This is a genomic window from Pseudomonas sp. ARP3, from assembly GCF_001029595.1.
Classification (GTDB): domain Bacteria; phylum Pseudomonadota; class Gammaproteobacteria; order Pseudomonadales; family Pseudomonadaceae; genus Aquipseudomonas; species Aquipseudomonas rhodesiae.
Genome location: NZ_LEKF01000015.1, coordinates 57,672 through 147,018 on the forward strand (window position 1 = coordinate 57,672; position 89,347 = coordinate 147,018).

General features: G+C 61.8%; 62 protein-coding genes and 3 pseudogenes (1 of these 65 running past the window's edge). 29 read left to right on the forward strand and 36 right to left on the reverse strand.

Annotation, left to right across the window (positions count from 1 at the left end; genetic code table 11):
* Positions 1 to 815: the 3' portion of a PLP-dependent aminotransferase family protein gene (locus tag ABX75_RS17620; RefSeq protein WP_047882353.1), read on the forward strand. Its footprint begins 619 nt before the window's first position; 815 of the gene's 1,434 nt are visible here — the last part of the coding sequence; its start codon lies off the left edge, out of view; its stop codon occupies positions 813 to 815.
* 116 nt (positions 816 to 931) lie between these two features.
* Here the strand turns inward: ABX75_RS17620 and ABX75_RS17625 are convergent, their stop codons facing one another.
* Entirely contained in the window at positions 932 to 1,561 is a 630-nt protein-coding gene (locus ABX75_RS17625) for a DNA-3-methyladenine glycosylase I (protein ID WP_047882354.1), read from the reverse strand.
* Between the two features lie 218 nt (positions 1,562 to 1,779).
* On the opposite strand from ABX75_RS17625, the gene ABX75_RS17630 reads away from it, so the two are divergent.
* From ABX75_RS17630 to ABX75_RS17640, 3 genes are all read left to right on the forward strand, one after another.
* On the forward strand, positions 1,780 to 3,105 hold the full coding sequence (locus ABX75_RS17630) for a C4-dicarboxylate transporter DctA (protein WP_169867879.1): 1,326 nt from the start codon (positions 1,780 to 1,782) through the stop codon (positions 3,103 to 3,105).
* A 70-nt stretch (positions 3,106 to 3,175) separates the two neighbouring features.
* Complete coding sequence (locus ABX75_RS17635; protein ID WP_034098214.1) at positions 3,176 to 3,877, forward strand: FadR/GntR family transcriptional regulator; 702 nt, start codon at positions 3,176 to 3,178, stop codon at positions 3,875 to 3,877.
* Between the two features lie 17 nt (positions 3,878 to 3,894).
* Positions 3,895 to 4,581 carry a GntR family transcriptional regulator gene (locus ABX75_RS17640; RefSeq protein WP_047882355.1) on the forward strand — a complete coding sequence of 229 codons (687 nt, stop codon included), beginning with the start codon at positions 3,895 to 3,897 and terminating at the stop codon, positions 4,579 to 4,581.
* 672 nt (positions 4,582 to 5,253) lie between these two features.
* Here ABX75_RS17640 and ABX75_RS17645 read toward each other — a convergent pair.
* Positions 5,254 to 10,122 carry an NAD-glutamate dehydrogenase gene (locus ABX75_RS17645; RefSeq protein ID WP_047882356.1) on the reverse strand — a complete coding sequence of 1,623 codons (4,869 nt, stop codon included), beginning with the start codon at positions 10,120 to 10,122 and terminating at the stop codon, positions 5,254 to 5,256.
* 504 nt (positions 10,123 to 10,626) lie between these two features.
* Between ABX75_RS17645 and ABX75_RS17650 the strand changes: the two genes are divergently transcribed.
* The 11 genes and pseudogenes from ABX75_RS17650 to ABX75_RS17700 all read left to right on the forward strand — a co-directional run bounded on the left by ABX75_RS17650 (position 10,627) and on the right by ABX75_RS17700 (position 25,249).
* Positions 10,627 to 12,237, forward strand: a complete 1,611-nt coding sequence (locus ABX75_RS17650) for a dermonecrotic toxin domain-containing protein (protein WP_047882357.1) — start codon at positions 10,627 to 10,629, stop codon at positions 12,235 to 12,237.
* 91 nt (positions 12,238 to 12,328) lie between these two features.
* Positions 12,329 to 12,679: a hypothetical protein gene (locus ABX75_RS17655; RefSeq protein WP_034098222.1), complete on the forward strand. Its 351-nt coding sequence runs from the start codon at positions 12,329 to 12,331 to the stop codon at positions 12,677 to 12,679.
* A gap of 173 nt (positions 12,680 to 12,852) precedes the next feature.
* Positions 12,853 to 13,802 (forward strand): annotated as a pseudogene (locus ABX75_RS17660) (AAA family ATPase).
* 5 nt (positions 13,803 to 13,807) lie between these two features.
* A complete protein-coding gene (locus ABX75_RS17665) occupies positions 13,808 to 14,740 on the forward strand; it encodes a DUF58 domain-containing protein (protein WP_034098225.1) in 933 nt (310 codons plus the stop codon).
* Positions 14,737 to 15,231 carry a DUF4381 domain-containing protein gene (locus tag ABX75_RS17670; protein ID WP_034098227.1) on the forward strand — a complete coding sequence of 165 codons (495 nt, stop codon included), beginning with the start codon at positions 14,737 to 14,739 and terminating at the stop codon, positions 15,229 to 15,231. Before ABX75_RS17665 ends, ABX75_RS17670 begins: the two co-directional genes overlap by 4 nt.
* Positions 15,224 to 16,312, forward strand: a complete 1,089-nt coding sequence (locus tag ABX75_RS17675) for a VWA domain-containing protein (RefSeq protein WP_034098229.1) — start codon at positions 15,224 to 15,226, stop codon at positions 16,310 to 16,312. The genes ABX75_RS17670 and ABX75_RS17675 overlap by 8 nt, the downstream gene beginning before the upstream one ends.
* Complete coding sequence (locus ABX75_RS17680; protein ID WP_047882358.1) at positions 16,309 to 18,057, forward strand: tetratricopeptide repeat protein; 1,749 nt, start codon at positions 16,309 to 16,311, stop codon at positions 18,055 to 18,057. The genes ABX75_RS17675 and ABX75_RS17680 overlap by 4 nt, the downstream gene beginning before the upstream one ends.
* The gene (locus ABX75_RS17685) at positions 18,054 to 19,691 is read left to right on the forward strand and encodes a BatD family protein (RefSeq protein WP_034113902.1); all 1,638 of its coding nucleotides are present in this window, start codon (positions 18,054 to 18,056) and stop codon (positions 19,689 to 19,691) included. The genes ABX75_RS17680 and ABX75_RS17685 overlap by 4 nt, the downstream gene beginning before the upstream one ends.
* 91 nt (positions 19,692 to 19,782) lie before the next feature.
* Positions 19,783 to 21,024: an exonuclease SbcCD subunit D C-terminal domain-containing protein gene (locus tag ABX75_RS17690; protein WP_047882359.1), complete on the forward strand. Its 1,242-nt coding sequence runs from the start codon at positions 19,783 to 19,785 to the stop codon at positions 21,022 to 21,024.
* Complete coding sequence (locus tag ABX75_RS17695; RefSeq protein WP_047882360.1) at positions 21,021 to 24,659, forward strand: AAA family ATPase; 3,639 nt, start codon at positions 21,021 to 21,023, stop codon at positions 24,657 to 24,659. The genes ABX75_RS17690 and ABX75_RS17695 overlap by 4 nt, the downstream gene beginning before the upstream one ends.
* Complete coding sequence (locus tag ABX75_RS17700) at positions 24,656 to 25,249, forward strand: glutathione S-transferase (protein ID WP_047882361.1); 594 nt, start codon at positions 24,656 to 24,658, stop codon at positions 25,247 to 25,249. The genes ABX75_RS17695 and ABX75_RS17700 overlap by 4 nt, the downstream gene beginning before the upstream one ends.
* A gap of 14 nt (positions 25,250 to 25,263) precedes the next feature.
* On the opposite strand, the gene ABX75_RS29740 is transcribed toward ABX75_RS17700, so the two are convergent.
* The 4 genes from ABX75_RS29740 to ABX75_RS17715 form a co-directional block, all read right to left on the reverse strand.
* The gene (locus tag ABX75_RS29740) at positions 25,264 to 25,389 is read right to left on the reverse strand and encodes a hypothetical protein (protein WP_256203866.1); all 126 of its coding nucleotides are present in this window, start codon (positions 25,387 to 25,389) and stop codon (positions 25,264 to 25,266) included.
* 160 nt (positions 25,390 to 25,549) lie between these two features.
* Positions 25,550 to 25,729 carry a hypothetical protein gene (locus ABX75_RS17705; protein ID WP_034098240.1) on the reverse strand — a complete coding sequence of 60 codons (180 nt, stop codon included), beginning with the start codon at positions 25,727 to 25,729 and terminating at the stop codon, positions 25,550 to 25,552.
* A gap of 156 nt (positions 25,730 to 25,885) precedes the next feature.
* Positions 25,886 to 27,061, reverse strand: a complete 1,176-nt coding sequence (locus tag ABX75_RS17710) for a lactonase family protein (protein WP_047882362.1) — start codon at positions 27,059 to 27,061, stop codon at positions 25,886 to 25,888.
* Positions 27,048 to 27,338 (reverse strand): DUF5629 family protein, encoded by a 291-nt coding sequence (locus ABX75_RS17715; protein ID WP_034098244.1) that lies wholly within the window; start codon positions 27,336 to 27,338, stop codon positions 27,048 to 27,050. The genes ABX75_RS17710 and ABX75_RS17715 overlap by 14 nt, the downstream gene beginning before the upstream one ends.
* A gap of 149 nt (positions 27,339 to 27,487) precedes the next feature.
* On the opposite strand from ABX75_RS17715, the gene ABX75_RS17720 reads away from it, so the two are divergent.
* Both ABX75_RS17720 and ABX75_RS17725 read left to right on the forward strand, forming a co-directional pair.
* Positions 27,488 to 32,176 (forward strand): hypothetical protein, encoded by a 4,689-nt coding sequence (locus ABX75_RS17720; RefSeq protein ID WP_047882363.1) that lies wholly within the window; start codon positions 27,488 to 27,490, stop codon positions 32,174 to 32,176.
* 47 nt (positions 32,177 to 32,223) lie between these two features.
* A complete protein-coding gene (locus ABX75_RS17725) occupies positions 32,224 to 37,098 on the forward strand; it encodes a dermonecrotic toxin domain-containing protein (protein WP_047882364.1) in 4,875 nt (1,624 codons plus the stop codon).
* A gap of 19 nt (positions 37,099 to 37,117) precedes the next feature.
* Here ABX75_RS17725 and ABX75_RS17730 read toward each other — a convergent pair whose 3' ends face one another.
* Both ABX75_RS17730 and ABX75_RS17735 read right to left on the reverse strand, forming a co-directional pair.
* Positions 37,118 to 39,493: an RND family transporter gene (locus ABX75_RS17730; protein ID WP_034098248.1), complete on the reverse strand. Its 2,376-nt coding sequence runs from the start codon at positions 39,491 to 39,493 to the stop codon at positions 37,118 to 37,120.
* A gap of 15 nt (positions 39,494 to 39,508) precedes the next feature.
* Positions 39,509 to 40,549, reverse strand: a complete 1,041-nt coding sequence (locus ABX75_RS17735; protein WP_177329693.1) for a YCF48-related protein — start codon at positions 40,547 to 40,549, stop codon at positions 39,509 to 39,511.
* Between the two features lie 308 nt (positions 40,550 to 40,857).
* Between ABX75_RS17735 and ABX75_RS17740 the strand changes: the two genes are divergently transcribed.
* Complete coding sequence (locus tag ABX75_RS17740; RefSeq protein ID WP_047882365.1) at positions 40,858 to 41,973, forward strand: Gfo/Idh/MocA family protein; 1,116 nt, start codon at positions 40,858 to 40,860, stop codon at positions 41,971 to 41,973.
* A 1,108-nt stretch (positions 41,974 to 43,081) separates the two neighbouring features.
* On the opposite strand, the gene ABX75_RS17745 is transcribed toward ABX75_RS17740, so the two are convergent.
* The 10 genes and pseudogenes from ABX75_RS17745 to ABX75_RS17790 form a co-directional block, all read right to left on the reverse strand.
* Positions 43,082 to 44,785 (reverse strand): AMP-binding protein, encoded by a 1,704-nt coding sequence (locus ABX75_RS17745; RefSeq protein ID WP_034098254.1) that lies wholly within the window; start codon positions 44,783 to 44,785, stop codon positions 43,082 to 43,084.
* Between the two features lie 31 nt (positions 44,786 to 44,816).
* Complete coding sequence (locus tag ABX75_RS17750; RefSeq protein WP_034098256.1) at positions 44,817 to 46,115, reverse strand: acetyl-CoA C-acetyltransferase; 1,299 nt, start codon at positions 46,113 to 46,115, stop codon at positions 44,817 to 44,819.
* On the reverse strand, positions 46,112 to 47,002 hold the full coding sequence (locus ABX75_RS17755; RefSeq protein WP_047882366.1) for a MaoC/PaaZ C-terminal domain-containing protein: 891 nt from the start codon (positions 47,000 to 47,002) through the stop codon (positions 46,112 to 46,114). Before ABX75_RS17755 ends, ABX75_RS17750 begins: the two co-directional genes overlap by 4 nt.
* A 4-nt stretch (positions 47,003 to 47,006) precedes the next feature.
* Positions 47,007 to 48,350, reverse strand: a complete 1,344-nt coding sequence (locus tag ABX75_RS17760; protein ID WP_047882367.1) for a 3-oxoacyl-ACP reductase — start codon at positions 48,348 to 48,350, stop codon at positions 47,007 to 47,009.
* Positions 48,351 to 48,500: 150 nt separating this feature from the next.
* Positions 48,501 to 51,026, reverse strand: coding sequence for an acyl-CoA dehydrogenase (locus ABX75_RS17765; RefSeq protein ID WP_034098262.1), 2,526 nt, complete (start codon positions 51,024 to 51,026; stop codon positions 48,501 to 48,503).
* Between the two features lie 229 nt (positions 51,027 to 51,255).
* Positions 51,256 to 52,711, reverse strand: a pseudogene (locus ABX75_RS17770) (outer membrane protein transport protein).
* Between the two features lie 133 nt (positions 52,712 to 52,844).
* Positions 52,845 to 53,339 carry an alkane oxidation protein activator PraB gene (gene praB / locus ABX75_RS17775; protein ID WP_034098267.1) on the reverse strand — a complete coding sequence of 165 codons (495 nt, stop codon included), beginning with the start codon at positions 53,337 to 53,339 and terminating at the stop codon, positions 52,845 to 52,847.
* A gap of 133 nt (positions 53,340 to 53,472) precedes the next feature.
* Positions 53,473 to 53,967 (reverse strand): alkane oxidation protein activator PraA, encoded by a 495-nt coding sequence (praA, locus tag ABX75_RS17780; protein WP_034098269.1) that lies wholly within the window; start codon positions 53,965 to 53,967, stop codon positions 53,473 to 53,475.
* A gap of 133 nt (positions 53,968 to 54,100) precedes the next feature.
* On the reverse strand, positions 54,101 to 55,381 hold the full coding sequence (locus ABX75_RS17785) for an alkane 1-monooxygenase (RefSeq protein ID WP_034098271.1): 1,281 nt from the start codon (positions 55,379 to 55,381) through the stop codon (positions 54,101 to 54,103).
* A gap of 308 nt (positions 55,382 to 55,689) precedes the next feature.
* Complete coding sequence (locus tag ABX75_RS17790; protein WP_034113923.1) at positions 55,690 to 56,682, reverse strand: alpha/beta fold hydrolase; 993 nt, start codon at positions 56,680 to 56,682, stop codon at positions 55,690 to 55,692.
* A gap of 277 nt (positions 56,683 to 56,959) precedes the next feature.
* Here ABX75_RS17790 and ABX75_RS17795 point away from each other — a divergent pair, with 277 nt between their 5' ends.
* The 3 genes from ABX75_RS17795 to ABX75_RS17805 are packed head-to-tail and all read left to right on the forward strand — an operon-like array spanning position 56,960 to position 60,243.
* Positions 56,960 to 58,498 (forward strand): NAD(P)/FAD-dependent oxidoreductase, encoded by a 1,539-nt coding sequence (locus ABX75_RS17795; protein WP_047882368.1) that lies wholly within the window; start codon positions 56,960 to 56,962, stop codon positions 58,496 to 58,498.
* Positions 58,495 to 59,385, forward strand: a complete 891-nt coding sequence (locus ABX75_RS17800) for an SDR family oxidoreductase (RefSeq protein WP_034113925.1) — start codon at positions 58,495 to 58,497, stop codon at positions 59,383 to 59,385. The genes ABX75_RS17795 and ABX75_RS17800 overlap by 4 nt, the downstream gene beginning before the upstream one ends.
* Before the next feature lie 15 nt (positions 59,386 to 59,400).
* The gene (locus ABX75_RS17805; RefSeq protein ID WP_034098278.1) at positions 59,401 to 60,243 is read left to right on the forward strand and encodes a metal-dependent hydrolase; all 843 of its coding nucleotides are present in this window, start codon (positions 59,401 to 59,403) and stop codon (positions 60,241 to 60,243) included.
* Here ABX75_RS17805 and ABX75_RS17810 read toward each other — a convergent pair.
* Entirely contained in the window at positions 60,240 to 62,315 is a 2,076-nt protein-coding gene (locus tag ABX75_RS17810; RefSeq protein ID WP_047882369.1) for a PTS sugar transporter subunit IIC/EAL domain-containing protein, read from the reverse strand. The genes ABX75_RS17805 and ABX75_RS17810 overlap by 4 nt on opposite strands.
* Positions 62,316 to 62,637: 322 nt before the next feature.
* Between ABX75_RS17810 and ABX75_RS17815 the strand changes: the two genes are divergently transcribed.
* Together ABX75_RS17815 and ABX75_RS17820 are read left to right on the forward strand one after the other, a co-directional pair.
* The gene (locus tag ABX75_RS17815; protein WP_034098282.1) at positions 62,638 to 62,904 is read left to right on the forward strand and encodes a hypothetical protein; all 267 of its coding nucleotides are present in this window, start codon (positions 62,638 to 62,640) and stop codon (positions 62,902 to 62,904) included.
* Positions 62,897 to 63,232: a DUF6388 family protein gene (locus ABX75_RS17820; RefSeq protein WP_034098284.1), complete on the forward strand. Its 336-nt coding sequence runs from the start codon at positions 62,897 to 62,899 to the stop codon at positions 63,230 to 63,232. Before ABX75_RS17815 ends, ABX75_RS17820 begins: the two co-directional genes overlap by 8 nt.
* Before the next feature lie 8 nt (positions 63,233 to 63,240).
* Here ABX75_RS17820 and ABX75_RS17825 read toward each other — a convergent pair whose 3' ends face one another.
* Genes ABX75_RS17825 through tssA form a run of 16 tightly spaced genes read right to left on the reverse strand, consistent with a single transcriptional unit; the run spans position 63,241 to position 83,127 of the window.
* Positions 63,241 to 64,083 carry a serine/threonine-protein kinase gene (locus ABX75_RS17825; RefSeq protein ID WP_047882370.1) on the reverse strand — a complete coding sequence of 281 codons (843 nt, stop codon included), beginning with the start codon at positions 64,081 to 64,083 and terminating at the stop codon, positions 63,241 to 63,243.
* Positions 64,080 to 64,811: a PP2C family serine/threonine-protein phosphatase gene (locus ABX75_RS17830; RefSeq protein ID WP_040268532.1), complete on the reverse strand. Its 732-nt coding sequence runs from the start codon at positions 64,809 to 64,811 to the stop codon at positions 64,080 to 64,082. The genes ABX75_RS17825 and ABX75_RS17830 overlap by 4 nt, the downstream gene beginning before the upstream one ends.
* Positions 64,808 to 68,188, reverse strand: a complete 3,381-nt coding sequence (gene tssM / locus ABX75_RS17835) for a type VI secretion system membrane subunit TssM (RefSeq protein WP_047882372.1) — start codon at positions 68,186 to 68,188, stop codon at positions 64,808 to 64,810. The genes ABX75_RS17830 and tssM overlap by 4 nt, the downstream gene beginning before the upstream one ends.
* Positions 68,189 to 68,203: 15 nt before the next feature.
* Positions 68,204 to 69,067 carry a type IVB secretion system protein IcmH/DotU gene (gene icmH / locus ABX75_RS17840; protein ID WP_236238692.1) on the reverse strand — a complete coding sequence of 288 codons (864 nt, stop codon included), beginning with the start codon at positions 69,065 to 69,067 and terminating at the stop codon, positions 68,204 to 68,206.
* A 5-nt stretch (positions 69,068 to 69,072) separates the two neighbouring features.
* Entirely contained in the window at positions 69,073 to 70,401 is a 1,329-nt protein-coding gene (gene tssK, locus ABX75_RS17845) for a type VI secretion system baseplate subunit TssK (RefSeq protein ID WP_047882373.1), read from the reverse strand.
* On the reverse strand, positions 70,388 to 70,888 hold the full coding sequence (tssJ, locus tag ABX75_RS17850) for a type VI secretion system lipoprotein TssJ (RefSeq protein WP_047882374.1): 501 nt from the start codon (positions 70,886 to 70,888) through the stop codon (positions 70,388 to 70,390). The genes tssK and tssJ overlap by 14 nt, the downstream gene beginning before the upstream one ends.
* A gap of 5 nt (positions 70,889 to 70,893) precedes the next feature.
* Positions 70,894 to 72,081 carry a type VI secretion system-associated FHA domain protein TagH gene (tagH, locus tag ABX75_RS17855; RefSeq protein ID WP_047882375.1) on the reverse strand — a complete coding sequence of 396 codons (1,188 nt, stop codon included), beginning with the start codon at positions 72,079 to 72,081 and terminating at the stop codon, positions 70,894 to 70,896.
* Positions 72,082 to 72,098: 17 nt separating this feature from the next.
* Positions 72,099 to 72,230 carry a type VI secretion protein gene (locus ABX75_RS29745; protein ID WP_080758744.1) on the reverse strand — a complete coding sequence of 44 codons (132 nt, stop codon included), beginning with the start codon at positions 72,228 to 72,230 and terminating at the stop codon, positions 72,099 to 72,101.
* 55 nt (positions 72,231 to 72,285) lie between these two features.
* Positions 72,286 to 73,821 (reverse strand): sigma-54-dependent Fis family transcriptional regulator, encoded by a 1,536-nt coding sequence (locus tag ABX75_RS17860; RefSeq protein WP_047882376.1) that lies wholly within the window; start codon positions 73,819 to 73,821, stop codon positions 72,286 to 72,288.
* A complete protein-coding gene (gene tssH / locus ABX75_RS17865) occupies positions 73,818 to 76,385 on the reverse strand; it encodes a type VI secretion system ATPase TssH (RefSeq protein WP_047882377.1) in 2,568 nt (855 codons plus the stop codon). The genes ABX75_RS17860 and tssH overlap by 4 nt, the downstream gene beginning before the upstream one ends.
* Before the next feature lie 13 nt (positions 76,386 to 76,398).
* Complete coding sequence (gene tssG / locus ABX75_RS17870; protein WP_034098300.1) at positions 76,399 to 77,400, reverse strand: type VI secretion system baseplate subunit TssG; 1,002 nt, start codon at positions 77,398 to 77,400, stop codon at positions 76,399 to 76,401.
* Complete coding sequence (tssF, locus tag ABX75_RS17875; RefSeq protein ID WP_047882378.1) at positions 77,364 to 79,139, reverse strand: type VI secretion system baseplate subunit TssF; 1,776 nt, start codon at positions 79,137 to 79,139, stop codon at positions 77,364 to 77,366. Before tssF ends, tssG begins: the two co-directional genes overlap by 37 nt.
* Positions 79,129 to 79,530, reverse strand: a complete 402-nt coding sequence (tssE, locus tag ABX75_RS17880) for a type VI secretion system baseplate subunit TssE (protein WP_034098303.1) — start codon at positions 79,528 to 79,530, stop codon at positions 79,129 to 79,131. The genes tssF and tssE overlap by 11 nt, the downstream gene beginning before the upstream one ends.
* Before the next feature lie 14 nt (positions 79,531 to 79,544).
* Positions 79,545 to 81,020 (reverse strand): type VI secretion system contractile sheath large subunit, encoded by a 1,476-nt coding sequence (tssC, locus tag ABX75_RS17885; RefSeq protein ID WP_047882379.1) that lies wholly within the window; start codon positions 81,018 to 81,020, stop codon positions 79,545 to 79,547.
* Between the two features lie 28 nt (positions 81,021 to 81,048).
* Positions 81,049 to 81,546 carry a type VI secretion system contractile sheath small subunit gene (gene tssB, locus ABX75_RS17890; protein ID WP_034098307.1) on the reverse strand — a complete coding sequence of 166 codons (498 nt, stop codon included), beginning with the start codon at positions 81,544 to 81,546 and terminating at the stop codon, positions 81,049 to 81,051.
* Between the two features lie 33 nt (positions 81,547 to 81,579).
* Positions 81,580 to 83,127, reverse strand: coding sequence for a type VI secretion system protein TssA (gene tssA / locus ABX75_RS17895; protein WP_047882380.1), 1,548 nt, complete (start codon positions 83,125 to 83,127; stop codon positions 81,580 to 81,582).
* A gap of 480 nt (positions 83,128 to 83,607) precedes the next feature.
* Between tssA and ABX75_RS17900 the strand changes: the two genes are divergently transcribed.
* Positions 83,608 to 84,123 (forward strand): Hcp family type VI secretion system effector, encoded by a 516-nt coding sequence (locus tag ABX75_RS17900; protein WP_017527976.1) that lies wholly within the window; start codon positions 83,608 to 83,610, stop codon positions 84,121 to 84,123.
* A gap of 49 nt (positions 84,124 to 84,172) precedes the next feature.
* On the opposite strand, the gene ABX75_RS17905 is transcribed toward ABX75_RS17900, so the two are convergent.
* Positions 84,173 to 84,994, reverse strand: a complete 822-nt coding sequence (locus tag ABX75_RS17905) for an aldo/keto reductase (RefSeq protein ID WP_047882381.1) — start codon at positions 84,992 to 84,994, stop codon at positions 84,173 to 84,175.
* Positions 84,995 to 85,100: 106 nt separating this feature from the next.
* Here ABX75_RS17905 and ABX75_RS17910 point away from each other — a divergent pair, with 106 nt between their 5' ends.
* The 5 genes and pseudogenes from ABX75_RS17910 to ABX75_RS17930 all read left to right on the forward strand — a co-directional run.
* Positions 85,101 to 85,592, forward strand: coding sequence for a DUF1543 domain-containing protein (locus ABX75_RS17910; protein ID WP_034113949.1), 492 nt, complete (start codon positions 85,101 to 85,103; stop codon positions 85,590 to 85,592).
* A gap of 129 nt (positions 85,593 to 85,721) precedes the next feature.
* Complete coding sequence (locus tag ABX75_RS17915) at positions 85,722 to 86,003, forward strand: peptidylprolyl isomerase (RefSeq protein ID WP_010210937.1); 282 nt, start codon at positions 85,722 to 85,724, stop codon at positions 86,001 to 86,003.
* Positions 86,004 to 86,132: 129 nt separating this feature from the next.
* Positions 86,133 to 87,995: an extracellular solute-binding protein gene (locus ABX75_RS17920; RefSeq protein ID WP_034098313.1), complete on the forward strand. Its 1,863-nt coding sequence runs from the start codon at positions 86,133 to 86,135 to the stop codon at positions 87,993 to 87,995.
* The gene (locus ABX75_RS17925; RefSeq protein WP_034113955.1) at positions 87,995 to 89,056 is read left to right on the forward strand and encodes a microcin C ABC transporter permease YejB; all 1,062 of its coding nucleotides are present in this window, start codon (positions 87,995 to 87,997) and stop codon (positions 89,054 to 89,056) included. The genes ABX75_RS17920 and ABX75_RS17925 overlap by 1 nt, the downstream gene beginning before the upstream one ends.
* Positions 89,056 to 89,347, forward strand: a pseudogene (locus ABX75_RS17930) (ABC transporter permease); the annotation flags it as partial. The gene ABX75_RS17925 and the pseudogene ABX75_RS17930, both read left to right, overlap by 1 nt.

Sequence of the window (89,347 nt, forward strand, 5' to 3'; positions counted from 1 at the left end):
TTGTCGCCATGGAAGACCCCGGCTACACCCCCGCGCGCCAACTGTTCACGGCACGGGGCGCCCATGTCGCCAGCGTGCCCGTGGACGCACAGGGTATCCAGGTCGACCAGATCCCCGACGGCACGCGCCTGATCTATGTCACACCGTCCCATCAATTCCCCCTGGGCATGCCCATGAGCCCGGCGCGCCGCGAAGCCTTGCTGGCGCGTGCGTTCGACCTGGGCGCGATCATCATCGAAGACGACTACGACAGCGAATTCCGTTACGAGGGCCGCCCCACCGATTCCCTGCAAAGCCTGGACAGTCGCGGCGTAGTGGCTTACGTCGGCACCTTTTCCAAGACCCTGCTGCCCGAGTTGCGCCTGGGCTACGTGGTGCTGCCACCGGCGATCCACGGCGCGGTACTCAAGGCCAAGCAACTGACCGACCAGCACAGCTCCACACTGCCGCAATGGGCATTGGCCAAGTTCATCAGCGAGGGCTACCTGCTCAAGCACATCCGACGCTGCCACACGGTATACGCCGGGCGCCGCGAACGTATCCTGGTGCGCCTGGCGGGCGATCTGTCGCCATGGTTCGAAGCGGTGCCCACAGTGGCGGGGTTCCACCTGGCGGCGCTGTGCAAGGTGCCGGTCAATATTGCGCTGCTGCGGGAGCTGGCGCGCCAGGTGGACGTCGGCCTATACCCACTGGAGGTGTTCTTCCATGACACGCCGGTGCGTGCAGGCTTGATTGTCGGGTTCGGCGCCATTGAACTGCTGGATATCGACCCGGCCCTGGACAGGGTGCGCGATATTCTGCTGAAGATTGCATGACGCTCTATAACCCGACCGCCGGGCGGGATTTTTGGGGCAGTTAACGAGAGGTCGACTGAGCCAGCGTCATCGGAGCCAAGCCCCCTCCCACAGTTTCAACCGCCCGAGTCGGCAATTCAGGGCCGCTTGAACTGGCGCCGCAGCGCTTCAATCTGCGGGCGGCATGCGCATCCTTCAAGATGATCATTGACCATCCCCATCGCCTGCATCAGCGCATACATCGTGGTCGGCCCTACAAACGTCCAACCACGCTTCTTCAGCGCCTTGGACAGACGCACCGAGGCCGGTGATGTCGGGTTACCCGTCCAGTAAGCCAGGTCCACCACGGCCGGGCGCTCTTGCGGGCCGGGTTCGAAGGCCCATAACCACTGCGCCAGAGAGCCGGTCTCGTCCACTAGCTCACAGGCACGCCGCGCATTGTTGATGGTGGAGACGATCTTCGCCCGATTACGCACGATGCCCGGGTTCTGCATTAGACGCAGGATATCCGCCTCGCCGTACTGCGCCACGCGGCGAAAATCAAAGCCGTCGAACGCTGCACGAAACTGCTCGCGCTTGCGCAGGATGGTTATCCACGCCATCCCCGCCTGAAACCCTTCCAGGCAGATTTTCTCGTACAGCTGAATATCATCGGCCACCGGCACGCCCCACTCATGGTCGTGGTAATGCAGGTATTCCGGCGCCGCGCCGTGCCAGGCGCAGTGTCGGTGCCCGTGCTTATCGATGCTCAAACCTGGTGTGTCCATTCGCCCCCCTTCTGTGCCGAGCGCCGGATGATAAGCGAAAAATTTTGCACGCCGCCAACCGCTCAAGCATCGCCCTTACCGACCCACTGGTCAGACCGGGACCTGCCAACCGCCGAATTATTACTTGTGATTTCAAAAAAACCCGGCGTAGACTGGCCCTGCACTGGACTTACCGGTATGACCACAACAATTAAGCCCTGGAACCACCAGGGCGCCGAATAGAGATCCCTCCCATGCTCAGATGGTGCTCGCGTTCGATTTTCCTGCAAGTCGTGATCGGCCTGATGTTAGGCGTTGTTTGCGGCCTGGCCCTTCCCGAATTCTCTTCGCAACTCAAACCCCTCGGCGACGGCTTTATCAAACTGATCAAGATGCTGATCGGCCTGATCGTGTTCTGCGTAGTGGTCAGCGGCATTTCCGGCGCCGGCGACCTGAAAAAAGTCGGGCGCATCGGCCTTAAGTCGGTGATCTATTTCGAAGTGCTGACCACCATCGCGTTGGTGATCGGCCTGGTTATGGCGTTCAGCACCGGCATCGGCACCGGCGCCAATATTCATCTGGAACAGCTCTCTTCCGCCGGCCTGAACGAACTGGCCGACAAGGGCCAGCACATCCGCGGCACCAGCCAATTCCTGATGGACCTGATTCCCAACTCAGTGATCGGTGCGTTTGCCGACAACAACGTGCTGCAAGTTCTACTGTTTTCAGTGCTGTTCGGCAGCGCGCTGAACCTGGTGGGCGAAGCGGCGTCGGGCATTTCGCGACTGATCAACGAATTGAGCCATGTGATTTTCCGCATCATGGGCATGATCGTGCGCCTGGCGCCCATTGGCGTGTTCGGCGCCATCGCCTTCACCACCAGCACCTACGGCCTGGATTCCCTGCAACACCTGGGCAGCCTGGTAGGCCTTTTCTACCTGACCTGCTTTGCCTTTGTCGGCGTGATCCTCGGCGTGGTAATGCGCCTGTCGGGCCTGCGCATGCTGCCGCTGCTCAAGTACTTGCGCGAAGAGCTGCTGATCGTAATGGGCACTGCCTCTTCCGACGCTGTGCTGCCTCAGATCATGCGCAAACTGGAGCACCTGGGCATTGGCAGTTCCACCGTGGGCCTGGTGATTCCGACCGGCTACTCGTTCAACCTCGACGGGTTCTCGATCTACCTGACCCTGGCCATCGTATTTATCGCCAACGCCACCGGCACACCGCTGTCGATGACCGACCTGCTGACCATCCTGCTGGTGTCGTTGATCACCTCCAAGGGCGCCCATGGCATCCCCGGTTCGGCGCTGGTGATTCTGGCGGCCACCCTCACCGCGATCCCGGCGATTCCGGTGGTGGGCCTGGTGCTGGTGCTGGCCGTGGACTGGTTTATGGGCATCGGCCGCGCATTGACTAACCTGATCGGCAACTGCGTCGCCACCGTGGCCATTGCCCGCTGGGAAAAAGACATCGACCTCCAGCGCGCCAACAAGGTATTGGACGGCCAGCAGGGTTATGCCTTCCAGGCCAAGAAACCGGTATTGCCGGCGCACCAGGAATTCTGAAGGCGACACTACCCAGGTGGGAGCGGCAAAACTGCTCCCACCGTATCAGCATCATCAAGGAGCCATCGACGTGATCAGCACCTCAACCGTCGTCAATTCAGTGGTAGAAAAACTACGCGCCGCCCTGGCGCGGGGTCAGTGGCGCCGCGGCGAAATGCTCCCCGGCCAGCGCGAGCTGGCCGAACAGCTGGGCATCAGCCGCCCCAGTCTGCGTGAAGCGGTGATCGTACTGGAAACCCTCGGCCTGGTGCGTTCCATGCCCGGCAAAGGCGTGGTCGTGTTAGAGACCAGCGTCAGCGATCCGCAGTCCAGCGACGCCGTAGCCGACGCCAGCCTCGAAGACATTCTGCAACTGCGCTACACCCTCGAACCCTTTATCGTCGGCCTGGTGGCCCAGTCCATCAGCAGCAAGGAAGTCGGCCAGTTACGCCTGACCCTGATGGACATGCGCGAAGCCCTGGACGCCGGCGATGCCGAAGCGGGCCTGAACGCCTATGTCGATTTTCATGAAGAGCTGTTCGCGCTGACTTCCAACCCGATCTTTCAGAACGTGGTGCAGCAGACCCGCAACGCCCTCAAGCAAAGCGCCCAGGTACTGCGTAACTCGCCTGAACACCTGGCCGAACGCCTGCAGGAAAACGAAGCCGTGGTGCGCGCCATACGTAACAAGAACAGCGCCCTGGCCAGCGCCGAAATGCGTCGGCATATCCTCCAGGAGGGTCTGCGCATGGGCATTGCCCTGAACATCCCGGACGACCATCTCGGCAGCTGATTTTTTGGAGACCGGCCATGACCGCCCACGCCTTGCAACGCAACCCGATCCTGCCTGCCCTGCGCCTGGTGGCCGGTAAAAAACCCTCGGTGGACGACATCTACCCGCGCCTGTTTGACGCCATCCTCGAACAACGCATCGCCCCGTCCAGCCGCTTTACCGAAGAAGGCCTGGGCGAAACCTTTGGCGTGAGCCGCAGCGTGATTCGCCGGGTGCTGGCCAAACTTTCCCATCAGCAGGTGATCATCCTGCGTCCCAACCAACGCGCCCAGGTCGCCGCGCCGGACAGCCTGCAAGCCCGACAAATCCTCGAAGCCCGGCGCATGACCGAAGTCACCGTGGTGCAATTGGCCTGCGCCCAGGCCACACCCGCGCAGATTCGCCCCTTGCGCGATCTGATCGCCCGCGAGCGCGAGTGCATTGAGCGCGACCAGCGTGGGCCGGCGATTCGATTATCAGGGGAGTTTCATTTGCAGTTGGCCGCGATCGCCGGTAATGCGCCGTTGGCGCAGTTCCTCAACAGCCTGGTACCATTGACATCGTTGGTCATCGCCCAATTTGAAGCAAAAGCCTGCACGTATTGCGCGTGGCAGGAACATGTGGCCATTGTGGATGCGATTGAGCAGCGCGACTCAAACACTGCGGTGAGCCTGATGACCCAACACCTGGATCACCTGGAAAGCAAACTACTGAAACATCACTGACCTTCAGATAATGAAGATCCAAATATGGGAGGGGGCTTGAACCCGATGGCAGTGTGTCAGTCAACCTATACATGACTGATACACCACTATCGGGGGCAAGCCCCCTCCCACAATTTTGTACGCGCCAGGCTTGGTTGCGAGGTGCTTTCTATGCCCCTTACTGGCCAAGCCCGCATACAAACCTGAAGCCAACTGAGGCCCAAATGTGGGAGAGGGCTTGCCCCCGATGGCAGTGTGTCAGCCAACCTATACATGACTGATACACCACTATCGGGAGCAAGCCCCCTCCCACAATTTTGTAGGTGCCAGGCTTGGTTGTGAGGTGCTTTCTATGCCTCTTGCTGGCCAAGCCCACATACAAACCTGAAGCCAACTGAGGCCCAAATGTGGGAGGGGGCTTGCCCCCGATGGCAGTGTGTCAGCCAACCTATACATGACTAATACACCACTATCGGGAGCAAGCCCCCTCCCACAATTTTGTAGGTGCCAGGCTTGGTTGTGAGGTGCTTTCTATGCCTCTTGCTGGCCAAGCCCACATACAAACCTGAAGCCAACTGAGGCCCAAATGTGGGAGGGGGCTTGCCCCCGATGGCAGTGTGTCAGCCAACCTATACATGACTGATACACCACTATCGGGGGCAAGCCCCCTCGCCCAGGTGTTTCACCGGGGCATCAAGCCGATTGCAGCACCGACTGACCGCTCATTGCCAGGTCCAGCAGTTCACGGTTGGCCACGGCGTACATGGCGTAGTCCGTGCCGACCGCGGCACGAATTTCCACCATCATCGCGCGCCAGCGATCGGCCATGTCCTGGTGCTGCTCAAGCCACAGTGCCACGCGGGCTTCCATGTCTTGCGGCGCATCGGCCATTTGCAGTACCGAAATGGTGATCGCGCGCTGCTGCCAGTCCACATCGTCGCGGAACGCTTCGCGGGCCTGAGCCTGCCAGTTGTTGGCCACGGGCAGATCGCTGATCTGCTGCAGGTACCACGGCAGGTCCAATGCGCTGCCTACAGCGAAGTAGGCCTTGGCCACTTCGGCAGCATCGTGCCCGGTGACGTCGGCGGCTTCGATGATCGGCAACAAGGTGTACAGGTGCGTGGTGCCTGCCACCATACGCGCCAACAACTCCGGCACGCCGGCTTCGGTGTACGCCTGGTAGCGGTTCTGCCAGCCTTCGCGAGTCGGGCCTTCCAGCAGTTCGTCGAGTTTAAGACCCAACGCAGCCAGGTGCGGACCGAAGTGTGCGGTGTCGCGACCAGCATCCTGCTCATTACGGCGGCTGCGCAGGAACCAACGCGTGGCGCGGCGGCCCAGGCGCATCAGCTCGTCCATCAGTTCCAACTGCACGTCAGCGGAGACCTGGTGATCCAGGGCTTCGATCTGACGGAACCAGTGCGGGAGATGGAAGATGTCACGCACGATCACATACGCACCGGCTACGTTCGCCGGGCTCATGCCGGTCGACTCTTTGAGCCGCTGCACAAAGGTGATGCCCATGTGGTTGACCAGATCGTTGGCGATCTGGGTGCTGACGATCTCGCGCTTGAGACGGTGACGGCGCATGGCCTCGCCGAACTTGGCCACCAGGCTCGGAGGGAACGCGGTCTCCATGTCACGGGTCAGGTAGTCGTCGTCCGGCACCAGAGACTTAAGCAAAGCTTCCTTGAGGTCGATCTTGCTATAGGAGATCAGCACTGACAGTTCCGGACGTGTAAGGCCCTTGCCAGTGGAGGCACGCTCGGTGAGCTGCTCCTCGGTCGGCAGGTACTCAATGGCGCGGTCCAGTTTGCCACGGCCTTCCAGGTCGCTCATCAGGCGCTTGTACTCGGCGGCACGCTCGTAGGCTTTGCGCGCGGCCAGGGACAGGGCCTGGGTCTGCTTGTAGTTGTTGCCCAACACCAGGCTGCCGACTTCGTCGGTCATGCTCGCCAGCAACTGGTTGCGCTGCTTGTCGGTCATGTCGCCGGCCTGCACCACTTCGTTGAGCAGGATCTTGATGTTCACTTCGTGGTCGGAGCAGTCCACGCCACCGGCGTTGTCGATAAAGTCGGTGTTGGAACCGCCGCCATTGAGGCCGAATTCCACACGACCCAGCTGGGTCATGCCGAGGTTACCGCCCTCGCCCACTACCTTGCAGCGCAGTTCGTTGCCGTTGACCCGCAGCGCGTCGTTGGCCTTGTCGCCCACGTCGGCGTGGCTTTCGGTGCTGGCCTTGACATAGGTGCCGATACCGCCGTTCCACAACAGGTCCACTGGCGCCTTGAGCAAGGCGTTCAGCAGTTCGGTCGGGGTCAGCTTGTCGGCCTGGATATCGAAGCGTTCTTTCATCTGCGGCGAGATCGCGATGCTCTTCGCGCTGCGCGAGAAGATACCGCCACCTTCGGACATGATGCTGGTGTCGTAGTCGGTCCAGGCCGAACGCGGCAGCTCGAACATGCGCTTGCGCTCGACGAAGCTGGTGGCCGGGTTCGGGTTCGGATCGATAAAGATGTGCAGGTGGTTGAAAGCTGCGACCAGTTGCAGCTTGTCGGACATCAACAGGCCGTTACCGAATACGTCGCCGGCCATATCGCCGACGCCGACGACAGTGATGCTGTCTTCCTGCACGTTGATGCCGCGTTCACGGAAGTGACGCTGCACGCCGACCCACGCGCCCTTGGCGGTGATGCCCATTTTCTTGTGGTCATAACCGGCCGAACCCCCGGAGGCGAACGCATCACCCAGCCAGAAGCCGCAGTCGATGGCGATGCCGTTGGCGATGTCGGAGAAGGTCGCGGTGCCTTTGTCCGCCGCTACGACGAGGTACGGGTCATCGTCGTCATGACGCACGACATTGGCCGGCGGCACCAGGGCGCCGTCTTTCAGGTTGTCGGTGATGTCCAACAGGCCGGAGATGAAGATGCGGTAGCAAGCGATACCCTCGGCCGCGATTTCGTCGCGGCTACCGCCCAGTGGCAAGCGACGCGGCAGGAAGCCACCCTTGGCACCCACCGGCACGATCACCGAGTTCTTCACCTGCTGGGCTTTTACCAGGCCCAGCACTTCGGTACGGAAGTCTTCTTCACGGTCGGACCAGCGCAGACCGCCCCGCGCAACGTTGCCGAAACGCAGATGCACGCCTTCGACCCGTGGCGAGTACACGAAGATCTCGAACTTCGGCACCGGCTTGGGCAGCTCGGGAATGGCGCGCGGGTCGAACTTGAAGCTGAAGTACGACTTGTTCTGGCCGTTGGCGTCGGTCTGGTAGAAGTTCGTACGCAAGGTGGCCTTGATCAGGTCCAGGTAGCGACGCAGGATGCGGTCTTCGTTGAGCACCTGAACGTCGTCCAGGGCGCTGAGGATCGCCTGTTCCAGACGCTGCTGCTTGTCTTCCAAGTCGTCGGCGGTGAGTTTGCGCGCCAGGTAGAAGCGGGTCTTGAACAGCCGAGTCAACTCGCGGGCGATGTCGGTGTGGTTGTTCAGAGTGCTGGCGATGTAACCCAGATCGAAGCCCAGGCGGATCTGCTTGAGGTAACGGGCGTAGGCACGCAGCAGCGCCACATCGCGCCATGGCAGGCCGGCGGTGAGCACCAGACGGTTGAACGCATCGTTTTCGGCGTCGCCATGCACGATGTGTACGAAGGCGTCCTGCAGGGTGTCGTTGAGCTGCTGGATATCCAGGTTCACGCCTTCGGCGGCGATAAACGCAAAGTCATGGATCCAGAACTCGCGGCCATTGGCGTGGCGCAGGCGGTACGGGAACTCACCGAGTACGCGCAGGCCGAGGTTTTCCAGGATCGGCAGCACGTCGGACAGCGCCAGCGGCGTATCGGCGTGATACAGCTTGCAATGCAGCTCACGCTGGCCGGACACCTGGCCCAGCGGCTGGTAGAAGCTCATCACCAGCGGGTTGGCTTCGGTGAGGCTGAGCAGGTGCTGCATGTCGACCACCGCCGAATGCGCGGCGAAGCGCTCACGGTAGCCGGCCGGGAAGCCTTTCGGGAAGTCCGCCAACACGTTGGTGCCGTGGGCTTCGCCGAAGCTTTCCACGACGAGGCTGGCATAGTCGTCCTGCCAGCTGCGGCAGGCCTGGATCACTTCTTTTTCCAATTGCAGCGGGTCGATGTCCAGTCGGTTCTTCGGGTCGACCCGCAGAATCAGCTGCACGCGCGCCAGTACGGACTCGGAGAAGAATGTCCAGAATTCGCAGTCGCTGGCCTTGAGGCGATCCATCAGCACTTGCTGGATCTTCTGGCGCACTTCAGTGGAATAGATGTCGCGCGGCACGTAGGCCAGGCAGTAGCAGAAACGACCGTATGGGTCTTTGCGCAGGAACACGCGGATCTTGTTGCGTTCCTGGATCTGCACGATGGACATCACGGTGCTGTACAGCTCGTCCACCGGGGTCTGGAACAGATCGTCGCGGGGCAGCACTTCGACGACTTGCGCCAGCTCCTTGCCCAGGTGCGCCTTGGCCTGGAAGCCCGAGCGACGCTCGATCTCCGCGACCTTGCGGCGGATATAAGGAATCACACGTACGCTTTCGCCATACACCGACGAGGTGTACAGGCCCATGAAGCGGCATTCCTTGATGACCTTGCCGTCGGCGTCGATCTCACGGATCGACACGTAGTCCGGGTAGGCTGGGCGATGCACGCGGCTTGGGTGTGCGGCCTTGGCGAACGACAATACGGTCGGCTCGCGCAAGTACGACACGGCGTAGTCTTCGATGCGCAAGTCTTCGGCGGTAAGGCCGGCGCGCAGCAACTTGGTCAGACCGAGGAACGAGCTGGCGTCATATTCGATATGACCGCCGTCCGCCTCGTCACGTACCACAAATTCTTCGTAGCCCAGGAAGGTGAAGTGGTTACCTACCAGCCATTCCAGGAAGTTCTTGATCTCGGCTTTTTCTTCGCCATCGATGCTGAACTGGCTGGCGTCGATACCGGCCAACAGGTCCTGGACCTTGGCTTTCATCGGCTCGAAATCGGCCACGGCCACGCGCACTTCGCCCAGCACCTGCTCCAGCTCTTTGCTCAGCACGCTCAGTTCGGCGGCATTGGCGCAGCGGTCAATCTCCAGGTACATCAGCGATTCTTGCTGGATACCTTCGCCCTGAGTGCCTTTGGCCAGGATTTCCTGCAGCTCGCCCTTGCTGCCGCGACGCACGCTGAGCACGGTGGTTTGCAGGGTGTGGATGCTGTAGCCACGACGGTTAAGCTCGGTGCGCACCGAGTCCACCAGGAACGGCAGATCGTGGTGCAGCACTTCGACCGCAGTGTGGGTCGACTGCCAGCCGTGACGTTCGTAATCGGGGTTGTAGACCCGCACTTGCGGTTGGGTGTGGTCAAAGCGCTCAAGCAGGCGCCAGGCAGACAGGGTGCAACCGGCCAGGTCGGAAAGGCGACGCTGGGTCAGTTCGTCCAGGGAAATGATGCCGAAGAATTGTTCAGCGAACAGCGCCACTTGTGGCAGTGCCTGTTCACTGATGTGCTGCGCCAGTGCCGCTTGCAGTTGGTGCTGGAAGTCGGCCTTGCTGGCTGCGGTGAAGAACGCCATCTGTGGTACTCCGCTTGGGCTTGTTATTGATGGAAGCGTCGCGTGTTATCCCCTGGTGGGGAGACCGTCATCTCGGTTTGTCAGTAACCATAAACGAATCCGAGTGACAGGTGGGTGAAGCTGGACAAGTCAATAAGGTCACATTCGACGTCCACTGGATGCACCGCCTGCCGATAACGGTACGACGGGCAGGTCAGAGTCGCGCAGAAAGTCCATCCAACGCGCAGCTTAACGAGTGCAGTCAGCAGACTGCTTGCTGCACTGCGACATATTCGGACATCTCCCGGCAATGCCCGGTTGCACCAAGAGCAACCCTGATAGCCGCACAGGTGCTGGCTGCGGCTGAACGCGGGGCTGCTGTGCATAAAAGGGTCCAAAGGCCGGAAGGTAAAATTTCATACGCTCACACAATCTAAATCTTAGTTCCCTATAGGAACCGTATTGCAAAGTTCTGTCACTTAGTTCGAGCCCAATTTCATTCTATGACTACTCCATGAGGCTCAAATGAACGTGCATCCACTCTCTAACCCCACTCTTGGCGCCGCAGCCGCTGCCCCTTCCGCAATGCCTTCTACACGCTCAAGTACGAACGATGCAGCCCCTGCAGTGCGGCAGGAGTTCCCGGCGGCCTACTTCAAAGCGCCAGTGTCGGTCAATAAGGCCGTGGAACAACTTCGCACCGACTACACGCCCCCAAAAACACCTGATCAAGTCACCTCACTTGAGGTCAGGCGCCAATTAAAGGAAAGGTTCGGAAAAGATATTGACCCCGATAAAACCTACTTGGTGAGTATTCACTATGACCATCGCACCAACACGCCACCTTATAGCGGGGTCATTGTGCAAAAAATTTCACTGACCCAGGCGGCGAGGCTCAACCAGCAGGACGAACCGAGTTATAACGGCGCAATACGTTCAAAAGAAGACGGCCCTTTTGAAATAAGAGAAAGTTCAAGGCATACAGAAGAACCGGATGCCCTTGGCATGTTCCCGCGCCCCAACGAAAGCGGGTTCACCAGCCATTTCCAAGGTATTTACACAGAGCCTCAGCCAGGCTCGGAAAATATCTATGACGCCAGTAACAGAGTCGATATCTCAGCAGCCGACTTCAAACAGATGGTCTGGGACAACAGCTATAAAACCCCCTATGACCAATACTTGGAAAATTACTGGAACAACAACACCCGCCATACCTACAGCCAGGCATCGCGAGGCGCCTTTTTGAAGGCGTCGCACACACAACACCATGATCAGTCCCTTACTGAAAACGATCGAAAAATTGCCATGGGTGTCGCCGGCCTACCCGCCGACAAAAGTTACTCATCCCTGACGTCCAATGACCTGGAACAACCCTATAAGGCCGACCCAAACCTGGAAACGAAGTTCCTCACCTTCAAAGGTTATAAAATGCGCGCCTTTTACACTCAGGATAAGTCCACAGGCAGGGTCCTGTTGTACCTTCCCGATCAAGCGTCCATGTTGAAGGGTTTTGACTCGAAGACAGAAATGAATAAGTGGCTGGCCGAGCAATTGAAAGACCCGGAGAAATTCGAGAACTTCAAACTTTATTTCCGCCCGCAGGATCTCCCCAATGAGTTCATATCCAAAGGTGTCGATGCCCATATAGAACAAACTCGCGAGTGGCTTAAACAAGATGGCCTGCCAGTCTCCAAACAGGAAGAGTTAGGTTACTTTAACGAGGGTGGTCTGTTCGATGGCGAAACAGTCCAAGGCAACCCGTTCGAGGAACTCCAACAGCGCACCGAGCAAGATCTGAAAAGCGCTACTGATTTTCAATTTGTACTCAATCGCGACTATACGGCCAACACGGCGATCAAATACCTGAGTTGGGCGAAATATGGACTGCTCCTTCTGGCTCCGCTTGGACTCGCTTATCCGCCGCTGGGGATAGCACTGACAGCGGCAAGCGTCGGGTTGGGTGGCGCAGAACTCGGCTTCGGCATAGACAGCCATGTCAATAAACGCCCGAATGCGGACAAGCGCATCATAAAGGGTGCCTTGAACACCATCTCCCCTATCGCCAGCAGCGGTATGGGGAATGCGTTCAAACCCATAAGCAGCGCGCTCAAGCTCTTGGCTATGAAACCCGGATGAGGGTTTGATACAAATGCCGGCACAAAGCCTGAGGTAATGGCAGAATTAAAGCCTGGCGGCCTTGAAGCCGCCTTTCAAACAGGACTTCTACATGCAACTGACCACCACCCACCTACTCGCCACCCCGTGCGATGACGAAGAAGACAACATGGCCATGCTGTGCTGCCACGGCAATAACGGCGAAATGTTCATGCTTAGCCGTTATCCGGACGAAGACGAGGTGGAGCTCACCTGGGATTACGAGCCGTCGACGCTGGATGGACTGAAGGTCACCCTGAGTGATACGACGTTGCGCATCGAGCTGGCTGCCGGCGATGCCGACGCACTGGGGGGCAAGGATCACTTGGAGATCACCCACGCCACCGCCGCCTCCGACCTGGCCGAGGTGGAGCAAACCTTGCAGAACATCCTCAAAGGCACCGGCACCTACACCCGGACTTAATGGTGGGAGTGTTCACAACAGGAAGTGCACCTTCGCACAAAATTCCTACAAGTTTTGCCAAAAATACCCGTTACGCCGTTAGTCGCCACGCCCCTCGATGCATTAAAGTAGTGCCCCCCAGCCCGGTGTTTGTTTCTTAGCACGCGGGCTCATCTTTCCAGGAACCGTCATCGATGGAACATCGTGAAGCGCTGCTCGCGCTGCGAACCTTTCTTTCTACGCAGATTCTCGGCCAGGAAAAGCTCATCGAGCGCCTGCTCATCGCCCTGCTCGCCGACGGTCATATGCTGGTTGAAGGCGCGCCGGGCCTGGCCAAGACCAAGGCCATCAAAGAGTTGGCCGAAGGCATCGAAGCGCAGTTCCATCGTATTCAGTTCACCCCCGACCTGTTGCCCGCCGACATCACCGGCACCGAAATCTATCGCCCGGAAACCGGCAGTTTTGTGTTCCAGCAAGGGCCGATCTTCCACAACCTGGTGCTGGCGGACGAGATCAACCGCGCGCCGGCCAAGGTGCAATCGGCGCTGCTTGAAGCCATGGCCGAGCGCCAAGTCAGCGTAGGCCGAAGCACCTACGACCTGTCGCCGTTGTTCCTGGTGATGGCCACGCAGAACCCCATCGAGCAGGAAGGTACCTATCCACTGCCCGAAGCCCATTCCTGATGCACGTCAAAATCGGCTTTCCCGACGCCACCGTGGAACGGCGCATCTTGCAGCAGGCCCGTGGCGAAGCGCTCAACGGCGAAACCAAGCCCGAGCGGCGCGTCAGCCAGCAGGCGATCTTTGCCGCGCGCAAGGAAATCCTCGGCCTGTACATGGCCGACGCGGTGGAGGAATACCTGGTGCAGTTGGTCATGGCCACGCGTACCCCAGCCAAGTTCGACCCGGAAATGGCCGAGTGGATCGCCTATGGCGCCAGCCCGCGCGGTTCTATCGCCCTGGATCGCTGCGCACGCGCCCATGCCTGGCTGGCCGGGCGCGACTTTGTCAGCCCCGAAGACATCCAGGCGGTGCTGTTCGACGTGCTGCGCCACCGCATCATCCTGTCGTTCGAGGCCGAAGCCGCCGGGATCGATCAGGACCGCGTGGTGCAACGCATTCTCGACGTCGTTGCCGTCGCTTGAAATCGATGAATGCCAGCGATGGAATCCGCGTCACGCTCAGCGAGCTGATTGAGATGCGCCACCGCGTGCGCGAGGTGCAGCTGTTTTCCACGCCCAGCCAACGCAGCCCGCTGATCGGCCTGCACCATTCCAAGCTGCGCGGACGCGGCGTGGACTTCGACCAGGTGCGCGTGTACCAGGCCGGCGACGACGTGCGTACCATCGACTGGCGCGTCACGGCGCGCACGCAGGAACCGCACACCAAGCTGTTCCACGAAGAGCGCGAACGCCCGATTTTCATCATGGTGGAGCAAAGCTGCCGGCTGTTTTTCGGCTCCGGCCAGATGTTCAAATCGGTCCTCGCCGCCCAGGCCGCCAGCCTGATCGGTTGGGCGGCGCTGGGGCATAACGACCGGGTCGGCGGGCTGGTGTTCGGCGACAACGAGCACTACGAAATCAAGCCGCGCCGCAGCAAGCAAAGCCTGCTGCAATTGCTCAACCGCCTGGTGCGGGTCAACCAGAGCTTAAACACCGACACCCGCCCCGAGGCCGACGCCCTGGGCATGGCCCTGCGCCGTGGCCGTGAAGTCCTGCGCCCCGGCAGCCTGGTGATCGTGATCTGTGACGAACGCGCGCTGAGCGAAGGCGCCGAGCAGCAATTGAGCCTGCTGTCGCGCCATTGCGACCTGCTGCTGTTGCCGATCTCCGATCCCCTCGACCATGCGCTGCCTGCCGCCGGGCTGCTGCGCTTCGCCGAGCGGGGCGCGCAACTGGAACTGGACACCCTCAATTACGACCTGCGTCAAGCCTACAAGGCCCAGGCCGAAGCCCGCAGTGCGCGCTGGGAGTTACTCGCGCAGAAACTGCGGGTACTGCTGATGCCGTTGAGCACCCAGAGCGAAATGGTCGAGCAGTTGCGCGAATACCTCAACCCACAACGCCCGGTTAAAAAGCAATGAGCAGCCTTGAGCAACTGCAACCGCTGATCGCCCCGCCGGCCATAGGTTTTTGGCCGCCCGCACCGGGTTGGTGGCTGCTGTTGTTGCTGATTCCGCTGCTTGGCTGGGGCGCGTGGTCGCTGCGCCGCTTTCTGCCAACGCGCCGCCCGGTGGTGCGTGCCGAACAACCGCTGGACCCTTTACGCATCGCCGCCCTCGCCGAATTAGCGCTGATGCCCAAACCCTACGACGGCGCGCCCGCCGGGGCTTGGCTGCAACAACTTAATGGCCTGCTCAAGCGCCTGTGCCGCAACGACTACCCCTACAGCCAGAGCCACACCCTCAACGGCCGCAAATGGCTGGCGTTCCTCGACAACCGCTGCCCCGCCGCCGGCCTGACGCGCTGGATGGTATTGGTGGAAGGCGCCTACAAACCCGAATGCAAACTCGACGACAAGGCCATCGCCGGTCTGACCCAAGCCGTCGACACCTGGATTCGCAAACATGTTTGAGTTCGCCTGGCCGTGGATCTTCCTCCTGCTGCCGCTGCCCTGGCTGATGCGCCAAGTCTTGCCCGCCGCCGACAGCGGCGAACCGGCGCTGAAAGTCAGCTACCTCAGCGACCTCGAAAGCTTGGCCCGCCGGCGCGCGCGCTCCAACCTGCCGGGCTGGCGCCAACAGGCACCGTTCGTAGTGTTGTGGCTGTTACTGTTGACCGCCGCCGCGCGCCCCGAATGGCTCGGCGAACCGCTGCCGATCGCCGCCAGTGGGCGCGACCTGTTGGTGGCGGTGGATGTGTCGGGCTCCATGGATTTCCCCGATATGCACTGGCAGGACGAAGACATCAGCCGCCTGAACCTCGTCCAGCACCTGCTCGGCGACTTTCTGGAGAGCCGCGAAGGCGACCGCGTGGGCCTGATCCTGTTCGGCAGCCAGGCATATTTACAGGCGCCACTGACCTTCGACCGCCGCACCGTGCGCGCCTGGCTGGATGAAGCGCGCATCGGCATTGCCGGCAAAAACACCGCCATCGGCGATGCCATCGGCCTGGCCTTGAAACGTCTGCGCCAGCGCCCGGCCCAGAGCCGCGTGTTGATCCTGGTCACCGACGGCGCCAACAACGCCGGGCAGATCGACCCGTTGACCGCGGCGCGCCTGGCCGCCGAAGAAGGCGTGAAGATCTACCCCATCGGCATCGGCGCCGACCCCGAACAAACCGGGTCGCTGGGCATCCTTGGGGTCAACCCAAGCCTGGACCTCGACGAACCGGCGCTCAAAGCGATTGCCGAGGCCACTGGCGGTCAGTACTTCCGGGCCCGCGACGGTGCAGAGCTGCTAGCCATCAAAGAGACCCTGGACACCCTCGAACCGGTCGAGCAGCAACCGACCCAGGCCCGCCCGGCACTGGCGCTGTACAGCGCGCCGTTGGCACTGGCGCTGATTTTGAGCCTGTTGCTGGTGATCCAGGAGCGCTGGCCGGATAACGCGTTGCAACGCGGGTTCGACAAGTTGGCGAGCAAGGGCATGTTCCTGCAACCCAAGCCGCAATGGCGCCAACGCCTTAAACGCCTGCGTTTGCGGAGGCGTCGATGATCGACCTATGGCCGCACTGGTTCCGCCCCTGGTGGCTATTGCTGCTGCCGCTGCTCGGCTGGTTGCTGTGGCAACTGTGGCATCGGCAAAAACGCGCCGGGCGCTGGCAGATGATCCTGCCGCCGGCCTTCCATGGGGTGCTGCTCAGCGGCGGCAACGGGCGCGAAAGCAAATCGCCGTGGGTGGTGCTCGGTATCGCCTGGCTGCTGGCGCTATTGGCTTTGCTCGGCCCCAGTTGGCAACGGGTGGAGCAGTCCAGCCAGAAACCATCCGACCCCTTGGTGGTGCTGCTGGAATTGACCCCGGAAATGCTTGCCACCGACAGCCCGCCGAACCGCCTGGAGCAGGCGCGCCGCAAGCTGTATGACTTGTTGCAGGCCCGCAGCGACGCGCAGACCGCCATCGTGGTGTACGCCGGCAGTGCCCACACCCTGGTGCCGCTGTCGGACGACCTGGCCACCAGCGGCAACCTGCTGGAAGCCTTGCGCCCCTCGATCATGCCCGAGCCCGGCCATCGTGCCGACCTGGCCGTGGAAAAAGCCCTGGGCTTGCTGAACCAGGCCGGCCTGGGCCAAGGACGGCTGTTGCTGATCGGCTCGTCGCTGTCCAAGCAGGAACGCCAAGGCATCCGTCTGCTGCTGCAAAGTGCCCAGGCGCCGAGCCTGTCGATCCTTGGCATCGGCAGCCGCGAGGGCACCCCGGTGACCCAAGAGAACGGCGAGTTCCTCAAGGATGAACAAGGCGCGATCCTGGTGCCGCGCCTGGACAGCCCGACCCTCAAGGCGTTCGCCAGTGAAATGGGCGGCCGTTACCGCGCCGCGCGGCTGGATGATAAAGACCTGCGCCAACTCGGCATGCTGGATGCGCCGCAGACCTTGCGCGACGACGGGCAACGCCTGCGCCTGGATACCTGGGCCGACCAGGGTTACTGGCTGCTGCTGCCATTGCTGCTACTGGCGGCCTGCGCCGGTCGCCGCGGCTGGCTGTTCTGCCTGCCTTTATTACTGCTGAGCGCACCGCAACCCAGTTACGCGTTTGAGTTGACGGATCTGTGGCTGCGCCCCGACCAGCAAGGCCAATACCTGCTCAAGAAACAACGCCCGGCCCAGGCCGCCGAGCGCTTCGAAGACCCGCAGTGGCAGGGCGTGGCGCTTTACCAAGCCGGCAACTACGCCGAGGCGGCCAAGCGCTTTGCCCAGAGCAATGACGCCTATGCTCACTACAATCGTGGTAATGCCCTGGCCAAGGCCGGCGAGCTGGAGGCGGCGCTGGACGCCTACGACCAGGCGCTGGAAGCCCAACCCGATCTGCATCCAGCGTTGAAAAACAAAGCCCTGGTGGAGGCCTTGATACAGGAACAGGCCCAGGCGCAGGCCGAGCAAAAGCCCGAGTCACCAGCGGAAAATCCAGATGACGAACCCCATCAACCGGGCCAGACTGCGCAACCGGGCGCCGACGGGCAAACCGGCACCGGCGGCGAAGCATCCCCTCAGGGCCAGGGCGAAGCCGGCAGCGGCGATCCCCAGGCCAGCGCCAAACCGCCTAGCGGCGGCAATGAAGTCCCGGGCAGCGAGTTGGGCGACGAACAAACCACGACCCCACCGCTGCGCCGCACCGATGCCAGTTTGGATGAACAGCGCCAGGCCCTGGAACAATGGCTGCGGCAGATCCCGGATAACCCCGGCGAACTGCTGCGGCGTAAATTCTGGTACGAACAGCAACAACATCAGGACAAGACTCGATGAGCCGCCCCACCCTTCTGCTTCTGCTCGCGTTGTCGGCCAGCACCGCCCAGGCGGCGAACCTGGTCGCCAGCGTTGACCGCAGCCGCCTCAATTCCGGGGAAACGGTGGAACTGACGGTGGAATCCAGCGATGTCACACAGTTCGGCAAGCCCGACCTGTCGCCCCTGGATGCGCAGTTTGAAGTCAGCGGCACGCGGCAGATCAACCAGCTCACCACCCTGGGCGGCGACAACCACGCCACCACGCGCTGGATCATCACCTTGCTGCCCAAGGAAAACGGCACCGTGGTGATCCCACCGCTTCAAGTGGGCGAGCTTCAGACCCAGCCGATTACCCTGCAAGTGATCGAAACCGCCAGCCAGAACACCAGCGCGGAACTGGCGCCGGTATTCGTCGAAGCCAACCTCGACCAGTCCAGTGTGTACGTTCAGGCCCAGGCGCTGTTGACCGTGCGCGTGTACCACTCGGTGTCGCTGTATGACGACAGCAGCCTTACACCGTTACAGATCGCCGATGCCCGCGTCGAGCAACTGGGGGAATCGCGCACCTATGAAAAAGTCATCAACAGCATCCGTCATGGCGTGATCGAAACCCGCTATGCGATCTACCCGCAGCACAGCGGCAGCCTGGAGGTCGGTGCGCAGACCTTCAGCGCCACCCTGGTTGAATCACGCCCGCCTCAGGAAAATACGCTGCAAGGCACCAAGCCGGGCAAGCTGATCCACGTCAGCTCCGCGCCTCTGCAATTGACCGTCAAGCCCAAACCGGCGCTCTACCCGGCCAATGCCCCGTGGCTGCCGGCCCGTAGCCTGACCCTGAGCGAAAGCTGGAACCCCGAGCCGCAACAGGTGCAGGTCGGCGACTCCCTGACCCGCAGCCTCACGGTCAAGGCCGAGGGCCTCTCCAGCGCACAACTGCCGGCCCTGCCCAGCACAGAAATCAGCGGCCTGCGTCGCTACCCGGATCAACCGGTGCTCGGCAACCAGACCAGCGACCGCGGCCTGATCGGCAGCCGCGAAGACCGCGAAGCCCTGGTGCCCAGCCGCGCCGGCGCACTGGAGCTGCCCGCCGTCGATGTGGTTTGGTGGAACACCCATGAGGACCACCTGGAGCGCACCAGCCTGCCGGCGCGCACCCTGCAGGTGGCCAATAACCCGAGCCTGATGGTGGACACCCCCGCCACCCCCACCATCATCACTGCTCCGGACGATAGCCGCCTGTGGCTGTGGCAACTGAGCACTTTGCTGCTGGCCTGCACCACCTTGCTGGGCTTCGGCCTGTGGTGGCGCGCCCGCCGACAACCAGCGGTGCAACGCGCGGCGCAAACCGGTCCCAGCCCGCGCACGTTGCTCGACGACCTCAAACGCGCCACCCAGGCCAACGACCCGCAGGCGACCCGCCAGGCGCTGGATGCCTGGGCGCGGCAACAACCGGAAACCCTGGCCGACATGGCCGCGCGCTTCGTACCGCTGTCGGATGCGTTGGATGGCTTGAACGGTGCGCTCTACAGCGAAAGCGGCCAGTACTGGCTGGGCGAAGACTTGTGGCGCGCGATCAAGGCCATCCCCATGGCTGAACGTGAAGCGGACCCGGCGACGGACACCACCAGTTTGCCGCCGTTGTATCCCAAATAGCCCCTCCCACAGTGGATCTGCCTGGTTTGGAGCAACGGGTTGGCAATGCAGGTAAACTCCCCTCCTTTCTCTCTACCCCACGGAGTTCGCCTTGCGTCTGTTCCACACCTCCGACTGGCACCTGGGCCAAAACCTCCATGGCCAGGAACGCGACTTCGAACATGCCTGTTTCCTTGAGTGGCTGCTGCGCCAGATCGGCACTCAGCATCCCGATGCGCTGCTGATCGCTGGCGATATCTTCGATACGGTCAACCCGCCCCTCAAGGCCCAGGAGCGGCTGTATGACTTCATCATCAGCGCCCATGAACAAAACCCCGACCTGACCATTGTGATGATCGCCGGCAACCACGATTCCGGCTCGCGCATCGAGCTGCCGGCGCCGTTGATGCGGCGCTTGCGCACCCATGCCCTCGGCCGCGTGTTGTGGCTCGATGACGGGCAATTGGATGCCGAACGCCTGCTGATTCCGCTGCCGAACGCCAAAGGCAAGATTGCCGCGTGGTGCCTGGCGTTGCCGTTTCTGCGCCCGGCGGAGGTGACCGGCGCGCAGTTGGGCGACGACTACCTGCGCGGCATCGGCCAGGTGCATGAGAAGCTGATCGCCGCCGCCAATGCCAAACGCAAAAAAGGCCAGGCGCTGATCGCTATCAGCCATGCGCATATGGCCGGCGGTTCGGTGTCGGAGGACTCCGAGCGCAGCCTGATCATCGGCAATGCCGAGGCGCTGCCCGCCAGCCTGTTCGACAACAGTGTCGGCTATGTTGCCCTGGGCCATTTGCACAAGCCGCAAAAGGTCAATGGCGAAGAGCGCATTCGCTACAGCGGCTCGCCGATTCCGTTGTCGTTTTCCGAGATCGGCTACAAACACCAGATTCTCGATGTGACCTTCCAGGGCCAATGCCTGGTGGGCGTAGAACCGATCCTGATCCCTCGCTCTGTGGAGCTGCAACGCCTGGATGCCGCACCGCTGGCGGATATCCTCAAGCAACTCGCCGATCTGCCCGACATCGATCTGCTGGCCGAAACCCAGCGCCACCCCTGGCTCGAAGTGCGCGTGCGCCTCGACGAGCCGCAGCCGGACCTGCGCCAACAGATCGAAAGCGCCCTGCAAGGCAAGGCCGTGCGTCTGGTGCGTATCGCCGCCGAATACGCCGGTATCCGCAGTGGCAATGAAAGTGACGACGAGCGCCTGATCGAACTCGACCAACTGACGCCCCAGGAGTTGTTCAGCCGCGCCTGGCAGGACAGCTATGGCAGTGAAGTGGATGAACAGACCTTGAAGGACTTCGCCATGTTGCTCCAGGAAGTGCAACAGCAGGAGGAGCAGCCATGAAAATCCTCGCCATTCGCCTGAAAAACCTCGCGTCCCTGGCCGGCCCGTTCGAGATCGACTTCACCGCCGAGCCCCTGGCTAGTGCCGGGTTGTTCGCAATCACCGGGCCGACCGGCGCCGGCAAGAGCACCTTGCTCGATGCGCTGTGCCTGGCGCTGTTTGGCGCAGTGCCGCGCCTGGGCGACACTGGCCAGGCGAAGATGCCAGATGCCGAAAGCGATATTTCCATCGGTGACCCGCGCACCCTGCTCCGGCGCGGTACCGGCGGCGGCTATGCCGAGGTGGATTTTGTCGGCGTCAGCGGCCGTCGCTATCGGGCGCGCTGGGAGGCCAATCGCGCCCGCGACAAGGCCAGCGGCAAGTTGCAGAACAGCCGGCAAAGCCTGATCGATCTGGACAGCGAGCAACTGTTGGCCAGCCAGAAAACCGAATACAAAACCCAGTTGGAACTGGCCCTGGGCTTGAATTTCGAACAGTTCACCCGCGCCGTGTTGCTGGCGCAGAGCGAGTTCAGCGCGTTCCTCAAGGCCAACGACAACGAGCGCAGCGAGCTGCTGGAAAAACTCACTGACACGGCGCTGTACACCCAGCTCGGCCGCCGCGCCTTCGACAAGGCCAAGGAGGCCAGGGACGCGCACAAACAGCTGCAAGACCAGGCCGTGGGCGTGGTGCCGCTGAGCGCCGAAGACCGCGCCGAACTGGACCGGCAACTGGCCGAGGCTCAGCAGCAGCTCAAGGCGCAGCAAGCCCAGCTCAAGCAACTGGAAGCGCAGCACACCTGGCTCAAGGAACTGCGCGAATGGCAGGAGCGCCAGCTCGACGCCACGCAACAGCTGCAACAGGCCCAGGCCGACTGGGACAGCCTGGGCGCGCAGCGCGAAGACCTCAGCCGCTTGGAGCAACTGGCGCCCCAACGTCATCACTTCGCCCGCCAGACCGAGCTGGCCACGGAACTCACCCCGCTGGCCGCGCAGATTCAGCAGCACATCGCGCAGCAGGCCCAGTTGCTGACGCGTCAGGACCAGGCCCAACAGCAGCAAGCCAGTGCCCACGCCGCATTGGAGGCCGCGCTGCAAGCCCAGAGCGACGCCGTACCCTTGCTGCGCCAGGCCTTCGACGGGCAAAACAGCCTCGCCCATTTGACTAAAGACCTGGCCAAGCACAGCGCCGACCAGCAGCAACAGTCCGCCGCCAGCGCCGAAGGCCAAGCGCGCCTCAGCGCGTTGCAGGCCAAACAGGCCGAAGTTGCCGAGCGCCTGCAAAGCCTGGCCGACGACCTTGAGCGCAGCGCCGCGCTGGCGCCCCTGGCCGATGCCTGGACCGCTTACCGCGACCGCCTGCAACACTTGATGCTGATCGGCAATCGCCTGAACAAAGGCCAGGCCGAACTGGCACAACTGGAACACCGCGCCAACACCACCGCCGAAGCCTTTACCGGTCAGCGCGACGCCTTGGCCCTGCTGTACCAGGAAGCCGGCGCCGAGCCCCAGGCGGTGGCCGAGCAGATCCAACTGCTCGCCAGCCTGTTGCAGGACAATCGCAAGCAGCAACGCGCCGTCGAAGACCTGACGCGGCTGTGGGACAGTCAGCAGCAGCTGGATCAGCAGGCCGCCACCCTCACCCAGAAACTTGCCGACGCCCAACAGCGACGCGAACTACTGAACCAGGCCGGCCTGCAAGCCAAGGCCGATCTGAGCGTGGCCGAGCAGACGCTGACGGTGACCCAGCAACTGCTGGAACGTCAGCGCCTGGCCCGCAGCGCCAGCGTCGAAGAGTTGCGCGCACAATTGCAGGACGGCCAGCCGTGTCCGGTGTGCGGCAGTCATGAGCACCCCTATCACCAACCCGAAGCGTTGCTGCACAGCCTTGGCCGGCATGACGACAACGAGCAAGCCACGGCGCAACAGGCGGTGGATGCACTCAAGGAGAAACTCACCGAGCTGCGGGGCGAAGTGGGCGGTTTGATCGCCCAGCAAAAGGAGTTTCTGCACCAGCAGGAGCAGTTAGCCGCGCAACAACTGGCGCTGAAGCCAAGCCTGGACGCCCACCCGCTGAGCACCGCGCTGTTCAATCAGGACGCCCCCCAACGCAGCCCCTGGCTGGCGACCCAACTGGCTCAGCTCGGCCAGAGCATCAGCCAGGACGAGCAGCGCCAGAGCGCCCTGCTCAACCTGCAACAGAACGCCGGGCGCCTGCAGCAGCAACTGCAAGCGGCCCAGGACGCGAGCCAACAGGCCCGTCAGCAATGGCTCGACCAGCAGCGCGAACTGGCCAATGACCACGAGCGCCTGGAACAGGAACTCAACGCATTCGCCAGCCTGTTGCCCGCCGACACCCTGGACGGCCTGCGCAACGATCCCGCCGCGACCTTTATGCAGCTCGATCAACAGGTCAGCCAGCGCCTGGAACAGTTAGGCCATCAACGGGATGAACGCGAAGAACAACAGGAACGTCAGCAGGTCATCGAAAAAGAACAGACCCATCAACAGCATCGTCAGGCGCAATTGGAGGCGCTGAGCCAGCAAGTGGCCGAACTGACCCGCCAGCAACAGGCCGCCGCGCAAGCCCTCGCCGAGCTGCTGGGCCCCCACACCAGCGCGGAACACTGGCAGCAGCAGCTGGAGCAAGCGGTGGCGCAGGCGCGTCAGAGCGAGAGCGACGCCAACCAGCAACTCCAAGACACCCGCACCACCTTGATCCAACTGGCCGCCGACCTTAAGGCTTGGCAGGCACGCCAACAGGCGCTGCACACCGAACAACAGGCGCTCGATGCGCGCCTGAGCCAATGGCGTGCATCGCACCCGGAACTGGACGATGCCGGTCTCACTCGCTTGCTGGCCATGGATGACACGCAGGTCAGCGCACTGCGTCAGCGCCTGCAAACCAGCGAAAAAGCCGTGGAGCAAGCCAAGGTCTTGCTGCAAGAGCGCGAACAACGCTTGGCTGAACACCAGGCCCTGCACAATGGCAACCTCGACGCCGAACAGTTGGACAACCACCTCGCCGCGCTCAGCCAGCAACTGGCCGATGCGGAGAAGCAGTGCGCCGAACTGCGCGCGCGCCAGGCCGAAGACCAACGTCGCCAACAGGCCAACAACGTGCTGGCCGAGCAGATCGCCAAGGCCTATGAAGAATGGCAACGCTGGGCCCGGCTGAATGCCCTGATCGGTTCGGCCACCGGCGACACCTTCCGCAAGATCGCCCAGGCCTACAACCTGGATCTGCTGGTGCATCACGCCAACGTGCAGCTGCGCCAGCTGGTGCGGCGCTACCGCCTCAAGCGCGGCGGCAGCATGCTCGGTCTGTTGGTGCTCGACACCGAAATGGGCGATGAACTGCGCTCGGTGCATTCGCTGTCCGGCGGCGAGACCTTTCTGGTGTCGCTGGCCCTGGCCCTGGGGCTGGCGTCGATGGCGTCCAGTACCTTGAAGATTGAGTCGTTGTTTATCGACGAAGGCTTCGGCAGCCTCGACCCCGAATCCCTGCAATTGGCCATGGACGCGCTGGACGGTTTGCAGGCCCAGGGGCGCAAAGTCGCCGTGATTTCCCACGTCCAGGAAATGCATGAACGCATCCCGGTGCAGATCCAGGTCAAGCGTCAGGGCAATGGCCTGAGCACCTTGGAGGTCAAATGAGCGAAGCGTTGCTGTACTCGTTCCGCCGCTGCCCCTACGCCATGCGCGCGCGGCTGGCGTTGCGCTACAGCGGCGTAGCGGTGCGCATTGTCGAGGTGAGCTTGAAGGCCAAGCCGCTAGAGATGCTGACACTCTCGCCCAAGGGCACGGTGCCGGTGTTGAGTGTGGACGGCCAGGTGATCGACGAAAGCCTGGCGATCATGCAGTGGGCCCTGGCCCAGCACGATCCCGACGATTGGTTGCTGGGCGGCGACCCGGCGGTGCTGGCGCTGATTGCCGAGAATGACGGCGGGTTCAAGCATTGCTTGAATCGCTACAAATACGCCGAACGCTACCCGGAATACCCGATGGAACACTATCGGGCCGAAGGCGCAGTGTTCTTGCACACTCTGGAAGGTTTGCTGGCTGAGCGCGCCTACTTACTGGCCGAGCACCTCAGCCTGGCGGACATGGCGCTGGCGCCGTTCGTGCGTCAGTTCGCCCACGTAGACCGCGATTGGTTTGCCCGTGCGCCCTACCCGCGCTTGCAGCAATGGCTGGATGAGTTCCTGCAATCGCCCTTGTTTATCGGCGTGATGGCCAAGGCGTAAGGTGTGCCAGCGCGTTAGCCCTGGGCCAAATTCAACAATCGCTCATGAGCCACTTCCGGCTCGCCTTCCAGGGGCTGCACGGAGGACAGGATCGGGGCGGAATACAGAAACAGGATTGCTGCAGCGAGTCGAAGGGCCATGCTGTCGTTTCCAGGAATGGGCGCGTCAAAAGTTGAGCGTCAAATTTAAACACATGGCAATGTGATATTACAGCGGCTTTTTTCACCCCAGGCAAAAACGCCAAACCACTCGAACGCCGATCGACGTTCCAGTGGTTTGGCGTCTGCTGCTGTGCAGGGCTCAGTGTTGAGTTTTGTGATCCAGCGCGGCATAGAAGTTGGCGCTTTGTTGCAGGTATTTCTGAGTGTAGGCACTGGTGCTGGACTTGCGACCGGCGACTTCCACGCTGGCGGCCGCCGGCAAGGCTACGGTGGCGGAAACAGCGGAAGCGGCGATGATGGAGAACAGGTTCAAATTCATGTCGGTAACCCTTGTGTACGGTTGGTTGAGTGGCCGGTGAAGGCCTTGGAACCAAACTTACGCCCGAGGGTTAAACCTTAGAAATGCTTTGAAACAGTAGCCGCTATTAATGCAATTAATACAAAAGCTCAGGCCCCGGCGTACGGGGCCTGTGGCTTATTGACGCACCAGGAATTTGAGATCGCTGGGTGCATCGATCGGCAATTTCTGCACGGTTTTACCCAGCAGGCCGGTCTTGGGGTCGCGCTCGGCCACCACGATTTCATTGCTTTTCTGGTTGGCGATCAGCAGGAACTTACCGCTCGGGTCCAGGCTGAATTCGCGCGGATGGTCACCTTCCACGCTGCGGCGTTGCAGCTCGGTGAGGTGCGCGGTGACAGGGTCCACGCCAAACACGATGATCTGGTTGGCGGTGCCGCGGTTGCTCACGTACAGGAACTTGCCGTCACTGGAAGCATGCAGCGCCGCGCCGGCCTTGTCGGACACCGGTTGCCCGGCGGCGAAGTCGACCAGTTGGGTTTGCGTGAGTTTGCCGTCGGCGTAATCGAACACCGCGACCTGAGCGCTCATCTCGGTGGTCAGCCAGGCGTGCTTGCCATCGGCGCTGAACAGCAAATGGCGCGGGCCGCTGCCCGGCGGCAATGCCACCGAGGCCGGGTCGGCCGGGGTCAGGGGCAGTTCATGGTTGGCCTTGGGGTCGTAGCGGTAGACAAAAATCTTGTCCGCCCCCAGGTCATTGGCGAACACGTACTTCCCGTCCGGCGACGACACCACCGCGTGCACATGGTTGGAGGCCTGGCGCTGCGGGTTGACCCGACTGGCCGGGTGCCCGCTCAACTGCACCGGTGCGGATAACTTGCCAGTGGCGTCCACCGGCAGGATCGCCAGGCTGCCGCCTGGGTCTTCCAGTACGGAATAGTTGGCGACGAACAGGTGACGACCGTCTGCGGCGACGCTGGAGTGGGTCGGCTCGTTGCCCAGGCTCTGCACTTGGTTGATCAGTGTGAGCTGGTGATTTTTCGGGTCGATGGCGTAGCTGCTCACGCGCCCCACCGCGTCCTTCTGGCCGGGGCCATTTTCATTGACCACAAACAGCCGCTTCTGGTCCTTGGACACCGTCAGCCACGACGGGTTAGCGGCCTTGGCCGCCAGCACAGGTTTGCCCTGGAACTGCCCGGTGCGGCTGTCGAATTGCAGGCGGTAAATGCCTTCGCTGGAGCCGGCGGTGTAGCTGCCCACCAACAGTTCATAGGTGTCTGTCGGCGCGGCCTGCGCCGACATGGCACCGACACTGCCGGCCATTAGCAGCGGCCAGAATTTACGCATCATCATGCTCGTCTTCCTCGTCATTATTGTTGCCGGTGAAGGCGCTCATGCACACCAGGCGGTGTTCGCCCGAATCACCGGTGAGGGTCCAGCTTTGCAAGGCGTCGTCAAAGGTTGCCGCCTGCACCTGCATCAGGCTGAACGACCAGCGCTTTTCGGCGCGGCCGTCCATGCAGGTAATGCGCAGGCCTTTGTCGTCGGAAGTGAAATCAAAGGCATGCAAGCCATCGATTTCGAGCATGTCAGCGTTGTTAAGTTCAGCGGGCAGGCCGGTAGCAGTCATCGGGATCAGTCATCAGGAAGAAAGGCGCTGATGATAGGCCAATCCACCCTCGCCTGGCGCGCTTTGTGCGCTTGCGGTAACCGGTTATGCCTGGTCTGCGCGACGGCTTTGTCATGCTCGGCACCTTCTCATAACGCGATGGAATGCCAATGCCCGACTCAACCCCCGTCCACCCCGCCCCCCTGCTGCCGGGGGTGACCAACACCGCGGCGCAGGCGGTCGCCGCTCACTTTGCCGGGCTGCCGGACGTGGCCCACGTGGTCAGCCAACTGCTCAGCGATGCCATTGCCCAGCGCTACCCTGCCCTGGCCCTCGACCTCTCAGCGACGCGCCTGGCCACGCCCAACGGCAAGCAGTGGGTATTCCGCCCGCTGCTCTCTGTGGTGCAGGACTACCTGGGCGGCACCGCCAACCTGGATTTCAGCGACATCGGCAACCTGAGTTTCTACCTCACCACCAGCCCGCCGCGTCGGCTGACACTGCCGCAAGACGGCAAATCGCGGCTGGACATGCAAGTCATCGAGGGCCTGATCAAAGAACTGGCGGACACGGTTCCCGTGGGTTTGCAGAACGCGCTGAACGATTACTGGCGCGACCACACCGGCAACGGCCAATGGCGCTGGATGGCCCGCCTGCTCCAGGACACGCTGCATATCGCCGCCCTGCGCCGGACCGACCTGGCGGAACCGGCCCGACAAACCCTCGACCAACTGACCGCCACCCCGGACCGTGAGCAACGCATGAGCCGCCACGGCGCCCAGGCGGTATTGGTCTATTGCCTGGAAACCACCCTGCGCAGCGCCGAGCGCCGTGTCACGGTGCTCGACCCACACCTGGTGCTGACCCGCCCCACCAATGGCACTGCGACGGTATTGCTGTGCAGCCCCGGCGGCACTATCGAAGCGTTCCCGTCCATGGATGCGTTGACCCAGGCCTGGGGGCAACGCATGGCGTCCGGTTATCACCTCGACGAAGTGCTGATCCAACGCTACGAACCGGACGGCGATATATTCGACCATCAAGCCGCGCTCATCCTCAATCAACAGTTGGAACAACTTGGCGCACTGCGACTGCCGGCCAACGGCGGGTTCGCCGCGCTACAGGCGCACTGTCGCGGGCTTGTCGACCCGACGGCGTACTTTCTCGACGCGCCCAGCGTGCCCACGGATCTATTGGCCACGCTGCGCACCCATTTGCCCAGCGGCCTCAAGGACGCCGACAGCAGCGCCCAGGCCGCCTACCGCCGCTACAGCCTGGCCCTGGCCAGTGCCAAGCGGCGTGGCGGCGGCCGCACCTTTCTGAGCGGCATCCCGGATATTCACGCCTTCACCGTCGCCAGCCTGCTGCGCGAGCTGCAAGCCGACGCGGTGCGCCTTGAAGGCGTGGCACAGGCCGACGTAGCGGCACTGGACCCCGACCAACTGGAACTGACCTTTGCCATTTCCGCCGGTTTCCCCGGCACCGTCGGCATCACCCAGCACGAACGCATGAGCCTCACCGACCTGGCGATCAATAACCTGAGCGCACGCCCCAGCGGCGAGATGCGCATCGCCCATCGCGCCGGCCTGACAGTCCCGGGTTGGCTGACCGCCGACTACCTCACCGGCTCGAACGGCCTGATCGAACGCGTCGACATCGGCCTGCATTACCCACGATTGCTGGAGGACCAATTGCTGGGCCCCAGTGAAGAAACCCGTCGACGCGAAACACTGTTCGCCGACCAGCTCACCGCGCAACTGCCGCTGCTGGCCCTGGAGCAGAGCCTGCGCGGCGCCAACGGCATGACCCGCGACGGCGCCCGGCGTGTGGCGGCGCTCATGGCCCTGACGGTGGCCGATCAGCAGGCCGTGGTCATTCGCCACTTGGCACTGTTGCGTCATCCGGCGGCCAGCCCCGACGTGGTGACCAACATGTACCTGATCGAAGCCCAGGACATTGCCAGTGGTCCCCATATCCTCTATCGCCCGCTTTACCCCCAAGCCTTGCTGGAATTCCCCAGCCGCGCAGCGCTGTTGGAGGCCATCGCCAGCCCGGGTGAGGTGCAGAACAGCGTATTGCTGTGGATGAGCGATAGCGCGCGCCCGGTGTATGCCAACGGCGGTTTTCGTCAGCCCCATTACCTGCGTTTCGGCCAGGGCGATGAATTCAGCCCCCTGCGCACGCCTGGGCCGGCCACCCTGTCGGAGGACGGGCTGAACGATGAACTGCATCAATGCCTGATCACCGGTCGTCTGATGCAGTACCTGTACAGCAGCAACGCCCGCGCGTTGGTCGCCCAGGCCGACCGCGAATCGGTGTCCAACCACGAAAGCCGCTGGAAACTGCTGCTCGAAGGTGGCGGATTGTTGTTCGGTGGGGTGCTGTACCCGTTGTTACGCGGCCCGCTGTTGCTCACCACCTGGCTGGGCAATCTCTACAACAGCCTTAAACAAGACATTCAGGGCCTGAACGCCATGGATGCGCAAACGCGGGAATTGGCCAGTGTCGACCTGTTGCTGAACCTGGGCCTGTCGTTGTTCGAAGGCCCGCCGTTGCCCGCTGGCGCCACTGCCCCAGCACGGAGCCGGCGCCCGCCCCTGGCATTGCCGCGCCAGCTCGCCGAGCGTTGGCCGGCCCCGCCCGCGCCGCGTATCCATCAAGGCAGCGTCGGGTTGCCCGGTGTATTGCCAGGCACCGACAAAGCGCTGTTGGACTTCCGTTTCGCTCAATCCCACTGGCGCCTGACCGCCAGTCAGCGCGCACGCCTGAACAGTTACAGCACCACGCCGCCGCCCGATGTGCCCGAGCCGGTGGCGAGCGGGCCGCACAAAGGCTTGTACCGCATCGACAACCAGTGGTACGCCCAATTGGACGGCCAGTGGTTTCGGGTGTGGATGGAAGCGAATACTGGCGACGTACTGATCGTCGACCCCGTCGACAGCGACCGCCGAGGCCCGCCCTTGCGCAATGATCGACAGGGGAACTGGAGCGTGGATACGCGCCTGCGTCTGCGCGGCGGTATGCCGTCCAACCGCATCGCCGCACGGCGTCAGCTCAATGCCAAGCGCGTCGAGACCTTGAGCAGCGAGTACCGCCACTTTCTGGGTCAGCAAACCCAGCAGCAAAAGCGCGTGGACGTGGCCCAGGCCGTCATGGAGAAGACCCAGGACGACCCACGCTTCACACCGGCACAGCGCGCCGAAAAACGTCGGCAATTTGAAAACGCGCTGCTGACCCAGACCCAGGCATACCAACAGATTCTCGACAGCGTGCAGGAACGACGGGAGCTGAGTATCCCGCTGTCGACGCAAACCGTCGCAGCCCTGATGGAAAACATGGTCAACAACGGGCGCAAACTGGTGGTCATCGCCGAAACCGATCGCCAAGCGCTGTACACGGCCAATGCACCGTTCACGCGCCTGGGCGCGGCGTTGAAACAGGCGGTGCTGGCCAACCGCGCCGGCCACGAGCAATTTATCAAGGACCTGCTGGCGATCAACGAGCGCTCGATCCAGTGGCTGAAAGTCAAGGACCGTTACCTCGCCCAACTGCACGAATTGGGCGGCCTGGGCCTAGACGCCTTTACCCGCCTGACCCAGGACCGCCCCGACGAAATCAGTGTGCTGGCGATCCAGGCCTTGCAGATTCGCACCCTGCGCTGGCTGGCGACGCGAGGGTTCGACTCGGTGCGGCTCGACAGGCTCGACACCCTCATAGCGCCGCTGGTCGAGCAGGTGCGAACCCACAGCGAACTCAACGCCCTGGAGCTACCCGCCAGTGAGCGCATCAGCGTGCTGGAAAGCCTGGTGGAACACTACGGACGCGCTCTGGACGCTCTGCAAGGTTTGAACATCGTCGATGTGGAAGGCCTGGAGCAAAGCTATTCGGCGCCCTTGTTCATGCTGATCGAGGAGCTGTATCAAGACGTCAACCTGCAACTGGCCAACGCCATTCAGCCAAGCGATCCCAACCCCGTGCGTACGCCAAAGCGCCAGCCGACGGCGCCGGGCAAACCGCAGAAAAAAGTCATCCGCACGCGGCGCAAAGGCACCCTGATCGGCGACTTGAAGCCAGCCGGCAGCAGCCTGCCGATCGAAGTGGTGGAGGTGCGTTCGGAAGAGAGCAACCAATTGCTAAGCCTGTACTCCCAGGACGGCGATGAATGGGTCGAGTTCAAAGAACCCCTCGCACCGCCGCCACCCGCCCCCTCCCGTGGCTTGAGCCTGGTCAAGGGTGAAGCCCGCAAATTGCTGGCCATGCTCGACGCCCATCTGCAACGTGCGCAGCGCTACCGCAGCGTCTGCCGTCATCCTGAGGAAGTGCAGGAAATCCTGCATTACGAGGGTACGCGCTACGACAGGTTGGCCACCGAACTAGACCGCACGATCCAGGCCCTGCCCCTGGCCGAACGCCTGGCCGCCGACCTGGCGCTGGCCACCCAGCTGCGCGAGGCCGGCATGCGCCTGACCCGCCAGGGCGATGCCCTGCGCCTGCAATTGAGCCTGGAATTGCCCCCCACCCACGGCAACCTGGAATACCTGCTCGCGCAGAAACAAGTGGCCATCGCGCGCTACAGCGAGCGTGTGCCACTGAGCGGCGAGCGGCGCGATTTTATCCAGGAATACGCCGTCACCGACCTCAATGGCGCACCGCTGTGGTACGCGCACTTTCATTACCCCAAACACGATACGCCCAAGGCCGACTACAGCGTCGCGCACCTGAAAACCAAAGCCCAGCAGAAGCAAAGCTACTACTCGCTGCTGGCCAAAACGCAAAACCCTCAGGCGGTGGTGAACGTACACCGCGGCTTGATCGGCAAGGCCCTGGCCGAGCGTTGGTTTCTGCCGCTGGCGCCGTAAGCATCGCCCTCCCATCAAGAATCAAGAATCAAGAAAGGACTCCCCCCATGCCCAGCCCCGATCACCTGATCCTCGCGCACGCCGTACAGGCGCGCTTCCAGGCGCGGCCGACCCTGCGCTCGGCCACCGCGCAGCGACTGAGCGACAGCCTCAAAGAACTCAGCCCGCCCCTGACCCGGCCACTGTCCGAGCTATACCTGGCCCACCCACGCGACGGTGGCGGCCGCGCCTTGCCCTCTGTGCTGCAAATGGCCCTGACCTACCTGGCCAACGGCACCCTGCCCGACCTCGCCACCCGCGCCGGACTCGACGCCTACCTGAGCGATGCCAGCGGCAACCGCTTGACCGAACCCGCCGTCCCCCTGAACGACCTGCAACGCATCATCCGCGAGCTGCCAACCCTGCTGCCGGCGACATTGCAAGCCGCGCTAAGCAGCTTCTGGGATGAGGTCGACAGCGCCGGCATCAGCCACTGGCAATGGCTTGGCGAAGTGCTGCACAGCCTGTTTCGCCAGTGTGCGATCAGCCAATCGACCAGCGACCACGAGCAGCTCCAGGCCCTCACCGCCCTGGCGCGCCACCCGGCACGCGAAGCGCGCCGCCAGCAAACCGCCCCGGACAACAGGGTGTATGCCTATACCCTGGAAGCCCTGTTGGTACGCGGCCAGACCCGGCTGACCCTGCAATGCAGCGAGCTGTTGATCGTCAGCGGCGAACGCGTCTGGCTGTATAGCCTGCCCGGCACCGTGGAAGCCTTCGCCAGTTTGCAAGCCTTCGGGCAGGCGTGGGGCGAGCGCCTGGAGGCGCGCTACCTCGCCGACCGGATCACCTGGCGCCAGTACGAGCCCGACGGCGACATCTTCGAGCTACAAGCCGCGCTGCTGCTCAACCGGCAATTGGACGATCTGGCGGCGTTGCGCCTGCCCGCCCATAGCACGTTGGCCGATTTGGAAAGCCAAGTGGCCGCCCTCACCGACCTGGCGCCTGGCTTTATCAGCGCGCCAACCACGCCGGCGCAGCCCCTCGACGCCATTGACGGCGCACTGCCCGCCTGGCTGAAAAACGCCTCGGCCAGCGAGCGCTTCAGCTATCGCCAATGCCTGCTGGAGCAGGCCAGCCTGCGTCGCCTCAACGACGGTGCGGGCTACCTGGACGGCATCGACGATATCCGCCGCTTTGCCGCCCGCCGCCTGAACCCGCAACTGTGCCAGGCGCGCAATGCGGCGCTCGAGCGCCAGGACCGCTGCACCGACGAGTCCGCGCTGGCCTATCGCGCCGAAGACCTGCAACTGACCTTTGCGGTGTCCGTCGGCACTCTGCAAAGCGGCTATGTGCAACCGGTGACCCTGAGCCTGGTGGACCTGGCGCTGAAAAACCTCTGCGGCAAACCCAGCGGCAGCGTCACCCTGCATCACCGCTCCGGGCGGCCCATCGAAGCCTGGCTGACGCCGGACTACCTGATGCGCCTAGTGCAACAGGTGGACATCGGCCGCACCTACCCCGCTTACCTGCGCGAACAATTGCTGGCGCCCAATGCGCAGGCGCAGCGACGTCAGCAGTTGTTTATCCAGCAGCATCCGGTGCGGCTCAAACTGCAAGCCCTGGAAGCCTTGATCAAGGGTGAGGCCGGGCTGACCCGGCGCGGCGTGCACTATGTGTGTGCGGTACTGGGCGCAAGCCGTGCGCAGCGTTGGGTGCAAGGCACGGAAATCATCATGCGCCCGCTGGCCTTCAAGCGGAAAGCCGACGCCCAGGCCGACACGGTCCCCAACATGTTCATCATCGAAGCGCGCAACGGCCAGGAAGGTCCGCACCTGCTCTACCGTCCGGCCTATCAGCCGGCGCTGTTGGAGTTCCCCAGCCGCGCACAGTTACTGAGCGCCATCACGCGTCCCGGCCCGCTGCAAGACAGTGTGCTGACCTGGCTGCCCGACAGCGCGCGGGCGATCTACAGCAATGGCGGCTTTCTGGAGCCCCATATCATCCGTTTCTACCAGGGCTCGGAGTTCGACGTATTGCCCAGTCGTCCGAGCCCGGCGACCCTCGCCGAGGCCGACGACGAGAGCGCGGATGAAATGCGCCTGTTCCTCAACAATAATCGGCTGCTGGAATACCTGTTCGGCGCCGAAGCGCGGCAATTGGTGGAACTGGCCGAGCGCGAGTCCACCTCCAACAGCGAAAGCCGCTGGGCGCTGCTGCTCGAAGGCGTGCAACTGGGCTTCAACACCCTGCTGGTGGTAGCCCGGGGACCATTGGCCGTGGTGGGCTGGATGCTGCAAATGATGCAGGGCCTCAGGCAAGACCTGCCGAACCTGCAAAGCGCCGATCCGGTGGCGCGGGAATTGGCCTGGGTCGATCTGTTGCTCAACATCGCCATGGTGCTGATGCACCAGGCCCAGGCGGGCGATATGCCGATTGAGGCGACACGGCACTCACAAACACAGGCCCGCCTGCCCCTGCGTCGGCCCCTGAGCCAACCGCTGCGCATCCGCCAGGCAGATATTCGCCGCGGCACGGTGGGCCTGCCTGCCGAGCCGCCCGGAGGTGGGCGCACCCTGCTGGACTTCGACCGCTCCCTGGCCAGCGACAGCGCCGCCGGGCGTCTGTTGGACAAGCTGCTGAGCGTGCACAAACCCTGGCCGCAACCCACCCCGAAAGCCATGGACAGTGGCGCGCTTAAGGGCTTGTTCAACATCGACGGACGCTGGCACGCCTCGGTCGCCGGGCTGTTGTTTGAAGTGTCGGTAGTGCCGGGCTTTGGCGAGGTGTACATCATCCATCCCGAGAAGCCCGAGCACCCCGGCATCAAGCTCAAGACCGACGGTCAGGGCCACTGGCGCCTGGATCGCGGACTCAAACTCGAAGGGGGCGGGCCCAAGCGCATCGCGGCGTTGCGTGAGGAAAGCCGACGCCGCAAAGAGGCGCTGGTGGAACGCCTGCAAACCTTAAGCGCCGATATCCCACCGCTGATGCGCCCATTGGAGCAGGCGCTGGACAGCCTGGCCGACGCCGGCAAACGCCTGGCCGACCAGAGCCGTGTGCTGAAGCTGACCTGGAACCTGCTGGACAAAGCCAGCGAGCAGCAAAAACCCGCGCTGCGGCAACGCCATGGGCTGGAGGTGCAACGCCACAGCACGCTGCGCGCGCAGTTCGAGATTCTGCTGGAGCGCCTGAGCGAACGGCTGGACGAGAGCGTCCGCCTGCGCCAAGAACTGGTGAGCGTCGGGCAACAGTTGGAACATGTTGGCGGTGCCGGCGTGCACGTGCAAGACCGCGCCAAAGTGCTCGAAACCCTGTGGAACCAGCAGTTTTCCCTGCATCACTACCAGCGCAACTGGGCCAATGCCTTGCTGTTTTCCGACCGCGGCGAACCCATGGCCCAGGTCGAACGGCGCATGGTGGTCGAGCGCGCCTTCGGTAACCTGAACGCCTATTACGAACACGTCGCCCGCAGCATCGACATGGCCGATGCGCTCGATCGGCTGGCCGCCACCGCCACCGCGCTGGAGGACACCCTGGAACGTTTGGAGCACGACTCCGCCGCCGGGCGCGCAATCCGTCAGAAGCTGCTGGCACTGATCATCGAGCCGCAGAATTTCTTCGGTGAGAACATGCGCCTGCGTGCGCTGTCGTCGCTGGCGAGCGTGGTCATCGTCGATACGGGTGAACACTTGCCGCCCCAGGAGGCCCTGTATGTGGAGCGCCTGGACCGCCTCGATATCCACCAGGCCGTGCAATCGCACATCAGCGTGCGCAGCAGCGAAGGCTTCGCCCTGGACGATCAACGCAACCTGTATGAAAGCCTGCTGGACAGCTACCGCAGCTACGCCAACGGCGTGCAGGCGCTGAAGGCCATCAACCCCGCGCGCTTGAACGCCAGCATCGTCGAGCGGTTTGTCCAGCGTCTGGATCATGCGCAGACCCTGGCCCAGACCGAGCTGGAAAACGTCGTTCGCGCCCAGGAAGCCCTGGCCGTGAGCGTGTCGCTGGCGAAAACCCTGCGCAGCAAGCCCGCCACAAGCCGTGTGTTCAAAACCCGCAAGCGTCACTACCGGGTCGGCGAGGTGACGCGCGGCACTCGACAGCAGGAACAGCTGACCATCACCGACAGCTTTACCGGCAGCCCCATCAGCACCTTCGAGGCTACGTCCGACGGCTGGGCCCAGGTGCTTGAAACCCCTGAGGCGCCGGCTGTAATCACCCCACCCAAGCCGTCCTTCGCCACCCTGCGCGAAGAAGGCCGTGGGCTGATCCGTCAACGCGCGGCGATTGAGCGCACCATCGAGGCCCAGCAGCTCAAGCTCGACGACCCACGCACTCGACAATCCATCGACCCGGCGGACTGGGACCATTGGCTCGACACCCAGGCGCGCCAACTCGATGGGGTGGCCGACGCGCTGGCTGGGGAGCATGCCAACCAAACCAGCGCCATGGACCTGGCCGAGGAGTTTCGCAACCATGCACGGGATATGCGCCGTACAGCGGAGCAACGCTGCAGCGCGGCGTATAAAAAACAATGGCCGAGCCTGGACGGCATCGATTACCTATGGCGCCACCAACAGATCGATATCAACTTGACCAGCCTGGCCGACCCGCAGCGGCCCACCTTGAGCGGGGATTTTTTCACGGAGTACGCGGTGTATGACAAGGCCCAGAAACCGCCGCAAGTGTTGTGGTACGCGCACTTTCACTACGCCACCGCCACCGCACCGGCAGCCGAATACACCCGTGCGCACCTGAAACTGCCCGAACAGCGCAAGTACACGCAAAAAGACTTGTTGAAGGCTCCAGTACAAGCGCGCTTGCTTGAACATAGCGAGCCGGGGGCGGTGCCGCTGCGCAGCATTTTGTATGTGCGCATCACCCCGCCGCTCGACCGCTTGTTCCTGGCCATCGCACCGCCTGCGGCGACCCGTGCCTGAAGCACGGGCCGCGCACCGGTCAGTGGGCGAACAGTGAGTTGCCCTTCTGGCCGGCCAGTTTTTCCGGTTTGATCAGAAAGCGTGCCAGGGCCGGCAGCAGCCACAGCGCACCGAACATGTTCCACAGCAGCATAAAGGTGAGCATCAGGCCCATGTCGGCCTGGAACTTGATGGCCGAGAAGATCCAGGTACACACGCCGATCGCCAGGCACAGGCCGGTGAAGAGCACGGCTTTACCGGTGGACTTGAGGGTCTGGTAATAGGCTTCCTGCAACGGCAACCCCGCACGCAGGAAGCTTTCGAGGCGGCTATAGATGTAGATGCCGTAGTCCACGCCGATCCCCACTCCCAGGGCGACCACCGGCAAGGTCGCCACTTTGACGCCGATGCCCATGAACGCCATCAGCGCGTTGCCCAGCACCGACGTCAGCACCAGCGGCAGCACGATGCACAGGGTCGCGGCCCAGGAACGGAAGGTGATCATGCACATGGTGGCCACGCACAGGTACACCAGGATCAGGATGGTCAGCTCCGACTCCTTGATCACCTCGTTGGTCGCCGCCTCGATCCCCGCGTTACCGGCGGCCAGGATAAATTCCAGGCCGTCCCGGTTATTTTCCTTGGCGAATTCCTGCACCGCATGCACTGCGCGGTCGAGGGTTTCAGCCTTGTGGTCGTTGAGGAACACCAGCACCGGCGCCAGGGAGCAATTGTTGTTGTACAGGCCGTCGGCGCGGGCGATGGAGTTATTCAGCACATCGGGGTTGCGCGACAGGGTTTCCCATTTCAGGTTGCCCTCGTTCATGCCCTTGATCATCTGCTTGGACACGGTCACCAGCGAGATCGCCGACTGCACGCCCTCGGTGTTCTGCATCTTCCACATCAACTGATCGATAGGCGCCATGGCTTCATAACGCGAACAGCCTTCGGCCTTGGTCTTGACCATCACTACCAGCACGTCGGAGCTGGTGGAGTAGTTGCTGATGATGAAGTTGTTGTCTTTGTTGTAGCGCGAATCCGGGCGCAGCTCCGGCGCGCCTTGATCCAGGTCGCCGATCTTGAGGTTCTGGCTGTACCAGAGGCCGCCACCAAAGGCGACCAACGCCAGGGCGATGGAGATCGGTGCGACTTTCGGGCTGGCAAAATTCGACAGCAGGCGCCAGAACGGATGTTCGCGGTTCGCGTCTTTCTTGCTCTTGGCAATGGCGCGCCGGCTGATGCCGACATAGGAGATCGCCACCGGCAGCAGGATCAGGTTGGTGAACACGATCACCGCCACGCCGATGGACGCGCCGATGGCCAGTTCGCGGATCACACCGATGTCGATGATCAGCAGGGTGATGAAGCCCACTGCGTCGGCGAGGATCGCGATCATGCCCGGCAGGAACAACTGCCGGAACGTGCGGCGCGCCGCGGTCAGCGCGTTATCGGCCTCGCTGGATTGCAGGGCGATACCGTTGATCTTCTGCACGCCGTGGGAAATACCGATGGCGAAGATCAGGAACGGCACCAGCATCGAATACGGGTCCAGCCCGAAGCCGAAAAAGTGCATCAGCCCCAGTTGCCAGATCACCGCCACCAGGGTGGTGCTCAACACCGCGATGGTGCTGCGCAGGCAATTGGTGAACCACAGCAATAGCACCAGGGTGATGACGAACGCGATGCCGAAGAACATCACCACCATCACCAGGCCGTCGATCAGGTCGCCGACCTTCTTGGCAAAGCCGACGATATGGATCTTGACGTTAGGGTTCTGCGCTTCGAACTTGTCGCGGATCTTATCTTCGAGTTCGTGGGAGAACTTGCGGTAGTCCAGGGCGAGCAATTTGCCCTGGTCCTGCGGGTCCGGGTACGACTCCAACAACGGGATATCGACGATGCTCGATTTGAAATCGTTGGACACCAGACGCCCGACCTGACCGGACTTGAGCACGTTGTTGCGCAGTTGGTCGAGGCTTTGCGGCGAGCCGTTGTAGCTCTGCGGGATCACCTCACCACCGGCGAAGCCTTCTTCGGTCACTTCGGTCCAGCGTACGCTGGGGCTCCACAGCGACTTGAGACCCGAGCGGTCGACGCCAGAGATATAGAACACCTCGTCGTTGATCTGCCGCAGAGTCTCCATGTACTCCTTAGTGAAAATGTCACCGTCCTTGGCTTCCACCGAGATACGCACCGTGTTGCCCAGGTTGGCCAGGTCGTTGCGGTGCTCCATCATCTTTTCGATGAAGGGGTGCTTGAGGGGGATCATTTTTTCGAAGCTGGTGGACGGGCGAATCAACGTCGCTTGCCAGAACAGGAACGCACTCACCAATAGGCAGATCACGATCACCGCCGGGCGATTGTTAAAAATCAGGCGCTCAAGAAAGGTCGCTTTATCGTTGTGATGACTGCTCATGCTTTCTCTGCCTTCTTATTGTTTTTCGAGTTCAGCGCCGGTTGGCTGGGCGACGCGCACACCGCCCTGCCCGGCCAGAATCAGGTTGCCATTGCCGGCCGCGGTCACCGCCGAGAGGGAAATGCGGTCCGGACGGTTGAAAACGCTGAAGGTCTGACCGTCGTCGTGGCTGACCACCACGCTGCCACCGTTGCCCACCACCACCAACGAGCCATCTTCGAGCAAAGTGGCGCCCGATAAACCGAACTCCAGGGCACCGCGCGCGGCCTTGAGTTCGACCTGTTCCCAGGTGCTGCCGAAATCCGTGGAGCGGTAAAGATTGCCGCGCAAGCCATAGGCCAACAGCGTTTGCGGCTGGGCGGTGCCGATCACACCAAATAGCGAACCCTCGTAGGGGCCTTCGAGTTTTTCCCAGGTCTGGCCGTCGTCGCTGGAACGAAACATGCTGCCCTGCTCGCCGACGATAAACAGCCCGGCGTCCTTGATGGCGGCAATGGCGTTGAGGTGAAACTGGTCTTCGTTGTCGAGGCGGTCGCTGACATCTTCCCAGGTGTTGCCGCCGTCGTTGGTTTCCAGCAACGCACCGTAGGCGCCGACGGCCAAGCCGTGGCTGGCGTCCTTGAACCACACGTCGAGTAACGGCGCTTCGCGCTTGAGGTCTTGATACTGCTGGGTCCAAGTGGCGCCGCCGTCAGTGCTGGCGAGGATCTGCGCATCGTGGCCCACGGCCCAGCCGTGTTTGTCATCGACGAAAAACACGGCGGTGAGCAATTGCCGGGTGGGGACTTTGGCCTGGGCCCAGGTGGCGCCCTGGTCATCGGAATAGAGGATATGCCCGCGATCACCGACCGCCACCAGGCGTTTGCCGGCGTGGACCACGTCGATCATCAGGCCTTTGGCGGCCTTGGGGGATTCAATCGCAAACACCGCAGCGGCGGGGGTATCGCTGGCGGCCTGGACCGCAGTCGGCCATGCAACGGCGCCAAACAGCGAGAGCGCTGTGGCCAGCAACGCAACTCTGCGTGCGGCGCGTGGGCGGCAGACAACCCAACCCATGACAGGCTCACTCATAGACCTTTCTCCCATTTATTATTGTTAGGTCTTGCCATCCCGGGCTCTGAAACCTGCAATCTAGAGCGCCTGGAGGAAGCTGGCGCCATCCTATCGGGCTTTCGAATCGTCTGACAATCGGTGCTACGTTATGTTTTGTTAACTGGCGGCGTTTGGCCATGCGGTGAATATAGCCGCATTCGTCAGGCTGATTGTGGCGTGCATGCTGAATTTTTATTCCATCTATTGAATTTTGGGAATTTTTATTCCATTAATAGCCTTCCTCACAACAATAATCCAAAGGAACAAAGGCTATGCGCGAACTCGGAATCGGCTTGATCGGCACAGGCTTTATGGGCCGTGCCCACGCCCTGGCGTTCAATAACGCCCGGGCGGTATTCGAATTGCCGGTGCACCTCAAGCTCGCCGCCCTGGCCGATGCCGACACCGAACGCGCCCAGCGCTGCGCGCGCGCCTGGGGTTTTGCCCGGGCCCACGGCGATTGGCAGGCGCTGATCGACGACCCCGCCGTCGACGTGGTGGCCATCACCACCCCCAACCACCTGCATTACCCCATGGCCATGGCGGCGATTGCCGCCGGTAAGGCGGTGTACTGCGAAAAACCTCTGGCCGTCAGCCTTGAACAGGCCGACGCCATGCGCCGGGCGGCGAGCACTGCCGGGGTGGTGACGCGGGTCGGTTACAACTATCAGCACAACCCCATGATCGGCCTGGCGCGGCAGATGATTGCCAACGGCGAGCTGGGCGAGATCATCAGTTTCCAGGGTGAATTCAGCGAAGACTTTATGGCCGACCCGCAGTCGCCGTGGTCATGGCGCTGCGAAGTCGAACATGCCGGCGGCGCCCTGGCGGACCTGGGCAGCCACTTATTGTCGATGGCGCGTTATCTGGTGGGCGATGTCGTCAGCGTGTGCGCCGACACCCAGACCGTCCACAGCCAACGCCCTGCGGTCAGCGGCAGCGCCGAACGCAAGGCCATCGCGGTGGACGATCAGGTACATGCCCTGCTGCGCTTCGCCAATGGCGCGCGCGGCACAGTGAGCAGCAGTTGGCTCAAACACGGTTATAAGAACCACCTGAGTTTTGAGATCAGCGGCACACAGGGCACATTGGCGTTCGATCAGGAACGTTTGAATGAACTGCGCCTGTACCGCGTCGGCCAGGACGGTTTCCAGCGCCTGCTGGCCGGCCCCGCCCTGCCCGGTTACGCGGCCTTCAGCCCGGCGGCGGGGCATCAACTGGGCTACAACGAATTGAAAACCCTGGAAGTGCAGGAACTGATCATGGCGGTGGCCGGCCAGGGCGCGGACGGCACTGACTTTGAAGCGGCGTGGGCCGTGGAGCGGCTGGCGACCGCGATTCGCCTGGCGGCCCGCGAGGAACGCTGGGTCAACGTGAGCGCGGTCTGACACTCCACGCAAATCCTAAAGGCTGACAAGTAATTCTGTGGTGAGCCGGCTTGCCCTGCGCTGGTCCGCGAACCGGCCCCACATCCAGGCACCTCGGCGTGTCAGCTGAAACCACATCGCCTGGAATGGCTATCAAAGATGGGAGGGGGCTTGCCCCCGATAGCGGTGCATCAGCTAAAAAATACACAGGCTGACACTCCGCCATCGGGGGCAAGCCCCCTCCCACCTTTAGATCAGCTGCATACATTTACATTGGCGAGCAGGCTTGCCCTGCGCTGGGCTGCGAAGCGGCCCCACACCCAGGCACCTCGGAGTGTCAGCTGAAACCGCATCGCCTGGAATGGCTATTAAAGGTGGGAGGGGGCTTGCCCCCGATAGCGGTGCATCAGCTAAAAAACCACAGGCTGACACTCCGCCATCGGGGGCAAGCCCCCTCCCACCTTTAGATCAGCTGCATACATTTACATTGGCGAGCAGGCTTGCCCTGCGCTGGGCTGCGAAGCGGCCCCACATCCAGGCACCTCGGCGTGCCAGCTGAAACCACATCGCCTGGAATGGCTATCAAAGGTGCGAGGGGGCTTGCCCCCGATAGCGGTGCATCAGCTAAAAAACCACAGGCTGACACTCCACCATCGGGGGCAAGCCCCCTCCCACCTTTAGATCAGCTGCATACATTTACATTGGCGAGCAGGCTTGCCCTGCGCTGGGCTGCGAAGCGGCACCACACCCAGGCACCTCGGCGTGTCAGCTGAAACCGCATCGCCTGGAATGGCTATCAAAGGTGGGAGGGGACTTGCCCTCGATAGCGGTGCATCAGTTAAACATCCACAGGCTGACACTCCGCCATCGGGGGCAAGCCCCCTCCCACCTTTAGATCAGCTGCATACATGTACATCAGTGAGCAGGCTTGCCCTGCGCTGGGCCGCGAAGCGGCCCCACACCCAGGCACCTCGGAGTGTCAGCTGAAACCGCATCGCCTGGAATGGCTATCAAAGGTGGGAGGGGGCTTGCCCCCGATAGCGGTGCATCAGCTAAAAAACCACAGGCTGACACTCCACCATCGGGGGCAAGCCCCCTCCCACCTTTAGATCAGTTGCATACATTGACATCAGCGCAAGGCGCGGCGCAGGACCTTGCCCACGGTGGTCTTGGGCAGTTCGGTGGTGCGGAATTCCACGTAACGCGGCACTTTGTAGCCGGTCAGGTATTCCCGGCAGTGGGCAAGGATTTGCTCCTGGGTCAGGCTCGGATCTTTGCGCACCACGACAATCTTGACCTTCTCTCCGGTCACGCCGTCTTCCACGCCAATCGCCGCCACTTCGGCCACGCCGGGGTGCAGGGCCACCACGTCTTCGATTTCGTTGGGGTACACGTTGAAGCCCGAGACCAGGATCATGTCTTTTTTACGATCCACCAGGCGGATATAGCCGCGCTCGTCCATCACGCCGATATCGCCGGTGGCCAGCCAGCCCTCGGCATCCAGCACTTCGGCGGTTTCCTTGGGGCGCTTCCAGTAGCCCTGCATCACCTGTGGGCCGCGTACTTGCAGCTCACCCTGTTCGCCGATATCGGCGACTTCGCCGTCCTCGCGCATAAAACGCACCCAGGTGGAAGGCAAGGGCACGCCGATGCTGCCGGTGAATTCCATCTCGCGCATGCGCGAAATATCGATGGGGCTGATGCTCACTACCGGCGAACACTCGGTCAGGCCGTAGCCTTCGATGATCGGCAGCCCGGTGACTTCCTTCCAGCGCTTGGCGACTGCGGTGTGCGTGGCCATGCCGCCGGCGATGACCATGCGCAGATCGGAGAAGTCCCGCGCGCAGAATTCCGGGTTCTCCAGCAACCCGTTGAACAGCGTGTTGACCCCGGCAATGCCGTTGAAGCGCTCCTTGCGCAGGATCATCTGCACTCGCTTCACGTCCCGTGGGTTGGCGATCAGGATATTGCGCCCGCCCAGGCACATAAACATCAGGCAGTTCACCGTCAGGGAAAAGATGTGGTACAGCGGCAGCAAGGTCACGTTGGTTTCCTGCTTGTCCTGATCCAACTGGTCCCCGACCCACGCCTTGGCCTGCAACAGGTTGGCGATGATGTTGCGATGGCTGAGCATCACGCCCTTGGCATCCCCCGTGGTGCCGCCGGTGTATTGCAGAAACGCCAGATCATCCAGTTGCATGACCACCGGCTGCGGGTAAAGCGCCCGGCCCTGTTTCAACGCTTGATTGAAGCGCACCGAGCCGCGCAGGTTGAAGGCCGGAACCTGCTTTTGCACGGAGCGCAGGATGAAGTTCATCGCCGCGCCCTTGAAGGTGCCCAGCAGGTCGCCGATGGCGGCGATTACCACGCGTTTGACGCTGCTGCCTTCGATGACTTTTTCCAGGGTGTGGGCGAAGTTTTCGAAGATCACCACGGTTTCGGCGCCGCTGTCCTTGAGCAAATGTTTGAGCTCATGGGCGGTGTACAACGGGTTGACGTTGACCACCACCGCCCCCGCCAGGATGGTGCCGAGCAAACAGATCGGGTACTGCAAGCAATTGGGCATCATCAGCGCCACGCGGTCGCCGCGCTGCACGCCCTGTTCCTGCAGCCAGGCAGCGAACGCAAAGCCTTGTACCTGCCAGTCGGCGTAGGTCATTTCGGTGCCGATGCTGACGTAGGCGACACGCTCACGGAATTTTTCCAGGTGTTCCAGGAACACCTCACGCAGCGACGGGTAGTCTTCGATGCCGGCGTCGATATCCGCCGGAACGCCGGGCAGATAAGCGTCCAACCAGATGCGTTCGCGTTGTTCCAGGCTGATAGCGTTCATGGCAGTCTCCTTGTTGTTGTTTTTGACAGCGCTATTTTTCGACGATGGCGGTAATGCCCAGCCCGCCGGCGGCGCAGATTGAAATCAGGCCACGACCGCCACCGCGTTCATGGATCGCCTTGGCCAGCGCCGCCAACTGCCGGCCGCCGGTAGCAGCAAACGGGTGACCGCAGCCGAGGGAGCCGCCGTTGACATTCATCTTGGCCCGCTCGATTGCTCCCAGCGGTGCCGCCAAGCCTAGCCGCTCGCGGCAGTAGTCGGGGTCTTCCCAGGCTTTGAGCGTACACAGCACCTGGGCGGCGAACGCTTCGTGGATCTCGAAGAAATCGAAGTCGGCAAAGCTCAAGCCTTCACGTTGCAACATGCGCGGCACCGCGTAGGCCGGCGCCATCAGCAAGCCTTCACTGCCGTCGACAAAATTCACCGCCGCCGTCTCGCCGGTGCGCAGGTAGGCCAGCACCGGCCAACCGTGCTCGGCCGCCCAGGCTTCGCTGGCCAGCAGCACCACCGAGGCGCCATCGGTGAGCGGCGTGGAATTGCCGGCGGTAAGCGTGCCGTTCTGGCGGTCATAGGCGGGGGACAAGCCGGCGAGTTTTTCCAGGCTGGCGTCGGCACGCAGGTTGTTATCCCGGGCCAGGCCACGATGGGGGCTGATCAGGTCGTCGAAGAAACCGCGCTGGTACGCCGCTGCCAGGCGCTGGTGACTGGTAAGGGTCAGTTCGTCCTGGGCCAGGCGTTTGATCTGCCAGCGCTTGGCCATTTCTTCGCAGTGCTCGCCCATAGACAGGCCGGTGCGCGGCTCACCGTTGCGCGGCAGCAGCGGCTTGAAGAACATCGATGGGCGCACCTTGAGCAGCGTCTTGAGCTTGTCGCCCAAGCCCTTGGCGCGGTTGGCCGCCAGCAAGGTGTGACGCAGGGACTCGTTGATGCCGATGGGTGCGTCGGAGGTGGTGTCGGCGCCCCCGGCGACACCCACTTCGATCTGGCCAAGGGCGATTTTATTGGCCACCAGCAACGCCGCTTCCAGCCCCGTGCCGCAGGCTTGCTGCACATCGTAGGCCGGGGTTTCGGGCGACAACGTGGTAGACAGCAACGACTCGCGCGCCAGGTTGAAATCCCGCGAATGCTTGATCACCGCACCGGCGGCGAACTCGCCCAGGCGCTGGCCGTGCAGGTTGTAGCGGTCTACCAGGCCCTGCAGCGCCGCCACCAGCAAATCCTGGTTGCTGTCGTGGGCGTACACGGTGTTGGAACGGGCGAACGGAATACGATTGCCGCCGATGATCGCCACGCGACGGGTCGGCGCCGGGTTAAAACTGTAGTGACTCATTGAAGGTTCTCATTGATGGACAGCAGACCGCGCAGATGGGGCTTGTCGCCCGCACCGTTGCGCACTTCGAAGGCGCGACGCGGGCCGCTGGCGGGTAAGTTCCACAGCGCAACCTGGCCGGGCAACAGGATCGGCAACTTGAATTCGCACTGCACCTCGGCGCGCTCCAGGCCACCCGGCGGTTGCTGGGCGGCGAGCGCGCGGCCCAAGGTCCACATGCCGTGGGCGATGGCGCGGCGAAAACCGAACAGTCTGGCGCCGATCACCGAGGTGTGGATCGGGTTGAAGTCCCCGGAGACTTTGGCAAACCGTCGCCCCAGGTCGGCCGGCAACAGCCACTTCTGAGTGCGTACCAAACTGTCTGAAGGCAGCGCCAGCGCTTCGTCCCAAGGCGCGCCGACCGGATCGGCCACGCCCCGGCGCAGATACAGACTGTCGCCCTCCCACACCAGTGCGCCAGCGCTATAGGCACGGGTGGCGATGCTCAGCGCCTGGCCCTTGGGGTGCGCGACCCAGCGTTCGGCATACACTTCCAGCCGCAACGCCTGGCCTTCCTGCAAGCGCTGATGCTGCCGGATACGGTTGGCCAAGTGCACCATGCCACTGGCCGGGTACGGAAAACTGGGGCGGGTCAACAGCATCAAGTGCAAAGGAAAGGCCAGCACATGGGGATAGGTCAACGGCACGCCCTGCTCACGGCGAAAACCGCAGGCGCGGCCATACGCGGCGATACCCTCAGCCGACAGCTCCACCGCCGGGCGTACCAGGCGCGCCTTGGGCAGCTGCGGCGCGCCGTCGAGCTTGGGTTTGCGCAGTGCGCGCACACCATCCAGCAGCAGTCGCGTGCGTGACGGTGGTGGGTCGATGATCTGCGTCAGGTCGTCCATGGCTTCAGGCTCCCAACAAGCTTTGGCCGCACACGCGCACCACTTGGCCGTTAACCCCGCCCGACGCCGGATGGGCCAGCCAGGCAATGGTTTCGGCCACGTCGATCGGCTGCCCGCCCTGGGACAGCGAATTCATGCGCCGCCCCGCTTCGCGGATCATCAACGGGATGCGGGCAGTCATCTGCGTCTCGATAAAGCCCGGCGCCACGGCATTGACCGTAACCTGCTGGGTCGCCGCCCGTGGCGCCAGCCCTTGCACCAGGCCGATCACCCCGGCCTTGGAAGTGGCGTAGTTGCTTTGCCCGAGGTTACCGGCGATGCCGGAAATCGACGACACGCACACAATGCGCCCGCCGGCATTCAGGCCCTGGCCGTCCAGCAACGCAGTGCTCAGGCACAGCGGCGCTTGCAGGTTGACCGCCAGCACGCTGTGCCACGCCGCTTCGCTCATCTTGGCGATGGTTTTATCGCGGGTGATCCCGGCGTTATGCACCACCACATCGAAGGCGCCGTACTGGCTGACATGGGCCTGCAACGATGAGGCGGCGTCGGGCGCGGTGATATCCAGCGGCAATGCCGAACCGTTCACTGAGTCGGCGGCCTGTTGCAACGCAGCCTGGGCCTGGGGCACGTCCACGCACACCACGTGCGCGCCGTCGCGGGCCAGTACCTGAGCGATCGCCAGGCCGATGCCACGGGACGCGCCGGTGACCAACGCACGGCGGCCGGCGAAGGGCTTATCCCAATTGACCGTGACGTAACCGTCCACCGGAGCTTCCACGCGCACTACCTGCCCCGACACATAGGCCGAACGGCGTGACAGGAAAAACCGCAGGCTGCTGTCCAGCGCGTCTTCAGCCCCCGGCGCTACGTACAGCAACTGCACGGTGATGGCCCGGCGCAGTTCCTTGGCCAGGGACCGCACCAGACCTTCGAGGGCGCGCTGGGCGACGGCTTGGGGCAGGTCCGCGCAGTGCTCCGGCGCCGTGCCGAGCACCACCACCCGCGCGTGCTGGCCGAGGCGTTTGGCGTTGCAGTGGAAGAACGCGTACAGCTCGTCGAGTTGTTCCAGGTTGGCCACGCCGCTGGCATCGAACACCGCGCCCTGCACCTTGACCGTGGAGGGCGCCTTGAGCGTCGCCGCAGTGGCGGCCACCGTGTCGGTGGCGCTGAAGATCCGTTGCACCTGGGCCGTCAGGCGCCCTGCCCCGGCGACGATCACTGGATTGACCAGGCCCTGCTGGCCACTGCGATGGCGCAGCAGCGGCAAGGGCTGGGGCAAGCCCACCACCTGGGCCAGGCGACGGCCCCAGGGGGAATTGACGAAGGTTAGGTAGCTGTCACTCATATCAGCAATCACTCTCAACACATTCTGACCGTGTAAACCCGATCCAATGCGGGAAGGGCTTGCTCCCGATAGCGATCTAGCCGTCACCGGCTCATTGGCTGAACCACCGCTATCGGGGGCGAGCCCCCTCCTACATTGACCGGGGTTTTCTTAGTTGACCGAGGCGTTTTCGCCCTGGGCCGTACGACGCTTGGCGACCGGTTCCAGCGCCTGCTTGCGTTGCTGCAACGCCTCCAACAATCCGAAGTCCTGAGGGAAGTCATCCACCTGGATGCCGTGATCGGCGTATTCCACGTAGCGGGCGAGCAAGGTGTCTTCGTCGTCGCTGATCAAGTCCAGGGCCCGGGCCTTGATGCGCCAGGCGGTAAACGCAGTGGTCGATACCGGCAGCGGTTCGAGCAGGCCCTGCTTGATCGCCGGCTTGAGGCGCGCTTCGATCAGCTCGACCTGGGGCAGCAAACGGAAACCCAGTTCGCCGTAGGCCAGCTTGTCGATTTCCGGGCGCGGGATGTAGGAATCGGCCAGCAAGCGGTCGCGGGTGGCGCCGGGGGTCTGCACCGCATCGGCGACGTCGGCTAACAGGCGGTCCGACGGTTTGCGCAAGGGAAGACCGAAGGGAAAACTCAAGGCCCGCACCACACGCGCGGCGGTTTTGGAGGGGTAATTGTCGAGCACTTCGGCCAGGGCTTCATGGGCGCGCAGCAACGCGTCCTGGGCCGACCAATGCACCAGCGGCAGGTCCGCCTGGGGCCGGCCATCGTCCTCAAAGCGTTTAAGCACGCAGGACAAGATGTACAGCTGCGACAGCACATCCCCCAGGCGCCCGGTCAGGCTTTCCTTGCGTTTGAGCGCACCGCCCAGCACGCCCATGGAGATATCCGAGATCAACGCCAACACCACCGACAGCCGATTGGCCTGGCGGTAGTAGGACGCCAGCGCCGGTTCGGTCTTGGCCGGTGCGGCAATCAGCTTGCCACCGGTCAGTGCATGCACCGCCGCGCGTACGGTATTGGCCAGCACAAAACTCACGTGGCCGAACATGGCGCTGTCGAAGGCTTCCAGGGCCTGGCGCCGGTCCGGGTTGCGCGCCGCTTCCATCTCGCGGAACACATAGGGATGGCAACGGATCAGGCCCTGGCCAAAGATAATCAGGCAGCGCGTCATGATGTTCGCGCCTTCCACGGTGATGGCGATGGGGCTTTGCTGATAGGCGCGGGCCAGGAAGTTATTGGGGCCCATGCAGATGCCCTTGCCGGCGACGATGTCCATGCCGTCGTTGACGATCATCCGCGCCCGCTCGGTAACGTGGTACTTGGCGATGGCCGAGATCACCGAGGGTTTCTCACCAGCATCCAGGGACGCCACCGAGACTTTGCGCACCGCGTCGCAGGCATACAAATGCCCGGCCATGCGCGCCAGCGGCGCCTGCACCCCTTCGAACTTGCCGATGGGCAGGCCGAACTGTTTACGCATGGCGGCGTAGGCCGTCGTGCCCCGTACCGCCACCTTGCCCAGGCCGACGTTGGCCGACGGCAGGGAAATCGCGCGGCCGGCGGCCAGGCATTCCATCAACATGCGCCAGCCATTGCCAACCTGCTCGCGGCCGCCGATCACCCAATCCAGTGGGATAAATACGTCTTTGCCGGTGGTCGGGCCGTTCTGGAACACCGCGTTAAGCGGCCAGTGCCGCCGGCCGCTGTTGACGCCGGGGTGGGCGGTGGGAATCAACGCACAGGTGATGCCCAGGGAGCCGGCCGCGCCGAGCAGGCCGTCCGGGTCTTCGGCGCGGAATGCCAAGCCCAGCACCGTGGCGATCGGGCCGAGGGTGATGTAGCGCTTGTCCCAGGTTACGCGAAAGCCCAACACTTCCTGCCCTTCATGCACGCCTTTGCAGACGATGCCCACATCGGGAATCGCCCCGGCATCGGAGCCGGCATAGGGGCTGGTCAGGGCGAAGCACGGGATGTCTTCGCCACGGGCCAGGCGCGGCAGGTAGTAATTGCGCTGCGCCTCGGTGCCGTAATGCAGCAGCAGTTCGGCCGGGCCCAGGGAGTTGGGCACCATCACCGAAATCGCCGCCGCCGAGCAACGGGTGGACAACTTCATCACCACTTGGGAATGGGCGTAATGGGAGAAGCCTTTGCCGCCGTATTGCTTGGGAATGATCATGCCGAGAAACCCGGCGCTCTTGGTGTACTGCCAGCCTTCGGGCGACATGTCCTGCCAGACCTGGGTGGTTTCCCAATCGTTGGCGATGTCGCACAGGGTTTCCACTTCGTTATCGAGAAACGCCTGTTCCTCGGCACTCAGGCTGGCCGGAGCGGCCTGTAACAGCCGCTGCCAGTTGGGCTTGCCGCTGAATAGTTCGGCGTCCCACCACACCGTGCCGGACTCGATGGCTGCGCGCTCGGTATCAGACATGGCCGGCATGATCGTACGAAACAGGCCGAGGGCTTTGCTGGTCAACAACGCGCGGCGCAGGGGCTTGATCGTCATCAGCAGCGCAGGCGCCACCACCAGCAGCGCGGCGACCGTGACGCCAACACCGGCAACCACGGAGAACAGGTAACCGAATGCCAGCCACACCAGGCTGCCCCCCAACCACTGGGCCGCCGCCGCTTGTCGATACGCCAGGGCAAGCGCCGCTACGAAACCCGCCAATAACCAGATAACCATGGGATACCTCTACTCGATTCAGGGCACGACAGCTACGCAGCTCGCTAAAACGCGACAGCGGCGTAACGCCACACTACAAACTGGGAAACACAAATTCAAATTTTGTTTTGAAATTTTTATTTAATGCTTGGGCCAAAAAATAGCGGCTGAGCGGGCTCAGCCGAAGTGTTGAAAAATGGTCGAACGAGGCAGCCAGATGCGCTGACTGCCCTCGCTGATCAGCCCAGGATCAGAACGCGTAAGTGGCCGACACACTCACCACATCACCCGACGACTCGGCTTTACCGTCCAGACGCGCGCCGCCCAGGCGATCGACGTTTTGAGTCTTGAGCTTGACCTCCTGAACGAACTGGTGGGAATACGCCAAGTCCAGGCTCAAGCCCTTGACGGCTTTAACGTCGTAACCGGCGCCCAAGGACAGGAACGTACGGTCGCCGTCGGGAATCCGCGGGTCGCGCGTCGAGTTGCGGGTGGGTGTCTGGTCAAGGGCCACACCGGCACGCAGGGTTAGTTCATCGGTCAAGCGATAGTCGCCGCCCAAGGAATACATCCAGGTGTTCTTGTAGTTGTAGGGAATGGAGACAACCGTGGTGCCTGCGGATTCGAGGGTCAGGTTCTTGAACGACGACCATTCGGTCCAGGTGACGCTTGCGCCCATGGTGAAACGGTCATTGAACTGATGCACCCAGTCCAGGCCCGCTGTGGCGGGAATGTCCAGTTGCACGCTGGCATGGGCACCGTTCGGGTACAACTCAAGCCCTGGATAGGCGGTATTGACCAGCGTACCGGTGCCGCCAAACGGGCTCGGCTGGGTCATCAGGTTATTGGAGAACTGATCGGCACGGACAGTGTACTTGCCGGTCATCTTGTTCTTGATCTTGGCGTGGTAGTTCAGGCCCAGCGTGTCGCGGTCGGTGGGTTTCCACACGATACCGGTAAACCAGCCAGTCGAAATATTGTCGACCTTCACCCGCATCAGTGCGGTGCCCACATCCGATGGGAAGTTGATGCCGCCCAGGACCGAATCGGACACGGCGGCGGCGGACAGCAGGTCGACGTTCTGACTGACGAAGCCCTTGCTGTGCTGCACGATCAACCCGCCGCCAAGGGAGAACTGATCGTTGACCTTGAAGGACAAGGAGCCTGTGAGCCCCACTGTTTCGATTTTGGTGTCCACGGCAAAGTCGCGCAGTTTGGAATTTTCATCCCAGGTGGAACGCATGCCTTGTGGGACGACCTGGCTCAAGCCAAACGCGAACCGGTCCCCAAGGGGCATGACCATAAAGCCGGTGGGTAACCAAGCGGTAAAACCGCCCTCGCCGCCGTCGTTGTTATTCTGGGTGGTCGCAGCCAGGTCAGGGAAACCGTTGGCGTCCAACGGTGTGCTGGAAGTCGGGTTGCCGGTGTAGTCGAAGGCATCGCCCTTGTACTTGATCTTGATGCGCGCGTAGTCGACGGTGAGTTGCGCCACATTACGTGTCGACGAAGGCCATGGCCGCTGGGTTGTTGTACGCCGAGCTGGGATCGTTTTTAAACAGCGAACCGCCGGCAAAGGCCCGGCCCCAGCCTGGTGCGCCATAGGTGGGTGTTGAAAAACCGCCGGCCTGAACAGGTGCGGTCATCACCACGCCGCCTATCAATGCCAGCCCCAGCAAAACCTGCATCTGTTGTTTCTTATTATTCATGCGGCACTCCTTATTATTATCGCTCTGAGCCGGCCCTGCCGGTTCGTCTTGCTGCCTGGCCCTGCTTGAACCGGCGCCCGGTAAGGGCGCCGGCTTTTTTACGGGTGATCAGCCCTTCGTTCTCAGCCGACCATCAAGGCACGATGGTCAGCGCTGGGCTTGGGGTGACGCTCAGACTGACGACGGTGCAGCTGCCGCTCAGGGTCTGGTTGGCCGCCGTCAGCACCCCGCCGCTGTAACCCACGGCGATGGTGGACGGGCCGCAATTGGAAGCCGGGTACAGAATCGAGGCAGCGATGGTGTAGCCGACGTTGGTCACGGAACCCGCCGACGGGCCGGTGGCGGACAGGGTCCAAGGCAGCCCGGTGATTTTCGGCAAGGCGCAGAGCCCGCCACCGGTTACCGCTACACCGGTGATTTTGGCAACGCCAGTGGCGTCAACATTCCCGGTGAAGGTAGCACCGCAGTTAACGGTGCCCTGGAACGAAGAAGGTGATTTCACCGAAATCGTCCCTGGCGCGGTGAAGCTGGTATTTACCGGAGCGATGCTATAGGCGTTCGCCATCGACGCAGCACCCATGCAGACAGCCAAAGCAGACAACGATACGAGGGTTTTCAAGCTTTTCATTGTTTTTCCTCACATGTTATGGCGAATTCATTTCGCCAGGGGGTAATGGCCATGAACGAGAGGTCACGGTGAAACTGCAGAACTTCCCTTTCCAGCCAAATCTCAATGTAATTACCGCTATTAACGTGTGTTGCTATTCAACGACCTTGAAGTTAGGCGGCATCTTGATCGACACCGTTTTAATCTTGCAGTCTTCGCCAATCGGCACATTGGCCGCTTCCAACTTGCCGGTGGCGTTATCCCAGGTGCCGTCGGCGGTGGAAGGACCGCACTTACCGCCCAGGCCGAAAGCATGTACGTCGACACTGATTTTCGACATGGACCCACTACGACTGTCTTTAGCCACCAATACCCACGGCAAGTTAATCGCTTCGACCCGGCTGCACTTGAGGCCGCCGTCGAATTCAACTTTATCGACATTGACCGATGAACCATCGGCCGCCACTTTCCCCGCCACTTTGATGGTGCAATCGGCGCTGATCAGCGCGCCCTTGGAAAAACTGATCGGCCCCTGGGCCGTAAAGGCGCTGCCGGCCGGTTCGATACGGGCAGCCTGGGCCTGGTGATAGGCGATCAGGCCCAACGCAGCCAGTACAACATGGGCAGTGAATTTGGCAGGTGCTTGCATGGTAGACGTCCTTCCCTTTAATTGTTTTTGTTCGGGTCAAACACAACTTGCTGACGACTTGAGCGGTAAATCGAGGGCGACAAAACCCCCACGCTGGATATATCTGGCGCCGTTAACGCTCGCTTTAATTACATTAGAACGGGGTCGCGTTATTCCCGTACTTTTCCAGGTATTTCAAACGCTGTGACGGCTGCAGATTGGTCAGGGTGATATCCCCGGCATAATGCTTAAGTACCCGATGGTCCATGCGTCGGCGCCACAAGTACGGCACATAAGCCCAGACAATCATGCTCGCATAACCGTAGGGAAGTTGCGGCGACTCATCGAAATGACGCAGCGACTGATAACTGCGCGTGGGGTTGGCATGGTGGTCGGAATGGCGCTGCAACTGGAACAGAAAGATGTTGGTGACAATCCGATTGCTGTTCCAGGAGTGCCGTGGCGAGCAGCGCTCATAACGACCGTTGGGCAACTTCTGACGTTTAAGGCCGTAGTGTTCGACATAGTTCACCACTTCCAGCAGCGAGAATCCGTAGATGCCCTGAATAATCAGAAATGGAATCACTGCGGCACCCAGCCAAGCGATCATCGCGCCCCACAGCACCACGCTGTACATCCAGGCACTGAGCACGCCGTTTTTCCAGTGCCAGGCCGGCAGGCCCAGTTTGCGCAGGCGTTCACGCTCCAGGTTCCAGGCCGAACGTGCGCTGAACCACACCGAGCGCGGCAGGAAGGCCCAGAAACTCTCGCCCAGACGCGAGCTGGCCGGGTCTTCCGGGGTGGCCACGCGGACGTGATGGCCACGGTTGTGTTCGGTGTAAAAGTGCCCGTAAAAGGTCGGCGCCAGGGTGACCTTGGCCAGGAACACTTCCAGGGGTTTGGGTTTGTGCCCCAGCTCATGGGCGGTGTTGATCGCAATGCCGGTGGCGGCGCCGGTCGACATGGCCATGCCCAGGTAAGTGAACCAGCTCGGTTCGCCATGCAATTGCGTGCGGGCGGTGACGTAAGTGGCCAGCTGGGACATCCAGTTACCCGGGTCGAGATGGGCGGTGGCCCGAATCAGCCCGCCGTCGATGATCCAGGCGATACCGCCCGCAGCGAGCCAGCCGGTGATCACCACCGAGGCGATGACGAACAGCACGCCGGTGTAGACGATCCAGCGGTAATAGCGTTGGGATTCGAGGTGGCCGACGGCGGATTCCGGCGGGTTGCTGACGTCTTCGCCGAGCAGGCCGTCGATCAGCGGGATCAGGCCGAAGATCACCAACACCCCGACCCACCACAGTTGCTGGATACCGGTGCTGATCGCCAATGCCCCGGACAACAGCGGTGTGGCCAGGGGCATGATGCCCAGCCACCACAGGTGGCGTTTACCGTCGGCCCATACGGTCGGTGCTGTAAGGGTCTGGTTCATGGCAGCCTCCGGGCGACACGCGCCGACAGAGGGGCACACAGCAAGTGCAGGGAGCGCAGAAGGCTGCGGGAACATAAACGGGCGACAAAAGGCGTTTTTTTCATTGTTATTCGCTCTTAGGCACTTCAAAAAATTCATTTCAAAATAAATATTGAAATATTTTTTTAAATAGATAGCGCGGAATCGTTAGGTCGTCAACTACTTTGTCGAGGGCTTTTTGACGTGACTGCGCAGTCTGTTTTTCTGCTCTGCAGTCAGGTCTCTAAAACAACCTTTTGCCTCGCCCTCGGCCACGACCCACCTCACGATTATTTATTCGCCAGCGCAACGGGCGGGGGTAGAGGCGCGACGTTTTGCAGCGGCCGCGCACGCTTGGCCACCTGCTGCACCAGCTCCACCACCCGCGCCGTGGCGGTAATCGGCAGCATATGGCCGCGCCCCTCCACCAGTTGCAGTTTCAGGCCCGGCACCGCGTCGGCGAGGGCCTGACCGTGCTTGCGAAAGTCCAGCACGCGGTCCTGGGCACCGTAGATCAGGCCAATGGGCAAGGTCAGGCTCGTGTAGCGCTTGACCATCTGCGGCAGGTCATCGTTGACCAGGGCAATTTCACTGGAGGCGGCATAGAAGTTGTTCGGGCGCATGCCCAGCAACCCCCCGCCGCGGGTGGCGAAATCGTCTGGGGCGGGGTCCGGCGCGAAGACGCCCTTGACCACCGTGCGGCGGGTCAACAGGCCAATGGGCACTGTCAGCGTGTGGGCGACCCAGCGGCGCAGCCAACCGGGACGTACCGCCAGTGACCAGAACACCAGCGGCAAAGTCGGTTGGGGATGAGTCAGCGGCGCCACCAGCACAAGGCCCGCTACCGTCTCAGGATGATCCAGGGCCAGCGCCAGCGAAATCGCACCGCCCAGTGAGTGCCCCAGCACCAGAGGTTTGTCCAAGCCCAGGGTCTGCATAAACCTGGCAATCTGCCGCGCCTGCCCCGGCAAGTCGGCTGCGGTGCCTGCGTGGCGCGTGGAATAACCCGAGCCCGGACGATCAAGGGTGATCACCCGAAAGTGCTCGCGCAACTGCGCGGACAAGGCGTAGGTGAGGTTGCGACTGCTGCCCATCAGCCCGTGAATCATTACCAGCGGCGGGCCTTTGCCCTCGTCCCTATAGTGGAAGCGTTCGCCGTCGACCTCGACAACATGCCCGTCGCGCGGCACCGCCGCTTCAATGCGCCGCGTCATCCAGGCGCTAAAGCCCCAGGCCAGCACACACGCTCCCACACCCGCAGCCACCACCCATTCCATCGTCATGCGCTCGGTCCTCTGCATTCCCTGCCGCCGCGCACCCCACCGGAATTGGTCGGGCTTCGGCCACCGTCCACACCCTGGACCCGAACCTCATGCACAGCGTGCGCGTCCGTCGGACAAATCGCACATTTGAGACAAGGACCTAGCGTAGGCGATATTTTCAGGTAGATTATTTAAAATCTTTTTTAAAATAATTAATTAAATTTTCCTTTGCAATGGCGTTCTCTCCACACGACAAAACAAAAACAGGAGCACCTGCGATGCCCACCAAGGACAGCCTATGAATGCCCACAGTGACTCGATCGACATCGCCATCATCGGTTCAGGCTTTGCCGGCCTGTGCATGGCCATCAAACTCAAGGAAGCCGGGGTTCGCGACTTCTTCGTCGCCGAACAGGCCGACAGCCTCGGCGGCACCTGGCGCGACAACCACTACCCCGGTTGTGCCTGCGATGTGCAGTCCCATGTTTATTCGTTTTCGTTTGCGCCCAACCCGAACTGGACGCGGCAGTTCGCGCCGCAGGCGGAAATCCGCGCTTATCTGGAGCAATGCGCCGCGCGCTTCGAGCTGGCGCCTTACCTGCGCTTCGGCATGGGGCTGACCCGTGCGGTATTCGACGAAGCACAGCAACGCTGGCATTTGAGTTTCAGCAATGGCCGCCAGGTGAGCGCAAGGGTGTTGGTATCCGGGATGGGCGGCCTGTCGCGTCCGGCGCTGCCGGATATTCCGGGCCTGGACAGCTTCAAGGGCAAGCGCTTCCACTCCCAGCAGTGGGACCATGAATACGCGTTGAAAGGCAAGCGCGTGGCCGTGATCGGCACCGGCGCCAGTGCGATTCAATTCGTACCGCAGATCGCTGCGCAGGTGGCCCACCTCGACCTGTTCCAACGCACGCCGCCGTGGATCATGCCCAAGCCCGACCGGGCGATCTCGCCGTTCGAACGCTGGCTGTTCAAGCACCTGCCCTTCACCCAGCGCCTGGTGCGCGGCGCGTTTTACTGGGCGTTGGAAGGCCGCGTGGTGGGCTTTGCGCTGCACCCGCGGCTGATGAAGACGGTGCAACGCATCGCCCTGCGCCATCTGCATAAACAAGTGGCGCGCCCTTCCCTGCGCAAAACCCTCACCCCGAACTACACCATCGGCTGCAAGCGCGTGCTGATCTCCAACGACTATTACCCGACCTTGTCGCGCAGCAATGTGGAGGTGGTGACCGAGGCCGTGCAGCGCATCGAGCCGGACGGGGTGATCACCGCCGACGGCATCAAGCACCCGGCCGATTGCTTGATCTTCGGCACCGGTTTCCAAGCCAGCGACCCCCTGCCCCGTGGCTGCATCATTGGCCGCGACGGCGTGGACCTGATGGACACCTGGCGCGACGGCGCCCATGCCTATAAAGGCACCACGGTGCCGGGCTACCCGAATCTGTTCCTGATCATCGGGCCCAACACCGGGTTGGGGCACAACTCGATGATCCTGATGATCGAGGCCCAAGTGGCCTACATCCTCGACGCGCTCAAGCAGATGCAACGCCAGCGCATTGCCACAGTGGAGGTCAAACCGTCGGTGGAACAGGCCTATAACACCCATCTGCAGGACAAACTCAAGCGCACCATCTGGAACACCGGCGGTTGCCAGAGCTGGTACCTGGACCCGCGCACCGGCAAAAACACCACGCTCTGGCCTGGCTCGACCTGGCGCTTCAAGCAGGTCACCCGCCAGTTCGCGCTCAAGGACTATGTAGCGGGCGTGACGACGGCCAACGCCACGCCGCGCACAGTCGCGGTGGCCCACGCCAATATCGAAGGGAGCCTGTCATGAAGTCATTCAACGGTCGCGTGGCGGCCATTACCGGCGCCGCGTCCGGCATGGGGCGCGCCTTGGCCCTGGCCTTGGCTCGCGAAGGTTGCCACCTGGCGCTGGCGGATAAAAACGCTCAAGGCTTGGAGCACACCCAGGAATTGATCAAGACCTCCACCCTGTCGCCAGTGCGGGTTACCACCCAGGTGCTTGATGTGGCCGACCGCCAGGCCGTGGAGGACTGGGCCGCGCGCTGCGTGGACGAACATGGCCAGGTCAATCTGGTGTTCAACAATGCTGGCGTGGCGCTGTCGAGCACCGTGGAAGGCGTGGACTACGCGGACCTGGAGTGGATCGTTGGCATCAATTTCTGGGGCGTGGTCCACGGCACCAAGGCGTTCCTGCCGCATCTCAAGGCCAGTGGCGAGGGGCATGTGATCAACACCTCCAGCGTATTCGGGCTGTTTGCCCAACCCGGCATGAGTGGCTACAACGCCACCAAGTTCGCCGTGCGCGGTTTTACCGAGGCGCTGCGCCAGGAACTCGATCTGCAACGCTGCGGCGTGTCGGCCACCTGTGTCCACCCCGGCGGCATCCGCACCGATATCTGTCGCAGTAGCCGCATCGACGCAAATATGACCGGCTTTCTGATCCACAGCGAGCAACAGGCCCGCGCCGACTTCGAAAAACTGTTTATCACTGATGCCGACCAGGCCGCCAAAGTGATCCTGCACGGCGTGCGCAAAAACAAGCGTCGCGTGTTGATCGGCCGCGACGCCTACGCCCTCGACCTGCTCGCCCGCTGCCTGCCGGCGGCCTATCAGGCGCTGGTGGTGTTCGCCAGCAAGCGCATGGCCCCCAAGCCGCGCACGCCGGTGTTCGAAACCAATGACGAGTCCCGTCTCTGAACAGGAGCACAGCCCATGCTACCCATCCGTCGCGATGTCCGTTTTGCCCTACCCGCCGAGCGCATCAAGGACTGGCACGCGCAAGGTCCGTTCGTTACGCACTTCTTCAACGCCCTGTCGCTGCTGTTTCCCCAGGGTGAGCTGTTTTTTATGGACAGCGTGCGCCACTACCGTCAGCGCATCGACGACCCGCTGTTGAAAAAGGAAATCCAGGGCTTTATCGGCCAGGAAGCCATGCACAGCCGCGAACATGTGGCCTATAACGATCTGCTGCAAGCGGCGGGCCTGCCGGCGCATACCCTCGACCGGCGCTTGAAATTCATCCTCGACTGGCAGAAAAAACACCTGCCGCCGGCTTTCAACCTGGCCGTGACCATCGCTCTGGAGCACTACACCGCCATGCTGGCCGAGATCCTGCTCAGCGACCCGTCGCGCTTCGGCCACTCACTTAAGGGCTACCAACAAATGTGGTACTGGCACGCCCTGGAAGAAACCGAGCACAAAGCGGTGGCGTTTGACGTGTGGAATACGGTGATCAAGCCTGGGCCCGCGCGCTACCTGCTGCGCACCGGGACCATGTTGACCACCACGCTGTTGTTCTGGCTGGTGGTGCTGGATTTTCATGTGCGCTTGCTGGTGGCCGACCGCAAGGCAGGAGGCTTTTTCAAAGGGTTCTGGCGCATGCTCAAGTTTCTGTACGGTCCCAAAGGTGTATTCCCGCGCATGCTGGTGCCGTGGCTGCATTACTTCAAACCGGGCTTTCACCCATGGGATCACGACAACCGCGCGCATCTGGCCGGTATCGACGCGTTGGTCGAGGATATCGAACAAACCCGACGCCGCTACGAATCCGCCTAGGTCTGCGCCAGCGCCGCACGCTCGCGCACAAAGCGCTGCAATTGATCGCCCGGCAGCGCCTTGCTGAAATACCAGCCCTGGATAAACAGCTCGCTGCCGGTGTTCAGGAAGGCCAGTTGCTCGGCGGTCTCGACGCCTTCGACCACCACGCCCAGGTTCAGCGCTTCACAGAACCGCAGCATGCCCGTCAGGACCTGGGCGCCCTTGGGGTCGTGCTGGGCGACTACGAAACTGCGGTCGATCTTGATGAAGTCCACTGGAAACTGGTGCAGATAACTAAGGGCCGAAAACCCGGTGCCAAAATCATCGATGTACACCTTGGCGCCAATCGCCTGGAGTTTCTGAATGGTCTGGCGGGTGGCCTGGATATCGCTGACCAGGGCGTCTTCGGTGATTTCCACGGAAACCAACCCGTGAGCCTGGGCCAGAATACCGACCAGGCGTTCGCCGTAGGCGGCATCGGTCAAGGTCGCACTGGAGATATTGATAGTCATGGGCAGCGTGAATCCGAGCTTTTGCCACTGCTGGTATTGGCGCACGGCTTGGGACGCTACCCACATATCCACGTCCGGCATCAACTGCGCCTGAGCCAGCCACTGCAGAAATTCCCAGGGCGAATGCACCGTGCCCTGGCCATCGCGGGCACGCATCAAGGCTTCGCAACCGGTGCACAGGCCGGTGAGGGTCGAGACTTGGGGTTGGAATTCCAGATAAAAATCATAGTCGCTGATCTGCTGGATGCGGCTCAGCTCATTGGCTTGGCGCGCCAGGGTTTTGTGGGAGGTCAACACCGGGTCGAGCTCGCGCAGCCGGCCTTTTTCCTCCAGGCCACGGAAGGTCATGTCCAGAGACTTGAGGTACACCGTGCCGCCTTCACTGGCCTGGCGATACATGGCCCGTACATACGGCGCATAAACCAGCGTGCCCAGACCCAGCAACGCCACCTGCAACCCGACCGCCGCCAGGTCGCCATGGGTGCTCAGATAAGCATTGAGCAGCACCGGCGAGGTGAACGGCACGCTGGCTACCGCCGGCGACACCCAGCCCATATGCACCACCCCCAGAGCCAGCATCGCGTTCAAGGCAGGTACTAACAGAAAGGGCATGAACAGCCGCGGATTGAGGATGATCGGCAAGCCGAACAACAGTACCTCGCTGACGTTGAACAGCGACAACGGCAAACTCGCCACCGCCACCAGGCGCATGGACTGACTCTTGGAAAACAGCAGAATCGCCAGCAATAGGCACAACGCACTGCCAGACCCACCGATAAACGCAAAACTGCCGAGCAGACCGCTGTTCAACAGGTACTTGATCGGCTCGCCGGCCGCCAGTGCCGTGCCATTGAGCACCACGGCCTGATCCAGCACATCAAACAGCGGCTGCATGGCGTACACGCCGTGAATCCCGAAGAACCACAGCAGCGAGTTCATCAACGTCACAAACAAGCCGCTGCCGTAAGGCGACTGCAGCGCATCCAGCACCTGCGGCCCCTGCAACTGCGCCACATAAGGCACCTGTAGCAGCAGAGACAGCACTATCACCAGAACCAGAGCGGTGATGGCGCCGGGTACCACCATATTGATGGTGCCGCGCAGGTTGTGCCCTACCAGTTCCTCATTGACCAGCCGAGTCCAACGATAACGGTGCAGCCATGCCATCGCCGGCACGTTTAGCAGCGGCGAGGCGATGGCGATAAACAACACAAAGGTCGCCGAGGCTCGCGGGTAGTCACGCAGAATGAACGTCGCCACCACCACATGAGCCAGGCACAGAAAGGCAACCGGCAACTGCGGTAGGCGATGCTGAATTGCCAACATGTAACCAATGGACGCTGCCACAAGCAGCGGGATGACCGAGCTGATCTGGTTATGCAGCCCAGCGAGGAACGCCACCACCGAAGGCTCGAACCCCAGCACCCGCGCGAATTCGGACAGAATCAGGAAACCGGCCGACACCAGCAGGCAGGGCAGAATCCACAACAACCCTTCGCGGATCGCCCGCAATGACTCAGTGCTGGCCAATGCGGCCAGGCGCTGGGTGAAGAAAAGTTTGGAGAGCGTTTGCACCATGACCCATCCCTCTGCCCATCGCATACGCCCTTTAAGGCAGGGCCCCGGAAACACGGGCTAACGCTACACGTCCTGGCATCGGGAGCGAAAGAGATTTGAAGGATGGGCATGCAATTTTATTGGCTGGCTGTCGCAGCATCGGTAAGTTTTCGCTGACGATTTATTGAACTTTCGGAACAGCTAAAATTCCTAATCTCTCTTGAACGGGTACTATTGCCGGCTTTTGAAGCGTTATGGGCAGCCCGGTGAGGTCTCAGGCTGAGGTGCCCATTCAGGGAAACAGCGCCTGAGTGGTATCAGGTACCAAGGAGGTAAGCTCGAAATGCAACATAAGTTGTCGAATGCGATGCGCCCACTGCTGCTTAACGCAGCGCTGTGGTTAAGCGGTGTAGCGCTGCTGTTTTTGATCAAAGATGTGATCGAAGAGGTTTCGGGCCCCATTGGCGGAACCTGGATTGACCTGACGCTGGTACTGACAGCTTACTTGCTGTTCTTTATCCTCGATCCACTGCAATCTCGGGTGAACCGCCACTTGCGCAAACGCGCCCGACGCAGAAAGACGCATCTGGAGGCAGGCTCCCGTGCTTGAATCCGGCCCCGGCGATAGTCACCGACTAGCCCTCGAACGCTTTCAGGCAGCGCACCCGACGTTGGTCGCTGAACTGGATGCTTTGAACCCTCTGGCCGCCCGGGCCAGGGGTGAAACCCTGGCCGAATACCGCGCCGAACGTTTGCACGAGGCCTTCGAAGCCGAAGCCGAGCGCCTGGGCCTGTTTGCTTGGGAGCTGACGCTCAAGCTCACCAGTGACTCTCCTGAAGCGTTCGAAGCCCAGCGCCTGGAAGTGCACAAGGAAGTGGCGCAGATGGCGGGCATGAGTTGGGCCGATTACTGCCAGTTGCACGACCTGCCCGGTTAAAGCCGTCACTACACGAACCAGCACCGTCTGACGCCGGCCATGGCCTCGCGCAGCTGTGCCACCGTGACCTTTCGCTGCTCCGGCGTCCAATGCAAGGCCGAGCGCAACGCCGGCCAACACCGCCTGGGTAAGCCGCGCGGTCTCGGCAGCGGCTGGTCCGGCTGACGTGGCGCCGAACGGCGGCCCTGGGCGAGTTCATAGACGACACACGCCGCGCCGTACAGGTCAGCCAAGGCCGACAGCTCCCCACCCGCCATCAGCTCCGGTGCCGCGTACGCAGGCGTCCAGGCATTCAGACGGCTACGGCTCAAACCAGGCAACCCCGCCGCTTCCTGCGCCTTGCCGTGGCCCAGGCCGAAATCGAACAGACGCACCCCCTCGTCGCCCAACAGGATATTCGCCGGTTTTACATCGCCATGCAGAACGCCCTGCCGGTGGGCGTAGCTCAAGGCATCTAACAACTGCAGCGCCAGAGGCTGCAGTTCGCTCCACGGCAAACCCTCCGGACACTCCAACAGCAGGCGATCGAGGGTCACTCCCTGCAACAGCTCCATGGTGAAGAACGCCACTTCACGGACGGTGTCGACGTCGAAGGCGAACATCCGCACGACATGCTCATGGCACAGGCTGCGGGTCAGGGCGAATTCGCTGTACAGCAACACATGACCATCCGGGGACTGGGCCAATGGCTCGCCCAGCAGTTTCAGGGCGACCCAGGCGTTGGCGTCGCCGAACGCCTCATGCAGCAGGTCGCGAGCCCGATAGACCACGCCCATGCCGCCGGAACCCAGTACGCGCTCAAGCTGATAACGCCCTGCCAGCACATCAGTCGGCCCCACCCCGGCGGTCATGGCTGAACCACCACGGCCGTCAAGTCGTCCGCTGCCGGCCCGCGCAGCACCTCGGTGAACAGCCGATCCACTACCTGACCGGGTGCGCCCCTACTCAGCGCACGTCCCAAGGCGTCATGGCCGAGGCCCTGATACAAACCATCGCTGCAAAGCAAAAACACATCGCCAGGACGAGTACACAGCTCCAACACTTCCAGAATCAGCGGTTGCCGCCCGCCCAGCGCACGGGTCAGAGACCTCGCTGCCGGGTGGGACTGCGCCTGTTGCAGGGTCAAGCGTTGCGTGTCCATCAGTTGCTGCTGCAAGGAATGGTCTCGCGATAGCTGATACAAGCGCTGCCCGCGCCACAGATAGCAACGGCTGTCCCCAGCCCAGACGCAGGCTGCCCGATTGCCCTCCAGCAACAACGCCACAACCGTGCTGCCCATGATTGCGTACGGCGCGCTTGCATTGGGGGGCAACCCTCGGCCCAGTCGACTGTCCAGTGCCCGCAGACAATGCCGCACGGCATCGAGCCGCTGGTCGAAATCGCTCTGGCGCGGCAGCGCGGCAAGGCTGCTGACCACCCACTGGCTGGCCACATCACCGGCGCGATGCCCACCCATTCCATCGGCCACGGCCCAGCAACCGTGTCGCGGGCAATCGAGAAACGCATCCTCATTGCGCGCGCGCGTCCTGCCTCGTTCGGTGCGCCCGGCGCTGCGGCACGGGTCGCGCAGTTGGCTCACAACTGCTCCGGCAGACGGAAAGTGCGCCATGCCGCCATCTGGAACGGGCCCGGGTGGCGTGCGCTGCTGAGCAGGAAGTTGGCGCGCAGCCCCGCAAGATCGGCCTTGAGTACCTGGGCATTGCGGCCATTGGCGGGCTCGCTTTGCATCAGATCCAAGAAGCGGAAGAACGACCAGGGCCCGCTGTTTTTCTCGATACCGAACGGCCGCTGGGCGCCACGCTCCAGCACCAGACTGCTGCGGCCGTTGTCTGCCTCTTCAGGCCAATGGAACGTCGTCGGCACGATCGGACCGTGGCGGTACTCCAGTTGCTTATCGCCGATGCGCAACACTGCGCGGCTAACCGTCGGGTCCAGGCTGTAGGGTGCCAGTGTGAAACGAACGGCCCATTCGCCCTGCTCCTCACTGAAAAAACCCAGGCGAATCAGTTGAGCTTTGGCCAGTTGCTCCAGGGACGAGCGTGACATCGGCAGGCTGCGGCCATCCAAGCCGCGCAGCCGGAAGCGGCTGCCTTCGGTGCTTACAAAAGGCTTCACGTAGGTCTCGTAAAAACGCGCCATGGCGCCCCTTGGCTTGAAAAACTCCTGAAAATCCCCCAGCGCGACCTCGCCCGCGGCTTGCGCATTGAAGGGGTATCGACGCTGGATGGCCTTGGCGTAGAAGCCATAGACCTCACTCTGATAACGCTGATTGACGTGCACATACGCATCATCGAGCAGCAATCGCCAACTGTCGTCAGCGATAGCTTCGAGCCAGCCTTTGAGGGGCAGCGGCAGGCGCGCCGCTCTGTCGCGCAGTTGGCCTAACAGCGGCTGCTGCCCCTCCATGCGCTGCTTGACCAACTTGAACGCCGCCTGTTCCGTCGCCCCTTCGCGGTTCAGGGCGACCAATTGCAAGTGCCACTCGTGGAGCAGCCGCAAGGCCTGCAACCATTCGCCGTCGGGGTTGCGCTCGGCATCCAGCAACTGGTGCAAGGGCTCGAAGCGACGCAGCAACGCACGGCGAGCGGAGTCCGGCACGGCCTGCGCCTGGAGGCCGCTAAGCAGCCCTGCGGCAGCCTCGCTCTGAGTCGAGGTACCGCGCTCGATGGCCTGCTGTACGCCACCAAGGCGCTCATGAGCCGTCGGAAAACGCGTGTGCTCATGCACCTGCTGCAACAAACGCACTAGCGGTGATTGCATTGAGGAGAGGCCCGCGAGTGTATCGACATGCTCTCGGAGGGTTTCGCTCGGTTCCAGACGGACGCGGCTCAGGGCGCGGCTCCAAGTATCGGCGTACTCGCTGAAATAGCGTTGTTCCAGCTCCTGCATCAACTGCCGCATATCCATCGGACTAAGATCGCCACCCTCCCCGAGAACCCAGTTGTCCTGGACAATTCCATTGACCAGACGCGAGCCCTGCTTTTCAAAGTGCTGCACGTACTGGTGGGTAAAGAACCCCGGAATGAGGGGTTCGCCCGCCGTCACCCCTGCCCCCTCCGCCAAGCGATAGGGTTCCAGATTGCGGGCCTGATCACGCAATACGCGATAGATCACACCCGCCAGCGACTCTCCGCGCAGGGCCTGGCGAGCCGCTGCCACCCGTTCGGCATTCAACGGCGATTCAAAAGATAGCCTAAGCAAATATGAGAAATGCGCGTTCAGCCTGTTCTGCGCCGAGCTATCCCCGCCATATAGCGCAGCCCACTGAGCCGCCACGCGCTCGGCCAGCCAGGTCGCGTCCCGACGCTCGGGCAAACTGAGCATCAGGTAGGCCCGCAGGCTGTCCATCAACTTTTCGCGGTCGTTCAGCGTGGCCTGCACCTGCGCTTCGAGCAACGCCGCGACCTCGGGCAATAATTGTTGGCGCAGCGCGTCCTCATAAGCCGTCACCAACACCGGGCGACTGATCTCGCCCTGATACAGCCCGGCCCGTTCGTTCCGGCGCGCATCTGTCACCGCGGGAAACACCTGGGTGGCAGCCAGCCGGCTGTCCAGCAGTGGTAGCAACGCCAGAGTGGCGTCCGAACCTGGTGTCGCCGGGGGTTGAGGCGCGATCAGCTGCGCCAGTTGCATCAGGCGCTGATGATTAGCCGAATAACTGTGCGCCCACAATGCCCCGCTGCCGACCACAACCCCTGATGCCGCCAATATCAGCAAGCCCTGACGAAGATGGAGGCGACGTCGCTCCGGGGTCTGCAACCCCGCAAGGCCGGCCTCGGCAAAAATCACCTGTTTGAACAAACCTTGAACAAAATGGCCGCGCCTGCCAGCGGTTTCCGCACTCGTCAGATAGAACCCACGCAGTCCATAGATACGTTGGAAGCGATGAGCCGAGAACCCGGACTCCACAAACAGGCACAACCGCTCGGCGATTCGTGCGGCCTGCCGAGGAAAATCAAGCATGACGCCGCGCCGCTCGGCACTGCGCTCCTGGTGCAATCGCGGGATCAGCTCCGTGCCCAGACGCTTGAGCAAGGCTTCAAAGGCATCGCGTACCTGGGCCATCTCGGTACCGGTTTTACTGGCGGGCAAACGCTCTCCCAATACCGCTTGGGCGCTGTCCCCCTGAGGCGTATCGAAGAATTCGGCAAACCCCGGCAAGCGGTCAGCCTGGGTCAGCACCAGATAAATCGGCACATCCATATGCAGCGTCTGGTGGATGTCCTGCAAGCGCGCATGCACATGGCGGGCATGCAGATCCAAGTCGTGTTCGTTGCCGCCGAGCAAGGTGTCCACCGCCAGCGTCACCACCACGCCATTGAGAGGACGTGCCCGGCGCCGCGATTTGAGCAAGCCCAGCAACGTCGCCCAGCCTGCTTCGTCCACTTCACCATCGGGCTGCGTCAGATAGCGCCCGGCGCTTTCGACGATCACGGCCTCATCAGCCAGGAACCAATCAAAGTAGGCGGTCGTGCCTGAGGGTGTGTCGCTGCGGTCGAGCGGAAACCGCACGCCGCCGGCGGCCAACAACTGGCTTTTGCCACTGCCCTGTTCGCCGATCAGAAGGTACCAGGGCAAGTCATTGCGCCAACGCTCGCCACGCTCCCCGTAACAGCGTGAGGTTTTCAGGGTCTGCAACGCCTCCTTGAAACGCCCGCGCACCTGCCGCCGCTCTTGGTCGATCAACACCTGACGTTGATGTCGCGCCTGGTGGTCCGGCCTGTCGAGCCATGCCGCGCGCCGCCCTCCCACGACCACCATCACCAGGCCCCATAGCAGAAACAGCACGCTGATGCTCAGCAGACGTGCCGTGGCCCCGTGCCAGAACCGATAATCGTCCACCGCCAACAACGGCCCGAAACACCACACCAGCGCCGCCAGGCATAACACCAGCAGCAGGCTCCAAACCCAACTCTTGCGCAGCACTCTGCCCACGCCCGTGAAGAATGCGTTCATTGATTGCTCCCAGCGTTACATCGGCGTCCGCGTCTGTTCCGGCGCCACGGATTGAAAGGGTTGCAGGACGGTCATGCGCTCGTTGCGCAAGACCCAGGCAAACCCGGAGTACACCACCAGCAAGCAGGCGACGGTCAGGACAACAACCCAGGTCGCCGAGATCATCTGCAACGGTGTGTCGCCTGCTCGCCCAGGCTCAACCGACGCCGCCGACGGCAGGCATTCACCGCGCACGTGCCGGATCTGTCGATATAAACCATCGCGTACCGCTTCCAGTTGCGCCGCTCCACGCTCCATGACGCGATACTGGCCTTCGAACCCTATCGATAAGCACAGGTACATCAGTTCAAGCATGGCCAGGTGCTTGATCGGATCGCGGGACAAGCGCTCCAGCAACTGGAAAAATTTCTCGCCGCCGAAGGTTTCCTGATGAAAACGGCTCAGCAGGCTCATGGTCGACCAGTCACTGCGGGCACCCCACGCCGTGGTCACCACCGCCTCGTCAATCACACTGCACAGCACATAGCGGGCAGACATGACCTGACTCTTTTCCGCCCCCTGATGGGAGGCCCGCATTTCAAATGCCGAAACCCCCGCCGATAATCGATCGTTGAGGCTCTGCAAGCTCTCCCGACCGGAACTGGCCTTGAGCTGCACCACCTGGGACAGCAGGTCCCAGGCCGCCGTTACCAAGGTGTTGGGCCCTATATCGAAGCTCTGCACGCCCTGCAGGGCGGCCGAGTAAATCATGCGGTCTTCCAGCTGTTCGAAGCGCGGAGGCGTTGGGAAGTCCGTCAGCGCCCCCTGTGCCGGTTGATTGCCCTCGCGGTCTAGCAGGACGGTTTTTTCGTCCTGCGGGTATTCACTGTCCATAGTCATGATGTTCAGTTCCTGATGGCCCAAAAGTTGAGTTCCAGTCCTGCGAACTCGCCGCTGGCGTGGAAGGCGAAGCCACCCGACTGCTCCAGCTGTGTGATGTCGCGGACACTGAGATCGAGCATGAAATAGGTTTTGCCGGCATGGAACGGGATCTGCCGCGGTGCCACCGGCAGCGGCTTGAGCTTGATACCCGCCAGATGCAGGTTGACCAACTCACGGATGCGCTCCACAGGGCCGATCTTGAGGTGCGCCGGCAGACGGTGGCGCAGTTCTTCCGAATCGCACTGGGCCTCGGCCGCCAGAATGAAGGTGGCGCAACCCAGCAGTTTGAGATCGCTGACCGGGCAAACCAGCACGCCGTATTGGCGCGGTTGCAACGCGAGCTGGGTCGCATGCTGCTCCAACACCCGCGACAGCGCCGTTCGAATGCCGTCCATCAAGCTTCGGAAGCTCTCACCCTGGTCGTCATGTCGGTACCGCCCCTGCGACTGCGCGCGCTTGTTATCGGTGCCGTATGTCGATAGCTCGCCGAGCAACGACAGCAACTGGCGATACACCGCTTCTGGACGGACCTGGGGCTGGCTCAAGTAGTGATGCAAGAGCAGTTCCGTACGGTTGATCAATTGCAGCATGAGGAAGTCACCCAACTGAGCGCCCGCCGATCCGCCATTGCCCTGGACGCGCGCGGCAATTGCATCGCCCCGGGTAGCGAGTAGGCTGATCACCTCCTTGACGCACGACGCTACGTAGCCAGAACGCTGTAGATAGAGGAAGGTCGGTACGAAATCCGCATCCAGCGTCACGCCCCCTTCCCGCGTCGATTCCACAACCTGGGCCACCTGGAGTTTCACCAGCAGCGGATCATCGCGTTGCTCCCCCAACACCAATCGCAGGTCCGGGCGCGCGCAATGGATCTGGCAGCGTGAATCGGCGCCCGCGTTGGAGTCGCCGACTTGAAGTTCACAGCTGACATAACGCGCCAGCACGTCGCCCTGCTCCGGGAGCCGCGCTTCGACCTGATTGCCGATCGCCAGCGGTAACGCCAGGTACACGGCCTGTCCGCCGGCACCGACGGGAACCTGCAATACCAGCGGTTCGTCGGCACTGCCCAATGCAAACAGGCTGCCGTCGGGAAACATCCCGCTGGCCTGGGTAAGCACCACCTTGCCCAGGTTGAGGTGCTGGGTATCGACGTGCAGCGTCAGGAATCCCCAACCGTTACTGCCCATCAGGCGTGTCTGATTGAGTTGCTGCTGGTAATAGCGGTCGTTGTGCTGCAAGTGCTGAGGACGCAGCAGCATGCCTTCCTGCCAGATGACTTTATAGGCCTGCATTTGAGTTCCCCGACCGGCTGGCGAACGGATCGACAAGACGAATACCCGATTCGTCCAACATCACTTCGACACGCGTGCGCTGTTGCGGGGCCACGGGCAACGCCAGCCGCCATTGCACATGGGGCAAATCCCGATAAGCGGCCAGCACACCGACATAACGGCTCTGTGGCTCGATGCTGAGTCTGAGCGCCACCTGTTCACCGGGGCGTAGTTCCAGCTCCTCGGAGTTCACCCAGTCCTTAGGCAATGCTTGTTCAGCTCGGGCATACAGGCTGAAGAAATCGGCATTTTCGAACCCGACCGGATGGCGCAGCTCCAGCAGATGCACCACCACGGGGGAAGGCCGACCGTGCAAGTCCGGGTTCAGCGCTTCGCCGGCCGTCAATGTCAGGTCCAGTTTGGTCAGGGTTGAAAACGGTCCTACATGACTGCAACCGCTCGACAGGCTCAGCGCCAACAGCATCAATGCAATAAAGGTTCGATACATAAATCTCATCCTGGGTACACCGCATGCAACGTGGAAACCAAGCGCACCTGTTCCTCGTAGGCCTTGGAAAAATCGCTATTCAACAGCTGTTCATCCAGGGGGAGCTCATCGACCAGATGTCGGTAGTGACGCTGATAGGCGCGCCAGCACGCGCCGTCGGTGGTGAACCTGGCCGGTTTACCTTCTCGCTCGAAGCACAGCATCAAATGGCTCGGCGCAAACGCCGCGAGCGCGCCGCGCACCGCCGCTCGACAAGCCACCACCAACGCCAACTGATGGACTTGCATCTCCCGACAGGCTTGAGCCAGCGCCAACTCGGCGGACAATTGACCCAGCTCGCCCGCGCCCAGCAATGCCGTTATGGTCGCCTGGGTATCGAGGCAGTCTTTCAGCGGGTTATGGCTTTTAAAGCCAGGCATGGCTGCGCCCAGGTTCAATTCATTGTTCAGCTCATCTCGAGTGCGCAGGCATTGCTGCATTCCCTCGACGGTTTGTCTGAACAGGCCCGCCACTTTGATCGCCAGCGCTTCGCAGGCCACGCTATCGAGCCCATCCATCCGCAGGCCCAGGGCGTCGCCAAACTGCGCCCAGAAGGCTGCCGGCAGCTCGGGCACGCTTGGGTCAGGTGGAGGGGGTGGCATGCGCTTGGGAGGTTGCGCCCATCTCGGCACCGTCAGGTGATCGCGCTCCACGGCGCTATGGGCAAACGAACAGGTGGGCGTTTCTATACTGTGCGCCAGTGCATCCAGCTCCTCGCAAGACTCATCGCACCGTTGCTCATGCGCCAAGGCGTGCATCGGGTCCAGTCCAAGAAATGCGTCATCTGGAATGGTGTCGGCGCAGGCCAGCGCCTGCCGGTCGTCCTGCGTCATCCAGCGCGGTCGCAAGTGAGCGCGAATGTCCAAGGCGCCCAGCTGATAGACCTCGCCGTCGGCGATCAGCCGCGCCTGCCCCTTCCTCAAACGCTCCATGCCGCCTGCCACGCCAATGCCATTACTGCTGACATCCGTCAGAAAGTACTGCCCATCTCGATAGCCGATCAACGCATGGTGGCTGGAGAGCAGCCGCGTCGCATCCGGAATTACCCAGTCGCATCCTGCGCCACGACCGATAACACCCCCGACGCGGTCAAACACCTTGCGCAGCGACGCCTCACCGCTGGCGGTGTCACATACCTCGAACACTAATTGCATCGCTCGGCACTCCTTGCTCACTGACCACGACGCGTCGTTTGGGGGTCGCCCAGCGGACGGTAATCGGCATCATCAAAAACGTAGTTGGCGTTACAGCCGCTCAGTAGACACAGCACAAGCCCCCAGGCTTGCCACGGACGTAGAAGCATCAGGTTTCTCCCGGAAAATTCAGGTACGCGGTCGGACAACACATTCTTGATCGGCTCATTCAGCACTCCCCGCCACATCGCCACAGGGAATGTTCAGACGCGCAAGTCGATACAGCAGCGTGCGACGTGCCACGCCCAGCTCACGGGCGGTACGGGTCCGGTTACCACGGTTCTTGTGCAGGCAATCGAGCAGAAATACCCGCTCAACCCGCTCCAGGCGCTGGCGTAACGTCGCATCGACACAGGGCACTACCGGCTTCGGCTCCAGGCACAAGTGCGCCGGCAGGATCAGGTTCTCGTCACACAGCAATACCGCGCGTTCGACTCGGCATTTGAGTTCGCGAACATTGCCGGGGAACGGATGACCGGACAGTTGATCGAGCGCCGCACTCGACCATTGCACCGTTGACCGACCCAATGCGACACAGGCCTTTTCGGCGAAATGCCGCGCCAACAGCAATACATCGCCATCTCGCTCGCGCAAGGGCGGCAGCTCGATGGGGAATTGCGCCAACCGGTAATAAAGATCCTCGCGAAATGCCCCCTCGGCCACCATGGCCGTCAGGTCGCGGTGGGTCGCGGCAATGATGCGCACATCCACCCGATGAGCCGCGCTGGCGCCAAGCGGACGGATTTCACCTTCTTGCAAAACCCGTAATAGCTTGGCCTGCAGCGACAACGGCATGTCGCCTATTTCATCCAAAAGCAAGGTGCCGCCATCGGCGGTATCGAACAAACCGATGTGGTTGCGCTCGGCGCCGGTGAAGGCGCCTTTGCGGTAACCGAACAGCTCACTTTCCAGCAAGCCTTCAGGAAAGGCGGCACAGTTCTGCACCACGAACGCCTTACCGTTGCGTGGGCCGGCGCTATGGATGGCGCGCGCCACCACTTCTTTGCCGGTGCCGGTCTCGCCGCTTAGCAGCACGGTGTAGGGAGCCTGCAAAACCTTATCGATCAAACGACAGGTATCGGCCATCGCTTTGCTGGTGCCGATCAGGCCGTGAGTGCTTTGGGGGGCTCGCGCGCTGACCTGGTTCGCCGCGCGGCTGTGGGCAGGACGCACGCGGCGCAGTAAACCCAATTGCGTCAACGCAAAGCTGCCCAATTGCCCCAATGACCGGGCATAGTCCTGCAAGGGTCTGGGGCGCAGGCTGGCGCACAACAGCAAGCCTGCGAGGCTTTCACGCCGACCGAACAGCGGTATACATGACAACGACTGCCACGGCGTCGCCATCGCCGGTAAGAAGCCGCTCTCGTAAACGCTACCACTCAGGTCATCCAGGTTCAGAGGGCTGGCTTGCTTGAGGACATACTGCAACAGCGGCTGATGCTGAACGTCGTCGCCGCATAGCCGTCCGCCTGGCGGCAAGGTACCCGCTAAGTGCTGGGCAATCAGCTCAAGCCGACCCGTCGTCTCGTCGTACTTATACAACTGGCTCAGTTCGCACTGGCTAAGCTGCGCCGTCGCCGCGGCACACAGCTCGGGCAAGCTCGCCTCGTCACTGTCGGTGCCCAGGCGCGTGAACCAGCCCAACAATGCTTCGGCATAAGCCAGGGGATGGGGCAGTTGGCTAAAGAGATTGTCCGTCATTGGCTGAACTCGCAGATCGGTTGTCCACGGTGGTCAAGATCGGCGTGGGCGCGCGACAGCGATTCACCGACGGCCATCGCCTCCAGCAGACGGTTGACCATTTGTGGCATCAAATGGGTCTCGATCCATTGGTCGATATAGCGCGCGCCACTGTCGCTATGGCTGCAACGGTCAGCCATATGCGCGACCAGTTCCGCTGTATAGCTGAACGCCAGCCGGCGTGCTTCCAACCGCCGCCCGAGGCACTCCAGCTTGGCCCTGGCCAACTGCTGCAACACATCGCCCGCGATCGGGTAATAGGGCAATACGCGCATGCGCGCCAATAGCGCGGGTTTGAAATAGTCACGCAACAGCGGATAGATCGCTGCGTGCAGCGCCTGCGCATCCGGCCGCTGGGCGCCGCAACACAGATCAGTAATGCAATCGCTGCCCAGGTTGGACGTCATCAGGATCAGCGTATTGCGAAAGTCGATTTCCCGACCTTCGCCATCGTTGGCCAGGCCCTTGTCGAAGATCTGATAAAACAGGTTCAGCACCTCCGGGTCGGCCTTTTCCACTTCATCCAGCAGTACGACCGAATACGGTCGTTGACGCACCGCCTCCGTCAACACGCCGCCCTCGCCGTAACCGACATAACCGGGCGGCGCCCCAATCAGCCGAGATAGCGCATGTTTCTCCTGGTACTCGGACATGTTCAAGGTCGTGACAAAGCGCTCACCGCCGTAGAGCAAGTCGCCCAGGGCCAGGGCCGTTTCGGTCTTGCCTACGCCGCTGGGTCCCACCAGCAGAAACACACCGACCGGCGCGTCGGGCTTATTGAGGCCAGCGGCGACCGCTCTTAGATTACGATCCAGTGCCTGCACGGCAGGCTCCTGACCGAGGATGCGTGCACGCATTGCCTGGGCAAACCCAGTGACCGCATCACTGTGCTCAAACGCCAGGCGTTCGACCGGAATCCCCGTCCACGCGCTGATCACCTCGGCCACCAGGCGTGGGCAAACCTCAAGATGAACCAATGGCTGCGGGCCTTGCAGTGCAGACAATGCCCGTCTCTGTTCGCCAAGTGCCTGCTCCAGGGCGTCGACGCCCTGCCCTCCACGGCGAGCGTCCTCCAGTTGCCGGCGCAGAGTCAGTGCCTGTTCCGCGCACGCGCGCTGTTCGAGCCAACGCTGCTCCAATGAGTGCCGCTCGCTCTCTACTGCCGCCAAGCGAAGATCCAGCGCGTGCAAAGCCTGCGTATCCACCGGCACCCCGGCATCCCTGTCGCGAATCCATGCCAGGCGTTGTCGGGCGCCTTCGGCCAGATCCGCCTCCAGACGCTGCAACGCCTCAGGCGCGCAAACCCGGCTGATCCGCGCACGCGCGCAAGCGGTATCCAGCACATCCACCGCTTTATCGGGTAGCTGTCGACCCGCCAGGTAACGGGCACTCAAGTGTGCCGCCGCCACGACGGCGTCGTCACGCACGTAGACCCCATGGCTGGTTTCGTGCACCGGCACTAGCCCACGCAGGATCGAAACCGCCTGTTCGACGCTGGGCTCACCGACATGGATGGGCTGGAAGCGCCGCGCCAGGGCCGGGTCTTTCTCGAAGTGACGCTTGTATTCGGACCAGGTGGTCGCGGCAATGGTGCGTAGCTCACCGCGCGCCAACGCCGGCTTGAGCAGGTTGGCGGCATCGGCGCCACCTGCCGGGCCTCCCGCTCCCACCAGGGTATGGGCTTCATCGATAAACAGAATAATCGGGCGTGGGGATGCGTTGACCTCGTCGATCACCCCCTTGAGGCGCCGCTCGAATTCACCTTTGATGCTGGCCCCGGCTTGCAGCATGCCCATGTCCAGCGTCAGCACGCGCACATCCTTCAACAGTTCCGGCACTTGGCCGCCGACAACGCGCAGGGCTAGTCCTTCGACAATTGCGGTCTTGCCCACTCCGGCTTCGCCGACCAGTAGCGGATTGTTCTTACGTCGGCGCACAAGGATGTCGATCAAGCGGCGAAGCTCATCATCCCGACACAGCACCGGGTCGATGCGCCCGGATTGCGCCTGGCGTGTCAGATCGTGGGTAAACCGTGCCAGGCAGGACTCGTCAGCCAATGCAGGCGGGGTTTCAACGGCGCGACTCGACACGAACTCAAGCACGCGCTGCGTATCCACACGGCTCAACAGTTCTTGGTAAGCACAGCCGGCATGCTGCTGCGGATGCTGCAGCAGCGCCAATAGCAGCGCGGCGTGGTCCACCTCGGTTTGACGCAATTGCAAGTGGGCAACGAGCGATGCCTGCTGCAACCATCGCACCAGCGCCTGGGCGAATACCGGATTACGTGACGCGTTTGCCTGCGCTTTTGGTTGCAAGATGGCTTGCAGCTCGCCGACCTCGACACCCGCGTCGGCCAATGCCCGTGCCAGAAGGCAATCGCTTTGCTCCAACCAGGCCAATAGGTAGTCCTCTACCAAGACCTCATGGCCACCCCGTGTGACGCATCGCTCGGCGGACCGCTCCAGATCTCGCCGTGCCTGTGGGGTCAATGTGCGGATAAGTTGTTGCAGGTCTACATTCATCATCTTTGCTGATCCCCTAATGTGCGTCGCTGGCCACGATGAGCACACCGTCAGCACAGTCGTGCGCGAGCCAGCTGGTCCATCCCAGCCGGCAGACGTTGTGTTCGCCGATGTGCAGCGGCCTGATCTCTTCTTTCGCAAGCACCAGGCGCAAGTCGTATTCCAGCGGATCGCGCGCAGTCAGCCGTATCAACGAGCACAGCTGCGGGTAATCCGCGCCAGTGGGTAAAAACCCGTGAAAGCGCTGCCAGCCCAGGTCGTGCACATGCACCCTGAATTTGCCGCCACGGTCGGCGACACGACTGCCCAGCACGTTGTCCTGGCCCAGCACACTGTTGGCGACGCCTAGCTGGTTTGTCTGGCACTGAGCGATCGCCACCGAGCGCTCAACCCATTGCTCGATCCACAAGCGGCTGTGCTTGAAGTAGTAACGCAGCACCGTTTCGATCAAGGCCGCCGAATGGGCTCGCAAGCCAAGCAGCCCCAGGTAAGGCAACAGCCGCTTGCAGTCCAGTTGGGCGGCAGCGCGAATCGGCTGGCCCCTCAAACCGATCAACGCAAACATCTGCTCGGAAAAGGCGTCGCGTGCCCCTGTCTCGAAACAGGTGCGGTAACGATATTTACGCCAGATTCCCAACATCAGACGCTGCAATCGATGGTGAAACAGGTCCAGAAAATCGCGGGTTGCATCAGCCCCTTCGGCGCATGCCTGTTCCGCGTAAAACGCAGGCAACGGCGATCCCGCGCCACATAGGCCCAACACGTTGAGGCGAAGACGGGCGCGCAATTGACCCTGCTCAACAAAAAACTCCAAGCGATCAATATCGTGAGCGGGAAACCCCAACCCTGGATTGGCCTGAAACTCCAAGCGCTCATACAACGCGTCGTCATCCAGCAGCGGGTGCACATCGCGCAACTGCTCGATCACCCGAGCGATCGCCTGGAACAGCGAGTACTCACGGATGACTCGGCTCAGTTGCTTTAAAGCAGGGGCTGTTGGCCCATCCGGATTGGCCATTGGTACACGTCTCCTTGTGTGCTGATGACTCGTAGTTCGTGGTAAGCATTGAGGCTGGCGTACAGCGTGAAGAACTCATTGAGTACCGACGCGAACATAAAAATCTCGCCTGGCCCCAAAAAGCCCTGGGCGTCGACGGTCAAGTCGATTCGCACGCCGCGAAACGGCATGCCGCGATGCAATCGGTCGACCCCCGTGTGCTGGATGGAGCGCAATGCGTCCAGCTTTCTCTGACTGATTTTTTGCGCCTGCCGATCGTGGTAACGCGGCAGGTCGTAGGTTTGCAGGACGACCTTCAGCGCACTGATGTCGCTCAACGACAGGTAGTTGAGCGACATGTTGCTGATCAACCGCCAAAGAAAGTCCTGATCCAGCGGCGGCGCAAAACTCTCGGTCGGCGCGCAGATATTGCGAAACGACAGGCCTTCGGGAGTTTGTTCGCAGGGCTGGTTGATTGCCCCCGCCTTGAGTGACCGAGGTACGTTGTGATTGGTGCACGTTAGCTCGACCGAGAGGGTTTCCTGGCTTTGCCCCACGCCATTGCCAAACCCCAGCCAGGTATCGAGACCGCCGTGATGTGCGGAGGCGCGTTGGCGAATGCTGTAGCAGGGTGAGCCCTCGTTGGCGTCGTGCTCGAAGGATTCAAACGGCACGTATGCCTGATACCCCAACCCTCCGGGGCGCCACCCGGTCACCCGATCAACGGAAAACACGTCGGCATTGCCCCGCTTGTATTCTCCAGGGATCAGCAAGTATTCATCCTGTTTGCCATCCAGGCGGATCGGAACCGCGTCATGTTCAAACAGGTTGACGATGGGCGTGCAGTACAGCTTCACGTTATCCAGCGTAGGCTGCTGGAGTTGCGGGCAACGACCGCTCAGCTCAAAACGCAGCGTCACACCGCACGTTTGCTGGAGGGCTGCGGTCGGCAACGTCTGCAGTACATCCAGCCCAACCAAATCGACAAACAGATACTTTTCAGGAAAGGCGAAATACTCCTGCAGGTGACGGTATCCGCGAAAGGTATTGGGCGGATAAGGGATCAGCGCATGCTCTTCAGCGAACCCTACGGGTTGTACGCTTTGCGCGCTAATTCGCAGCGACAGATCCTGGCCATTGCCGACATCGATTCCAACGCCGTCGCGACCGAACGGCCGTAACTCGATGCCGTCCAAATGACGCAGCAACCCCAAATACAGGCCTTGACTGACATACCGGTCCCCGGCCAGATGCAGGCGCAGTCGGTCAAATACGCACGCGCTGAAATTCCCCTCGGCGCTCATGTCCAAGCGCAAGCTCAACACTGCCCGCTCGCCGTTAACGCTGTACTCCAGGGCGCTCAGTTGAAACGGCAGAACCTGAGTGGCGTAACAAGTTCGGAAGCGGCAGCGCTCACCGTCGACCGGTTCGCTCTCCACAGGTGTATCCCGTGCAACGGTCACGCCGGGGCCGGCATGTCGCAGCGGGTCGAATTGGAGGATGCTGAACGCCGGCAGCGGTCGCATATAGTTGGGCCACAGCAAGTGCATCAGCGAATGCGTCAGCTCGGGTAACTCGTCATCCAACTTCTGGCGCAGGCGACCGGTGAGGAAAGCAAAACCCTCCAGCAAACGCTCCACGTCCGGGTCCTTGCCGGTCTCTCCCAGAAATGGCGCAAGCGCCGGGTTGCGATCGGAAAAACGCCGGCCTAACTGACGTAGCGCGCTGAGTTCGCTCTGGTAATAGCGGTTAGCGGACATCGGCATAGACCTCACTACGACCGGCGTCGCCAAGCCGCGCAGTGAAGGTGACGGGCCTCGTGACACCGTCAACACTCAGCGTGGCTTCAATGGAAAAGGCCAGGGCCAATGGGTCGTGATCACGGGGCAAGGCGCGCACCAGGACATTCTGCAAGCGCGGCTCGTAGGCCCGGATAAAGCGCTCGATCAGTAGTCGCGACCGGCTCAGGGTTTCGTGCAGGCTCTGGTTCATATCGTTGAGGTCAGGCAAGCCGTAATCCGGCAGCGTTTGGACACTGCCGGCGCGGATGCTGAGCATCTTGCCCAGATGGGCCGCGACAGAACTCGCACAGCATTTTGAGTGAGGTGCGGAGCGATCAAGACGCTCGAAAAGGCGTTGGTTGCGCATCATCCCTGGCCCCCGATTCATTCTTTATCGAGCTTGCCGACCAGGGATAAGGTGAAGTCCGCGCCCATGTATTTGAAGTGCGGTCGCACGCTCAGATTGACCCGGTACCAGCCGGGCTCGCCTTCAACGTCACTGACAACGATACGGGCCGCGCGCAACGGCCGCCGGCCACGCACTTCGGCACTAGGGTTTTCCTGGTCTGCGACGTACTGGCGAATCCACTTGTTGAGCTCCAGCTCCAGGTCGGTGCGCTCCTTCCACGAGCCCAACTGCTCGCGTTGCAGGACCTTTAAGTAATGAGCCAGGCGGTTGACCACCATCATGTAGGGCAACTGAGTGCCGAGACGGTAATTCAGCTCGGCTTGCTTGCCCTCGGCACTGATGCCGAAGTGCTTGGGCTTCTGCACGGAACTGGCGGAAAAGAACGCGGCGTTGTCGCTGCCCTTGCGCATCGTCAGAGCAATAAAGCCCTCTTGCGCCAGCTCATATTCTCGACGGTCGGACACCAGTACTTCGGTGGGGATCTTGGTCTCGATTTCGCCCATGCTGTGGAAGTGATGCAACGGCAGATCCTCCACCGCGCCGCCGCTTTGTGGGCCAATGATATTGGGGCACCAACGGAACCGCGCAAAGCTGTCGGTCAGGCGCGTGGCAAACGCATAGGCGGTATTGCCCCACAGGTAGTGCTCGTGGCGGTTCACCACATTTTCCCGATAAGCAAAGGTCTTGACCGGGCATTCGAGGGGATCGTAAGGCGTACGCAGCAAGAAACGCGGGACGGTGAGCCCGATATAACGGGAATCCTCGCTCTCGCGAAAGCTCTGCCATTTGGCGAACTGCGGGCCTTCGAAATGATCCTTAAGATCCTTCAGGTCAGGCAGGCCGGTGAAGCTCTCAAGGCCGAAGAACCCCGGCCCGGCCGCGGCGATAAACGGCGCATGGGCCATGCAGGCCACACTGGACGCGTATTGCATCAGTTTCACATCGGGAGCGCTGGGCGCCAGGAAGTAATTGGCGATTATCGCGCCCACCGGCTGACCACCGAACTGACCGTATTCCGCGCTGTAGATATGCTTGTAGAGCCCGGATTGCGTCACCTCCGGCGAATCTTCGAAGTCGTCCAGCAGGTCTTGGCGCGAAACGTTCAACAGTTCGATTTTGATGTTTTCGCGGAAATTGGTGCGGTCGACCAACAGTTGCAAGCCCCTCCACGCGGATTCCAGTGCCTGGAATTGCGGATGGTGCAGAATCTCGTCCATTTGCAAGCTGAGCTTTGTGTCGATCTCGGCAATCATTCGATCGACCAAATGCTTCTTGACCGGTTCGCCACTGTTCTGGGGTTTGATCAGCTCTTCGATAAAAGCCGATACCCCGCGCTTGGCGATGGCGTAGGCTTCGTCGTCGGCGCTGAGTAATGTTTGGGCAATGATGTTGTCGAGGATGCTGTGTTCTTCGGTGGCGTTGACCGAGGTCTGTATCGGTTGGCTGTTCATGGTGTCAGTGTCCTTTTACTGAAAAGTGTCAGGCGGGTTGGCTGCTCAAGGCCAGTTCCGCCAATACCCGTGCGCGGGACTCGTCATCGGCCAGCGCCTGTTCGATGGCTTTACGAAAGCTCGGCGTGTTGCCCAGAGGCCCCTTGAGCGCCACCAATGCCTCACGTAGAGCCATGAGCTTCTGCAACTCCGGAATCTGCTCCACCAGATGGGCGGGGTTGAAATCCTTCATCGAATGGATGCGCACCTGAATCCCCAGCTCCTCGACATCGGCGTCGTCCTGAAGACGATTAGGGACGTTCAGCGCCAGGCTCAGCGCCTGGTTGGCCAAGACTTCGTCAAGGCTGTTTTTGTCGATCGCGATAGGCTTGCGATCTTCGAGCTTGCGCGCGTCTTCGCGCTGGGTGAAATCTCCCAGCACCAGCAGTTTCAACGGCAGTTCGACTTCTTCCTGGGCAGCGCCGATGGCAGGTTTGAAGGTGATGTTGATGCGTTCCTTGGGTGCAACCGAACCTTCTTTGGCCATGGTGTTTCTCCTTTTTTCGAGTGGCTCGAAAGCCTATTCAAGTACCGCTTCGAGATCGAAGAGGCACAGCCTGCGGTGGGTGTCTTCCTTGCGCTCGCGTACGGCATGGCTCTGTGGCAACAGGTCACAGCAGCGGTGCAACAGCTGCGTGACGTGGACAGCGAGCTCCGGCTCCCAGCGCTCCAGCCCCGTGCGTTGCAACTCGAGGTCCAGATGGTCGAGCTGGATCTTCGCCAACTCATGTTTGCCCGCCTGCACACACAGCCGGGCCTGTGCCAGGCGCCAGTGAAAACGCTCGCGGTCGCTACGAGCCCCATGCAACCCCCGCTTGAGTTGATGCACGACGGCCTTGAGCCCGTCTTTGCGCAGCCTGGGCTGCAGGGCCTGCAAGGCGACTTCCCAAGGCGCCTCCTCGACGGCCTCGCACGGCGCCTCGGGTGGCCGCAGGTGACGTACAACCTGCGTGGCGATCCAGTCCCGTGTGCCCGCATCGGCAAATGGACTACCGTCGTGGAAACGAAACTCAGGCAGGTTCGGCAGGCGCTGCAGCAGCAGGGCAAAATTCACTTCCAGTTCGGTCATGGCCAGCTCGGCCTGCAGAGCTTCCAGGCATTGCCAGACCATGTGTAAGCCGTCGAACCAGAACATCGCGCCGGCCAGACTGGCCTCAAGCTCCAGCAGCAGATCGGCGTAATGGCCTTGGGCAAAGCGTTCGTGATGGCGTTTGAGCTTGTCCGGTGCTGGGCCGCGCAGCGCGGTGATGCGCTCACTGTCCGCGTCCGGATAGCTGAGCAGGGAGAGCCACATCAGCGTGCGATTAAGGCGCAAGGCACGCAGGTCGGTAGCGTTCTGGCGCAACCACCAGGCGCATAGCGGACGGGCCTGCTCCTGCAATGCTCGCAGCCACTTGTGCGCATCCTTCTCACTCTCCAGCACCGGCTCGGGTTTGATCAGTTGTGTCGTGGCCTGCTTCACCTGGGCTATCGCGCCGGTCAATCCTATGGCCGGAGCTTGGCTCTGCGCGGCGCGCTCCAACTGCTGGGTCAATTGCCTGCAAATCGGCAATAGCAAAGGCGCGTCCTCTTTCAGATGACGGCTCAACAGCTCATCCAGGCCCTCCAGTTCCTCAACGACCGCACGAAAAAGCGGCTGTTGGTCTTGGACGGCCAAGTGGCGCGCGAGCAATGTCTCCAGGCGCGATACCAACCACTGAAACGCAGCGGCACGGGTGCGCGTTTTTCGGGGATACACCTCCGACCAATGGCCCTCACAGAGAAGACGCAATAATTTCAATCCGGCCAGCAGCCCAGGAAAGGACTCACGCTGATGCAGCGCCCAGGTCAACCAGACAGCCACGCGAAGATCCTTGGATTGTTCCCTTAGCAGAACCTCGGCGGTTGCCACGACTTTCTGCCAGTCCGGCTGGCACGCACCATATATGGACTGGGCCTTGGCCAGTTCGAATTCGAGGGTTTCATACTCAGTTGAAAACCGCACATCGCCGCCCGCAAAATTCGACTGCGAGCAGGGAGTTTGCGCAATCTCCAAATAATAAGCACAAAACTTTCCTGAATAGACCATTTAGGACCATACGCAACTAAGCATTAGATTCAAGACAAGACAATAACAACTAGACCGACTTATCAACTTGCCATCCTGGCTTCGCCTTAACTTCCACGAAGTTTGCAAACCTTAGTCATGCCAAGACCATTGAGCAAGCAGCCACCCAACACTTAAGTCATTTCCTACAAACCTCTGAATTAGGGGCCTGCGCAGTTTTTTGCGCAGTTGAATACTTACATCCTGTACAGCCAGACCGTGGAAACCTAGATAATTAAAGGAAGATAATAGCGAGCAATTAATTGCACACTTATGCGCACATATTCTCCAACTTACCTGCATTTCAACGCGGGTTTTTAGATAAACACAGACGAACATTCGGCGCAGAGCGCGGCCCTATTGGCCATCACAGTTTCCGGCACGTTTTTTGTTATAGGCATTTGACCAACCGGCAGCATTGCGGGTTGGAACTACCTCTATAACCAGGCAAGGAAACCCGTCATGCCAACACCCGCGTATCTTTCTATCACCGGTGTCAAACAAGGTTTGATTACGGCAGGCACGTTCACTCAGGACTCGGTAGGCAATATTTATCAGGAAGGCCACGAAGACCAGATCCTGGTACAAGCCTTCTCCCATCAGGTCATCATTCCCAGGGACCCGCAATCCGGCCAGCCGACCGGTCAGCGCGTGCATAAACCGCTGATGATCAGCAAGGTCTTCGATAAATCTTCGCCGCTGCTGTTCAGCGCGTTGACCAGCGGCGAAGAGGTCAAGTGTCGATTGGAATGGTTCCGTACCTCTTCGGCCGGGACCCAGGAGCACTACTTCACCATTGAACTGGAGGGCGCGACCCTGGTGGATATCCAATCACGCATGCCCAACTGCCAGGACCCGGACAATGCGCATTTCACCCATCTGGAAGACGTGTATTTCACCTATCGCAAGATCGTGTGGACCCACGAGGTGTCCGGCACGTCGGGGTCCGATGACTGGCGCAGCCCGGTAGCGGGTTAAACCGAACCGCAGAAACGGCGGCCATGGACGGCGCCGTTTCTGTCGTCAGCTAGACCATCGCCAACGGATGCTTGCGTTTGGGCGCGCCAAATACACGGTCGATGGCGTCGAGGTCGTGCTCATCGAGCACCAGCGCGGCAGCGGCAGCATTGAGCCGCACATGCTCGAGCGTCACCGCCTTGGGAATGGCGATCACGCCGTCCTGGCGCAGTACCCAGGCCAAGGCCACCTGGGCAGGAGCTACCTCGTGACGCAGGGCGATCTGCTTGAGCGTCGGACTCGACAGCAGTGCTCCGCCCTGGGCGATGGGACAGTAGGCCATGAGCGGCAGATGATGTTGCTGCCACCAAGGCAGCAAATCGAATTCGATGCCCCGTTCCTCGATGTTATAGAGCACCTGATTCGTGGCACACGCCGGGGCTGCCAGTTCCTGCAGGTCCGCCACATCGAAGTTGGACACGCCCCAACGGCCAATCTTGCCGGCTTCGCGCAGGCGTTCGAAGGCTTCTACGGTTTCTTCAAGGGGGTACTGGCCGCGCCAGTGCAACAGATACAGATCGATGTAGTCAGTGCCCAACCGTTGGAGACTCGCTTCACAGGCACGGGGCATGCCCTTTTGGCTGGCATTATGCGGATAGACCTTGCTCACCAGAAACACTTGATCGCGCCGGCCGCGAATGGCCTCGCCGACCACCGTTTCGGCGCCGCCCTCACCATACATTTCGGCGGTATCGATCAGGGTCATGCCCTCGTCGATCCCCAACTGCAATGCCGCGATTTCAGCGCGGCGATGGTTCGGGTCTTCGCCCATGCGCCAGGTGCCCTGGCCGATGACGGGAACGGGAACGCCCGCCAGATCGATACTGCGCATGACAACCTCCTGATGAGTTCTTGGGTTAACCGTGTGGCATTGACCGGACAAAAGGGTTCAATCGAAGTATGGTTGGGCCCTGCCCAATCGCCAGGAAGGATCTGCAATGCTGTTTGTCGTGATGCTCGGGGGCAAACACCCTCGCGCCAGGATCGAAGTTCATGATGTGGTATTCGCCGCGGCCGATACGCTGCAAGGCACTTACCCGCAACTGCGCGAGGCGTGGTTCGGCAGCGCCAAGGGCGTGCATATCGATTCGTGGATGGCGGTCGACGGCGTCGACGGTTGGAAAGTCGAACTCAGCCACCTGGCACCCCACGCTGACGCCCATCGCCTGTATTTCATCAACCTCGGCGGTTACGAAGCCGAGAGTTTCGGCGAGGCCCACCATTATCTGCTGGTGGTTGCCCGCAACAAACACGAAGCTAAAAGCCAAGGCAAGCAACAGATGCGCCGGCACTGGTCCCAGGCGCATACCGACGCTGTGCTGGACGTAGATGACTGCCTGCCCATCGACCTGGTGGATGGCCGCTACGTGCATCTGGTCCAGGGTGAGCACCTTCCGATCGTCAAGCGCAACGATTACATCGTTCTATAGTGAAACATCAGCCTGCCTGCGAAAGGCATGGCCCGCCGCCGTACCGCTCAGGCAATCCCCGGGAACTTTGCCGGGAAATAACCGCCTGAATCCGGTACGCTCACCCTTTTCATTCAAGGAGTTACTCTCATGGCCAAAGCCACCGCCCGCCACATCCTCGTGTCTACCGAAGACAAGTGCAACGAACTCAAGGCCCAAATCGAAGGCGGCGCTGACTTCGCAGAAATCGCCAAAGCCAACTCCAGCTGCCCTTCCAGCCGCGATGGCGGCAACCTGGGTTCGTTCGGTCCAGGCCAGATGGTTAAAGAATTCGACACCGTGGTATTCAGCGCTCCAGTCAACACCGTGCAAGGCCCGGTCAAGACTCAGTTCGGCTACCACCTGCTGGAAGTTACCAGCCGTCAGGACTGATTTGTCCTGCACTGATGCGTGAAACAACGGCCCGCCATTCGGTGGGCCGTTGTGCATCTGATCACTGGCGACGCTGCCGCCGTTAGCGTACAAATCCCTATTCTTTTTATCCGGCGTTCAAGGCTGACAATGCGATTGGCTTTTTTCACACCCCTTATCAGTACTGCCCTGGCCTTTGTAATGGCGAGTACCGCCGTGATCGCGGCGCCACAAACGTACCTCACGGTGTACGGCGAACCGGCCAAGTACCCAGCCGGTTTCACCCATTTCGACTATGCCAACCCCAAAGCCCCCAAGGGCGGCAGCCTGCGGCGTTCGGCCATTGAGATCGGGCGCTTCGATCATGTGTTGCCGTATATCGATAAAGGCATCGGCGTGTCCCAGGTTGATGGCTGGCTCTACGCGCCGCTGGCCCAACGCTCACTGGACGAACCCTACACGGTGTACGGGCTGGTAGCCGAGAAGATGGAGCGCGCCGAGGATGGCCTGTCGCTGCGCTTTTACCTGAACCCCAAGGCGCGCTTCGCCGATGGTAAACCGATCACCGCCGAAGACGTACGCTACAGCTTCGATCTGTTGATGACCCAAGGCAGCCTGCGCTTTCGCACGCTGTTCGCCGACGTCAAACAGGTCGAAGTGGAAGGCGAACGCCAGGTACGCTTTGACTTCTCCAGCAATGAGAACCGTACCCTGCCCCTGGACATCGCCACCCTGCCGGTATTTCCGGAGCACTGGTGGAAGACCCGCGACTTTGCCAACGGCGGCGGCTACGAGGCGCCACTGGGCAGCGGCCCGTACAAAGTCAGCAAGATCGACTCGGGCAGCACCATCACCTTTACCCGCGACCCCGACTGGTGGGGCAAGGACCTGCCCGTCAGCCGTGGCCTCTACAACTTCGATCACCTGAGCCTGGAATACTTCGGCGACACCGAAGTGGCGCGCCAGGTATTGCGCGGTGGGGCCTACGACTTCAACCGCGAGTTTTCCGCCACCGGCTATTCCATCGGCTACAACGGCCCTGCCCTCGACGATGGCCGCCTGCAACGCGCGCATTTGGCCAAGGAAATGCCGCAACCGGCGCAAGGCTATGTGTTCAATGTGCAAAAGCCGATGTTCCAGGATCGCCGCGTGCGCCAGGCCCTAGCGATGCTGTGGGACTTCGAGTGGGCCAACCGGCAGATGATGCGCAACATGTACATCCGCCAGCAGAGCTTTTTCTCTAACAGCCCACTGGCCGCCACCCAACTGCCAAGCCAGGAAGAGCTGGCCATTCTGGAACCGCTGCGCGGGCAAATACCCGATGAGGTATTCACCCAAGTGTTCAAGGCGCCGGTCACCGATGGCAGCGGCATGATCCGCGACAAACAATTGCAGGCCCTGGCCCTGCTTGAGCAAGCCGGCTGGAAACCCGATGGCGACAAACTGGTGAACGCCCAGGGCGAGCCGCTGGAGTTCACCTTTCTGAACGCCCAGGCCGGTCTGGAACGCCTGCTGCTGCCCTACAAACGCAACCTGGCGCAGATCGGCATCACCCTCAATATCCGCCGCATCGATTCCTCCCAATATGTAAACCGCCTGATGAGCCGGGATTACGACATGATCGTCACCGGGTTCCCGGTCACCACTTCGCCGGGGATGGAGCTGTACAACTACTTCGGTTCCGCCGCCGCGTTCGATCCGGGGGCCAACAACTACATGGTGCTCAAAGACCCGGCCGTGGACAGCCTGATCAAGGGTCTGGTCAAGGCCAACACCCAGGCCGAGATGCTGACCTACGCCCATGCCCTGGACCGAGTGCTGCAATGGAACTACCTGTGGATCCCCAATTACTACCCGCCGGGTACGTCAGCGGCGTGGTGGAACCGCTTTGGCCGCCCTGCTATCGAGGCCAAGAACGACGAGGCCCTGGAAACCTGGTGGGAAATCAGCCCCACACCGCTGACGAATGAACAAATGAAAGCCGAGCTGAAAAAACGCGGGGAGGCCCGCTGATGTTTGCCTATATCGTGCGGCGCCTGCTGCTGATCATCCCCACCCTGGTGATTATCCTGCTGGTGAATTTCGTGATTGTGCAGGCCGCCCCCGGCGGCCCAGTCGAACAAGCCATTGCCCATCTGCAAGGGATTGGCGGCGGTGGTGTCGGCGGCTCGTCCGGCGAAGGCATGGGCAGCGGCTCCCGCGCCAGTCGCGGTCTGGACCCGAAGCTGATCAAGGACATCGAAAAGCAATACGGCTTCGATAAGCCCGCGCCGGAGCGTCTGTGGCTGATGCTCAAAAGCTATGCCCAGCTGGACTTCGGTAACAGCTTCTTCCGTGGCAAAACCGTGATCGACCTGATCCTTGAAAAAATGCCCGTGACCATTTCCCTCGGGCTCTGGGCCACTCTGATCACCTATCTGGTTTCGATCCCCCTGGGCATTCGCAAGGCTGTACGCCATGGCAGCAGCTTTGATGTATGGAGCAGCACCGCCATTGTGATCGGCTATGCCATGCCGGCGTTCCTGTTCGCGATGTTCCTGATCGTGGTGTTCGCCGGCGGCACTTCCCTGAACTGGTTCCCGGTGCGCGGCCTGGTGTCGGAGAATTTCGAAGAGTTGAGCACCGTGGGCAAGGTGGCCGATTATTTCTGGCACCTGGTGCTGCCGGTGACCTCTCTGGTGATCGGCGGGTTCGCCACCTTGACCATCCTGACCAAAAACTCATTCCTGAATGAAATCACGCGTCAGTACGTGGTCACCGCGCGCGCCAAGGGCTTGAGCGAGCGCCGCGTGCTGTACGGTCATGTATTTCGCAACGCCATGTTGCTGGTGATCTCGGGGATTCCCCAGGCGTTCATCAGTGTGTTCTTTGCCGGCTCGCTGCTGATCGAAGTGATCTTCTCCCTCGACGGCCTGGGGCGCATGAGCTACGAAGCCGCCGTCTCTCGGGACTACCCGGTGGTGTTCGGCTCGCTGTTTATCTTCACCTTGTTCGGGCTGCTGATAAAACTGATCGGCGACCTCTGCTACACCCTGGTGGATCCGCGTATCGACTTCGCCGCGAGGAACGCCTGATGCTCAATCTGTCTCCGGTGGCCCGCCGACGTTTCGAGCGGTTCAAGAAAAACCGTCGCGGCTGGTGGTCGCTGTGGCTGTTTATCGGCCTGTTTATCCTGACCCTGGGCGGCGAGTTGATCGCCAACGACAAACCCTGGGTGCTGAGCTACAAGAACGAGCTGTATTTCCCGGTGTTCAAGCGCTACACCGAGCAACAGTTCGGCGGGCAGTTGCCGTTCCAGGCCGACTACCGCAGCGATTACGTACAAAAGCTGATCCAGCAGGACGGCGGCTGGATGTTGTTCCCGC

Bases quoted from the DNA above. Each gene is read 5' to 3' on its own strand.
- ABX75_RS17900 (WP_017527976.1), top strand. From the start codon at position 83,608: ATGCCAACACCCGCGTATCTTTCTATCACCGGTGTCAAACAAGGTTTG.
- tssE (WP_034098303.1), bottom strand. From the start codon at position 79,530: ATGATGCGCAACCAACGCCTTTTCGAGCGTCTTGATCGCTCCGCACCT.
- tssF (WP_047882378.1), bottom strand. From the start codon at position 79,139: ATGTCCGCTAACCGCTATTACCAGAGCGAACTCAGCGCGCTACGTCAG.
- ABX75_RS17665 (WP_034098225.1), top strand. From the start codon at position 13,808: ATGAATGCCAGCGATGGAATCCGCGTCACGCTCAGCGAGCTGATTGAG.
- ABX75_RS17920 (WP_034098313.1), top strand. From the start codon at position 86,133: ATGCGATTGGCTTTTTTCACACCCCTTATCAGTACTGCCCTGGCCTTT.
- tssC (WP_047882379.1), bottom strand. From the start codon at position 81,020: ATGAACAGCCAACCGATACAGACCTCGGTCAACGCCACCGAAGAACAC.
- tssB (WP_034098307.1), bottom strand. From the start codon at position 81,546: ATGGCCAAAGAAGGTTCGGTTGCACCCAAGGAACGCATCAACATCACC.
- ABX75_RS17640 (WP_047882355.1), top strand. From the start codon at position 3,895: ATGACCGCCCACGCCTTGCAACGCAACCCGATCCTGCCTGCCCTGCGC.
- ABX75_RS17910 (WP_034113949.1), top strand. From the start codon at position 85,101: ATGCTGTTTGTCGTGATGCTCGGGGGCAAACACCCTCGCGCCAGGATC.
- tssK (WP_047882373.1), bottom strand. From the start codon at position 70,401: ATGCAGGCCTATAAAGTCATCTGGCAGGAAGGCATGCTGCTGCGTCCT.
- ABX75_RS17795 (WP_047882368.1), top strand. From the start codon at position 56,960: ATGAATGCCCACAGTGACTCGATCGACATCGCCATCATCGGTTCAGGC.
- ABX75_RS17680 (WP_047882358.1), top strand. From the start codon at position 16,309: ATGATCGACCTATGGCCGCACTGGTTCCGCCCCTGGTGGCTATTGCTG.
- ABX75_RS17650 (WP_047882357.1), top strand. From the start codon at position 10,627: ATGAACGTGCATCCACTCTCTAACCCCACTCTTGGCGCCGCAGCCGCT.
- ABX75_RS17625 (WP_047882354.1), bottom strand. From the start codon at position 1,561: ATGGACACACCAGGTTTGAGCATCGATAAGCACGGGCACCGACACTGC.
- ABX75_RS17645 (WP_047882356.1), bottom strand. From the start codon at position 10,122: ATGGCGTTCTTCACCGCAGCCAGCAAGGCCGACTTCCAGCACCAACTG.
- ABX75_RS17735 (WP_177329693.1), bottom strand. From the start codon at position 40,549: ATGGGTTGGGTTGTCTGCCGCCCACGCGCCGCACGCAGAGTTGCGTTG.
- ABX75_RS17755 (WP_047882366.1), bottom strand. From the start codon at position 47,002: ATGGACGACCTGACGCAGATCATCGACCCACCACCGTCACGCACGCGA.
- tssH (WP_047882377.1), bottom strand. From the start codon at position 76,385: ATGATGAATGTAGACCTGCAACAACTTATCCGCACATTGACCCCACAG.
- ABX75_RS17740 (WP_047882365.1), top strand. From the start codon at position 40,858: ATGCGCGAACTCGGAATCGGCTTGATCGGCACAGGCTTTATGGGCCGT.
- ABX75_RS17750 (WP_034098256.1), bottom strand. From the start codon at position 46,115: ATGAGTCACTACAGTTTTAACCCGGCGCCGACCCGTCGCGTGGCGATC.
- tagH (WP_047882375.1), bottom strand. From the start codon at position 72,081: ATGCAATTAGTGTTCGAGGTATGTGACACCGCCAGCGGTGAGGCGTCG.
- praA (WP_034098269.1), bottom strand. From the start codon at position 53,967: ATGCAAGCACCTGCCAAATTCACTGCCCATGTTGTACTGGCTGCGTTG.
- ABX75_RS17715 (WP_034098244.1), bottom strand. From the start codon at position 27,338: ATGACTGCTACCGGCCTGCCCGCTGAACTTAACAACGCTGACATGCTC.
- ABX75_RS17700 (WP_047882361.1), top strand. From the start codon at position 24,656: ATGAGCGAAGCGTTGCTGTACTCGTTCCGCCGCTGCCCCTACGCCATG.
- icmH (WP_236238692.1), bottom strand. From the start codon at position 69,067: ATGACTATGGACAGTGAATACCCGCAGGACGAAAAAACCGTCCTGCTA.
- tssM (WP_047882372.1), bottom strand. From the start codon at position 68,188: ATGAACGCATTCTTCACGGGCGTGGGCAGAGTGCTGCGCAAGAGTTGG.
- tssG (WP_034098300.1), bottom strand. From the start codon at position 77,400: ATGGCCAATCCGGATGGGCCAACAGCCCCTGCTTTAAAGCAACTGAGC.
- ABX75_RS17720 (WP_047882363.1), top strand. From the start codon at position 27,488: ATGCCCGACTCAACCCCCGTCCACCCCGCCCCCCTGCTGCCGGGGGTG.
- ABX75_RS17765 (WP_034098262.1), bottom strand. From the start codon at position 51,026: ATGGTTATCTGGTTATTGGCGGGTTTCGTAGCGGCGCTTGCCCTGGCG.
- ABX75_RS17915 (WP_010210937.1), top strand. From the start codon at position 85,722: ATGGCCAAAGCCACCGCCCGCCACATCCTCGTGTCTACCGAAGACAAG.
- ABX75_RS17905 (WP_047882381.1), bottom strand. From the start codon at position 84,994: ATGCGCAGTATCGATCTGGCGGGCGTTCCCGTTCCCGTCATCGGCCAG.
- ABX75_RS17825 (WP_047882370.1), bottom strand. From the start codon at position 64,083: ATGACCGCCGGGGTGGGGCCGACTGATGTGCTGGCAGGGCGTTATCAG.
- praB (WP_034098267.1), bottom strand. From the start codon at position 53,339: ATGAAAAGCTTGAAAACCCTCGTATCGTTGTCTGCTTTGGCTGTCTGC.
- ABX75_RS29745 (WP_080758744.1), bottom strand. From the start codon at position 72,230: ATGCTTCTACGTCCGTGGCAAGCCTGGGGGCTTGTGCTGTGTCTACTG.
- ABX75_RS17860 (WP_047882376.1), bottom strand. From the start codon at position 73,821: ATGACGGACAATCTCTTTAGCCAACTGCCCCATCCCCTGGCTTATGCC.
- tssA (WP_047882380.1), bottom strand. From the start codon at position 83,127: ATGGTCTATTCAGGAAAGTTTTGTGCTTATTATTTGGAGATTGCGCAA.
- ABX75_RS17675 (WP_034098229.1), top strand. From the start codon at position 15,224: ATGTTTGAGTTCGCCTGGCCGTGGATCTTCCTCCTGCTGCCGCTGCCC.
- ABX75_RS17695 (WP_047882360.1), top strand. From the start codon at position 21,021: ATGAAAATCCTCGCCATTCGCCTGAAAAACCTCGCGTCCCTGGCCGGC.
- ABX75_RS17685 (WP_034113902.1), top strand. From the start codon at position 18,054: ATGAGCCGCCCCACCCTTCTGCTTCTGCTCGCGTTGTCGGCCAGCACC.
- tssJ (WP_047882374.1), bottom strand. From the start codon at position 70,888: ATGTATCGAACCTTTATTGCATTGATGCTGTTGGCGCTGAGCCTGTCG.
- ABX75_RS17725 (WP_047882364.1), top strand. From the start codon at position 32,224: ATGCCCAGCCCCGATCACCTGATCCTCGCGCACGCCGTACAGGCGCGC.
- ABX75_RS17730 (WP_034098248.1), bottom strand. From the start codon at position 39,493: ATGAGCAGTCATCACAACGATAAAGCGACCTTTCTTGAGCGCCTGATT.
- ABX75_RS17925 (WP_034113955.1), top strand. From the start codon at position 87,995: ATGTTTGCCTATATCGTGCGGCGCCTGCTGCTGATCATCCCCACCCTG.
- ABX75_RS17785 (WP_034098271.1), bottom strand. From the start codon at position 55,381: ATGAACCAGACCCTTACAGCACCGACCGTATGGGCCGACGGTAAACGC.
- ABX75_RS17670 (WP_034098227.1), top strand. From the start codon at position 14,737: ATGAGCAGCCTTGAGCAACTGCAACCGCTGATCGCCCCGCCGGCCATA.
- ABX75_RS17655 (WP_034098222.1), top strand. From the start codon at position 12,329: ATGCAACTGACCACCACCCACCTACTCGCCACCCCGTGCGATGACGAA.
- ABX75_RS29740 (WP_256203866.1), bottom strand. From the start codon at position 25,389: ATGGCCCTTCGACTCGCTGCAGCAATCCTGTTTCTGTATTCCGCCCCG.
- ABX75_RS17805 (WP_034098278.1), top strand. From the start codon at position 59,401: ATGCTACCCATCCGTCGCGATGTCCGTTTTGCCCTACCCGCCGAGCGC.
- ABX75_RS17705 (WP_034098240.1), bottom strand. From the start codon at position 25,729: ATGAATTTGAACCTGTTCTCCATCATCGCCGCTTCCGCTGTTTCCGCC.
- ABX75_RS17790 (WP_034113923.1), bottom strand. From the start codon at position 56,682: ATGACGATGGAATGGGTGGTGGCTGCGGGTGTGGGAGCGTGTGTGCTG.
- ABX75_RS17745 (WP_034098254.1), bottom strand. From the start codon at position 44,785: ATGAACGCTATCAGCCTGGAACAACGCGAACGCATCTGGTTGGACGCT.
- ABX75_RS17810 (WP_047882369.1), bottom strand. From the start codon at position 62,315: ATGGTGCAAACGCTCTCCAAACTTTTCTTCACCCAGCGCCTGGCCGCA.
- ABX75_RS17760 (WP_047882367.1), bottom strand. From the start codon at position 48,350: ATGAGTGACAGCTACCTAACCTTCGTCAATTCCCCCTGGGGCCGTCGC.
- ABX75_RS17800 (WP_034113925.1), top strand. From the start codon at position 58,495: ATGAAGTCATTCAACGGTCGCGTGGCGGCCATTACCGGCGCCGCGTCC.
- ABX75_RS17710 (WP_047882362.1), bottom strand. From the start codon at position 27,061: ATGATGATGCGTAAATTCTGGCCGCTGCTAATGGCCGGCAGTGTCGGT.
- ABX75_RS17815 (WP_034098282.1), top strand. From the start codon at position 62,638: ATGCAACATAAGTTGTCGAATGCGATGCGCCCACTGCTGCTTAACGCA.